Source organism: Enterobacter cloacae complex sp. IR5441, from assembly GCF_049238215.1.
Lineage (GTDB): Bacteria > Pseudomonadota > Gammaproteobacteria > Enterobacterales > Enterobacteriaceae > Enterobacter > Enterobacter hormaechei_C.
Map to the genome: position 1 here is coordinate 1 of NZ_JBMKIA010000003.1, position 115,343 is coordinate 115,343.

Genomic DNA, 115,343 nt, shown 5'->3' on the forward strand with positions numbered 1-115,343 from the left:
GTTCGCACATCTTGTTGTCTGATTATTGATTTTTCGCGAAACCATTTGATCATATGACAAGATGTGTATCCACCTTAACTTAATGATTTTTACCAAAATCATTAGGGGATTCATCAGGGCTCAGTACCAGTTTGACTTCGGTCTGCGTCCGTCCATCGCTTACCTGAAATCCAAAGGTAAAGACATCGGTTCTTATGGCGACCAGGACCTGGTTGAATACGTTGACGTTGGCGCGAGCTACTACTTCAACAAAAACATGTCCACCTATGTTGATTACAAAATCAACCTCGTGGATGACAGCCAGTTCACCAAAGATGCCAAAGTGGCTACCGACAACATCGTAGCTGTAGGTCTGACCTACCAGTTCTAAGATCTGTTAGTTCAAAAGGCCAGCCCTCGCGGCTGGCCTTTTTTATTACTGCTGCCCTCCGACCTTCGCCAGACTAAACCAGATCCCGACCGCCAGAATCAGCAGCATGCCTCCCGCACTGCCCAGGGCCACGCTGTGCGAGGTGATGAACGCGGTTTTCGCCGCCTTCATCACCGGCTCGGCCAGAGACGGCGACAGCTCCTGCGCCACCTTCATCGCTTCACCGATGGACGACGAGGCTTTATCTGTCAGCGACGCGCTCAGCCCTTGCGGCAGTACAATAGACGCCGAAAAGCTGCGGGTTAACAGCAGACCGAAAATGGCGATCCCCAGACCAGCACCCAGCTCGTAGGACATGGTTTCGATCGCGCCTGCGGCGGCCGCTTTCTCTTTCGGCGCGGCAGCCATGATCGCTGACGTCGATGCCAGCAGTGCGCTGGCGGCACTGAAGCCCAGCAGCACCATCAGGCTCCACGCCTGCCACTGTTGGGTGCTGAAATCGAGCGTCGACAGGCCGATAAAACTGACCGCGCTAAGCCCCATGCCTCCGGCCGCGACAATGCGCAGCCCCAGACGCCCGACCAGCACACCCGCGATCGGCCCGCTAAATCCGCTCGCCACCATCACCGGCAGCATGAATATCCCTGCTTCAAACGGCGTAAAACCATGCACGAACTGCAACTCCTGCGCCATCAGCAGTTCAAAGCCCACCAGCGCAATCATGGCGGTCATCGCCATGACCACGCCGCTTAAAATAATGCGATGGCAAAACAGACGCATGTCGATCATCGGCACGCGCGCGCGCAGCTGGATACGGACGAAGATAAACAGCATCACCGCCCCGGTAAGCAGCGTACAGGCCACCATCCACGGCGACAGCACCCCTTTCAGGGCGATTTTGGCGCTATAGACCAGCAGTAAAATCGCCACAATCAGCATAATGGCATGGCTGATATTGAGCGGCTGCTCGGGCCGCCCCTGCTGAGCAGGCACCAGGCGCGCAGCAAGCGAAACCACGATCAGCACGATCGGCACGTTAATCAGGAACACCGACCCCCAGTAAAAGTGCTCCAGCAGCATGCCGCCAATCAGCGGGCCAAACGCCGCGCCGCCCGACCCAACGGCAGCCCAGACGCCGAGGGCGATATTACGGTGCCGCACGTCAATAAACAGGGTGCGGATCCCTGCAAGCGTAGCCGGAATGATCATCGCCGCGCCAATCGCCAGCGACGCGCGGGCGGCAATCAGCCAGCCCGCGGACGGCGCAAAAGCCGCCGCTAACGATGACAGGCCAAACAGCACGCTGCCGATCATCAGCAGGCGCTTAAAACCTATGCGATCGCCCAGCGCGCCCATCGGCAGCACCATTCCCGCCATCACCAGCGAGTAAATATCAATAATCCACAGCAATTCGTTGCCGCTGGCACCCAGCGTCATGCTCAATGTTGGCGCCGCCACGTGCAGCACCGTCGCGTCAATCGCCACCGGGATATACACCAGCACGATAATCACTAACGCTAACCACTGACGAAACATAAATTTCCTTTTCAGTTAAAAACTGGACACATGTCCAGAATGCGATCCTACGTAAAGTTGAACACTTGTCCAGCTCTTTGTTACACTCGTTTCGTTGCCATTGAGAGTGAGAAATTATGCGTTATCTGAGCAAGGACGAGCGGCGGGAAGAGATCCTCCAGGCCGCGATGCGCGTGGCGCTGACCGAAGGATTCGCTGCGATGACCGTGCGCCGCATCGCCACCGAAGCGGGCGTCGCCACCGGGCAGGTGCATCACCACTTTGCGTCGGCGGGCGAGCTTAAGTCGCTGGCGTTTGTCCGGCTGATCCGCGATTTGCTGGATGCTGAAATCGTTGGCGAAAACGCCGGCTGGCGCGAGCGCCTGCATGCCATGCTCGGCAGCGATGACGGCGGGTTTGAGCCCTACATTCGACTGTGGCGGGAGGCGCAAATTCTCGCCAGCCGGGATAGCGATATCAAAGGCGCCTACGTTTTGACTATGGAGATGTGGCACCAGGAAACGGTCGCGATTATCCGCGCTGGGGCGGAGGCCAACGCCTTTACGCTTGCTGACCAGCCGGAAAATATCGCCTGGCGTTTAATTGGTCTGGTATGTGGCCTGGATGGCATATACGTATTAAATATGCCTGAAATGGACGACGCGGCATTTAATAAGCATCTGGATAAGCTTATTTCCCTCGAATTGTATTAATACTCCCATCGGGGTATTAATTTCCGCAAATAGTTACAATTAGTAACACATAAAGCGAACCCTGATTCCCATTCCAAACTCAGGGATTCGCTTTTTTATCTATCCTTTCAGATGTATCCCATAACATCCAAAAATTTCTACAAACTGCCGAAAGGTATCTTTCTGTTTTCACTTCTTTTTTCTCTCCATTTGGGTAAGCAAGAGGGTGATATGTCACATCAAAGCGAGAAGAGTAATCAGCATCTGTTGAGTAACTGGAAACCGGAAAACGCGCAATTTTGGGAGAATAAAGGGAAACATATCGCACGTAGAAACCTGTGGATTTCCGTGGCGTGTTTGCTTCTCGCGTTTTGTGTATGGATGTTGTTTAGCGCTATTGCGGTAAATCTTAATAAGGTCGGATTTAATTTCAGCACCGATCAGCTTTTTATGCTAACGGCATTACCTTCTCTTTCCGGCGCGATATTGCGTGTCCCCTACTCTTTTATGGTGCCGATATTTGGCGGACGTTACTGGACCGTGTTAAGTACCGTTATCCTGGTCGTACCCTGTGTCTGGCTTGGGATCGCCATCCAGAATACCGCCACGCCTTACTGGGTCTTTATCATCATCGCACTGCTGTGCGGTTTTGCCGGCGCCAACTTCGCTTCCAGCATGGGAAACATCAGCTTCTTCTTCCCGAAAGCCAGACAGGGCAGCGCGCTGGGCATTAACGGCGGGCTGGGTAACCTGGGCGTGAGCGTGATGCAGCTGGTTGCGCCGCTGGTGATTTTTCTGCCGATGTTTACCTTCCTCGGCGTTCACGGCGTCCCCCAGGAGGATGGCTCGACGATGTGGCTGGCGAACGCGGCGTGGATCTGGGCCCCGCTGCTGATTCTTGCTACCCTTGCGGCGTTTTTTGGCATGAACGACATCGCCAGCTCGAAAGCGTCCATTGCCAGCCAGCTTCCGGTGCTTAAGCGCTTTCACCTCTGGCTGCTTAGCCTGCTTTATCTGGCAACCTTCGGCTCGTTTATCGGTTTCTCGGCAGGCTTTGCTATGCTGTCGAAAACCCAGTTTCCGGACGTAAATATCCTCCACCTCGCCTTCTTTGGCCCGCTGATCGGCGCTCTGGCGCGTTCGGCTGGCGGAATGATTTCAGACAGGCTGGGCGGCGTACGGGTGACGCTGATCAACTTCGTTTTTATGGCCATCTTTAGCGCCCTGATTTTCCTGACGCTCCCCGGGTCTGGTTCAGGCAGTTTTATGGCCTTCTATCTGGTCTTTATGGGCCTGTTCCTCACCGCAGGCCTGGGCAGCGGCTCGACCTTCCAGATGATCGCGATTATCTTTCGCCAAATCACCCTCGACCGCGTGAAAAAACAGGGCGGGAGCGACGAACAGGCACAGCATGAAGCGGTGACCGAAACGGCTGCCGCGCTGGGCTTTATCTCTGCCATCGGTGCGGTAGGCGGGTTCTTTATTCCCAAAGCCTTTGGCACATCCCTGGCGATGACCGGTTCCCCGGTGGGCGCCATGAAAGTCTTCCTCGTGTTTTACATCGTCTGCGTGCTCGTCACCTGGCTGGTGTACGGCCGCAAATCCTCACAAAAATAATAACTACCTCTTCGCCGGAGCGTGATGTCTCACCCTCCGGCCATGCTATCGAAGCAGGAGAAATGTCATGAGCAAACTGTTGGACCGCTTCCGTTACTTCAAAACAAAAGGCGACAGTTTCGCCGATGGGCACGGGCAGGTGTACCACACCAACCGCGACTGGGAGGACAGCTACCGTCAGCGCTGGCAGTTCGACAAGATTGTGCGATCCACCCACGGCGTTAACTGCACCGGCTCCTGTAGCTGGAAGATTTATGTCAAAAATGGCCTGGTGACCTGGGAAACCCAGCAGACCGACTACCCGCGCACCCGCCCTGACCTGCCTAACCACGAACCTCGCGGCTGCCCGCGTGGCGCAAGCTACTCCTGGTATCTCTACAGCGCCAACCGTCTCAAGTACCCGCTGGTACGCCGCAGGCTGATCGAACTCTGGCGCGAGGCGCTGGCGCAGCATACCGATCCGGTGCTGGCCTGGGATGCCATCCAGAACGATCCGCAGAAAGCGCAGAGCTACAGGAAAGCGCGCGGAAAAGGCGGTTTTATGCGCTCAAACTGGAAAGAGCTTAACCAGCTGATTGCTGCCGCCAACGTCTGGACCATCAAAAACTACGGCCCGGATCGGGTAGCCGGTTTTTCCCCCATCCCGGCCATGTCGATGGTCTCTTATGCCGCCGGTACGCGCTATCTCTCCCTGCTCGGCGGCACCTGCCTGAGCTTCTATGACTGGTACTGCGATCTGCCACCGGCGTCGCCGATGACCTGGGGCGAACAGACCGACGTGCCGGAATCCGCGGACTGGTACAACTCCAGCTATATCATTGCCTGGGGGTCGAACGTGCCGCAGACGCGCACCCCGGACGCCCACTTCTTTACCGAAGTGCGTTACAAGGGCACCAAGACCGTCGCCATTACGCCGGACTTCTCGGAGGTGGCGAAGCTCAGCGACCAGTGGCTGGCCCCCAAACAGGGTACCGACAGCGCCCTTGCCATGGCGATGGGCCATGTGATCCTTAAAGAGTTCCACCTCGATAACCCGAGCGAGTACTTCCTCAACTATTGCCGCCGCTACACCGACATGCCGATGCTGGTCCTGCTGGATGAACAGGCTGACGGTCGCGTGGTGCCGGGCCGCATGCTGCGCGCGTCGGATCTGGCCGACGGGCTGGGTGAAACCAATAATCCGGAGTGGAAAACCATCGCCTTTGACGTGGCCGGAAATCTGGTGGCGCCGAATGGTTCCATCGGCTTCCGCTGGGGTGAAAAAGGCAAATGGAACCTGGAGTCGCTGGCTGCGGGACAGGAAACCGAGCTGACGCTTTCCCTGCTCATCACCCACGACAGCGTGGCAGACGTGGCCTTCCCTTACTTCGGGGGCAACGAGAATCCGCATTTCCGCAGCGTGAAGCAGGAGCCGGTGCTGACGCGCCGCGTACCGAGTAAAACCCTGACGCTGGCCGACGGCAGCCAGAGACGCGTGGTTAGCGTGTACGATCTGGTGCTGGCAAACTACGGCCTCGATCGCGGTCTGGAAGACAGTAACGCGGCGACAAACTACGCCGAGATAAAAGCCTACACCCCGGCCTGGGGCGAACAAATTACCGGCGTCCCCGCTTATCTGATAGAAAAAATCGCCCGTGAATTTGCCGACACGGCGCACAAAACTCACGGTCGTTCGATGATCATTCTCGGGGCCGGTGTGAACCACTGGTACCACATGGACATGAACTACCGCGGGATGATCAACATGCTGGTCTTCTGCGGCTGCGTCGGGCAGAGCGGCGGCGGCTGGTCGCACTACGTGGGCCAGGAGAAGCTGCGCCCGCAAACCGGCTGGCTGCCGCTGGCCTTCGCGCTGGACTGGAACCGTCCGCCGCGCCAGATGAACAGCACATCGTACTTCTACAACCACGCCAGCCAGTGGCGCTATGAGAAGCTCACCGCACAGGAACTGCTTTCTCCCCTTGCAGACGCATCGAAGTTTACCGGTCACCTTATTGATTTCAACGTCCGCGCCGAGCGCATGGGCTGGCTCCCTTCCGCGCCGCAGCTCAACCTCAACCCGCTGCACGTGAAAGCTCGCGCCGACGCCGCCGGGATGTCGCCGCAGGATTACACCGTGCAGGCGTTAAAATCGGGTGATATTCGCTTCGCCTGCGAACAGCCGGACAACGGTAAGAACCACCCGCGCAACCTGTTCGTCTGGCGTTCTAACCTGCTCGGTTCGTCCGGGAAAGGCCATGAATACATGCTGAAATACCTGCTTGGCACCGAGAGCGGTATTCAGGGTGAGGATTTAGGCTCAACGGACGACGTGAAGCCCGAGGAAGTGGAATGGCAAACCGCCGCCATTGAGGGCAAGCTGGATCTGCTGGTGACGCTCGATTTCCGTATGTCCAGCACCTGCCTGTTCTCGGATATCGTCCTGCCCACCGCCACCTGGTATGAAAAAGACGATATGAATACCTCGGACATGCATCCGTTTATTCACCCGCTTTCCGCAGCCGTTGACCCGGCGTGGGAGTCCCGCAGCGACTGGGAGATTTACAAGGGCATCGCCAAAGTCTTCTCTGAAGTGTGCGTCGGACATCTCGGCACCGAAACTGACGTGGTGCTACAGCCGCTTCAGCATGACTCCCCGGGGGAGCTGTCGCAGCCTTTTGATATTCTGGACTGGCGCAAAGGCGAGTGCGATCTGATTCCCGGCAAAACCGCGCCAAACATTGCAGTCGTCGAGCGCAACTATCCGGAAACCTACGAGCGCTTCACGGCCCTTGGGCCGCTGCTGGACAAGCTCGGCAACGGCGGAAAAGGCATATCGTGGAACACCCAGAATGAGGTCGATTTCCTCGGCAAGCTCAACTACGTCAAGCCTGACGGCCCGGCGAAAGGTCGTCCGCGCATCGAGACCGCCATTGACGCTTCAGAGGTGATCCTCGCCCTTGCGCCGGAAACTAACGGTCAGGTCGCGGTCAAAGCCTGGGAAGCCCTCGGCGAACTGACCGGACGCGATCACACTCATCTGGCGCTGAACAAAGAAGATGAGAAAATCCGCTTCCGCGATATTCAGGCGCAGCCGCGCAAAATCATCTCCAGCCCGACGTGGTCCGGCCTTGAGAGCGAACACGTCTCCTATAACGCAGGCTATACCAACGTTCACGAGCTGATCCCGTGGCGCACGATTTCGGGCCGCCAGCAGCTGTATCAGGATCATGCCTGGATGCGCGCCTTCGGGGAGAGTCTGGTGGCCTATCGTCCACCGATTGACACCCGCAGCGTTACCCATATGCGCGAAATCCCGCCGAACGGATTCCCGGAAAAAGCGCTTAACTTCCTGACGCCGCACCAGAAATGGGGCATTCACTCCACCTACAGCGAAAACCTGCTGATGCAAACCCTGTCGCGCGGGGGGCCAATCGTCTGGATCAGCGAAACCGACGCGCGCGAGCTGGGCATTGAGGACAACGACTGGATCGAAGCCTTTAATGCCAACGGCGCCCTCACCGCCCGCGCAGTGGTCAGCCAGCGCGTACCGCCGGGCATGACCATGATGTACCACGCTCAGGAGCGCATTCTGAACATTCCGGGGTCAGAAGTAACCGGACGGCGCGGCGGGATCCACAACTCGGTCACCCGTGTCTGCCCGAAACCGACCCACATGATCGGCGGCTACGCGCAGCTGGCGTACAGCTTCAACTATTACGGCACCGTCGGCTCGAACCGCGACGAGTTCATCATGATCCGCAAAATGAAAAACATTAACTGGCTGGACGGCGAAGGTCGGGATCAGGTACAGGAGGCGAAAAAATGAAAATACGCTCACAGGTTGGCATGGTTCTGAATCTCGATAAATGCATTGGCTGCCACACCTGCTCGGTCACCTGTAAGAACGTCTGGACCGGGCGCGAAGGGATGGAGTACGCGTGGTTCAATAACGTCGAAACCAAACCGGGTATCGGCTATCCGAAAAACTGGGAAGATCAGGATGAGTGGCAAGGCGGCTGGATCCGCGGTATTCACGGCAAGCTGACCCCGCGCCTCGGCGGCAAAATGGGCGTGCTGTCGAAGATTTTCGCTAACCCCGTCCTGCCGCAGATTGACGATTACTATGAACCCTTCACCTTCGATTACCAGGATCTGCACCGCGCGCCAGAGGGCGATCACCTCCCTACCGCCCGCCCGCGCTCGCTGATTGACGGCAAGCGAATGGATAAAATCGAATGGGGGCCCAACTGGGAAGAGCTGCTGGGCGGCGAGTTCGAAAAACGCGCCCGCGACCGCAATTTCCAGAAGATCCAGAAGGAGATGTACGGCCAGTTTGAAAACACCTTCATGATGTACCTGCCGCGCCTGTGCGAGCACTGTCTGAACCCCAGTTGCGTTGCCACCTGCCCGAGCGGTGCGATTTACAAGCGTGAAGAGGACGGCATTGTGCTGATTGACCAGGACAAATGCCGCGGCTGGCGTCTGTGCATCAGCGGCTGCCCGTACAAGAAAATCTACTTCAACTGGAAGAGCGGCAAGTCAGAGAAGTGCATCTTCTGCTACCCGCGCATTGAGTCCGGCCAGCCGACCGTCTGCTCGGAAACCTGCGTCGGGCGCATCCGCTACCTTGGCGTGCTGCTGTATGACGCGGACCGCATTGAAGAGGCGGCCAGCACCGAGCATGAAACCGATCTGTACGAGCGCCAGTGCGACGTGTTCCTTAACCCGAACGATCCGGCGGTGATTGAGGAAGCGCTGAAACAGGGTATTCCGCAGAACGTCATCGACGCGGCACAGCGTTCCCCGGTTTACAAAATGGCGATGGACTGGAAGCTTGCCCTGCCGCTGCATCCGGAATACCGCACCCTGCCGATGGTCTGGTATGTGCCGCCGCTGTCACCGATTCAGTCCTACGCGGACGCGGGTGGTCTGCCGCAGAGCGACGGCGTGCTGCCTGCCGTAGAAAGCCTGCGCATTCCGGTGCAGTACCTGGCAAACATGCTCAGCGCGGGCGATACCGGTCCGGTGCTGCGCGCCCTGAAGCGCATGATGGCGATGCGCCACTACAAACGCTCCCAGACCGTGGAAGGCGTGACCGACACCCGCGCCATTGAAGAAGTGGGCCTGACCGAAGCGCAGGTTGAGGAGATGTACCGCTATCTGGCTATCGCCAACTACGAAGACCGCTTCGTGATCCCGACCAGCCACCGCGAAATGGCGCGCGACGCCTTCCCGGAGAAAAACGGCTGCGGCTTCACCTTCGGCGACGGCTGCCACGGCTCCGACACCAAATTCAACCTCTTCAACAGCAGCCGCATCGACGCGATCAACATCACCGAAGTGCGCGAACACGGGGAGGGAGAATAATGCAGATCCTCAAAATCATCGCGCTGCTCATTGAGTATCCCGATGAGTTGCTGTGGGAAAACCGTGACGAAGCGCTTTCCCTGGTGGAACAGGACGCGCCCATGCTGCTGCCGTTTGCGCAGCAGCACCTGAGCGCCCCGCTGCTGGATAAGCAGGCCGAATGGTGCGAAGTGTTTGAACGCGGGCGCGCAACCTCGCTACTGCTGTTCGAACACGTTCACGCCGAGTCCCGCGATCGCGGTCAGGCGATGGTCGACCTGATGAGCCAGTATGAGAAAGCCGGCCTTCAGCTTGACTGCCGCGAGCTGCCGGACTATCTGCCGCTCTATCTGGAATATCTCAGTATCGTCAGCGATGACGAGGCGCGTGAAGGGCTGCAAAACGTCGCGCCGATCCTGGCGCTGATTGGTGGCCGCCTGAAACAGCGCGAGGTAGCGCATTACCAGCTGTTTGACGCCCTGCTGACGCTGGCCGGAACGCGCCTTTCCAGCGACAGCGTGGCGAAACAGGTGTCCGGTGAAAAACGGGATGATACCCGTCAGGCGCTGGACGCCGTGTGGGAAGAGGAACAGGTGAAGTTTATTGAAGACAACGCCACATCGTGCGACAGCTCGCCGATGCAGCAATATCAACGACGCTTTAGCCAGGACGTCGCGCCGCAGTACGTGGACGTCAGCGCCGGAGGCCCAAAATGACACATTACCTGAACGTGTTTTTCTATGACATTTATCCGTACATCTGCGCCACCGTGTTTTTCCTTGGCAGCTGGTTGCGCTACGACTACGGGCAGTACACCTGGCGCGCCTCGTCGAGCCAGATGCTCAGCAAGCGCGGTATGAACTGGGGCTCTAACCTGTTTCATATTGGCATTCTGGGGATCTTCTTCGGGCATTTGTTCGGCATGTTAACCCCGCACTGGATGTACGCCTGGTTTTTACCCGTCGCGGTTAAACAGCAGTTAGCCATGATTGCGGGGGGGATTTGCGGGGTGCTGACGCTGATTGGCGGGTCGATGCTGCTGATCCGCCGCCTGTTCAACCAGCGGGTGCGTGCCACGTCCACCACGCCGGATATTATCATCATGAGTATCCTGCTGCTTCAGTGCATCCTTGGGCTGTCGACCATTCCTTTCTCCGCCCAGTATCCTGACGGAAGCGAGATGATGAAGCTGGTCGGCTGGGCGCAGGGGATCGTGACGTTTAAGGGAGGCTCGTCAGAAATGCTGAGCGGCGTCGCACCGATCTTCCGCGTGCATCTGGTGCTGGGGATGACGATCTTCCTTATCTTCCCGTTCACCCGTCTGGTGCATGTTTGGAGCGCGCCGTTTGAGTATTTTACCCGTCGCTATCAGGTGGTGAGATCGCGCCGTTGATTTTGTCGGGTGGCGGCTTCGCCTTACCCGACCTACGTTTCAAGCCGCTGTAGGCCCGGTAAGGCGTAGCCGCCACCGGGCTATTTCCCTGCCTGTGGATGCGTATCAAACCCCGCCATCACGGCCGTCAGCTCGGCCAGGGTAAAGCCGTGCTTCGGGTCATCAACGCCCAGGCCAAACCGCGCCTGCATCAGCTTATACAGCGCCTCCGCATCCGGCAAATGGATCTGCTCCTCCACATGCCCGTTCTGCCAGTGGGTAAAATTAAAGTTGGTCAGCGTCAGCTTGCCCCCGTCCGGCAGGTGGCGACACATCAGCAGGTGATGACGGAAATGGGACTGCGGCCAGTGCGCCGACCAGAAGTTTCCCATCACGTAATCGTTGAAGTACTGGGTCGCCAGGTCGAAGTGGTACATTGACTGCCAGTGCTCGTGATGGCGGAATTGCAGTACCCAGTCGTTACCCTCGCTCAGCAAACGATAACTCCCGTGCGGGGTTTCCTGTTCCTCGTTGGCGATCAAACGAATCGGCGCCGTCAGCGTTTGTCCGCCAAATCCCACATCGGCGATCCAGCGCTCGCCGTTCAGCTCAACCAGCAGCAACCGGTGCGTACGCGGCGGCATCTGCGACGGATTAGCCAGCACAACCCGCCCCAGCACGCTGCGCACCGTAAAACCGACTTCGCGCAACACCCGCTCAAACAGGCCGTTTTGCTCGAAGCAATACCCCCCCCGACGCGCGGTGACCAGTTTATCCACCAGACACCCGTCGTCCAGATGGATTTCCCGCGGCAAAACAACATCGATATTTTCGAAAGGGATTGCGCAGTTATGGTGTAAATGCAGCCCCCGCAGGGTATCGATATCAACCTGCACGGGCTGCTGCCAGCCCGTGCGGGCGAAATAAGCACTCAGAAATGGGGACATGATTTGCTCCAGGATGTGATATCCCCTGTTTATAAACTATTTTCCCTTATGCATATGCGCAAAAGTGCTTTTTCGTCATACTCATCGTGTACATGAGGAGATCCTATGAACCACTTTCGCCCTGTTGAATTACGCCATGCCAGCCGTCTTCTGAATCACGGTCCAACCGTGCTCATCACCAGCCGGGATGAGACCATCGATCGTCGCAACGTCATGGCCGCCGCATGGTCTATGCCGGTGGAATTTGAGCCCCCGCGTATCGCGATTGTGGTAGACAAAAGCGCGTGGTCACGGGAGTTGATCGAACGCAGCGGGAAATTCGGCATTGTGATCCCCGGCGTGGCGGCAGCCAACTGGACCTGGGCGGTCGGCAGCGTCAGCGGGCGAGACGAGGATAAATTTAACTGCTACGGGATCCCGGTTATTTATGGCCCTGAGCTTGGCCTGCCGGTTATAGAAGAGAAATGTCTGGCGTGGATGGAGTGCCGGTTATTACCTGTAACCTCTGCGGCAGAGAAATATGACACCCTGTTTGGCGAAGTGGTTTCCGCCGCGGCGGATGAACGCGCATTTGTCGCCGGACGCTGGCAGTTTGACGGGGATAAGCTGAATACGCTGCATCATCTGGGTGCGGGTACGTTTGTCGCGAGCGGGAAAATGGTGAAGGCGCTGGATTGATAACATAAATCAGATGCCATTGAAATATAATGATTTCGTATAACATTTAATGCTTAACAGCTGTCTTTAAAAAAGAGGATATTAGTTATGTGGTAGCAATAATAAGGTGAATTATAAAACGCATTAAGGATGTCACGTCATGAAGGCTTCTGATTATTTAAGGATAAAATTTCAGAGTGACCGCCATTTGGCTCTCACTATGCAGAACGCAATAGGTGGTATTTTACGATCGGCAAAAGGGGTTGCATCCGATATATATTCTGGCATTGAGCGAGTGAGTTGGTATTCATCCTGTTTCATTCCCCAGTATAATGATGTCTGTCAGGAGTTAAAAGCTGAAGAAATCAGAACACTCTACTCAATAGAGTCGATTTTCAAACACGCCGACGTCATTGCACACATATTTTATCTGTATCTGAAAACGATATGTGATGACATAGAGGATGGTAATGCAGAAGGTTCAGCCCGTAAACTTATAAAAAGAATTGCAGAATTCAGCTCTCACATGAACGTAGCGGGAGCAACACGCTATGCGTTTGCTACTGCGGCCTCAGTCGCGCTTTCTCATTCCAGCCTTATTTCGGAAATTGTTGTTGAACGTCTGTCGGCAAAATTACCACAAGGGGTATTCGCTCTCCAGTTCTATGGCATTCAACAGAAATGTGCTCTCGCTGCCCGCCATTTGAAAGCTATTAACCCCGATTATTACTGGATTCTGTACCAGGCAAAACTGGAGATGCTCTATTACTTTTGTGAGCCAATCCTCTCAAAGTTATTTAAAAAAATGAAATCAAATGCTTTTTCAAACCTGGATGATTTAGCCGATTTTCTACAAAGGGATTTAAATGTTTAAAAACCTAATCAGACTTTTTTTAGAAAGCGTAGCCTTTCCTGTACTCGTCATAGGTTTTGGTTTGTTATGGCTTCACCTATTCCCTGAGTACTGTTTGTCATTAACATTGTTCACAATCATTATTCTGATTTGGTTGCTTCCTCGTCTCACCTCACGCATAACAAAACTGAAATAAAAGGGTTTACTATGTCCAATCCAGCTTATATGTGGTTAACGGATGAAAATGGTTCACCGATGATTGGCTCATCTTTGGTCTCCGGGCGTATCGGTGCCATTGAGCTAAAATCACTGACTCATAATGTCAATATCCCAGCCGATAGCAATACAGGTCGCCTAACGGGCACACGTATTCACGCACCGATTATGTTTCAGAAAGAATTCGATCGGGTTACCCCCCTTTTATACAAGGCTTTAACTACTGGAGCCACACTCAAATCAGCAATGATAAAAATGTACATAATTAACGAAGCTGGAATTGAAAGTGAATACTTTAACATATTCCTGGAGAATGTTAAAATCACATCCATAACATCTGATTTATATCCTGACGCAGGTTCTGGCACTCACCTGGAAACAATCCTTCTACGTTATGAAAGTATTACCTGGAAGCACTGTGAAGGTAATATCGTTTACAAAGATAGCTGGAACCACAGAGTCACAGCATAAACGTTTGGCACTGTCTAAGTCGACAGTGCCATATTTCATCCGCCTGGTATATCATCAACCTCATTGCATATAACAAAGGCATGATTAATGAAACCACTCTGTTTTTTACTTTTCGCCCTGTCTCCGCTCGCGGCCGCAGAAAACATTTATGCACCGGGTCAGGCGGCGCTTAAATTCAATCAATGGTATATAGCGCAGTTAGATCAGAACAAACCACCCGTACTCAATCCAGACATTATGAACGAGTACGTAGCCTCAGGGACCATTGCAGCAATTAAAGAAATGTACTCTGGCGACAGTAACGACAAAGATATGCCCGATGCGGATATGTTTATCAAAGCGCAGGACTGGGATGATGACTGGAATCAGATAACCGTCTTACATTCTGATTTTGACGCCGTTTGCACAAACGTCTATGTCGCATTTGGTAAGAAGCAAGATCATGTGATTGCAGATTGTCTCGTTGAAGAGCAAGGAAAATGGAAAGTGCGATCGGCGACGCTAATTAAGTAACAGGCATAAACTCCCTGTCGTAATAATAAAGGCACATGGTAGCCAAATGACTACCATGTGCAATTAATTAACTCTTCACACGCTTCGCAATAATCTCATCCGCCACATTCCGCGGAGCTTCCGCAAAATGATGGAATTCCATCGTATACGTCGCGCGCCCCTGGGACATCGAGCGCAGCGTGGTGGCGTAGCCAAACATCTCAGCCAGCGGGACGTCAGCGCGAATAATCTGGCTGCCGTACTGCTCTGCCATCCCCTGCACCAGGCCGCGACGGGAGGAGAGATCGCCCATAATGTTCCCGGCGTACTCTTCCGGCGTTTCCACCTCAACGTGCATCACCGGCTCAAGAATAACCGGATCCGCCCGCCGTGCGCCCTCTTTGAAGCCGAGGATCGCCGCCATGCGGAAGGCCATTTCCGAGGAGTCAACGTCATGGTAGGAACCAAACGTCAGGGTCGCTTTCACATCCACCACCGGATAGCCCGCCAGCACTCCCGTATTCATGGCTTCTCGCAAGCCTTTTTCCACCGACGGGATGTACTCCCGCGGCACCACCCCGCCTTTGGTGGCATCTTCAAACACAAAACCACTCCCGGCGGCTAACGGCTCAAGGCTCAGGACCACATGACCGTACTGCCCTTTCCCGCCGGACTGTCGGACAAATTTACCTTCAATATCCTTCACCGCTTTACGCAGGGTTTCACGGTAGGTGACCTGCGGACGACCAATGTTCGCCTCAACGCCAAACTCGCGCTTCATGCGGTCAACGATGATCTCCAGATGCAACTCGCCCATCCCGGAGATAATGGTCTGTCCGGACTCTTCGTCCGTGTGCAGGCGAAACGACGGATCCTCCGCCGCCAGGCGCTGTAGGGCGATCCCCATTTTCTCCTGATCGGCCTTGGTTTTCGGCTCAATCGCCAGCGAAATAACCGGGTCCGGGAACTCCATCCGTTCAAGGGTGATCACCGCATTCGGGTCGGTCAGCGTGTCACCGGTGGTGACGTCTTTCAGCCCGACACAGGCTGCGATATCCCCTGCGCGCAGCTCGTCCACCTCATGGCGATCGTTGGCATGCATCAGCACGATGCGCCCGATACGTTCTTTCTTACCCTTCACCGGGTTGTACACCGCGTCGCCTTTACGCAGTATGCCGGAATAGACGCGGATAAAGGTCAGCTGGCCGACGTACGGATCGCTCATCAGCTTGAAGGCCAGCGCCGAGAACGGTTCATCATCGCTTGGGTGGCGCTCGGCGTGCTGTCCGTCTTCATCAACCCCATCAATAGCGGGCACGTCCAGTGGAGAAGGCATCAATTCAATCACCGCGTCGAGCATGCGCTGCACGCCCTTGTTCTTGAAGGCGCTGCCGCACAGCATGGGCTGTATTTCGCCGGAGATAGTCCGGATCCGCAGCCCTTTGATGATTTCCGCTTCATCAAGTTCGCCCGTCTCAAGGTACTTATCCATAAGCTCATCGCTGGCTTCTGCCGCAGCCGAAACCATTTTTTCTCGCCACGCCTGGGCGGTGCTCAGCAGATCGTCAGGCACTGGCGCGTAGCTAAACGCCATGCCCTGCGTCGCATCATCCCAAAGAATAGTGCGCATCCTGATGAGATCCACCACGCCGGTGAAGTGTTCTTCTGCCCCCACGGGGATCACAATCGGGACCGGGTTGGCTTTCAGCCGCTCCTGCATCATCCGCACCACGCGGAAGAAATCCGCACCCGGGCGGTCCATTTTGTTGACGAATGCCAGGCGCGGGACGTGATATTTATTCGCCTGACGCCAGACGGTCTCCGACTGCGGCTGCACGCCGCCGACGGAGTCATAGACCATCACCGCGCCGTCGAGCACACGCATGGAACGTTCCACCTCAATGGTGAAATCCACGTGCCCGGGGGTGTCGATAATATTGATGCGGTGCGGTTCAAAGCCTCTGTCCATACCGGGCCAGAAACAGCTTACCGCCGCCGACGTAATGGTGATCCCGCGCTCCTGCTCCTGCGCCATCCAGTCGGTGGTTGCCGCGCCATCGTGTACTTCACCCAGCTTGTGGCTCATCCCGGTGTAAAACAGGATGCGCTCAGTGGTGGTTGTTTTGCCCGCATCGATATGCGCGGAGATACCGATGTTGCGATAACGTTCGAGTGGAATGGGTCGGGGCATGATATTTCCTTAAGTCTTCATGACTGGTTTGTGACGACCGGGATGGTCGCGAGTTCGTTCGGTTGTTATAATAGTCCTATTGTACGAGTATTATCGAACTATTTTTTAACGGTTGACCTATTGTTGATATAGCTCAATCTCACGCGAGACGCAGGAAAACGATGATCCCAAACCACCCGGAACCTGAACAAATAGTGTTGGAAAATGTGCTGTTCGCCCTCGGCAACCCGCTGCGATTAGCGATTATTCGCAGGCTGGCCGACGGCAGCGAACTGAGCTGTAACGCGCTGCGCCCGGAAGAGGTGGTGAAATCTACTATGACTCACCACTGGCGCGTGCTGCGCGACAGCGGCGTGATCTGGCAGCGCCCGCAGGGGCGCGAGAATATGATCTCACTGAGAAGAGAAGATCTGGACGCCCGCTTTCCTGGGCTACTGGCGATCCTGCTCCAGGCTAAGTAGCGGCAGCGTCCTCGTCCTCAAGACGATAAACCGGAATGCGCCGTGTTGTTCCGGTAAGGGTGTCGAACACCTCCGTATCGGACGTCACTATTCTCATCCCGGTCTTCCTTAACCGCTGCACGTCGGCGGCTATGCGCTGGAGGCCAAACCAGAAAAGCCCGTCAAGCGCGGTGACCGCAAGCCCCTGTTCCAGCGCCAGCTGGAGGCGCTCGCGGGGGGCTTTCACCTGCTGAGCGATTTGCCGGTAAGGCACTTCCGAACCGCCGGACGCATCGATCCGCTGAATACGGGTCTTCAGGTGGTAGGTAAATTCATCGGGAATGCCGTTCAAATCCTGTTTAAGGCTGTAGACGCAGCCAAACCGCTTCCCGTTGAACAGGACATTTTTTTGACTGAGCTGAAACTCATTTCTGATGCCATCAATCAGCTGCGGTGCGCGGGTAAGAAGTAACCGGAAGGGAAGCTCAAAGCTGGTCACATAATCCACGTTCAGCAGCGCGAGACGCAGCCGCTCTTCTGCCCCGGATTTCTGGTCATGACACTCGCGCATCACCTCCGCCCACTGGCGCGTCAGATGTTCCGGCTCGCCGGCTTCGGTGAGGAGGTATTTTTCCAGATGATAATCGACTCTTCCGGTCATGGGGGGCATCCCGTCAATGTGGATGCGGTAATTCTATCCAGCGCGGCAGGATTTATAAAGGGCGGAGCGCACCGGCACATCCGCCCTGCCGGGCTACTGCTGGATACTCGACCGGTCCGAAATATCGCTGGCAGATAAGGTTCTTGCAGAAGATGGGATCTGTTTTTTGCGTTTATACCGGTCCGGCTGGCCTTCAGGGCGGGTTTTGAACCGGCGATGCAGCCACATATATTGCTCAGGCGCCATCATCACGGCGCGCTCAATCGCTCTGTTCATTTGCGTGGCCACCGACGCTTTGTCGCCTCCCTGCAAGGTATCGCTAATATCTTCCAGAATAATCAGCTCATACCCTGTGCCGTCTGCTTTTCTGCGCGGTACAAACGGGATCACGGCCGGTCTGGCACTTTTCACCAGCATGTAGCTCCCGGCAGTTGTCGCGGCGTCCGGGACGGCAAAAAACGGCACAAACACGCTATTCGTTTTGCCATAATCGTGGTCCGGGGCATACCACAGGATCTCGTTTTGCTTCAGCGCGCGGATCATGCCCTTCAGGTCATAGCGGTCAAGCATGGTTTTATTGGAACGCAGACGACCGCGCGTTTGCAGCCAGTCGAGCAACGCATTATTGTTGGGACGATACACACCAATACCCGCGTTAAGCATGCCAAAGATGCGTGCGCCTAATTCCAGCGTGAGAAAATGCATGCCAATGAGCACCACGCCCCTTCCTTGCGCCCGCGCCTGTTCCATATGTTCATAGCCGGTTACGCTGAAGTGTTTCCGTACGCGCCAGTCTGGCCAGAACCACGCTATCCCCGTTTCGATGACGCCCATTCCAACCGATTCAAAATTACGCTCAAGTAAACGCTCGCGCTCGTCCTCTTTCATATCAGGAAAACAAAGCTCAAGATTTCGTCTGGCGATCTCCACGCGGCGTGGAAGCAGGCGCATGGCCAGACGCCCAAGCCCGTGACCTGTTTTTAACAGCAGCGGATACGGAAGCTGAACCGTGCACCAGAGTGCGGCAATGCCTGCCCAGCTGAGCCAGTAACGAGGATGAATAAAGGCGAGTGAAAACTGAGGTAATTTTGTCATGGAAAAATTATCCTTTTACTAATTTGTACTTAATCTGGTGCAGTTGCAGTGCTTACCTGCTGATTTAACGAATATTGTTCGGAAGGATGAATTGTAGCGGAATCGTTATGGTTTTTATTATCGATTTTTGCGAAAGGGAATAAAAGCGAGGAGCGCCGGGTGATATTGCACCACCCGGCAGGCAAGTTACATCGAATAACCGGGCTTCTTAATCAGTTCATCCAGTTTCGGGCCGATCTCGGTATCCCAGACCTGCGCCTTCCAGTCAGCTTCCTGAACCTCCTGAAGCGCCACGGAGATTGAGCGATCTTTGCTGTTCAGATGACGGGCGATCGCTTCGGCGATATCCGCCGCCAGGGCCGTTTTTTGTTCGTCAGTCAGATCGCGTGGAAAACATTTGATATCAACGTGTGGCATGGGCAGGGCTCCTTTTATAGGTGAGCGTTCCACGTTATCAGATTATATCGTTAGCTTTTAGCACCTTGTGCAGTTCCGGCAGCGCGCAGACGGCATCCGCGACGGCGGTAATATTAGGCGTGTTAGTGGCAAACCACTCATGACGTGGCCCCCAGGTACGCGCAACGGCAATATAGACGTCAAGCAGCGTCAGCTGTTTGCCAAACGCAAACGGCGAGGCGCTGAGCTGGCTGTCGAACCACAGATAGAGCGATTTTCGGTACTCAATGCAATTTTTCTTCAGCTGTTCCGGGGCATCAGGCACCCAGCGTTCCGGGTAATCTGCATACGTAAAGGTGGGATAGACGTTCGCCACAAACCAGATGAGCAGGCGCTGAAACTGCTGGCGCTCGGCCTGCCCTACGGGCGGCGCGAGGTCGGGACGTCTGTCGAGCACCATCAGGGCGATCGCTGCGGTTTCCGTCACGATCGCCCCATTTTCCAGCTCCAGCGTCGGCACCTGGCACAGCGGGTTCAGTTTTAACAGCAATTCGCGCTGCGGGCCGGGCTGGTCAAACCCGTCCACGTTGACGAACTGATACGGGATGTCTGCCAGAGTCAGCATCACTTCACTGATTGCCGATCCCCAGCCGGGTACGCCATAGAGTTTGATCATGTTGCCCCATCAGGGATGAAAACCCTAAGTGTAGAGCACCATTAGTAGGTTATCCCGGGCGGGTTAACGTCAGAAGACGTCACCGCTTCGCCCGCCTCCCCCCAGCGCGCCAGCACCTTTTGATACTCCCCGCGCTTAATCGCACCGTCCAGCGCAGCCTGCAACGCATACACCAGCCCATTACCTTTTTTGGTTGTGGTGGCGACATAGGCTTTCTTCGGCCCTAATCCCACGACGCGGGTTTTGCCGGTTAAGGCGGCTTTGTAGGCCGAAACGGACTGCGGTCCAAAGAAAACATCCGCCCTGCCGGACTGAATATAAAGATTGCCTGAGGCGTCGTCGGTCAGATAAACCGGCAACGCAGGCTCGCGCCCGGCCTTTTTATTCTCTTCGTTCCAGCCCAGCAGAATACGTTCCTGATTGGTGCCTGACCCGACAATCACCTTTTTACCGGCCAGATCTTTCGCACGGGTGATCGACTGTACGTTGCTGGTGGATTTCACCGAGAAGGCGAGGGAATCGACGCGATAGGTCGCAAAATCGAACTTCGCCTTACGTTGCTCGGTGACGGCGATATTCACCATCGCCACGTCATAACGCCCGGAAGTGATCCCCAGCGGCCAGTCTTCCCACGCCGTTGGCACCAGCTTCAGCTTCAGCCCGAGACTGCCCGCCAGCAACCGGGCGATATCCGGGTCGCTGCCAATACGGGTGCGGTTATCACTGGCCAGCAGCGCCAGCGGCGGAGAATTCAGGGCTGAAATCGCCACCGTGAGGGTACCCGGCTCAACAAATTTATAGTTCGCCGGGATTTTCGCCACTGCCTGTTGATCAACCGTCACCGGCAGCGGCTGTTCGTTGGCCTTTAAATCAATGCTGGCGTAGCTCGCCGTCGTGAAGACCAGCCCCGCCAGGAGTCCATATTTCATCTGCGCTCCTTACAGCACTTTTGAGAGGAACTGGCGCGTTCGCGGATGCGACGGTCGGTTTAACACGTCGTCGCTGCTGCCCTGCTCCACAATTTTACCGTCGACCATAAATACCACCTGGTCCGCCACTTCCCGGGCAAAGCCGATCTCATGGGTAACCACCACCAGCGTAGTGCCGGAACGGGCGAGCTTTTTAATCACGTCCAGCACTTCGCCAACCAGTTCTGGATCCAGCGCCGAGGTGGGTTCATCAAACAGCATCACGCGCGGGCGCAGCGCCAGCGCGCGGGCAATGGCGATACGCTGCTGCTGGCCGCCGGAGAGGTGACGCGACCAGGCATCGGCTTTATCGCGCAGTCCTACCACATCCAGAAGGCTGTAGGCGTTTTCAACAGCCTCTTTTTTAGTGAACTTTTTATGCGCGATGGGTGCTTCAATCAGGTTTTCCAGCACCGTGAGATGCGGAAAAAGATTGAAGTTCTGAAACACGTACCCAACGTTGACGCGCTGTTTGAGGATCTCTTTCTCTTTGAGCTCGTAGAGTTTGTCACCCTGACGGCGATAGCCGATGTAATCCCCGTCAATCTGAATAAAGCCTTCGTCTACGCGCTCCAGATGGTTAATGGTGCGCAACAGCGTCGATTTTCCCGATCCTGAGGGGCCGAGGATCACCGTCACGGAGCCCGGCGGGATCTCAAGCGTGACGTTATCGAGCGCTTTATGTCGGCCAAAAAACTTACTGACGCCGGTAATGGAAATGTGTCCTTCAGGAGAGGCTTGCATGAACGGGCTCCTGTGCTGGCGAAGTGGTGACGGAGCGCGCGCGACTGGCCGCCCGGTTCTGGTTTACGGCGGAGCGGCGTTCGCTGCGGGCGAGTCCACGCTCAATAACATGCTGGATGGCAGACAGTACGGTGGTGATCACCAGATACCAGACAGCCCCCACCATCAACAGCGGGATCACCTCCTGGGTGCGGTTGTAGATCATCTGGATCGTGTAGAACAGTTCCGGCATCGCCAGCACGTAAACCATCGCCGTCCCTTTGGCGAGGCTGATGATTTCGTTAAACCCGGACGGCAGGATGGTGCGCAGCGCCTGCGGGAGAATTATGCGCACCGTGCGACGCCATGCCGGCAGACCTAGCGCAGCGGCCGCCTCATACTGACCGTGGTCGACCCCAAGGAACCCCCCGCGAATGATCTCCGCAGTATAGGCGCTCTGCACCAGCGTCAGCCCCACGATGGCGGTAGAAAACTGCCCGAGAACATTGATGGTTTCAAAGCTGCCCCAGGTAATGCCGGTAAAAGGCACGCCGAGAGAGAGCGTGTCGTAGAGATAGGAGAAGTTATAGAGGATAATCAGCACCACGATCAGCGGCAGGGAACGGAACAGCCAGATGTACCCCCACGCCAGGCTGCTCAACAGCCATGATGACGAGAGCCTCGCCAGCGCCAGCATGCCGCCAATCACCACGCTCAGTACGGTGCTTAACAACGTCAGCAGCAGCGTCTGGCCGACGCCTTCGAGGATCACCGGGTCGAAGAACCAGCGGGCAAATACCGCCCATTCCCAGCGCGGATTAAAGGCCACGGACTGGATCACGACCGCCAGTACAAACAGCGCCACCACGGCGCCAGCAGCGCGCAGCGGATAACGTGCCGGGACCACTTTTATGGTTTCAACGTTGCTCATCGTCGCTCCTTATGCGGTTTTGCTGAGCGCTTCGCGGATCAGCGTCTTGGTGAAACGCAGCCGACCGTCGAACGGCGGCTGGCTATACTCTTCCGGGTCACGGTTAAGATCGAACTGCGGCTGATACCCCTGACTGAGATAGAGCCGCACCGCCTCCGGCTGACGAAACCCCGTGGTCAGGTAGATGTGGCTGTAGCCCGCCAGCACCGCCCGGCGCTCCAGCTCCTGTACCACGCGCGCGGCCAGCCCCTGCTGGCGCAGCGTTTTATTCGTCCAGATGCGTTTGATCTCTGCGGTATGTTCGTCGAAGGGCTTGTACGCACCGGTGGCGATGATCTCGCCATCGCGCTCCAGGACGATAAACAGCCCCTGCGGCGCCAGGTACCACTCTGTCAGCTCGACTTCCGCATCCTTTGAAAAGTAGTCGCCGTAACGAGCGGCGTACTCACCGAAAAGCCCCTCGATAATGGGCTGAAGATCGGCATCTTCCGGTGAAACGTCACGAAATTGTTCGCGCATAGCGCCTCCTTAATCGCCCAGACCCGCCGGGTTAACTTCGGAATTGGGGATACGCTCCACGCCTTCCCCCCAGCGGTTCAGCACTTTGTCGTAATCTCCGTTCTTGATCGCGCCGTTCAGCGCGGTTTGAACCGGTTCGACCAGGCCGCTGCCTTTTTTCAGCGTCACCGCGATATGCGCCGCCTTCGGCCAGCCGCCGTCGACGCTGCCGACCAGTTTGGTTTTACCGTTAAGCGCCGCTTTCCAGGCACCGATCACGTTCGGGCCAAAGTAGGCGTCCGCGCGTCCGGACTGAAGCGCCAGCGTTTGGGCCGCGTCGTCTTTGGTGTAGATCGGCGTAAAGGGTTTAAGCCCTTTTTTGAGGTTCTCTTCGTTCCATGCCAGCAGGATGGCCTCCTGGTTGGTGCCGGAACCCACGATGATGCGCAGCCCGGCGATATCCTCTGCCTTCACAAGCGAGTTGATCGGACTGGTGGATTTCACGTAGAAGCCAAGTGAATCCTTGCGGTAGGTGGCGAAGTCGAACTTCTCTTTGCGCGCTTTAGTGACGGTGATGTTGCTGATAGCCGCGTCGTATTTCCCGGAGGCAACCCCCAGCGGCCAATCCTCCCAGGAGGTGGGCACCACGTTCAGCTCCAGTCCGAGGCTGTCCGCTACCAGACGCGCGATGTCGACCTCACTTCCCAGCAGAGTTTTGTTGTCGTCGTAAAAGACCGTCAGTGGCGGTTGATTCAGTCCCGCCACCGCCACGGTAAATTTCCCCGGCACGGCAAAACGATAGTCTTTCGGCAGTTGCGCGATCGCATCGCTGTTTTTGGCGGTATTGATCGGCGTTTTATTGGCCTCAATGCTCACGCCGGTGCCGTTAATATTGACGTTCTCTGCCCAGACGGCAGGGGTAAAGGCCAGCGCAAGCGCCAGAATAAGCGATGATTTCTGCATAGCGTTTTTCTCTTTTATTGTTGTGTGAACTGATTTTTGGGCTCGTCTAAGCCCAGACTTTCGCGCAGCGTGGTGCCGGGATAGTCGGTGCGGAACAGGCCGCGCGCCTGTAAAACAGGCACCACCTGGTCGACAAAGCGCGGGAAAGTGTCCGGCGTGCCGCCCTGAATGATGAAGCCATCCGCCGCCTTCTCTTCGAACCAGGCCTGTAAACCATCGGCCACCTGCTCCGGTGTGCCGGAAAAACGCGGGCGCGGTGATGCGGCTTCCAGCGCGACCTGACGCAAAGTTAAGTTGCGCTCACGGGCGTTACGCTTGATTTCATCGGTGGTGCTGCGGAAGCTGTTTTTGCCCAAGTCGCCAATATCCGGGAACGGCGCGTCGAGGGGATACTGGCTGAAGTCGTGATGCTCGAAATAACGTCCGAGGTAATTCAGCGCATCATTAATGGAGACCAGTGCCGCCGTAGTTTGATACTGGTTTTCTACGTCATCGGCGTCGTTTCCAACAATCACGCTGACGCCCTGGAATATATGTAAATCCTCTGCGCGGCGGCCGTGACTTTCCAACTGCTGTTTAACATCGCGGTAAAAAGCCTGGGCTTCTTCCCGCGTGTCATGGTGGGTAAAGATGGCGTCAGCGTGTTTTGTCGCCAGCTTTTTACCGTCGTCGGACGCGCCAGCCTGAAAGACAATCGGACGTCCCTGCGGCGTGCGGCCAATATTCAGCGGGCCGGAAACCTGGAAGAAATCACCGTGGTGATCAAGAGTATGCAGTTTCGACGCATCAAAGAACTGTCCGCTCTCTTTATTGCGGATAAAGGCATCCCCTTCCCAGGAATCCCACAGCCCCTTCACCACGTCGAGATACTCATCGGCAATGCGGTAGCGCAGCGCATGCTCCGGGTGTTTTTCGCGGGAGAAGTTCCTGGCTGACCCTTCCAGCGGTGACGTCACCACGTTCCAGCCCGCGCGTCCGTTGCTCAGGTGATCGAGGCTGGCGAACTGGCGTGCAACGGTGAAAGGCTCGCTGTACGAGGTGGATAACGTGCCGACCAGCCCCAGGCGCGAGGTGATACTCGCCAGCGCGGACAACACCGTCAGCGGCTCAAAGCGGTTTAAAAAATGCGGAATGGATTTCTCGTTAATATAAAGGCCGTCGGCCACAAATATAAAGTCGAGCTTGCCCTCTTCTGCTTTTAAAGCCGTTTCTTTAACGAAATCAAAATTAATGCTGGCATCCGCGACCGCCGCCGGATGGCGCCAGGCAGACATATTTCCGGATGCACCATGCAAAATGGTCCCCAGCCGCAATTGACGATGTGCAGACATATTCACCTCAAATTAATTAAACGTGTTGCAGGGCTTTTTCCGCGAGCTGAGCAAAATAGCGGGCAGCGGGTTCGATTAATGCTTCGTCCGGGTTAAATGCCGGGTGATGTAACCCAAACGGACTGTTGCTGCCAATGCTGACAAACGCGCCGGGTATGTTTTGCAGATAAACCGCGAAATCCTCCCCGCCCATGTGCAGTTCCGCATGCCGGGTTTCATATCCCGCTTCGCGCGCGACCGAGGTGGCAAACCCGGCCCAGTGCTCATCGTTCACCAGCGCGGTGGGCCCGGCGTACCAGGTGATGTTGATTTGCGCGCTAAAGGCGCTGGCAAATCCAGCGGCGATTTCACCGACGCGCGCTTTCACGTTCTGCTGCACTTCCGTGCGGTGCGTGCGCAGCGTGCCCTCCAGCTCAACGCTTTCCGGCAGCACGTTCCAGGTATTCCCCCCGGCGATGCGCGTCACGCTCAGAACAACCGAATCCAGCGTGTTGACGTTACGGCTGGCTACGCTTTGCAGCGCGGTTACCAGCTGGCTTGCCAGCACGATGGCGTCGTTGCCTTCATGAGGACGTGCGGCATGCGCGCCTTTGCCGGTCACGTGAATAACGAAGCGATCAACGTTGGCATAGAACGGGCCGCCGCGCGTGGCAAACTCGCCGACCGGCAGTGACGGCTCGTTATGCATCCCAAAAATCGCGCGTACGTCGCGTAACGCCCCGGCCCGCACCATGCTTTTTGCTCCGCCGAAATTCTCTTCCGCTGGCTGGAACAGGATCCGCACGCGACCGTTGAGCGAGGCTTCCCGCTCTTTCAGCTTTAGCGCGGCGCCGAGGATCACGCTGGTGTGAATGTCGTGTCCGCAGGCATGCATCACCCCGGCGCGCCGGGAGCTAAACGGCACCCCGCTGCGCTCGTCGATGGGTAACGCGTCGATATCGGCGCGCAGCGCAACCAGTGCGTTGCCCGTGCCGATCTCCGCAACCAGCCCGGTCTGGAGATCGTAAGGCAGCGGGGCAATCCCGGCTGCCGTCAGCCACTCGCGCAGGCGCGCCGTTGTTTCGACCTCCTGACCAGAGAGTTCAGGGTTCTGGTGCAGCTCACGGCGCCAGGCAATCAGTTGTTCGCTAAAGCTCATACGGTAATCTCCCTGTTAAGACGCGCCTCGGCCAGCAGTCGCAGGGACTGTACGCGCGTTGCGCCATCAGCGACCGGCGTGTCGATGATAAATTCGTCAATCCCCCACTGCTGATGCAGCGCGTTGAGCTGTTCAAGCACCGACGCCGCCGTTCCGGCCAGCAGAGACTGCGCCCGACGCCCGATGCGCACCGGTTCACTCCCTGCCTGCCGCGCAAAGGCGTAGGCCTGTTCTTCGCTGGCGACGGTGACGCGCTGTCCGTTTGCCAGCTCCACGCCCCACACTTCAACCTTCTGCGCCAGCGCATCGGCCTCAGCCTGGGTTGGGGCAACAATGGCCTGCACGGCCACAATCACCTCCCGGACGCTGTGTTGACGCCAGGCTGTGACGACCTCGCGCAGCAGCTCAGGATCACCGTTCAGATGGGCGGCAAAGACAAAATGCCAGTCGAGGGAGGCCGCCAGCAGCGCGCTTTCTGTGCTGGCGCCCAGCAGAAACCCCCGGGCAGGCACCGGCGGCAGCGGCGTGGCGCGAACGTCCTCCTCCGCTGACTGATTTTCAGGGCGGATCCAGCGATCGAGCTGCGTCAGTTGTTCAGCAAAGCTGCCTTTTTCCTGCGGATTAAGGCCATGCTGCAAGGCGCGGGTAGAGAGCGGCAGACCGCCGGGCGCTTTGCCAACGCCCAGATCAACCCGGCCCGGCGCAATGGCGGCCAGTACGTTAAAATTTTCGGCGACTTTATAGGGGCTGTAATGTTGCAGCATGACGCCGCCTGAGCCCACGCGAATGCGCTTTGTTTGCCCGAGGATCCAGGCAATCAGCAGCTCCGGCGAGGGGCTGGCAAGCTGCGGGGTATTGTGGTGTTCGGCAATCCAGAAGCGGTGATAACCCAGCGTTTCTGCCTGCTGCGCCAGTGCTAAGGTTCGCGCCAGCGCATCGGCGGCTGTTTCGTGTTCTGCGACGGGGCTTTTATCCAGAATGCTGATTCGCCATGACATGTTGCGTTCTCGTTTGACTTAACATGTCGTCATTATTAAAGGTGGATTTCACCTCTGAGAAACAATTAATTTACATTTGGATTGCCGGAAAACGGCAATAGAGAGTCTGTCATCGGCGTGATTTGAGCGATGTAATGAGTCTTTCCGCATCCTGCCGTCGGGTAATGCGGAGAAAGCGAATGTGTGCGTACTGCGGGTTTTGCATATCCGCCTCATATCGTTTGCGGTTGCTGCGCCAGGTTTTGATCGTCCAGATGATAATAGAGTCCTTGCTAAGGAACGACCGACGAAAGCTTTCGCGGTTCCCCGTGCCGGGCCAGAGCTCCTGTTTGTGCCAGGCGCGTCTGGAGGCCCGCGTCACCGCCTGCCAGAGCGTGCGGATAAACCCACGATCTATCCACACCACCAGATCGACGTCGCGCCACTTAACGTCGCGTGTGCGGTTGTAATTCCCGTCCAGGACCCAGTCAGGCGAGGCGGCGAGCGCTTTTTCCAGGGTTGCAAGAAACTCATCATCCGGTGTTCCCTGCCAGTTCGATCGCCAGTAAAGCCTGTCCATCTCAATGTAAGGGATAGCCAGCGCCTCCGCGATTCGCCTGCCAAACGTGCTTTTCCCACTTCCGCTGGTGCCAATGATATTGATTTTCACCGTTCCGCCTGCACATGCTGAAGAAAACGGATCGAATCATAACGTTAATAATTTGTTTACGAAACGCCAGACTACTCGTTCGGATACTGCTCGTCGGTGACCTTCTCCAGCCATGCCACCGGACTCCCGTCGACGGCTTCTGCGATGGCTATATGGGTCATGGCCGTCTGCGCGCTTGCGCCGTGCCAGTGCTTCACGCCGGGTGGGATCCAGGCGATATCACCCTGATTCAGCGGTTCCGCCTCTTTCCCCCACTCCTGTAACCAGCCGCGCCCCTGCGTCACGATCAGCGTTTGTCCAAGAGGATGCGTATGCCAGGCGGTACGTGCGCCGGGTTCAAAGGTGACGGTCGCGCCGCCGACTTTTGCCGGTTCAGTCGCCTGGAAAGGTGCGTCAATGCGCACGCTGCCGGTAAACCAGGCCTCTGGCCCCTGAACGGAAGGTAACGAACCGCTACGGATAATTTTCATGATTAACTCCTCGTTTGCTGTTGCGTTAACAGTAGCGTAAAGCCATGGGGAGCATTAGAGTGCTTAATCAGAAAGGAACCATGAATTCAATTCATAAATCGAGTAAACCGCCATGTTAAAAGACAACTTCAACGATCTGCTTTCCTTTATGGTCGTCGCCCGGGAGCGCAGCTTTACCCGCGCCGCGGCGCAGCTTGGGGTATCTCAGTCGGCACTCAGCCACGCAATGCGCAATCTGGAAACGAGGCTGAAAGTCCGTCTGTTAACCCGCACCACCCGTAGCGTGGCCCCTACCGAGGCCGGCGAGCAACTCCTCATGCGCTTAAGCCCCCATCTGCTGGAGATCGAACAGGAACTCACCGCGCTGCGTGATACCCGCGACAGACCTGCCGGGAATATTCGCCTTACCGCCGGGGAGCACGCCATGTCTGCGGTGCTGTGGCCTGTGCTTAAACCCTTTATGGCGCAGTATCCTGACATCAACGTTGAAGTCACGGTGGACAATGGGCTGACTGATATTGTCGATGGCCGCTTTGACGCGGGGGTGCGTCTGGGTGAGCAGGTGGCGAAAGATATGATTGCCGTTCGTATTGCGCCGGACATGCGCATGGCGGTCGTCGGGTCGGCAGAGTATTTGCAACGTTTCGGCGTACCGGAAACGCCGGAGCAACTTGATCAGCACCGCTGCATTAATATGCGCCTGCCCACACGCGGCGGATTATATGCCTGGGAATTTGAACGGGACGGACGTGAGCTGCGCGTGCGGGTTGACGGCCAGCTGATCCTCAACAGCCTGCCGCAACGCATCGATGCCGCCGAAAACGGTCTGGGGCTGGCGTACGTCCCGGAAGATGCGGTTCAGGACGCCCTTGCTGAGAGCCGGTTAGTGCGTGTGCTTGAAGCCTGGTGCCCGGCTTTTACGGGATACCATCTGTACTATCCGAGCCGCCGCCAGCACACTACCGCGTTTGCATTACTTATTGCAGCCCTGCGGCATTCATAAGCTCTACCTATAAGTAACTATTAAGTAAACCTGATGATTAAATCAGCATTCACAGACCTTTTTGCCTAAAAAAACGTCACGATTCAGCGCGTTGTGATCGCCGTCTGCTCTGACCACACGATTTCCTTCGACGAGCATCACTTTCGACACGGTTATATTTTGCGTCGCTTAACAATTGCGGGTAGGATGCCTCGCCATGTTTTGCCTTATCCATACACAGAATGACTGGAAAGGCGGCATGTGTCTGCGCAGAAGCAATCGTTTGTTTCGGCTTCTGCCAGGCAGGACTATCACGTTAATGGTTCAGACAGGCAAACAGGTAACTCAATGAAAACAAGCAATAAAAGCGCAGCCGATCATCATGCTGCGAAACGTCGCTGGTTGAACTCTCATGAAGAGGGCTATCACAAGGCGATGGGCAACCGTCAGGTGCAGATGATCGCCATCGGCGGCGCTATCGGTACAGGTCTGTTTTTAGGTGCAGGCGCACGTCTGCAAATGGCTGGCCCCGCTCTCGCCCTGGTCTATCTGGTGTGCGGGATCTTCTCTTTCTTCATCCTTCGCGCCCTCGGCGAACTGGTACTCCACCGCCCTTCCAGCGGCAGCTTTGTCTCTTACGCCCGCGAGTTTCTTGGTGAAAAAGCCGCGTATGTCGCGGGCTGGATGTACTTCGTTAACTGGGCGATGACCGGTATCGTCGATATCACCGCCGTTGCGCTGTACATGCACTACTGGGGCGCGTTTGGCGATGTGCCGCAGTGGGTGTTCGCCCTTGGGGCGCTGGCAATTGTCGGGACCATGAACATGATCGGCGTGAAATGGTTCGCCGAGATGGAGTTCTGGTTCGCACTGGTGAAGGTGCTGGCCATTGTGATCTTCCTGGTGGTCGGAACCGTATTCCTCGGTACCGGTAAACCACTGGACGGTAACGCAACCGGCTTCCACCTGATTACCGATAACGGTGGTTTCTTCCCGCACGGCCTGCTGCCAGCGCTGGTTCTGGTGCAGGGGGTGGTGTTCGCCTTTGCCTCCATCGAACTGGTCGGTACGGCGGCAGGCGAATGTAAAGATCCGCAGACGATGGTGCCAAAAGCCATCAACAGCGTGATCTGGCGTATCGGTCTGTTCTATGTGGGTTCCGTGGTGCTACTGGTGCTGCTGCTGCCGTGGAATGCATACCAGGCGGGGCAAAGCCCGTTTGTAACCTTCTTCTCTAAGCTGGGCGTGCCGTACGTGGGCAGCATCATGAACATCGTGGTACTGACCGCCGCGCTCTCCAGCCTGAACTCCGGGCTCTATTCGACGGGCCGTATCCTGCGCTCCATGTCGATGGGAGGCTCTGCGCCGAAGTTTATGTCGAAGATGAGCAGGCAGCAGGTTCCTTATGCGGGGATTCTGGCCACGCTGGTGGTTTACGTCTTTGGCGTGTTCCTGAACTATCTGGTGCCGTCCCGCGTATTTGAGATCGTTCTGAACGTGGCTGCACTGGGGATTATCGCCTCCTGGGCCTTTATTGTGGTCTGCCAGATGCGTCTGCGCAAAGCGATCAAAGAAGGCAAAGCGGCTGATGTGTGCTTCAAGATGCCGGGCGCACCGGTGACCTCCTGGCTCACCCTGCTGTTCCTGTTCAGCGTGCTGGTACTGATGGCGTTTGACTACCCGAACGGTACTTACACCATCGCGACGATCCCACTGCTGGCGGTTCTGCTGATTGCTGGCTGGTTCGGCGTGCGTAAGCGCGTTCACGAGATCCACAGCACCGCGCCGCTTCATCACGACGATGAAAAGCACGACGCACCGCTGGTAGAAGAAACCTCGCGTTAATAAAAAAGCCGGGTGGCGGCTTCGCCTTACCCGGCCTACATCTCATGGTTTTGTAGGCCCGGTAAGCGCAGCGCCACCGGGCAATTCCACCATCACAGCGCGATACGAATCACATCGTCAGGCTGGGTCGCTTCCTGCTGACGGGTTGATTTCTGTTTCACCGTTACGTACAGCGTTTTACCGTCCGCAGACAGCGCCAGGCTGTTCGGGTAAACCGGGGTATCGTAGGTCCTGGTCACTTTGTAGGTTTTGGCGTCAATCACGCTCACCTTGCCCGCCTCGCGGTGCGTCACATAGGCTTCGTTACGCGCCGGGTTAAACAGTACGGCCAGCGATGCTGGCGCGGCGATTTTCTGCATCACGCTGCCATCTTTCAGATTCACCACCAGCACTTCTGGCTGTTTTGAATCCGTCACAAACGCACGCTGGCCGGCAGTGTCCAGGCTCAGGTTCAGGTAGAAGTGCTCTTTTCCGTCATCCTGCACTTTTTTACGACTGAGGATTTTGTTGGTTGCCGTATCAATGGTCACCAGCTCGCCGTCCGCATTGGTGGTATACAGGCGTTTTGCCTTCGCATCCAGGGCCAGACCGGTGCTGAACGTGCCGGTGTTGGTGATGGTGTCCTTCAGCTTCAGCGTTGCGCCATCAACAACCCAGATCACGCTCTCCTTGCCGATACCGGTAATGTACACCGTATTGGTCGTGTCATCGGCCACCAGCTGGCGCGGCTGAAGCGGCTTCACCGTGTCGCTACGCTTGCGATCGTCCAGCACCAGGCGCCCTTTCACCTCGCTCGTTTTGGCGTCAATCGCCGTCACGGTGCTGTTGACGGTGTTACCGAACCACAGCGTCTGGGTGGCGTTATCGATCGTGGCGCCAAACGGCTTGAGATCGTTATGAATCGCCTGCGTCACTTCCAGCGTGACCGGATCCAGACGATAGACCACGCCGCCCTTATCGGTTTTGCGGCTTTGTGACGTCGCAACCCACAGCGCGTTTTCCTGCTGGCTGACGGCCATTTCATACGCGCCCTTGCCGACCGCTTTGCGCAGCATCTCTTCAGCGGCATGAACCTGGAACGTACCGGCAAACAGTAAAGAGCCCAACAGCAGAGACCCACGCAGGCGCGGCGAGCACAGATGACGTAAAGACATAACAATTCCTTTTTAAATGAGGAGATTTACCGCTGACATCACTTCCGGTGGGCAAAGTCATCGCTTTGCCGTTATTTTAATGAGAATAGTAATCATTAATGAGTTGAATGTGGAGTATTTCTTTCCTTCAAAACCTTACATTCACGAAATGTGCGGTTATAGTTTTCATAACATTTACAAAGGATTTAACATATATACACAGGTTCCAGTTGATTTGGTTCGAATTTTTCTTAACCGGTTTACTCCATGAAAATTATTACTGCCCGCAAGGCATCACTACCACTGCTGTTCGTTCCCGTCATTTTTGGCCCGCTGAGTGCGATGGCCGCAGATGAACAGACTCTGATCGTCAGCGCCACGCCGCAAACCGTCTCCGAACTGGACACCCCCGCCGCAGTCAGCGTGGTGAGCGGCGAGGATATGCGACATGCCACACCGCGCATCAACCTTTCCGAATCCCTTGGGAGCGTACCCGGCCTGCAAATCCAGAACCGCCAGAACTATGCTCAGGATCTGCAACTTTCCGTTCGCGGATTCGGCGCGCGTTCAACCTTCGGCGTACGCGGGATCCGCATGTACGTGGACGGCATTCCGGCAACCATGCCCGACGGCCAGGGGCAGACGTCTAACATTGACCTCAACAGCATCGAGAGCGTCGACGTGCTGCGCGGCCCCTTCTCTGCCCTGTACGGCAATGCCTCCGGCGGCGTGATCAACATCAACACCCAGACCGGACAACAGCCAGCCACAATTGAAGCCAGCAGCTATTACGGCAGCTACGGCACCTGGCGTTACGGCATGAAGGCCACCGGTGCGGTGGGCGACGGGACTCAGGCGGGTGATGTGGACTATGCGGTATCCACCACCCGTTTCACCACCCATGGCTATCGTGACCACAGCGGCGCACGGAAAAACCTCGCCAATGCGAAACTGGGCGTGCGCATTGATGATGTCAGCAAGCTAACGCTGATTTTTAACAGCGTGGACATGAAAGCCAACGATCCGGGCGGACTGAGTTATCAGGAGTGGCAGAACAACCCACGCCAGTCTCCCCGTGGCGATCAGTACAACACGCGTAAAACCATTAAGCAGACCCAGGCCGGGCTCCGCTACGACCGTCAGTTGAGCGAACAGGACGACCTCAGCGTGATGATGTACGCCGGTGAGCGTGAAATGACCCAGTACCAGTCCATTCCGGCGTCCACTCAGCGTGACAATCCTGCCCATTCGGGCGGCGTAATTGATATGCAGCGCCACTACCAGGGTATTGATACCCGTTGGACCCACCGCGGCGAGCTGCTGGTGCCGGTAACGTTTACCACCGGCCTTAACTACGAAAATATGAGTGAAAATCGTCGCGGGTATGAAAACTTCGTGATGAACGACGGCGTGCCGGATTATGGCGTGAAGGGTAACAAACGCCGTGACGAACGTAACCTGATGTGGAACCTTGATCCCTACCTGCAAACCCAGTGGCAGCTCACGCAAAAGCTGTCCGTTGAGGCGGGCGTGCGTTACAGCTCCGTCTGGTTTGACTCCAACGATCATTACATTACCCCGCAAAACGGCGATGACAGCGGTGATGCCAGCTACCATAAATGGCTCCCGGCTGGTGCGGTGAAATACGCCGTGACCGACGCCTGGAACCTGTATGCCGCGGCGGGACGTGGATTTGAGACCCCGACCATCAACGAACTCTCCTACCGTTCTGATGGCAAAGGCGGCCTCAATATTAATCTGCAACCGTCAACCAACAACACCTATGAGATTGGCAGCAAAACCCGCATCGGCAATGGCATCCTGACGGCGGCGCTGTTCCGCACGGATACCGACAACGAGATCCTGGTGGACGAAAACAAAGATGGTCGCACTACCTACAAAAATGCGGGGAAAACGCGCCGTCAGGGTGTGGAAATTGCGCTCGACCAGCAGTTTGCCGAAAACTGGAAGCTGAAAATGGCGTGGACCTATCTTGATGCGACCTACCGTACCAACGTCTGTAGCAATGCAGACTGTAGCGGCAACCGGATGCCGGGGATTGCCCGTAACATGGGGTATGCGTCGTTTGGCTGGGAGCCTGAGGAAGGCTGGTACGCGGGGGCAGATGCCCGCTACATGAGCGACGTGATGGCAAACGACACCAATACCGCCAAAGCGCCCTCTTATACCGTGGTCGGTCTGAATACCGGGTATAAACTCAATTACGGCAAATGGGGAATGGACATCTTTGGTCGCGTCGATAACCTGTTTGATAAAGAGTACGTCGGTTCAGAGATTGTTAACGCTGGCTACAATCGCTATTACGAACCCGCCCCTGGCCGTAACTATGGCGTGGGCCTGTCGGTCTCTTATCGCTTTGAGTAAAACATTTTCCGGCAGCGCACGTTGCCGGTAAAAAATAACATCATTCCCGGTAGCCTTAAGCGCCGGGAATATACTCAGGGAAGTTTAAAACGAATAAAAAAATAAGTGCGCCAGTGCGATCCTTAACTGTAGTATTGTCGTTGCAGGAGGATATTAGCTTCATCAATGGCTCGGTCGATCGCTTCCCGACTGGCCGTCACGTCCCTTTGCTCAAGCGCAGAAAGCAGATCGGCATAATGGTAAGTCGTTGCAGGGATATCTTTCATCTCTTCGTGCAGGTAGTTGATACACGGACCAATCCGTACCCAGAGCTGCTCAATCAGCGAGTTCAAGGTCGGCATTTCGGCATACTGATAAAGCGTAAACCGGAACACGCGGTTGGCATGGATCGCCTTCTGCACGTCGCCCTGATGCATGGCGGTGCTGAAGTTATCTGACAGCGCGCGTAATGCATCCAGTTTGGTCTCGGTCATATTCTGACACGCCGCCGCAACGGCCATCGGCTCAAGCTGTTTTCGAATGGCGTTAATTTCGTTATAACGCTCCAGCGTAACCTCTGGCACCAAAAACGCCTGAGCAGGCGTGGCCTGTAATGCGCCTGCCGACACCAGGCGCAGCAGGGCTTCGCGCACCGGTGTGATGCTGGTGCCTAATTTATCCGCAATCTCTTTCGTGATGAGTCGAGCCCCAGGTTTTAATGAGCCCGTAATTAACGCTCCCTTTAAACTGTTCTCAACTTGCATCGTCAGACTGATTCTTTGTGCTTTTTCCAGGTTTTCCAAATCAAGCATGTTTAATTCCCGTAGCCAAAACAAAATGCCATTTTCAGCGACTGTTTAAAAAAACATCGCCGGTTTGATATATCCTGTATCGTCATGCCTGGTATGAAGGGCGCGCGTTAAAATAAAAATTGTTCAATTAATATTACGTTTACCACTTCTGGCTCAGCTGGGCCGATGGCGCGCAATGCTTATGGATTAATTAAAGACAATATATCGTATCTTCACAAATAATTATGGCGGACTTTGCCCGCCATAACCGATGCTCTGTTTAGTCCGCCGCCACGCGGATCACGACCTTGCCGAAGTTTTTCCCTTCCAGCAGCCCAATCAGCGCCTCCGGCGCCGCGTCCAGCCCTTCGGTGACCTGCTCGCGATAGTGAATTTTGCCTTCCTTCACCCAGCGTCCCATTTCCTGCTGGAACTCGTCGATACGATGACCATAGTCCTGAGCGATGATAAAGCCCTGCATGCGGATGCGTTTTTTGAGGATGGTCCCCATCAGCAGCGGCAAGCGATCCGGACCATCCGGCAGGTTGGTCGCGTTGTAGCCGCTGACCAGTCCGCAAACAGGTACGCGCGCGGAGGTATTCAGGAGCGGCAGTACGGCGTCAAAGACTTTACCGCCGACGTTTTCATAATACACGTCAATGCCCTGCGGGCAGGCTTTCGCCAGCTGTTCGGAAAAATCATCCGCATGGTGATCCAGACAGGCGTCGAAACCGAGCACGTCGACCGCATGGCGGCATTTCTCCTCCCCGCCGGCCACGCCGATAACCCGGCACCCCTTGATTTTACCGATCTGCCCCACCGTTGCGCCGACCGGCCCCGTGGCTGCCGCCACGACAAGCGTTTCCCCCGCCTGAGGCTGGCCGATATCAAGCAGCCCCATATACGCGGTGAAGCCCGGCATTCCCAGCACGCCGAGTGCCCATGAAGGGTGCGACGGGTTTTCGCCCAGCCTGACCAGCCCTTTCCCGTCGGAAAGTTCATACTCCTGCCAGCCGCTGTAGCCCAGAACCCACTCGCCCTCTTTATAATCCGGATGGCGGGAGGTCTCGACGCGGCTTACCGTGCCGCCCACCATCACCGCGCCAATCTCGACAGGAGGTGAATAGGATGGCGCATCGCTCATACGGCCACGCATGTACGGATCAAGCGAGAGCCATACGGTGCGTAATAACACCTGCCCCTCTGCGGGCGTGGGGATCGGCTGCTCTTCCAGGCGGAAATTTTCGGCAACCGGTGCGCCGTGTGGACGGGAAGCCAGTACCCAGCGTCGGTTTTGCGTAGTTGATTGACTCATTCATCGCTCCTTACAGCTGAAAATGTCATTCAAGTCTGGCACGTTATCCTGCGGATCGCCTTTGCATTATGAGCCGGACTGATTAAGCCGCACGACCAGATAAAGGCACGATTCATCCGTTTCGTTAATAAACCGGCAGTCGTTCGGTGGCCCGAGTTCCAGACAATCTCCGGCCTTCATTTCATGGCGGGTGTCCCCCTCCAGAAAGACCAGTTCACCTGCCTGCAACCAAATCAGCTGTCGCGCCAGCGCATAAGAGGAGGCGGGCATCGGCACATCGCTGCCCGCGGGCAGTTCCACCTGGACGAGGTCAATAGGCATATCGCTGCGCGGCGACACATGACGACGTAAATAGTGGGTTTGCGGATCGCGCCAGACGGGCTGGTTCGCCAGACGTAACAGTTTGCCCTCCTGCATTTCCGCGCGCGCAATGAGCGTAGACATGCTAATACCGAAGGCACCGGATAACCGGGCAAGCAGCGTCGCCGTTGGGCTACTGTCCCCCCGTTCAATCTTATGGATCATGGCGCGTGAAATACCTGCCCGTTCGGCCAGTTCGCTTAATGACCAGCCCCGCGACTCGCGTTCAAGGCGTATGCGGGCGCTAATGCGTTGATTCATATTGTCTGTCATTGTGTTCATGACGTCATACTATAGTGTACGGATGGTTTTTCGGGGCAGTTTGGTGACAAAAAAATAGGGATTTTGTCGTAGCGATGCAACACAAGAACTGTGTAATATTGTGAGTGAATCGTACTACTATAGTAAACAACACAGCCAGAGGTTAACCATGATCGTTCGTCATGCCTGCAAAGAAGATTGTGCCGCTATCGGTGAAATTTATAACCATGCGGTGCTGCACACCGCCGCCATCTGGAACGATACAACTGTCGACACCGATAACCGTATTGCATGGTTTGAGGCGCGCACGCTGTTGGGTTATCCGGTGCTGGTCAGTGAAGAAGAAGGTGTTGTGACGGGATACGCCTCATTTGGCGACTGGCGAGCGTTCGACGGTTTTCGCCATACGGTGGAGCACTCGGTTTACGTTCATCCCGATCACCAGGGCAAAGGCATCGGTCGGCTGCTGATGACGGAATTAATCAAGGAAGCCCGCCAGATTGGTAAACATGTGATGGTTGCCGGTATCGAGGCGCAGAACCAGGCGTCGATTCATCTGCACGAAACCCTGGGCTTTGTTACCACCGGTAATATGCCGCAGGTGGGAACCAAATTCGGTCGCTGGCTGGATTTAACCTTTATGCAACTCCAGCTCGATGAGCGCAGCGATCCGGATGCTCTGCCATGAATCAATCGTTGACGTTAGCGTTTCTGGTGGCCGCCGGGATTGGGCTGGTGGTGCAAAACACCCTGATGGTGCGCATTACGCAATCCTCTTCCACTATTCTTATCGCCATGCTGCTGAACTCGCTGGTGGGAATTGTGCTGTTTGTCAGCATTTTGCTGGTGAAAAATGGCCTGGCGGGGTTTAGCGAACTGGCGTCAACGGTGCGCTGGTGGACGTTGATCCCCGGCCTGCTGGGGTCATTTTTTGTCTTTGCCAGTATTAGCGGGTATCAGAATGTGGGCGCGGCAACGACCATTGCCGTGCTGGTGGCAAGCCAGCTGATTGGCGGCCTGGTGATGGACATCCTCAAGAGCAACGGTGTCCCCCTTAGGGCGCTGGTTGGCCCGGTCTGCGGCGCAGTGATGCTGGTGGTCGGCGCCTGGCTGGTGGCACGGCGCCAGTTTTAACCCTTACAGGATAGTCCCACCCTGCGTGAGGTGGGCATGGCGCGCCTCCGCCTCTTCTTTATGCTGCTTACCATGATGCGCAATCGCGGTACGCAGGCGCTGCTGCTGGGTATAGCGATCTTCACGGCTGAGCTCTGCATCGTCGCTTAATTCGATCAGCAGTTCGTTCATGTGGGTAATTATGCTCTCTTCGATGGCGGCATCGACGCGGGCGATAACATCGTTTAAATGTGACATTGTCACTCCTTTCCAAATGCCCGGTGGCGCTACGCTTACCGGGCCTATGGGTGGTAACTGTAGGCCCGGTAAGGCATAGCCGCCATCCGGCAAGAATACGATCAGTTCAGCTTCGCTTTCGAGAAGTCACTGCCCATCAGACTCACGCTGTACCCGGTCACGTTGCTGCGGGTCGCGTAGAACGTTTTGCCGTTAGCTAACGCAATCCACGGTGCCTGCTGGTAGAAAATCTCCTGTGCCTGGCCATACAGCTTCGCACGTTCGTCCGGGTTGCTGGTCAGTTTGGCCTTTTGCACCAGCTCATCATACCCCTTATCACACCAGCGCGCGGCGTTAGATCCGGTTTTGATGCTGTTACAACCCAGCAGCACATCGGCGAAGTTGTCCGGATCGCCGTTATCAGACATCCAGCCGAACAGCGCGGAATCATGCTCGCCTTTACGCATGCCGGAGAGATATTCCCCCCACTCGTATGAGACGATTTTCGCCTTCACGCCCACTTTCGCCCAGTCAGCCTGGATCATCTCCGCAATGCGTCGCGAGTTCGGGTTGTACGGACGCTGAACCGGCATGGACCAGAGGGTCACTTCCGCGCCCTTATCCAGACCCGCCTGCTTCAGCAGCGCTTTCGCTTTTTCCGGATCGTAGCCGTAATCCTTCAGGTCTTTGTTAAAGCCGAGCATGTTCGGCGGGATCGGCGATTTAGCGACCGTACCAGACCCCATAAAGACCGCGTTAACAATGGCCTTTTTGTCCGTTGCGTAATTCAGAGCCTGGCGCACCAGCACGTTATCAAACGGTTTTTTCTCCGTGTTGAACGCCAGGTACCCCACGTTCAGCGCATCCACCGAGTGCAGGGTCAGGTCTTTGTTTTTCTTGATCGCTTCAAACTGCACCGGCGACGGCGCAGGAATGATCTGACACTCGTTCGTTTGCAGCTTAGCCAGACGCGTCTCAACGTTTGGCGTGATGGAGAAGATCAGGTGTTTGGTCGGCACCTCTCCCTCCCAGTAGTTCGGATTGGCGACGTAGCGGATCAGCGAATCCACCTTGTACTGCTGAAGCACATACGGGCCGGTGCCGATTGGCCAGGTATCCACATTTTCAGGCGTACCCTTTTTCAGCATCGCGTCCGCGTACTCGGCAGAGAGGATCGAGGCGAAGTCCATTCCCCAGTCGGCCAGGAACGCCGCGTTGGGTTCACTCAGCGTGAACTGAACGTGATAATCGTCGATCTTTTTCACATCCTGAATGAGCTTGTCGAGGCCCACGTCATTAAAGTATTCGTAATTACCCTGGGAAACATTGTGATAGGGATGCTTAGGGTCTTTCTGACGCATAACGGAGAAAATAACGTCATCAGCGTTAAAATCACGGGTCGGTTTGAAGTATTTATTGCTGTTGAACTTTACCCCTTTACGCAGGGTAAACGTGTATGTTTTGCCGTCTGGCGAAATGGTCCACGACTCGGCCAGAGAAGGCACCGGCGTGTTTTTTACCGGGTCGAAGTTAATCAGACGGTTATACAGCGTTTGCGAGCTGGCGACAAATGAGGGCCCAGAGCTGGCGATCTGCGGGTTAAACGACTCCGGCGACGCCTCGGAGCAGTAGATAATGGTGTCTTTGTTTGCCGCCCATGCGGCGCTTGCCGGTAGCAGCGCGCTCAGCGCGAGGGCGAGCACAGTTTTCCCTGTAGACATGGTTATTACCCTTTCGGTTTTATTATAGTGAACAGTAATAACAGCACAGACGTTTTGGCCTGACAAATAACGAATCACTATCAGGTTATTCTAAAGCCGTACATTTCGCTGGTTTTAGCATCAGCCCGCAGAAACCGATTTGCCTTAAGGTCCATTATTCGTCAAGCACAACCGTCACGATCAATGCCGCAAGAAATCGTCCCTTTTGCCGTCTCCTCAGCCGTTTGCTTGCTTACCTGATTCGCTAAAGTAATGGCGTGAAAAAGTCTACAGGACCAAATCGTGGCAAAAACACTTTTACGCAGCGGTAATCTGGATGATTTTCAGGCCGTTGGCGGCGGCGGACAGGCCGTTTTTGAATCAGCGCTGCAAATCCGCGAAGCGCTTCGGTTGCGCAAACAACAGGCTATCGTTGATTGCCTGGCCATCCCCCAGGTCAACGACGGCGGCGATCGCGTTGACTGGTACTCCCCGGTTGAGGGAACCGTCTCCAGCTGGAAGGCGGCGGATGAAGATGATCGTTATCGCGCCCTGCGCTATCTGGAAAACACGCTCACCAGCGTGGAGTCGCTGAGTAAAAAATGCCTTCAGTCACCGAAAACGGCGCAGCAACTGTTTGGCTCTCTGCTCTCAAAAGCCTTTCAGTTTCCCGGTGAAAACTTTGTTTTCCTGGTGGATGGCAAACCGGTGATCTGCTTCTGGGGTTTCGTCAACCTTAACGAAAACGCGCGCGACGACGTGCTGGACTGCCTGCGCGAATCGTTGGTCCCTGAACCTGAGCCAGTGGTGATTAACGAGCCTGAACCTGAACCGGAGCCAGAACCGGCCCCGGTGGTGACCTTTGAGCAGGCCGACGCGCCGCTTATCACGCCTGTGACTACAGTTCGTATCACCGACGATGAACTGTATACGCCAGAGCCGGTGCGCATGAACGCCGCGCCGCCAGAGCCCGCACCGGCGGCCATACAGAAAAAACGTCGCTCCCCCCTGTGGTTGCTGCCGGTTGCCGCCGTCATTATTGCAGCCATCGCCACCCCGCTGCTCTGGCCAAAACAGGCCCCGATCGCAGCGCCTGTTGCCACACCAGCGCCAGTACCCGTCGCCATTGCTCCGGCCCCCATAAAGACGGTTGAGCCGCTTGAACTGAAACTCCCGCTGCACCAGGCCGAAGTGGTAGAGCCGAAGGTGAAAACGCCTGCCCCGGCAGCCGAACCGGTGGTCATTACCGCGATACCGAAAGATGCGATGGTGATGGAGGCAAACCAGGTCAAAGCGGGGTTAACGCGCTTCCTGAACGGCACCTGGCGCGCGTTTCTCGATGTGCAGGATCCGCTCACCGGCAAACCGCCGTCGCTGCGCTACCAGATCCAGAACAATAAAGGTTTCGCCCGGGTCGTGCATGGCGACAACATTGTCTGCCGGGTAGACGTCTTTTCCGGATTACACAGCAACGGCGAGCTGTTGATCAAAACGCGCGGAAACGCGCGTTGCACCGACGGTTCACGCTATCCGATGCCGGAAGTGACCTGTAAGGCAGGTGCCAGCGATGTGGCGGAATGCACCGCACGTTACGATGCCAACACCGTCGTTCCTCTGACGTTCAAGAAAGCAGGTGTCTGATCCTATGCTGGTTAATCTTTGCGACTATAAACAGAGCGTGACGCTGATTGCTAACAGCGGCGTGCAGTTTCTCGATTTTGGCCTGACTCCGCAGGACACCGCCAGCAACGGGCGTTTCGTGCGTAAAACGGCAAATGGCCCGCTGCTGCGTCTGGATTTTGACCTGGTTAACGGCCGGTACACGCTGCCTGCCACCGATGGCGGGCAGCCGGAAGTGGTCAAGCCTGAAAGCACCATTCCACTGCATGACTCCCTGACCGTGCTGGACGGCGTCTGGCTGCCGCTCCCTTTCCTGCGCTTTAACCCGCCGCGGACGTTTGTTGAAGGCCCGGATAACTGGGCACGCGTCCAGGTACGAAAACTTTCCACCCCCGACGCGGCTGGCAATACGCACCGGGTCACCGTCGCGCTCGACAGCCAGATTGCAGTGCATGCGACGTCTGCCCTGTCGCCGGTTGAAAACGATATCCTGAACGGCACGCGTTTCGCGCTCGCCTGGCGCGACAGTGAGGTTGAAAGTTTCCTCGACCAGACCTGGATTGACGGCTGGCTCCGTGAAGCCTTCACGCAGTTTGCCGACGGGGTTGAAAAACGCTCCGAGCGCGAGCTGCATCAGGCCATGCGCAGCTTTGAATATCAGGCGCACTGGCTCAACCTGCTCTCCATGCTCGGTGAACAACTCACCGTGCCGGAAGTGAAGTTTGTCACCCATACCCTGAGCACCCCTGCTATTCCTGTCGATCTGATCCTTGACGTAGGCAACACCCATACCTGCGGCGTGATTATTGAAGATCATGGTGATGCCAACGACGGCCTGCGCCAGACGGCTGAACTTCAGGTACGATCGCTGAGTGAGCCGCAGTTCCTGAATGAACCGCTGTTTACCAGCCGTCTTGAATTTTCCGAAGCGCGTTTTGGCAAGCAGCACTTCTCGGTGGAGAGCGGCCGGGAGGATGCATTCGTCTGGCCGTCAATTGTCCGCGTGGGTGATGAAGCGCGTAAGCTGGCGATGCAGCGTCTGGGCACGGAAGGCAACAGCGGCATCTCCAGCCCGCGTCGCTATCTGTGGGACGAGACGCCGGTGGTGCAGGACTGGCGCTTTAGCCAGATGAACAGCAAAACTCAGCGCGAACCGCTGGCAACCGCGTTTCCGCTGATGAACCTGATGAACGACGACGGGGAACCGCTCTTTACGCTGCCGCAGGATGAACGCCTGCCGGTATTCTCTCCGCAGTACAGCCGCAGCACCCTGATGACGCACATGCTCTGCGAGCTGCTGGCTCAGGCGCTTGGCCAGATTAACAGCGTGGCCACCCGCCTGCGGCTCGGCTTCCCAGCCTCTCCCCGCCAGCTGCGGACGCTGATCCTCACCCTGCCTTCGGCGATGCCGAAACAGGAGCGCGAGATTTTCCGTCGCCGCATGTTTGAAGCTATCGCCATCGTCTGGAAAGCGATGGGCTGGCACCCGCAGGATGAAGATTTTGCCAGCCGCAAGCAGCAGGAAAAAAGCGTAGTGCCGGTCCCTGAGATCCAGATGGAGTGGGACGAGGCCAGCTGCGGCCAGCTGGTGTGGCTATATAACGAAGCCATTTCCCATTTCGGCGGTCAGACCGAGGCCTTTTTCGCCTCCCTCGCCCGTCCGGATCGCGCGCCTGAGCCTGACGTCCAGCCGGGGCGTGCGCTGCGCGTGGCCTCGATTGATATCGGCGGCGGCACTACGGATATGGCTATCACGCACTATCAGTTAGATGATGGTTCCGGGAATAACGTCAAAATCACCCCACAGCTGCTGTTCCGCGAAGGGTTTAAGGTCGCTGGCGACGACACGCTGCTGGACGTGATCCAGCGCTACGTTCTGCCTGCGCTGCAAACCCAGCTTCAGAAATCCGGCATAGCCGATGCTTCCCAACTGATGGCATCCCTGTTCGGCGACTCCGGGCGGATCGATACCCAGGCGGTCCTGCGCCAGCAGACGGCGCTTCAGCTCTTTATGCCGATCGGTCACGCGATCCTGGCGGCGTGGGAATCGAGCGATATTGACGATCCGCTGGCCGGGCTGCATGCCACCTTCGGCGACCTGCTTACGCAAAAACCGACGCGCAACGTGATGAATTATCTCCAGCAGGCGATCGACCATGCGTTGCCTGCTGGCTCAGGACACTTTGATCTGTTCAGCGTACCGCTGCACGTCAGTTTCCGGGAGATGCGGGACGCGATGCTGGCGGGTCAGTTCACGCTGGCCGCTCCGCTTCATGCGGTATGTGAGGCGATCTCTCACTACAGCTGCGATATTCTGCTGATCACCGGACGGCCAGGCTGTCTGCCGGGCGTTCAGGCCCTGATTCGCCACCTGCAACCGGTGCCCGTCAACCGCATCGTCTGGCTGGATAAATACCAGGTTCATGAATGGTATCCGTTCAGCCAGCAGGGACGGATCGGCAACCCGAAATCCACCGCTGCGGTGGGAGCGATGCTTTGTAGCCTGGCGCTGGATCTTCGTCTGCCGCGCTTTAACTTTAAAGCAGCGGATATTGGCGCGTACTCTACGGTGCGCTATCTGGGCGTGCTGGATAACACGATCAATACCCTGCGGGACGAGAACGTCTGGTATCACGATATCGACCTCGATAAACCCGGCGCGAAACTGGACGCCCGTCTGCACTTCCCGCTGCGCGGCAACGTTACGCTCGGCTTCCGGCAGCTGGCCAATGCCCGCTGGCCCGCGACGCCGCTCTATACCCTGAGCATCAACTCAGCCGAGCTGGCGAAAGCCATTGCGGGCGACGGCGTACTGAACGTGCGCCTGAAGCTGCGTGGCGGCACTAAGCAGGAAGGCCCGGAATCTTTCGAGCTGAGTGATGCCTGGCTACAGGACGGCACGTCCGTGCCGCCGGACGCCCTGACCTTTAAACTGAATACTCTGGCCGATCGCCGACACAGCGGCAGCCACTACTGGATCGACAGCGGGAGCGTATACCTTAAATGACTGCGACGACTGCCACCACTCAGGCCTTAATCGGGTGGATCAACGAGACGCGACAGCACGCCCCGATGCTGGATAACGAAGCCGACGCCCTGCTTGCCCGCCTTAACGCAGTAAGCGCGCGTGAAGAGGCGCTCGATCGCGCCCTTGTCAGCCAGGGCAGTATCGGCTTATATGGCCACTCGCAGGCCGCGAAAGCGCACCTGCTGGCTGCACTTTGCGGCAGCGGGGACGAACGGCTGAACGTTACGCCGGGTCAACGCACGTTTGATTACTTCTCGCATATTAACCCCGGGCATGCACCGACCAACATGGCCGTGCGTTTCAGCAGAGCGTCCCGCGAGGTCGCAGACGACGCGTTTCCCTTACGCCTGCGCCTGGTAACGGAGGCCGAGCTGGTGCAGCTGTTTATCGCGCGCACCACGCTGGATCCGCAGATCCGCGCGGTGGATAAATTGGTGATTGAAGCCCGGCTTGAGAAGTGGCGGGCGCTGCGTCAACCGCAGAGCGTGCCGGGAATGACGGCGCGGGAAGTCGCGACCATTGCCCGGTTCTGGCAAAGCGTAGTACCCGGCGCTAAGCAGCATATTGATGATGCCCTGTGGCACCAGTTTGCCCTGCTGGTTCCGTCACTTGATCTCAGCACCCGCGCCAGCGTCTGGTCTCTGCTGTGGGGTGAGCAGCAGGAGTTAACCCAGCAGTGGCTTAAATTCGCCCAGGTGCTGCATCAAACCAGCCATGCCAGCGCGCTTGCGGCGCCGTTGAGTCTGCTGGTGGACAGCTTTGGTCTGCCCTGCGAAGGCTTCCTTACGCACGGGGCGTTTACCCTGCCGGAAGCACAGGAAACACTGCTTCATCCGGTAAAAAACGGCGAGCTGCTTAACGCCATTAGCCTGCCCGTCGATGTACTGGCATCTCTGACCCGCGAAGTGGTGCTGCCCGTTGAGAACTGCGTGCTGGATAACGTTGACATCATTGATATCCCTGCCATTTCTGAGGAAAACACGCCGCTGATGATGCAGGCAAAATGCCTGTGGTTGCTGGAGCATTATCGTCAGCACATTCAGCCGGATGTCCTGGTTATCTGCAATGCGACGGCGCACCACCAGCAGACCGCGAAAACGGCAAGGCTCCTGCAAAACTGGGTCAAAGAGACGCAGCCGGTTGAAGAATCCGCGTTGCCGGGGCTGGTCTGGGCCATTACCCCTCATGATGCGCGGTTTACCACAAAGCAGAATCTGGACGAAGCGGTGCAGCAATTGCTGGGCCAGCCGGGTCTGCGCTGGGGCACGCTCCAGGCGCTCGATACCCACAGCATGCAGCGGGTGATTGAGTGGCTGTCGCAGGCTACCCTGCCGGCACAGCGCCATAAGCGTCTCCGCGTGCTGAAAAGGCTGTTACAAGAGTCGCTGTCGATGCTGATTCGCCCATATGTCGCGCCTCTCACTCAGGAGCCAGGCGCAGGGCGGGCACAGGCCGAAAAAATGGTCCGAACGCTGCAAGGCAGTGCCGCTCGTCATGGTGAACTGCTTGAGGGACTTCTGCCGCCGTTAAACGCGTTTGAGACGCTGCTGACCGTTCACCAGCCTCGTGAGGAACAGGTCAACGGCCTGTTTAACGATGTTATCGATCTGTTTGCGGAAGAGACGCAGGAAAATCCAGGCGCGTTGCAGACCAAAGACAAGGCGCGGCTGGCCCATAACGTGTGGGTTAACCATCTTCGTCAGTGGAGTCGCAACGACGCGGCGGCTGCCCGTCTGGGCCTGGACGCAGAGGTATTACAGCAGATTGCGGATGTGCTGATCGTTACCAGCTACCGGCTGGATCTGCCGCTGCAACTGCAACGCATTGCAGAAAAAGATAAAAGCAGTGCCGCGCAGCTGCATGCCGCGACAGGCAATTTCATTAGCTGGCTTGGCTATGAAATGACGCCCGTTTCTGAACGGCCTGCAAGCCGGATCCGCAAAGGTCAGCCAATTTTTGTGACGCCAGTTGTGAGCAGCGCTTCACCCCGTCTTACCCGACTTGGCGAGCAGCCTGTCCATGCGGCGACAGCCTATGTTTATGACTGGCTGGTTGCGCTCTACACCCGCGCGATTGAAAACATGGATTATCAGTGCCCGTATGACGTTCAGCCTGCTGCGCGGAAAGCCTTGTCTGCCTTGCTGTCTTAATCATTGCAGCCCGCAGCAATGCGGGCTACCCCTTCATGAGCCGTTTATGAAGCCAGACAAAGCCTGAGCCAACGCTGACGGGTTTTCCCAGGACATTGAATGGCCCGCATCAGGGATAATTTTTACAGCAACGCCGTTTTGTTGCAGGCGATTAAAATCGTCATCAGGCAGGGAGCGCTCACCAAAAACTAACATTACCGGGCAGCTCAATGACAAGAACAGGTGTGCCCAGTCAGGTTTAACGCCCTCGACCAGGCTTGTTGCGCCGCGCCAGACGGCCCAGGGGGCATTGCTTTGAAGGCTTCCAGCCCACGGCGACGTTTCCGCCCGCAGCATGTCATCATAGCCCTGAGCCAGAAAATGTTGTTCCGTTTGGGCCGCAATTGCTCGGCTGAACATCCCGCCACCCGCATGAAAATTGGGTTCAGATACTATCAGGCCCTTAACGCGCGACGTTAACAGTGCTGCCGTTTCGATCGCGATACTCCCCCCCATGCTATGACCATACAGCCAGAGACTATCCAGGGCGAGATGGTTTAACAGTTCAACCACCACCTGCGCCTGTTCGCTCGTGCGATAACGGTAGTTGTCAGGTTTGTCACTGTAACCGCTACCGGGAAGATCGATCAGAATGGCTCTGCGCCCCCCGAAACGGGTATCACAGACAATACGAGGATATTCATACGACGATGCACAGCCCAACCCGTGGATAAACACAACCGGGTCACCGAAACCGGGAAGATCCTGCCAGCGCACAGTGCAGCCTGCTTGCTGCGAATAGAAACTGTTCATAAGCACTCCATGTATGACGGACTGTATATTTATACAGCCTCAATGTATGGAATGCTATGTCTGGATGCCGATTCTGGAAGCGTGCTTCAGAAAAGAGAGATCAACAGGGCAACAGGAAAGCTCATCGGCCAGGTGGAACCCACCAGGAATGCGCTCAACAGGCGAATACGTTTACGATCTTTAGACAGGAACCAGGTGATTAATGCGCAGATGGAGGCCATGATTGCGTAGAACACCAACATCTTTTGATACAACGTCATTCTGTTTACCTGAGCCGAAAAATAACCGCACGCAATATGCGTCATATGTTGACACAGATCAAGTTTTTTCGTTACATCATAACCACTTAAATACTAAGGATAATAACAACTGAGTACCTTGTGTAACAACGCCGGGTAAAGCAAAACGGTTATTATTGATAAGATGCATATTAAATGCACTTATTGATAAATTCATCCCCGCAGAAAGCAGTTTAATAACAGCAGGCTTTTAAGGGAGGAAACATGCTACGCATTCCGCAGAGTTGCATTCACACCCGTTCCACGCCTTTCTGGAACAAAGAAACGGCCCCCGCCGGCATTTTTAAACGTCACCTTGATACGGGCACGCGCCCGGGCGTTTACCCTCGCCTGTCGGTGATGCGTGGCGCAGTGCGTTATCTGGGCTATGCTGATGAATTTACACCTGAGCCTGACAGCGAGCTCGTCATTGAAGCGGGTCGTTTCGGCGTTTTCCCGCCAGAGAGATGGCACCACATTGAGGTGATGACCGACGACACCCTGTTCAATATTGAATTCTTTGTTGAACCTGAGGTGCTTAAGTCCCTTTAAGCGCCCGCCAACATGAAGGAAACTATGATGTTACGTATTCCTGAAAACTTTGTTCATACCCGCTCGACGCCGTTCTGGAATAAAGAGACCGCCCCAAAAGCGCTTTTTACCCATCACAACACCAAAGCCGGCGTGTACGGTCGGTTGTCCGTCATGCAGGGTGCGGTGCGTTACTTTGGCTTTGCCGATGGCGACGCCACCGAGCCCGATCTGGAAGTGGTTATTGAGGCCGGTTCTTTTGGCATCTCCCCACCGCAAAAATGGCACCGCATTGAGCTACTGACCGACGACACCTATTTTAATATCGACTTTTTCGCGGATCCTGCCGTCACGCTCAGCGGTGCGGGCATCGGTAAAGTGGTCAACACGCATAAGGAGTAAATAATGGGTAAGGCTACCTATACCGTGACCGTCACCAACAACAGCAACGGCGTGTCGGTGGATTATGAAACAGAAGCGCCAATGGAGCTGTTGATCCCGGACGTCGCGGCAGATGTCGTGAAGGATCTGGTGAACACCGTTCGCGCCTACGATACGGAAAATGAACACGAGGTCTGTGGCTGGTAAGCTGAATCGCCCGGCACTGCGCCGGGCATGAGGGTTTAGTGTTTGATCATGACATGCCGGACTACCGTGTAATCCTCAAGTCCGTAGACCGACATATCTTTGCCATAACCGGATAACTTCATCCCGCCGTGCGGCATTTCGCTCACCAGCATAAAATGGGTATTGACCCAGGTGCAGCCATACTGCAACCGCGCGCTGAGTCGGTGGGCGCGTCCGACGTCTTTTGTCCAGACGGACGAGGCCAGGCCGTATTGCGAATCGTTAGCCCAGCTCAGCACTTGCGCTTCATCCTCAAATTCTGTCACGCTGACCACCGGGCCAAACACTTCTCGCTGGACGATCGCATCTTCCTGCTTCGCCCCGGCCAGCAGCGTAGGCTGGAAGTAATATCCTGCCCCCTCTCTTTTACTGCCACCGGTGACGACGCGGATATGTCCAAGGGTTTTGGCTTCGTCCACGGCAGCACAAACGCGGGAAAGATGCGCTGAGGAGCTGAGCGGGCCCAGCTCGGTTGACGCATCGTCCGGCGCGCCCATTTTCAGGCTGGCAACGGCTGCGCCCAGCTTTTCGACCAGCGCGGGGTAAATCCCCTTCTGGGCATAGATACGACAGGCTGCGGTACAATCCTGACCAGCATTGTAGAAACCAAACGTACGCACGCCTTCAACCACGGCATCCAAATCTGCATCGTCAAAGACAATGACCGGGGCTTTTCCGCCCAATTCCATATGGGTACGTTTAACTGAAGATGCGGTATGCCCGATAATATGTTCTCCGGTAGCAATAGAGCCGGTGAGAGAAACCATACGGACTTTTTCGTGGCCGGTCAGCGGATCTCCTACGGTTTTTCCGCGACCAAACAGCACGTTCAGCACACCTGGCGGGAAGATATCTTTCGCCAGTTCCGCCAGCTTCAGCGCCGTCAACGGGGTAATTTCAGACGGCTTGATGACGACACAGTTTCCCGCCGCCAGCGCGGGCGCCAGCTTCCACGCCGCCATCATCAGAGGGTAGTTCCAGGGCGCAATAGAGGCGACAACGCCAACCGGGTCGCGGCGGATCATTGAGGTATGTCCTTCGAGGTATTCTCCGGCAGCCAGCCCGTTCAGGCAGCGGGCGGCCCCGGCAAAGAAGCGAAACACATCGACCACGGCCGGGATCTCATCTCCCTGAACACAGTGCAGCGGTTTCCCGCAGTTAAGGGACTCCACTTTTGCGAACGCGTCAGCGTTGGCTTCTATCACATCAGCCAGTTTCAACAGACATTCGGCGCGCGTTTTCGGCGTCGTTTGTCCCCACTCTGTGAACGCGCGATCGGCAGCCTGGACGGCAGCGTCCACCTGTGCTGCCGACGCTTCAGCAATCTCCAGCAGCACTTCACCCGTGGCAGGATTATAAACCGCCTGCTTCTCACCTTCGCCGGTCACCAGTTCACCATTAATCAGCAATTGATTTTGCATAGCATCGTCCTGTTGAAATCGACATTGTTTTCGCTGTCAGCACACGTTCTGGCGGCCAGAAACGTGACAACGTCACGTTACCAATCCGCACTCCCTTACTAAAGGTAGACCGCGCGTCATGTCGCTTCAGGAATTTTCATCAAGGTGTGACTGGGTGCAGCATCATTTCGCGGATTAACCCCGCCAGCTGGATGACCGCCTGCTCTTCCCGCTCGCCCCAGCCCCATGAGGTATTGAAACGGAAAAACGGTGTCCAGATATTGGAGGTGGAAAACATCTTGCCGGGCGCAATGCTGATTTGATGGGTTAACGCCTTCTCACTCAACCGCCCCGCATCCAGCTGTTCAGGCAGTTCCAGCCATAAAAAGTAGCCGCTGTCGTTATGATGGATTTTGACGCCGGCAGGCATATGACGCAAAAGCGATTGCCAGGCCTGCTGTTTGCGTTCAGCAAGCGTGCGTCGCAGGCGACGAAGGTGGGCGTCGTAACGTTTGGTCGCCAGGTAATCCACCAGCGCCAGCTGCATGGGAGAGCTGGTGGATAACGTACTCATCAGCTGCAACTGCTGAATACGGCGCGCATGTTTTCCCGCCGCCACCCAGCCAATACGGAAACCGGCCACCAGACACTTGGAGAATGAGGAGCAGTGCAACGTCATATCCTGCTTATCCCAGGCCTTTGCCGGAAGCGGCTTTTCACGGCCAAAGTAGAGTTCGCTGTAAACATCGTCTTCAATCAGCGTGACGTTATGCCGGGTGAGTAAGGCAACCAGCTGAGCTTTCTTCTCTGCACTCAGCGTGAAGCCGAGCGGGTTCTGACTGTTGGTCATCAGCCAGCAGGCTTTCACCGGATAATCATTTAACGCCTGCTCAAGGGCACTGAGATCGATGCCCTCACGCACATCAGTGGCAACCGACAGCGCTTTCAGTTTCAGACGTTCAAGCGCCTGGAGTGCGCCATAAAAACAGGGGTTTTCAACGATAACCCAGTCCCCTGGTTCAGTCACAGCCTGCAAACTGAGGTTAAGCGCCTCAAGCGCGCCCGCGGTGATCACAATTTCATCCGGGGAGATATTCATTCCCTGCTGAGCGTAGCGACGGGCAATGGCATGACGTAAGTCGACGTTACCCGGCGGCAGGTTTTCGATCACGCTCATGGCGGTAGCCGTTTTGCTGACGTTAGCCAGCGATCGGTTGAGTTGCTGAAGCGGGAAAAGGCGCGGATCGGGAAACGCCGAGGCAAAAGGGACAACGGAGGGGTCGCGGCTGGCCTGTAGCACGTCGAAAATATAGGTGTTGATGTCGACCACTTCATCGCGCATCACCTGCGCGGGCGGTGCAGGCTGGTGTGTGATCGGGCGGGCGGCAACGTAATAGCCTGACTGCGGTCTGGCAACAATGCGCCCCTGACTTTCCAGCATCTGATACGCGTGGCCCACGGTCATAAAACTCATGCCGCTGCTTGCCACCTGCTCTCGCAGAGAAGGCAGCTTATCGCCCGGCAACCATACGCCAAGCTCAATCTGCGAGATAATTTGTTGCGCCAGACGCTGGTATTTTTTCATCAGATTCTCCTTATTGCTGACAGTGTATATCAGCAGGAGAAAAAGAGAAGATTTTGCTAACTGTTATAGGAAACGCGGCAGATTACTTGCGGTACTCTGTAATGTGATTCTGAGCAGAACGCGCTGCGGCCAGGTGGTCGAGCGTGATCATCGACGATTTGCAGAAAATGCATTTCGCGCCGAACGGGTTTTTGTCAGACACATCAAAAGCTGAGGTGCGGTACTGCGAGCCATGACAGCATGGGCAGCGGAAATGGATATAAGAAGTCATAGGATTCTCCTGTAAACGTAAAAACGTAAATTACTCATGAGCCGATCAGGCAATAAATGGTTCGATACAAAACTAATCGGAATGTAGATAAAGACCCAAGAGAGGCTGCGGAGAGGCACAACGTGATGAGAACTGCTTTATAAAACTACGTCAGATATTTATTTGGATTCAAAACCAGAAATCCATTAACGCATGTTGCTGGCGACAAAGCAAGCTGTTTAATGCGTAAAAATCATAAAAAGAAATTTTTTATTCTTCCTTGTTACCTATATCAGCCAGATAAAGTTCAGCTTTTCCCACAACTGTTATAGATAAATTATCGATTTCTGCTTCTGATATCTCACTTGCCGCCTCTCTATCATAACAGTACACCGTTTAACATTGAGGCAGTGCATGTTTGGTTTAGATGCGTTTCATCTTGCGCGAATACAGTTCGCCTTTACCGTATCCTTTCATATTATTTTTCCGGCGATAACCATTGGCCTTGCGAGCTATCTCGCCGTGCTGGAAGGGCTGTGGCTGAAAACAAAAAATCCCGTCTGGCGCTCGCTGTACCATTTCTGGTCGAAGATCTTCGCCGTCAACTTTGGGATGGGCGTGGTCTCTGGCCTGGTGATGGCTTATCAGTTTGGCACTAACTGGAGTGGGTTTTCCCAGTTCGCGGGCAGTATTACCGGCCCCCTGCTGACCTATGAAGTGCTTACCGCGTTCTTCCTTGAGGCGGGATTTCTCGGAGTAATGTTGTTTGGCTGGAATAAGGTCGGGCCGGGGCTGCACTTCTTTTCGACCTGCATGGTCGCACTGGGGACCCTCATGTCTACGTTCTGGATCCTCTCGTCAAACAGCTGGATGCAGACACCGCAAGGGTATGAAATCATCAACGGTCAGGTCATTCCGGTGGACTGGTTTGCCGTGGTGTTTAACCCCTCCTTCCCTTACCGCCTTCTGCACATGTCGATAGCGGCATTTCTCAGCAGCGCGCTGTTTGTCGGTGCCTCCGCGGCCTGGCATTTGCTGCGCGGAAAAAATACGCCCGCGATTCGCACCATGTTCTCCATGGCGTTGTGGATGACGTTGATCGTGGCACCCGTCCAGGCGCTGGTGGGTGATATGCACGGGCTTAATACCTTAAAACACCAGCCAGCGAAAATAGCCGCCATAGAAGGCCACTGGGAGAATCCGCCGGGTGAACCTACTCCACTTCTGCTGTTTGGCTGGCCAGATATGGAGCAGGAACGGACCCGTTTTGGCCTGGAAATTCCCGCTCTCGGCAGCCTGATCCTGACCCACAGTCTCGATAAACAGGTTCCGGCATTGAAGGAGTTCCCGAAAGAAGATCGCCCGAACGCCACCATTGTCTTCTGGTCTTTCCGCATCATGGCTGGCCTGGGGATGTTGATGCTGCACCTCGGCGTGACGGCGGTCTGGCTGCGTTACAAACAGCGCCTTTATACCTCACGTTCCTTCCTGTGGTTTGCCCTGCTGATGGGGCCGTCCGGGCTGATCGCGATCCTCGCCGGATGGGTAACAACGGAGGTCGGCCGCCAGCCCTGGGTCGTCTATGGTCTACAGCGTACAAAGGATGCGGTTTCCGCGCATGGCGATCTGCACATGAGCGTCAGTTTGCTGGCCTTCTTCGTGGTTTACACCGCGGTATTCGGCGTGGGTTACAGCTATATGGTGCGTCTGATTAAAAAAGGGCCGCAGCCCCATGAATCCTTCGCGACTGAATCCGATGGCCGCCCTGCTCGTCCGCTTTCTGCCGTCACCACTGAATTTAAGGAGTAACCGTAATGGGTATCGATCTTTCCATTATCTGGTTCGTGATTATCGTTTTCGCCACGTTGATGTATATCGTGATGGACGGTTTTGATTTGGGGATAGGCATCCTGTTTCCGGCAACGCCGAATGCGGACGACCGCGACGTGATGGTCAATAGCGTGGCTCCCGTCTGGGATGGCAACGAAACCTGGCTGGTGCTTGGCGGTGCGGCCCTGTTTGGCGCCTTTCCTCTCGCCTATGCGGTTATCATCGACGCGCTAACCATTCCACTGACAATAATGCTGATCGGGCTTATATTTCGTGGCGTCGCCTTCGAATTTCGCTTCAAGGCCACTCCGGCGCACCGCCCGTTCTGGGATAAGGCCTTTATTGGCGGATCAATTGTGGCGACCTTCAGCCAGGGCATCACCGTCGGCGCGGTCATCCATGGGTTCAGCGTCACCGGTCGCGCTTACAGTGGTGGTCCGTTTGACTGGTTTACCGCGTTCAATTTTTTCTGCGGTGCGGGTCTTGTAGTGGCTTACGCGCTGCTAGGTTCAACGTGGCTGGTAATGAAAAGCGAAAATGCCCTGCAACAGCGGATGCGTCAGGTATCGAAAGTGCTTCTGCTCCTGCTTCTGGTATTCATTGCAGTAATCAGTATCTGGACCCCTCTCGCCCAACCAGCTATTGCTGCGCGCTGGTTTACGCTGCCGAATCTGTTTTATCTGCTGCCCGTTCCTGCGCTGGTTGCGATCCTGAGTCTGTGCCAGTGGCGCTGCCTGAATGATCCTGCGAGCCATACTCTGCCGTTTATTATGACATTAGGGCTGGTTTTTCTTGGCTTTAGCGGGCTTGGGATCAGCATCTGGCCGCATATTATCCCGCCGGACATTACCCTGTGGCAGGCCGCTGCGCCAGTCCAAAGCCAGGGCTTTATGTTAGTGGGTGCACTGTTGATCATTCCCGTGATTCTGGTCTACACCTTCTGGAGTTATTACGTTTTTCGCGGAAAAGTACAGCATGGGGAGGGTTATCACTGATGCAACAACCTGTATGGAAACGTTTGATGTGGCTTGCCATCATCTGGGGCGGCAGCGTTCTGGCGCTGGCCTGCGTAAGTATGCTCTTTAAAATGCTGATGACCGCAGCCGGATTTAAATCGCACTAACTCACTGACCGGGTGCGCCGCCGCCCGGTCCCTTCCCGCACTTTCAGATAAACCCCATTAACACCCAGGAGGGTATGGTTACACTGAAAAAATATTTACGGTATTGATAGTTTGAGAAAAAAATGAAAAAGCTCGCGGCAGTAAGTTTAATCAACCTCGCACTGGCTGGATGCGTTAATCCTGGTAAAGCCTCCGTTCAGACCGAACAGCTAGAGAATCATCGTTTCGTTCTGGAAAATGTGGATGGCAAAGCGGTTAAAGGCGGGAAAACGCAGCCTGAAATTCGCTTCAGTGCGCAACCCAATATCAGCCTGATTAACAACATTGTCGTCTCCGGCACAATGTGCAACGGCTTCAATGGCCAGGGGAAACTGTCCGAAGGAGAGTTGACGGTCAAAACGCTGGCAATGACGCGGAAACTCTGCACCGAGCCGCAGCTAAATGAACTGGATCAGACCATCGCTGATATGCTACGCACAGGCGCACAGGTAGACCTGACCGAAGACCAGTTAACCCTGGCGACAGCCAATAAGTCATTGATGTTTAAGCGAGTTGAATAACTCAGTAGCTTCCGCACGAACCTACGGCAAGCGACTGCTCACTACAGCGTTTGCCATTTGGCAATGCGCACATGCCGATGGCGGAGCCGTCGAGCTGACGGGCAACGGAGAGTGAACCGCCGATCATTGCGCAGTTGGCCTGACCTGAACTGGACATCGCCGCTCGCATACCCGGCGTAACGTGTGCCGCTGTCGCCTGCTGTACAGGTTCATTGCTGCATGCCGACAACAGTAACGCGGCACATCCGACCCAAAATGCTGAACGCATACCTTCCTCCCCATAAATAAAGCGAAACCTATGCATAATAGGCATCACGCGCCGCATCGTCGAGAGCGGATGTGCGTATTTATGCGCCCTGGTAACAATTTCTCGCAATTTTTTAACGCGAATAGCTATCGAGTCATTGATACAGCGCATACCAAGGACACAAAAGCGAAAATCGTAAAACCTGAGCTTTGCTAAAATACACAGATAATATTCAGGGTCTGTCGTCGTTTTACAGGCCCCTCTTTTTGCGCAATGTAAGGGTGTTGTCCTATGCAAACTATTGACGGCAATGGTGCAGTCGCGTCTGTTGCGTTTCGTACCAGCGAAGTGATCGCCATCTACCCCATCACGCCCAGCTCCACCATGGCTGAACAGGCTGACGCCTGGGCTGGTAATGGGATAAAAAACGTCTGGGGCGATGTCCCGCGGGTTGTAGAGATGCAGTCCGAAGCCGGTGCCATTGCCACCGTGCATGGTGCGTTGCAGACCGGTGCCCTGTCGACCTCGTTCACGTCGTCTCAGGGGCTGCTGTTGATGATCCCCACGCTTTACAAGCTGGCTGGGCAATTAACGCCGTTTGTGTTGCACGTTGCCGCACGCACCGTAGCCACTCACGCTCTCTCTATTTTTGGCGACCACTCAGACGTGATGGCCGTGCGTCAGACCGGCTGCGCTATGCTCTGCGCCAGCAGCGTGCAGGAAGCGCAGGACTTCGCGCTGATTTCGCATATCGCCACGCTGAAAAGCCGAGTGCCATTTATTCATTTCTTCGATGGTTTCCGTACGTCCCACGAGATCAATAAAATCGTTCCACTGCCGGACGACACCATTCTGAATCTGCTGCCGCAGGCGGACATCGATGCGCATCGCGCTCGCGCCCTCAATCCGGAACATCCGGTGATCCGGGGTACCTCTGCAAACCCGGATACCTATTTCCAGTCCCGCGAGGCGACAAACCCGTGGTACAACGCGGTCTATGAGCACGTTGAACAGGCGATGGACGATTTTGCCGCTGCGACGGGCCGCGCATATAAGCCGTTTGAATATTACGGTCATCCGCAGGCCGAGCGCGTGATCGTCCTGATGGGCTCTGCCATCGGCACCTGTGAAGAGGTGGTTGATGAGCTATTGACGCGTGGTGAAAAAGTTGGCGTGCTCAAAGTTCGCCTCTACCGTCCCTTCTCAGCGAAACACCTGCTCGCAGCCCTGCCGGACAGCGCGCGTGCAGTGGCGGTACTGGACCGCACCAAAGAGCCTGGCGCACAGGCTGAGCCACTTTATCTGGATGTGATGACCGCTCTGGCTGAGGCGTTTAACCGCGGTGAGCGCGAAACGCTGCCGCGCGTCATTGGCGGGCGTTATGGATTGTCTTCCAAAGAGTTCGGACCGGAGTGCGTCCTGGCGGTATTTGCTGAACTCCGCGAGGCAAAACCGAAGCCGCGCTTTACGGTCGGCATTTATGATGACGTGACTAACCTTTCTCTGCCCTTGCCGGAAAACACCCTGCCCTCGACTGCGAAACTGGAAGCGCTGTTCTACGGTCTGGGTAGCGACGGCAGCGTCTCGGCAACCAAGAACAACATCAAAATTATCGGCAACTCTACGCCGTGGTATGCGCAAGGGTATTTCGTCTATGACTCCAAAAAAGCGGGCGGACTGACCGTCTCCCACCTGCGCGTCAGCGAACACCCGATCCGCTCGGCATACCTGATTTCTCAGGCGGATTTTGTTGGCTGTCACCAGCTCCAGTTCATTGATAAATATCAGATGGCCGAGCGCCTGAAGCCCGGCGGTATTTTCCTGATCAACACCCCTTACAGCGCCGACGAGGTCTGGGCACGCCTGCCCCAGGAAGTGCAGGCGGTGCTTAACCAGAAACAGGCGCGCCTGTATGTCATTAACGCCGCGAAGATCGCCCGCGAATGCGGCCTGGCGGCGCGCATCAATACGGTTATGCAGATGGCGTTCTTCCACCTGACCAATATTCTGCCGGGCGACAGCGCGCTGATGGAGCTTCAGGGTGCAATCGCCAAAAGCTACAGCAGCAAAGGTCAGGAACTGGTTGAGCGCAACTGGCAGGCGCTGGCGCTGGCCCGCGAATCGCTGTTCGCGGTGCCGTTGCAGCCGGTCAATGCCAGCAGTCCGAACCGGCCGCCAGTGGTGTCTGACGCCGCCCCGGATTTCGTCAAAACCGTCACGGCGGCGATGCTTGCCGGACTGGGCGACACCCTTCCCGTCTCTGCGCTTCCGCCTGACGGAACCTGGCCGATGGGCACGACCCGCTGGGAAAAACGCAACATTGCCGAAGCGATTCCCATCTGGAAAGAAGAGCTGTGCACCCAGTGCAACCACTGCGTGGCGGCCTGCCCGCACTCGGCCATTCGCGCCAAAGTGGTGTCGCCAGAAGCGTTAGATGGCGCGCCGGAAAGTTTACACTCGCTGGATGTAAAATCCCGCGATATGCGTGGTCAGAAATATGTCCTACAGGTGGCGCCGGAAGACTGTACCGGCTGTAACCTGTGCGTCGAGGTGTGCCCGGCGAAAGATCGTCAGGACCCGTCAATCAAAGCCATCAATATGATGTCGCGTCTTGAACATGTTGAAGAAGAGAAAGTGAATTATGATTTCTTCCTCGACCTGCCCGAAATCGATCGCAACAAGCTGGAACGCATTGACATTCGTACCTCGCAGCTCATCACCCCGCTCTTCGAGTACTCCGGGGCGTGCTCCGGCTGCGGCGAAACACCGTATATCAAACTGCTCACTCAGCTTTACGGTGACCGAATGCTGATTGCCAACGCGACGGGCTGCTCGTCGATCTACGGGGGTAACCTGCCGTCCACGCCATACACCACCGACGCGAACGGTCGCGGCCCGGCGTGGGCAAACTCGCTTTTCGAGGACAACGCAGAATTTGGTCTGGGATTCCGTCTGACGGTCGATCAGCACCGCGCCCGCGTAATGCGTCTGCTCGCACAGTTTGCCGATAAGATCCCGGCAGAACTGAATGATGCCCTGCATGCGGAGGCCACACCTGACGTTCGTCGCGCGCAGGTTGCTGAACTGCGCAACGCGCTTCAGGGTGTTGAAGGGGCTGAACAACTCCTCACTGATGCTGACGCGCTGGTTGAAAAATCTGTCTGGCTGATCGGCGGCGACGGGTGGGCCTACGATATTGGTTTCGGTGGTCTTGACCATGTCCTGAGCCTGACCGAAAACGTCAATATTCTGGTGCTTGATACTCAGTGCTATTCCAACACCGGCGGACAGGCCTCGAAAGCAACGCCATTGGGGGCGGTCACGAAATTTGGTGAGCACGGCAAGCGCAAGGCGCGTAAAGATTTGGGCGTCAGCATGATGATGTATGGACACGTCTACGTCGCGCAGATTTCGCTGGGGGCGCAGCTCAACCAGACGGTGAAAGCCATTCAGGAAGCGGAAGCGTATCCAGGCCCGTCGCTGATCATCGCCTACAGTCCCTGTGAGGAGCATGGCTACGATCTGGCGCTCAGCCACGACCAGATGCGTCAGCTCACCGCAACCGGCTTCTGGCCACTGTACCGCTTTGACCCGCGCCGTGCCGATGAAGGGAAATTGCCGCTGGCGCTGGATTCGCGTCCGCCGTCAGACGCCCTTGCCGAAACCTTACTTCAGGAGCAGCGTTTCCGCAGGCTGAACGCTCAACAGCCAGAAGTGGCAGAGCAGCTATGGAAGGATGCGGCAGCGGATCTACAGAAGCGTTATGACTTCCTGGCGCAACTGGCGGGGAAAGCCGAAAAATCGACCAGTGAATAACTTTATGCCCGGCTTGTCCGGGCATTTTTTTGCCAAAAAAAGCCCGATGCACGTGCACCGGGCGAATCCAGAAGATCGGTGAAAATTGCCTCAATGTTCTGAACAATATTCACGTGAATTATGGATGAAAAAATCTTAAAGGCATATAACGGCGTGGAGGTTACCTTGTTTTCCACGTAATTAATAATTTTTATTTTGTATTGATTATAATAATTCATTCATGGCATCAATCGTTATTTCTACCGCATCATTTAGTTTAGATTTTACTTAACCCGTAACAATTATATTTTATTCATCCGCCGTCAGAGTGATTTAGCATGGGACAGCTTTCCAGCCCGGAAAGTTCACGAAGTAATAAAAAAATAACTGCAAAGGAATAATCAAAATGCAAAGAAAAGTACTGGCACTGATGATCCCCGCTTTGTTAATGGCTGGCGTCGCTCACGCAGCTGAAATTTATAATAAAGACGGCAATAAACTGGATCTGTATGGCAAAGTAGATGGTCTGCATTATTTCTCTGACGACGCGTCTAAAGATGGCGATCAAACCTATATGCGACTGGGCTTCAAAGGTGAAACCCAAATCAACGACATGATGACCGGCTTCGCACAATGGGAATACAACATTCAGGCAAACAACACCGAAGGTTCTGACAATCAGTCCTGGACGCGTTTGGCCTTCGCGGGTGTGAAGGTGGGCGATTACGGCTCCTTCGATTACGGCCGTAACTATGGCGTCCTGTACGACGTTGAAGGCTGGACCGATATGCTGCCAGAATTTGGTGGCGACTCTTATACTTATGCCGATAACTTTATGACCGGTCGTGCAAACGGCGTGGCTACCTACCGTAACACCGACTTCTTTGGTCTGGTGCAGGGTCTGAACTTCGCGGTGCAGTATCAGGGTAATAATGAAGGCAGCAACTGTGACGAGTATGGCTGCTCTCAGGAAGGCACTAATAACCGTTCAGATAACAACATTCGTAATCAAAACGGTGATGGCTTCGGTATCTCCACCACCTATGACTTTGGCATGGGCTTCAGCGCAGGCGCGGCATATACGTCATCTGACCGTACCAACGATCAGGTTAGTGCTGGCACTGGCGCAGCATCTCAGTATGCAGGTGGCGATAAGGCGGATGCATGGACTGCTGGCCTGAAATATGACGCTAACAATATTTACCTGGCGGCAATGTATTCCGAAACCCGCAATATGACCCCTTATGGTTCAACCGATAGCCAAGATGGCGGCGGTATTGCAAACAAAACCCAGAACTTTGAAGTCACCGCACAATATCAGTTCGATTTCGGTCTGCGTCCGGCTATTTCCTATTTACAGTCCAAAGGTAAAGACCTGGGCAATGGCCAGGACGATAAAGATCTGGTGAAATACGCTGACGTCGGTGCTACCTACTATTTCAACAAAAACATGTCCACCTATGTTGATTATAAAATCAACCTGCTGGATGAAGATGATTCGTTCTACAAAAACAATGGCATCGGTACGGATGACATCGTAGCTTTAGGTCTGGTTTACCAGTTCTAATCCCGTTAGCCCGCAGCGATCTGCGGGCTAATTTTATCGCTGTTTCGCCTGTTCTTTGCGGAAAGAGAGATAGCCAAATACCCCGCTGTCGCCATCCATAGGGTGATTTACTCCATCCATTACCACCACTTCCGGGAAGTCGAATGGCGTGACATTTTCCAGACAGGCGACATTCACACCATATTCATTGGGATTGAAACGTCGTTGGTGGAACGTGTAAATACCGCAGATCGAACAGAAGAAATGGCGCGCCGTGCCGGTGTTGAAACGGTACTCTGTGAGCGTGTCCGCGCCCTGCGTCACCTTAATGCCCGTCAAAGGCGCTGAAACCACTACCGCCCCACGCATCCTGCAAAACGAGCAGCTACATCGACGTGCGGTATTCAGGCCGTCCGACAGCTCAACCGTAAATTTCACCGCCCCACAATGACACTGTGCATGACGAATGTCAGCCATCGTTATACTCCTTTTCTCACTAACTCAGCCGCTTTTAAAAAGACCTCATCTTCGACACCATCCCCCTTCTGCCTGCCGAGCCTTACCAGCTCAGCGACAATACTTTCACGGTTGATGATCTTCTGGGATGAAACCAGCCCGATAACGGCGGCACCAATCGCCAGCCCAACTAATCCTGTCTGCTCGTCTTTATTTTTCATAGAAGCGCTCCCTTGTCCCCCTCAAAAGCGTAGCAGGAGAAATGTAAAACGCGCTGGTACGCGGGAATGAGATCCGTGCTTTATCTCAGCTTTTCGCCAGGCAAAACAGTAGGGGTTCTGAGCGGTTATCAGACAACGTTGAAGAGGACAACATGAATAGCGGTGCGCGTAGAGAGGCCGAATGGGTGTTAAAACCGCCTTCGAAAAGGCGGCAGGTCATTACTCTGGATCTTTATCGCCTGATTCAGGCGCTGAGCCAGGATCATCTTTCGGTTTTTTTCCATCCTTGTCCGGGTTATCCGGGCTGGGATTATAATCAGGATGGTCACCATTAACGGGACGGTCAGTCATTTTCACCTCCGTTTTTACTGCGTAAGCTGTAAGTGTAGACAACCCTTCAGTCTTAACCAAACTTCTCCTGTGGAGCTCATTTGTAAATCGTGCTGGCATTCGGCGCTGCAATCCGTACCATACACGACACACTTTCGCATGCTGGTTTTTACCGGTAGCCGCAAACCCGTCTTTTATCGCTAACCAGATGGGGCACGTACATGCGCAGATGGTGTATGAAATCTATGCTACATGGATAGAAGAGATGAACACGAAGCTGACGCTTTGAAATCGTTTTCCTCACCCTGTGCCCCATTTGAGATCTGAGTAACGAATAGATGCAACAAAATCAAGAAATTAACAAGAAAGAACAGTACAACCTGAATAAACTGCAAAAGCGACTGCGCCGTAACGTGGGCGAAGCCATTGCAGACTTCAACATGATTGAAGAAGGCGATCGCATCATGGTCTGCCTGTCGGGCGGTAAAGACAGCTACACCATGCTGGAGATCCTGCGCAATCTACAGCAAAGCGCACCGGTGAACTTTTCCCTGGTCGCGGTTAACCTCGATCAGAAACAGCCGGGCTTCCCGGAGCATATCCTGCCGGAGTACCTTGAGAACCTGGGCGTTGAGTACAAAATCGTAGAAGAGAATACCTACGGCATTGTTAAAGAGAAGATCCCAGAGGGCAAAACGACCTGCTCGCTCTGCTCACGTTTGCGTCGCGGCATTCTGTACCGCACCGCAACCGAACTGGGCGCCACCAAGATTGCGCTTGGTCATCACCGGGACGACATTCTGCAAACGCTGTTTCTGAATATGTTCTATGGCGGCAAAATGAAGGGAATGCCACCGAAGCTGATGAGCGACGACGGCAAACACATCGTGATCCGCCCACTCGCCTACTGCCGCGAGAAAGACATTGAGCGTTTCTCCCAGGCCAAAGCCTTCCCTATCATTCCGTGCAATCTGTGCGGCTCACAGCCGAACCTGCAACGTCAGGTCATTGGCGACATGCTGCGTGACTGGGATAAACGCTATCCGGGCCGCATCGAAACCATGTTCAGCGCCATGCAGAACGTGGTGCCTTCGCACCTGGCCGACGTTGAACTGTTCGATTTCAAAGGGATTAACCACGGTTCAGAGGTGGTGAATGGCGGGGATCTGGCGTTTGACCGCGAAGAGATCCCGATGCAGCCTGCTGGCTGGCAGCCAGAGGAAGAGGATGCGCAATTCGATGAACTGCGCCTGAACGTGGTAGAAGTCAAGTAACCTGGCAGCGTCTCAGATATCATTTCTGAGACGCGTTTTAAGCTTATTTCAGCAGTCGAACGCGGCAGGTCTTCCCTTTAATCTTCCCGCCCTGCAACTGTTTCCAGGCCTTATGCGCAACCGACTGGCGAACCGCTACGTAGACATGCGCAGGATGGACCGTGATCTTGCCAATATCTGCCCCGTCGAGACCGATATCCCCAGTTAACGCCCCCAGAACGTCACCGGGACGCATTTTGGCCTTTTTACCGCCGTCGATGCACAGGGTGGCCATTTCCGCCGCCAGCGGAGCGATGCTGATATTACCAGGGGTATTCACCCAGTTGAGTTTCAGTTGCAGCATTTCCGCAAGAATATTGGCGCGCTGCGCCTCTTCAGGTGCGCAGAAGCTGATGGCGAGACCACTGTTACCTGCGCGCGCGGTACGCCCGATGCGGTGGACATGCACTTCCGGATCCCATGCCAGTTCGAAATTCACCACCAGCTCAAGCGATTTAATATCCAGGCCACGGGCCGCCACATCCGTTGCAACCAGCACGCGTGCGCTGCCGTTAGCGAAACGCACCAGCGTCTGATCGCGATCGCGCTGTTCCAGATCGCCATGCAGCGATAATGCGCTCTGTCCGGCATCATTCAGGGCATCGCACACCGCCTGACAATCTTTTTTGGTATTACAGAACACCACGCAGGACGCTGGCTGGTGTTGGCTCAGCAATTTTTGTAGCAGTGGAATCTTGCCGTGCTGCGATGTCTCGAAGAACTGCTGCTCAATCGCCGGTAACGCATCGACAGTATCAATTTCAATGGTCAGCGGGTTCTTCTGCACGCGCCCGCTGATCGCCGCTATCGCCTCGGGCCAGGTGGCAGAAAAGAGCAGCGTCTGGCGCGTGGCTGGCGCAAAGCGGATCACTTCGTCAATCGCATCGCTGAAGCCCATATCCAGCATGCGGTCAGCTTCATCCATCACCAGCGTTTGCAGTGCATCGAGTGAAACGGTGCCTTTTTGCAGGTGATCGAGCAGACGGCCCGGCGTTGCCACAATGATATGCGGCGCGTGCTGAAGGGAATCGCGCTGCGCACCGAACGGTTGCCCGCCGCAGAGCGTTAAAATTTTAGTGTTAGGCAAAAAACGCGCCAGACGACGCAGCTCACCCGCGACCTGGTCGGCCAGCTCGCGCGTCGGGCAGAGTATCAGGGACTGAGTCTGAAACAGGGTTGCATCAATGTGTTGTAACAGGCCTAGCCCGAATGCAGCCGTTTTTCCACTGCCGGTTTTCGCCTGCACGCGCACGTCACGGCCTTCAAGGATAGCCGGCAGCGCGGCGGCCTGGACAGGGGTCATAGTGAGGTAGCCCAACTCATTCAGGTTAGTCAGTTGGGCTTCAGGCAGAACGTTCAGCGTGGAAAAAGCGGTCACAATATACTCTCGTGGTAATGATTGCAGTCAGATGGCGCGTATCCTCGCAGATATGCGCTAACGATGCGACAATTTAATCGGTTCTTCATCGGGCGGCGGATCCGGCATCGGCTGCGGACGTGGGACAGGATCGGGTATCGGCGTCGGATCGGTGGGCACCGGATCGGACTGCCAGGTGTTGAGGCGTTGCAGGGCAAGTAGCATACTCATCTTTTCCTCCAGATTAGGGTGCTGACCCCTAAAGGGTAGACGCAGATAAACAGGAGGCAAAAAAAAAGCCGACTATGAAGTCGGCGTCGTACGAATCAATTGTGCTATGCAGTAATTCAAAAAAAGGAAGTAAGACAATATGGAGCGCAACGCCCATCGCTTGACGTTGCATTCACCTGCGGGAGTAATATTGCACCGAACATGGTCGGAGTTTATTGACTTCGCTCAATTAAAATGTCGTTTTGAAGCCGACTCTGCCTCAGAAAAGCGTAAATTTACAGCCATTTACTACGATGCAACCACCATGCAACACCCCCAATCAAAACCACTAACATGACGCAAAACGTGGTGAAGCCATAGTGATATTCACCGCCGGGGATCCCTCCGAGGTTTACGCCAAACAACCCCGTCAGGAAGGTACTCGGTAAAAAGACCATCGCCATCAGCGACATGGTGTACGTTCTCCTGGCTAACGACTCCTGCATCACCTGGGCTATCTCATCCGCCATGACTGCCGTTCTGGCAATACATGAGTCAATCTCGTCCAGTCCACGTCCGAGCCGGTCAGCGATATCCTGCATTCTGCGGCGCTGATCGTCGTTCATCCAGCTCATGCGTTCGCTGGCCAGCCGCGCATAAACGTCGCGCTGAGGGGTCATATAGCGGCGCATCACGATGAGCTGCTTACGCAGCAGCGCCAGAAAACCACGGGGGGGGATTTGCTGATCGAGCAGGTTATCTTCCAGATCGATGATTTTATCGTGAAGTTCTTCTATAAACTCGCTGGCATGATCAGTCAGCGCATCACACACATCCACCAGCCAGCTGCCGCAATCCGTAGGCCCCGTGCCCTCTTTCAGATCGTTAATGACATCATCCAGCGCCAGCACTTTTCTCTGGCGGGTGGAAACAATCAGCCGTTCATCCATATAAACACGCATTGCCACCAGCTGATCCGGACGCTCATCCGTACTGCCGTTTATACAACGCAGCGTAATTAACGTCCCCTCACCCATGCGGCTGACGCGGGGTCTGAGACTTTCTCCCGCCAGCGCATCCCGAACGTTGTTGGGCAGTAGCGGCGTGGACGCGAGCCACTCGGCGCTGTCCGGGTGCGTGTAGTTGAGGTGCAGCCAGCATGGATGTTCGCTGTCGATGTGATCCTGATCTTCAAGCGGCCTTGCGCCGCCTTGTCCATCAAACACCCATGCAAAAACTGCGTCAGGTACGTTAACCTCAGACCCTTTAATGCTCTCCACAGCGCCTCCACCGTTTTATCTCTTTCGGTGTCAGTCTAGCTTTCGCCGAGGGTTAAGCAATAATTATGTGAGGCATCGTCCTGAATACGTTCAGGAATTCACCGCCCATTCGCGGCTTCTTAACGCATTGTCAGTCTGGAACTCATTTTCCAGACGGAAATTACGTGTTCGTGTCTGGAGCTCAATCACCTGATTGCGCAGCACATCTGACGATCCATTGAGTTCCTCAACCATCGACACGTTGCTCTGCGTTACGCGTTCAAGCTCTGACAATGCCTGCGTAATTTGTGAAATACCTTTTTCCTGTTCTGATGTTGAGGCGGATATTTCATCCATCAGTCTGCTCACATTGCCCGAACCGGTAACAATGTCATGCATGTTTTTTTCGGCTTCAGAGACCACGTTAACGCCCTGCGTCACGTTATGGCTGGTAACTTCAATCAGTGACTTAATATTTTTTGCCGCTTCGGCGCTACGATGCGCCAGGCTTCTCACCTCACCCGCGACCACAGAAAACCCTTTACCATGGTCGCCCGCTCTTGCCGCTTCAACGGCGGCGTTAAGCGCCAGAATATTGGTCTGAAAAGCGATACCGTCAATCAGCGAGATAATCTCTGTCATTTGCTGGGCGCAGTCGGTAATCGACTGCATATTGTTCGCGACCTGCCCCATTAATTCTCCGCCTTTACGCGCCTGTAACGTCGCGATATTCGCCTGCTCGCTGGCTAAACGGGTATTGTCGGCATTATTTTTTGTACTTGCAGCCATCTCTTCCATGCTGGCTGCCGTTTGCACCAGCGAAGCTGACTGCTGTTCTGTTTTGACGGAAAGCTGCGCGCTGCGTGAAGAGAGTTGATCTGACAGGGTCATCGCGGTTTGCGAGGAGGCGCGGATCTCACGGACCAGCGTTGCAATGTTGCTGGAGAGACTATTAATCCCCGGGATCAGTCGTCCCGCACAGTTGTTGCCAAATTCAGGTATCGACACGCCAAGTTTGCCTGACGTCACTTCTTCAATACTTTTTTTCACCGTATTGATCGGCGTCACAAGATATTTGGTCATGTACGCCCAGAGTAAAAATAAGGCGATGAATTGTACAATTATGACTGCAATAAAAAGCGAAGAATTCCGTGAAAATAGCGCTATAACTCCATCACTTACCAAAAATACACATAAAAGGAAATAGACAATGAACGTTCTGACACTAATATTTCTTAGCATACGTTTTCCTGGGGCATTATATTTTGGTTGGCATTAAGGGTTATAGCATTGCCATACAAATTTGTCCTCACGTTCGTCGCTGGTTTGTTGTTTTGCAGTTTGATTTTCGCAGTTTTACTTAAGGCGGACAAAAAGCATGTTTTACGCTAAATGTCTGGCTTGTCGTTTGGTTGCTGATACCCCTTCAAAAATGGCAATTATATATTTAAGGAGGGGTACTGTAGGGCGCCGTTGTTTAGTGGTGCTTAATAAGTTAACGTAGTTAATACGCTCCCCTCCCGTTAGAGTGGCTTACGTTCAGGCCAGATAGTCGATAGCCTGGAAAAAGCAGTCCTCATTCATGAGAATATTCTCTTTTGCACTTTGATGCCCGCGACGAATATACCAGCCTGTATCAGGCGCCATGCTTAAATGGAATATCCTCGCCCCCGACAGACTATCGGGGACATTAATACTCATCGTCACACACCCCTTCTCCGGCCCCCTGATCACCTGTTCTGGCATAATGGTGACGCTGCGATCCCCATTTTGCAAAATGATCGTCGTAATGGCATAACGGCATATACCGCTACTGAGGCTATAGCCAACCGTACTTAAATCGGTGATATGTTTTTTAGATAAAATTATTTCAATACCAGAACCTTCAAACCATGTAATGATTTGCTGTGCAAGATCCTCCATCCGCTCACAAAACGCCCTGACTTCGGCCTCAGCCGTATTAACATAGATTGGTTTGTCCCCGATGCTCTGCTGCACTTTCTTAAAAAAACGCTCTCTTGCTGACATGTCAACTCCGTGTTTTTCGCCAGTCTCATTATTCTTTTTGGTGCTTCAGCAGGGCATAGCTGGCAATCAACTGCTGAAGATGCTGTTCGGTCTGGTTTAGCTGCGCTGCTGACACGGGTTGCCCGGCAGGTAAAATGGAAAGCAGACGAAGCTGCTCCTCAAGCGGAACGGTATGGCTGAAGGACTGCGACATGGCAAACACGGCTGATTTCAGTTCGCTGACCGTCATGTACTTCCCCTTCTGTTCATCCAGCGCGTTTAGCCTGTTCGTCAACTGCTGTAACTGCGTCATTCCCTGATGCCAGCCATTCAGCTCTGACTCTGCAAGTCCGGCAACGCTAATCTGCTTGTGCCACCGCTGCGCCAGGGGTTTGGCCTCTTCAGGCCACAGCGTCAGCGCCTGCTGCACCAGACGGTCGCCGTAGCTTACTGCCCAGTCTGGTTTCAGGTATAAAAGCTGCGCTAACAGCTGCTGTGTCTTGCTGATCCCCGGTTCAGGTGGCGGTGACGTTTGTTGCAGCGCCTGCAACTGTGCTGTAGAGAGTCCTTCAGGTAAAGGAGTCAGGGACGCGGTCAGCTGTGTTTGTACTGAATCTGGCGCATGCATCGTCTGCCATCCCACTGCGACAACACTGGCAGCCACCAGCATGAACAACATACCCGCAGCAAATGGCTTCCACTGCTTCACGGGTACAGGAGGCTCTTTATTCGGCAACGGCTCGGGCTGAACCACATAAACCCATTTACAACGCTCTGTCGGTTCTGTGAGGTGAAGTTCCGCGGCCCCCACCGCGTTACCCGGCAGACTTACGCCCGTATTTTCGCTGTTTTCCAGACGCACTGCTGCGTTCTGCATCATCGTGCGCAGGGCATCAAGCTGAGCAGCATGCTTAAGTTCGAGGCGCTGCAACATGTCACTCAGAGCGTTCAGATTCTCCTCAGCCTGATAAAGCTGCCCTAAATCGGCATACGTCAACGTCAGCGTTCTCACCACCTGTTGCAGGCGTTTGCTCAGTGCGCTGAGGATTTCAACTCGCGCATGGACAGGCTGTGGCCAGAGGCTACCCCACTGGCGGACGACCAGGGCAGCCAGTAGCGCCAGCCCTTCATTCATGCCGTAGAGTCCGGCGAGATGCGTGCGGGCGAGCGTATACCAGGCAGCCGTTTGTAGCTCCACACCGTTATGCTCAAACAGTGACAGACAGAGAGTTTCCGCGTGTTGCCAGTTAACATCCGGGCGTGCCGGATGGGTGAGCTTGTTCATTTCGTCGCGCAAGGCAGCGTAATCCGCAAGCGTGCGCGGATCCCCGCCGGTTTTAAGTTGGCGTTCAGAATTTATTGTCATAACTGTTTTAACCTGAGTAAGAACTAGATGGCGGCTCGTGCATCGAGGTATTGCTGTTGTTTCAGATGACGGATTAATACCCTGCCCTCGGGCATAAATTCCTTGCCGTAGCGCACCAGCCCCACCCCCTTCAGCTCCGCGTCAATGGCGTAGCGGAGTTCACCGGGCTGAATCTGTTCCTGCATCACCACGTTAATCCGGCTCAGGCGCGGCTCGTATTTCAGCAACACGGCCGACAGTGTGGTGATCAGCTGGTGGGCGGTCCCGGGCATTCCCTGGAGAATTTTTGTCATATCCGGCAGGCCGTAGTCCGGCAGGTGAGCCAGCGTACCGGCGCGGCAGTTAAGTACCCGCTGCATATTATCGAGTACCGATAAAATCACCTGATTCTGTTCGCTGACCTGGTTGAGGCTCAGGCCTCCTGAGAAATTACCGCTCAGCATTTCATAAAGCGATGGCGTGTTGTGTCCCTGTGGCATAAGTCATTATATGAACACATTCCGTTTGCAAAGCATCCATTGTTTAGACATTGACGGGTAGGGTTCAGCATTATTCCTGGCTTATTTGCAGCTATAACGCTGCCAGCCCAAATGTAATTCGCTGACTCACGCCTTATTTCCTTCGCGGCTTTAAGCCCCGTGACTGATTCAGGTGTAGTGAGTCCTGGTCTTACCTGTCTTTGCCATTACACTGGCCGCCAGAGCAACCTTTCAGTATTCACCCATTTGTTAAGAGTTTATATTCATCCGTATCAGCGATTAGTATGACCGGATACTGATATGATCCTTACCGTACTTATGGTAATAAGTCGCTATAGCCCATACTATTTCATTGCCTTAATCGCGTTTCCAGGTCAATTCTGACCAAGGGGGCGAAGGGAATTGGCATTTTAAACGTTAACCACACTCTGGAATTTTCCATCCAGCCCACCCTTCACTTGTTGGATACATTGCATATTGCCCGTGCCATTCTAGTGCAACCGAATCAGAGAACTGAGCTTGCCAAAAGTGCCATGCAGAGCTTTTTATTTTATTCCCATTGGAATCATATACAACAAAAAAAGATTGATTGGAAAACAACCGTAATACTCTCCCGATACCACCATATAGTCGATAGTCAGGAATATAAGTATTCAGTTCGCATTTATTTTCTCGACTCCATATAGAATCATTCTTGATTGCGTTTTGATAAGCCATGATCTTAATCACCATTAGCAAAACGCAAAAGAAGAAAACTGATATCAACATGAAGCAGCACGTTTTTTTTATAAAGCTATGGATTTATATTCACCACTTTCCAGTAAACATATTCCTCCATATCTACCTTATTCAAATGAATGATAAGTTAGTGAGACTGGTCCTTTGAGGTGGAAAGCCAATCCAAGTGGGTCACCATGCCGTGCACACTTTTGCCGCTCCGCATCCGGAAGGAGGCATATTTCATCAGCACCTGTTCCGGGGGAATGTTCGCCTGAAACGTTGTGAACACGATGCCCCAGCGGAATGGTTCGCTCAGTGCTTCCCTGCCGTAAAAGCGCAGAACATCCAGCTTCACTGAACTGTCATTGATATCCAGAAAATATCGGGTCTGTCCGTCAAAAAGCGCTAACCAGTTATCCATCACGTCACTCCTTCACCGGCACGAGGCTGAGCCAGCCATCACCCAGTTCAATCGTGCGGGGTTTGTCCGGGTCAAGATCGTCACGGGTCAGTACCAGGCGCCAGCGGTTATCCTTCTGATCCGGGCGGTTAAACAGTCCCACCACAGCCACGAACTGAGCATCTTCATCCATGGGCATATTGAGAGTCACGCTGGCTTTAGGCATCACCAGCACCGATTTTGACGCCAGTACGTCGTCTTTAAGAGACCGTATCGGCATTGCGAAGCAGCGTCTGGTAATCGGCGGCATCAACTGCTTTACGATCCCTGAGCTGATAAACCCGCACCATCGTCGCCAGCGGCGTCTGTGCGCCATCGGCGTTAATGGCCGTGCGTGGGGTAAAATCCAGATGCAGCGTTTTAATTTACTTGTAGAAGATGGATTTCGTGATGCTGACCGTACCGTCCGTGACAGTCTGTGTCAGAGCGCAGCCTGCGAGCAGACCACAGGCAATAAGCGTCAGCGCCCGCCAGCGGGTTACTGTTGCCATTCAAAGACTCGTACATTGATTGAACAATAAATGTTATTTTAACTTTCTATTTAAAAAAGATATAAAGAAAGTCAAAGATATAACGCAGGCAATGAATAATGACACATTCCTAAACATTTCCACTTCAAAGAAGAGATATGCAGGATAAACAATTAGCAGAATGTATTTAAGTCGCCTTACTACTTTGGTTGCGTATGACCCAGAAGATACTTTTTTCAACTGACTATTTGAGAAGAAAACAAATAGATAAGACAAAGAAGAAGAGAAAATAAACAATAACGCCCTATATGGCAAATCAGCTCTGAAGATATCCATCCCCAATAGCAGAGTTGAACTTATTGCTACTGTGACACTTATTACTCACCTAGGAATAACTGCTGATATCAATATGAAAAACACAAGAAGCAAATATACATAAAAGCCATAGAGGTTTGTTGATATGTGGATTTTGTGTGGATTAAAAAAATTGGCATAAAATAAAGAAATTAAAATGGTTAGAATTCTATAGATCATAGAGGCTAGCAAGCCGATCAGTAATTTGCCATTAAGTGAATTTATATTTTTATTTATTCCAATCCGCATATTTAGCATACTCTTCTGAGGTTATCGGGTTACCTAGTGCATCAGCTGATGTACCATTGTCTTGCTCAACAACATTCACCGCAGGGTAAGTACCTCACCCAGATTTAATGCTATATGTAAATCTTTGGCTTGCATATAAAGTCCCTCGAAGCACAAAGAAATTATCATATATATTATTTATATCAGTACGTTTACCAGTTTCCCATATCATACCTGTTTCAACTGTTGATGGTATCTTTTTTACCATTCTATATGTGTCTGTGGCGAAAGGTATTTGCCCAACCGCATCTGTCCAATATGGAATTTTATTTATCATTACGAGGAGATAACTGTCACCACCCAGGCGATTATTTTCCAGTCACCCTCGCCTTTTGGACGAAACGCCAAAGGCGTTCTGTCAATAACGGAAAATTCCACAATATTATCCCAATTGAATATTTTGTAGGTTTTTTTGCGTAATCAGCTTCGTTAACATATAACAATTCTCGATAGTTATCAGCTAACGGTTCAAACCATTGATACTGAAATTTATCATACAGATCTTGAACTGTCATTATTGCAAAAGAATCATTTTCCCCACCTCGCAAAACAAATAATACATCAGCATTTTTCCTTGTAATTATTAAGATATTTGGCACGTAGATTTCATGTGTTTCCTCATCTTTTTCAGGCGTAGTATTACCTTTTATTCCCAATTCAGTCTTTTCATCTTTTGTAAAGATTAGATAAGGTTTTCCATCGACTTCAATACTGATTTTTTTCATTGAATTATCACTGAGCTTAAAAAGACCCAGTACTCAGATTCACTATCACTCTTGTCGATATATCCATTTGTACCCGAGCCAGAAAGTAATTCCTCTCCATCTGACGTTTCAACACGATAGTTGACATTTGAAGAGAAACTTAACGTTCTGTCGCAATACTGAGTGATCATTGCCATCTGCTTCAATGACGCAATTGGTAGGTCGTTTACCCTGCCGTCATCGTCCTTTTCACTTTGCGCAAATACATCGCCGTCGTGCCATACTCGACCTTCCCGGCCTCAAGCTTCAGATAACTACCACCACCGATAAGCGTGATACGCTTTTTCCCGGCAAACGAGATGTCACTCGCCGAACTCATCGTCAACTTTTTCTCCGCAAACAGCCGCATGTTGGCGTTCTGCGCCTGGACCTCCACCGGCCCTTCCCCTGACTTGACGCTCAGCTGACCGGTACGGGCAAAGAGCCCCAGCTTCTCTCCGGTAAGCAGGGTCAGATTGCCCATAGCGCCTGTGCTGATATCTCCGCCAGCATTAATGGCGACGTTTTTGCTGGCGGCAATTTGCAGATGCTCACCACTGGTCAGCGCCATCCCTTCCGGGGCGGACATCAGCAGCGCCTCATTGAGCGGTTTCAGCCGCTGTTCGAACATCCGTATCTGGCTGTCAACATCCGCTTTCAGCGCCTGCGCCTGCTCTGCCGCCATTTCCAGCTGTTGCAGTTGCTGGTTAAGCCGGTCGATTTCCTTAAGTGCGGCATCCATGTCCAGCGCATCACCCTGCGCTTTCGCCTGCGCATCCGCACTGACAAACAATCCCTTGCCTGCTCTTAGGGTTCCCCACTCATCGGTGCGCAGCTCCGTTCCCTGACCGCGACGCTGCCCCTGGCTGTCCACCAGATGTCCGCTGTTCAGCTGCGTTTTGCCGTATTCCGTGGCGAGTTTGACGTGCTCCTCCCCGCGCTTATCCTCCATCCGCAGCTTGTTGTTCGCGGGGGTGCGCAGCACGTTGCGGGTGTGGTTGTCGCGGGTGACGGGGTCCGGGTGTTCTGAGTCGTGCAGGGCGTGAGAGATATATGGCAGGTCGATGTCGCCGTTGCTGTACGCGATGGCAACTTCGGTCCCGTCGGTGAGCGGCGTATGCCAGCCGTACGTCTCTCCGGCATACGGTTTCGCCATCCGCAGCCACAGGTATGCGAAACCCTGCTCAGCTTCGTCCCGGTCAAAGTCCAGCCTGACGCGGTAGCGGCCCTGGTCGTCCAGATGCGCATAAATATCATTCTTCTCCCGGCTCTCAATGCGGGCGGGCAGGCTGCCGTGGATTTCCGGGCGCGAAACTTCCGCCGGGCGAAAACAGTAGCGCTCTGTGTAGGGCATGCCCCACACCGACACGTGCAGGCGGGAATCCCGCGCTCCCCGGAAGGTCACCAGCGTGAGGATGCCCCCCTCTTTCAGGGCCGTAATGACATCGCCCTGCGGCTCCAGCACCTGACCGGGTGACAGTACGGAGGCGTTGCTGAACAGGTGGATACGGACTGATTTATTGAGTTCCCGCTCGTGATGAAGCCGGGCATAAAATGCGCCGGATTCGGTTTCCGGCTCCGGGTCGCTGTCGTCGCCTGCTTCCCGGTACGGAGCTTTGTAGCGGTAGTGCTCACCCGTCGTCACCGCATCACTGCGTACGCTGACCGTCGCATCCATCGGCGTGGAGGAAGTCCGGTAGTTGTAATCCCGCGTGGCGACGGTGCCGGTGGCAATGTTGTGCCAGGTCCGCACATCCCAGACCGATTCTGCCGCCCCGTCGAACAGACCCGATGGCTCACGGTAAGGCAGGCGCACATCAAACCGGTAGTTAAGCTGGCTGTCGGCAAAAATGTACGTATCCAGACCGCGCACATCATCCATCTCCGTTCGCCAGTAAATTCCCACCTCTGACAGAATGCGCTGGATAAACTGTAAATCCGTCTCCCGCCACTGGGTGATAAGCTCCCGCGCCGGATAGCTGCGCTCCAGACGAAACTCAAAGTCCGGCCCTTCCAGCCCGTGCTGACGCAGAACCTGCTCCACCACCTCCGGTACGGCCTGGTGCTGGAAAATGCGGCACTGGCGGGTGCGGCTGAGCAGCGCCAGACGGGAACTCAGCTCCACCCGGTAATGCGACTGGTCGGCAGTGGTGGAAAGCCACTCCAGACGGGTCACTATGCCGTGAACATTTTTGCCGCTCCGCATCCGCAGCGACGCATATTTCATCAGCACCTGTTCCGGGGGAATGTTCGCCTGCCCGGAGGTGAACTCGATGTCCCATCTGAACGGCTCGCTCAGGGCTTCCCTTCCGCGAAAGCGCAAAACATCCGCCGTCACGGTACTGTCATTAATATCCAGAAAATATCGGGTCTGTCCGTCGAAAAGCGCCAGCCAGTTATCCATCACATCACTCCTTTACCGGCACGAGGCTGAGCCAGCCCTCGCCCAGCTCGATGGTGCGGGGGGTATCCGGGTCGAGGTCGTCACGAGTCAGCACCAGGCGCCAGCGGTTATCCTTCATGTCCGGGCGGTTAAACAGCCCCACCACCGCCACGAACTCAGCGTCTTCATCCATGGGCATATTGAGCGTCACGCTGCCGTTGGGCATCACCAGCAGCTCTTTTGTCGCCAGCTCGTCCTCTTTCAGTACCGTATCGGCCTTACGCAGCAGCGTCTGGTAGTCTGCTGTATCAATATTCTTACGGTCTTTAAGCTGGTAGACCCGCACCATCGTCGCCAGCGGCGTCTGTGCGCCATCGGCGTTTATGGCCTTGCGCGGGGTAAAATCCAGATGCAGCGTTTTAATTTTCTTGTAGAAGATGGATTTCGTGATGCTGACCGTACCGTCCGTGACGGTCTGTGTCAGACCGCAGCCTGCGAGCAGACCACAGGCAATAAGCGTCAGCGCCCGCCAGCGGGTTACTGTTGCCATTCAAAAGTTCCTTTATTGAGAATGTGAATACGTATTTAGTCGAAGCGGTAATGTCCGTCTTCAGCGGGAGGGAACGCAGAACACCGGAGCCCTTCATAGCAGCCCAGACTGACAGTCAGTGTTTCCCGGTTATCGCTGAGTCTGCCGTCCTTCAGTCCGAGCAGTCCGGTGCGCCCGAGCTGAATACGCCTGCCTTTGCCAAGGCGTGGCTCAGGCAACAACCACACGGGTACAGTGAGGCGCAGTCGGGCATTGCTGCGGTAACCAAGATAGACGCGCATCAGGACCAGCAAATCGGTATGGAGGATGCCACCGGGTAACCAGCCTTCGGCTTCGCCGGGATCTTCCGTGACCAGTGTCAACAGCACTCTGCTACAGGCTTCCCTGCCCGTTTTACCCAGCGTGGCCCGCTGTGAAAGACGGACGCGGTTTCCGGTACCCAGCCCGCTGCGGTTATCAATATGGACCTTAACCGGATCGGGTTCGGTGATAATTGCCCGGGTATTCGGTGCCAGCAGGCTCACCAGAGCCCGGATGCCTTCAGCATTGCGGGTGGGCAATCGCATGGTCCCCAGCAGGGCCAGGAAGCGGGAAACCGGCGTTGCCACCCGATCAGCCGTGCCCGGTATACCGAGTCCCACCAGTCCCAGCAGACACTGCGAGGTGGCATCGTGACCACCCGCCTCAAAGGTGGCCGGATACGCGTATTTTCGCCAGATGCGGTAATACTGCGTTGTGATCCGGTGGCTGAAGATATCCAGAAACGAGGTGACCGCCTCATAGCCTTCCCGGCGCTGCGCAATGTCATCCAGATAAGACGTCGGCAGAGGGGAGTCCACGCCATACATCCCCAGAAAAGTCGTGCGGACCGTTGGGGGCAATGTCGGGTGGTCTTCGTCGGTCTCAACCGCTTTCAGGGTGCTGACCGGGAAACCCATTCCCGGCCAGGGTCTGAAACGTACCGGGTCGTTGCCCGGATGGCTGGTGGTGCCCAGTTTTGGCGCGTCCGGATTTTCCTGCTCCAGCAACTGGCAGAAACGATAGAAATTGACCCGCCAGATGTCTTTATCAAGAGCTAACGTCAGCCCGGTACGTGCTGGCTGTGATTCTCGCGCCATCTCAGTCGTTTCCCTGTCGGTTGCAGTACCAGCGTGAGCTGGTTAAAGAGGTGAATATCGGCATAGAGCGCGAAGAACCGGTGCAGCATCTCGCCGAAGAGATTCACATCGCCCTCGCCTGCAAAATTGTCCATATTCAGCGTGACCTCAATGTCCACGCCCCGCAGCATAAAGCCCTTCTCAAAACGGCGGATCAGGGTGTGCTTCACGGCGACAATTGCTTCAAGCCGACGGCGGTTCATCTCATCGTCAGTCCAGTCATAGAGCGCCAGCGTTCCCCGAAGAACCTCCGGATTGTCCATCATGCTGAGGAAGTTTGACCCGAGGTGACTCATCACCCGCCAGTGAAAACGATCGTTTGCCGGGGGGTAAAGCGGCATCGTCGGTGCTGTGAGGTTCAGAAGCCTGACGGGCACCTTGCCGGATTTGACCACCCTGTCCAGCAGGGTACTTTCCAGCGCCTTACGCGGAAGCTGACCGTTGGTCCCGGTTATTCGCATCGAGAGGGACTCCGGTTTTTCGGACAACTGCTCCAGTTCGAACGAGCGCCCACCGAGAATTAACCAGGTGTCATACAGGCCAGAGGGACCGCGTTTCACGCGGGTGTGGTAATAACGTTCAGGGGCATCGTGGCGCATCATACCGCCCCGGTGTCGGAAGCTGGTGAACGGTACATAAGGGTGCTTGCCATTCTTCACCGCGCCGTGAATATTATCGACGCTGTAAATCTCGGTGTGACCATCCTGAAGACGCAATGGCCTGAGCAGGTATTCGTTCTCCAGCGGGTTTAGCGTCAGCGGGTCGGCTTCCAGAGTAAAGAGATTGATAACCGGCGCACAGTGCAGCCGGAAGTTTTCCGTCTCAAAAGGCAGATCGGATGACCAGGCTTCACTGAGTACAATGTCGATTTCAAACCAGGTGCTGGCCGCAGTGAGCCCGATGGTGTCGAGGCCGTGCAGCTCAACAAACATAAACTTTGGACGGAAGCTGAAATACTCCAGCAGCAGCTGGTAACCACTGAAGGCTGTATCAGCTTTCTTCCACAGGCCGTCATTGTCATCAAAGCCCATGGGTTTGCACCAGCCATCAAACTGATGACGTTCGGTATGCGTCCCGGCATGGCGGGCATACATGGCGTGTACACGACGGGTCATTGCCAGATGCAGCGCAGAACTCACCGGACTCTCTGCGTTAATGAATATGGCGACCTTGTTGATCCCGGCTTTACTCCAGTCCACTTTTTCAGGGCATTCGAAGCGCAATCGGATAGCAGAGCGTCCATCGGTTTCAGTGTGCAGGCGGGCATCTGCAAGGTGCAGTGGTTGTAGCGGCACATCGCGGGTCGTCCGGTACTGACAGGCAGTTTTATGCGGCCCGACAGGACGTGACAGAACGGAGAAGCCTTCAGCCAGCATCTCGGCCTGACGCAGGCTACGCCAGTCAGGTGAAAACTCAACGATGGCCAGCGACGGGATAGTCCGCATATAGTGTGGCCACAGCAGACTCACCAGCCCTTCGGTCAGCTCGGGCAGGTCATCATCCAGCTTCTCACGCAGACGGCCCATCAGGAAGGCAAAGCCTTCAAACAGGCGTTCCACATACGGGTCCCGGGCGCCAGGCTTATCGAGATTAAGCATTGCCGCCCGGTCCGGATGAGCACGGGCAAACTCTTTACCCGCCTCACGCAGGTAGCGCATCTCTGCTTCGTAATAGCGCAGGGTTAGATCATCCATGCACGGCATTCCTTAAAATTGTTAATGCGAGAATTAGACACAGAGCACCATGGCACGGGCCGGGTCAATGGCAATAAGTCCAGCAAGTAAAGCATCCATCTCAGGCGTCAGACGGGCTTTATCGGACTCGCTACGGCCGGCCTTCATGCGCAACAGTTTCAGACGGCGGGCCTGAACTTCGAACATCAGGCCCGGCTCCCAGTCACCCAGCGTCAACTGCGGCGCACCGGATGTTAGTTCAGCCAGCAGATGAAGCGCCATGTCGTTACGCCCGTATTGTTCCGCAACACGAGCCATCAGCAGACGTATCAGCCAGCGATTTCGCGGAGAGTCCAGTCCGGGGCGGGTCTGGAGCCAGGTCAGAGCCGCTTCGGGCCCCTCACTGTCACCCTTCTCCATCGCCTCGGCCTCAAGTGACAGCACCTCATCCCCGTTTACCGCCGCGGACACGACCGGCTCACTGCCGAATGACAGTCCTTCCTCATTGACCTTTTCCGCAATCCATCCCGTGGTTACCTCATCGGCAAACGGGGTACCGTCATTCCAGGCGAGGCTTTCAAGCCCGGGCAGACGTCTGAGGAGGAACCGAAGATCCAGCAGGACTGACTCCGCCAGATTCTCCCAGGGCTGTCCCGCATGGCTGAGTCCCTGCCAGAGGTACCACTGGAGATCGAGCCAGAAATGATTCACCCCTTCGCAGTACATCTGGCTGGCCTGCTCCACCAGTTCAGCCCAGCTTTTTTGCAGGTACAGACGCTTTAACTGCGCCCGGTACTCTGGTTTAGGCGGGACCAGCCGGGTACGTCCATTGCTGTCCAGCGGCGGGATCTGGTCAACCGTATCCCAGCGAACGGTTTTCATCAGCCGGTGAGAGGCCAGCCACCCCTGGGGTTGTTCTCCGAGCCAGCGGGAGAGTATCTTTGCCTGATCCAGCAAATCGCGCCCCGACTTTACGTCCGTCAGCAGTGGCGACGGAGAAAAGACAGCATCATGCCCGGTATCCTGAGTGCTGCTGTTCTGGGGGATTAGCGCTGTCACCCCGCCAGAACGCGCCAGACGGTTTTCCAGCGCGCTACAGAGGCCAGCGAATGCGGGTTTTTCATTTTCAGGCCAGTCTGAGACCACCTTACTCAGCAGAGTGACCGCTCCCGCCGTCAGGCCAGCATCCTCCCGATCGACTTCCGGCCAGCGCGAGAGCGTATCAAGTACTTTTGTACTGTTGAGCCACTCCAGCGCAGCTTTCCGGGCATTCGGGCGCAGCGGATGGCAGTGTCTGCCGTAGCGGCACAACATCGCGACCAGCAGCAGTATCCCTTCCGCCAGGCCTTTCTCGCCGTCACGGCTCAGCCGGGCCTGGGTATACCAGGTGACGACACGGATATCTTTGGCGCTTTCACACAGTATTTTTTCCGCCAGGGTGCAGAGCAGATCCGGATCGGTGCCCGAGAGTTTGTTGATTTCTTCCCGCATCAGCTGGAAATCGTCGTCACTGGCCGGATCGTCACCCGTTTCCGCCCCGGGGCGGACCGGTTTTAACCAGTTCTCCCAGAGAGACAGGGTGCCGGAGGCGCTTTCAGTAAGGCGCAGCTGCGCTTCGTGGTTTGTGGTGCATGCCGATAACAGGGCTTCCGGTGAACTCATGTTTTTCCTTGTCTTATCTTTATTCGACGTCTTCAACGCTGGCCGCAACCGTAAAGATGGTTTCAGGCAGTGTAAATCCCTGGAGCTTCAGCAGGGCAAGCGGACCGTCACCCAGCTCACTGCGCATAACAAACTTCAGCGGATTACCGTCCGGGGTGATCCAGACCAGCTGCGTGCGGCTTGCATCAAGAGGTGTAATTAATGCCTTATCCAGCAGCCGGATGAATCCCCAGTTCCCCTGATGGCTGGTGTAGAGCTGCATCCCGCTGTTCACGCTGCGCCAGCGAAGGCTGACACCCGGATAATATGTGTTTCCCGGCCAGGTAAAGCTCTGCCAGCTTTCCATCTGGTTAAAGAAGTCCAGGTTCTGCTCATCAAGCGTCAGCTGCATACGGGCCACATCGCGGGAAGGACGCGCCATTAATTCGAAGTGAACGCCCGCATCGCCCTGGGCAAAAACGATATCCGACAGTTCGGCCAGCTGGTTAATTGCCCGCAGGAAATCCGGGCTCACTTCCATTCCCTGGCTTGCAGAAGGATCCACCACCCAGCGGTTCCCCTCCTGGTGGAGAATGCCGCCAAGGCTGGTTTTCAGGAACGTGGCGATGCGACCTGAATCGCCGCGCAGGAACTGAGCCAGCAGCGGTAAGGAAGCATCACTTCCGGTGGCTTTAAACGGATAGCGGCCGGCAAACGCTTTATTCCACTGTTCGACAATGGTCGTCTGCCAGCGGGTATTGAGGCTTTCTGCTGCCGGGGTCAGCACCTGCCGCCAGGCCAGATCCAGCGGCTGAACAAACAGTGACTGGCCGAACCCGCTCCACTCCTGGCCCAGACTCGCCGCCGCCAGACTGCTGTAGTCACGCGTGTCGGTCAGATCAATAGCCTTGCCCTGGAACACGGTCTGAGCCAGCATTTGAGACATTGCCTGTGGATCCGGCGCGCTGGTGACCTGCTGGAGTTTCAGGCGTACCTGGGTAACACGGGCAAGCCAGGACTGAAAACTCAGGTTACCGTTACGTCCGGTTCCCTCTTTTCCCTCCATGAATCCCGTCAGCGGACCAAACACATCGTCCAGCGGACCGCGCGGTCCCTGCGCCTGTTCGATAAACTGCTTCACGTTCTTTTTCCGTCCAACCAGCTTTTTCGCCGAATCCACTATCGAATCCGCCAGCGCTTCCCCCTTCTCGCCGGTTTTTCCCTGCCATGCCAGGGTGTTCATCAGCGCCACAAGTGGCGACTGACGCACGTCACCGATCAGATTGAGCTGGGCGATCGCGTCAGAGAGCGAGGCCGCTTCGTGCCACTGGATGCTGTTGACCATATTCAGCCAGGCATTGCCGAAATCGGTAAAGTAACGTTCGGTCAGTCTTGACTTCAACGCTTCAGGCGAAACATCGCTTCCGGACTGATGGGTTTTATCCGTCAGCACCCAGTCGATTTCATCGCGGCGGGTTTTAACCACCTCCTCAATTGCATCCTGCACCTGCTCTTCCCAGGCCTGGCGGGTAAACATGCCCGGCACCACTTCTTCTGTACTGAAGACGGTGGAGGCATCCGTGTCGCCGGTCATATCGGCAAGCGTTAAATCAGGCCAGTTGCTGGCAACGCGCTTCAGCATGTCCTGGTACAGCCCGGATTCGGCATTACGCTGGCCAATCTGTTTGAGCAGGATTTGACGTACCGTGCCGATTAATTCAGCATCGGGCTTAATTTTCCATTCCGGATGTGAAGGAAGATTCTGGGCGTAAAAGCCCAGCAGTTTGGGTGCCATTTCCTGCCAGGCGCCATCCGGCACATTCCGGCGTTTCGGCCAGGCTGCCAGCACGCTTTTTCCCAGCCAGCCCGCGTCCGCTTTGTCCGGTCTGGCCAGCATCAGGTAACTTTTCAGCACATCGTAGGTACGCTGTGTGCCCTGTGCTCGGGCATCACTGGCCGGAGGAAGTTGCACAAAGGCATTCAGTTGCTGCCTGAGATGGTCTGCGGTGGCATCCCTCATCAGCTGCGCATTATTCTTCGCATACAGTGGCCAGAGCGCCGTCAGCATGTCGCTATCCTGGTTAAGACCAAAGCGGGTGTACCACGGAGCGCTGGTCGCCTCACGATGTTGCAGGCGGGCAATGGATTGCTGTAATACGAGCTGGTTGTGCAGGCGTTCAGCCAGGGGTAATGCCGTATCCGCTGCCTGCCTGGCCGTCTCCTGCGCCTGATAAATCTGGGTACGGTTAACGATGAGAGACAACAGTGTACCGCCCCCCCATAAGACCATCAGGGAAAGCAAGATTAACCGCAGCATCTTCAGCCAGCCGAAGCCCAGTTTCCTGGCGCTGACAGCTTCACAGTCATCAATAACGGCTTTCCATGTCGGCGTGTCGAGGTGCGAGTTCGGCACTGTTCCGGTAATGGCCAGTTCAGGGCTGAACATCACGCCGCGTAAACGCCAGGCCGCAGATCCCTGCATCAGCCCGCTGAGTAAAACGGTCAGACTGGCTTTCAGTTCCTGTCGCAGAAGGGAAGACAACCGGAGCAGACCGAAATCAGCCGGATTATTCAGTACCTGTGCCATACCAGCTTTTTGCAGACGTTGCATCAATGTAGAAAATGCCTCGCCCGCCTCTTTTACGGTGCCTTCCGGTCCGAATATCACCCCTGCCGCAGTCGTTTCTGCGTCCTGCTGAGCACTCGTAGCTTTGTCAGTCAGCCACAGCCAGACAGGTGCCTGCCAGCCCAGCAGGTGGTCGGCTTTCTGGCGACAACGCAAAAAGGCATCCCGTTCGGTATACGTCGGGAGGGCTGAGGTACTCATCACCTGAACGATGCCATCAACCGGCTGACCGGGACGCAGACGTTTCAGTTTTGAAAGAAAGATCTCATCCGGGAGTGACTGGGCGTCACCGCCATAAATCAGCACGTTACCGTCGCCTTCCTGCCAGAGGTCATGACACAGGCCCGGTGCTGCTTTCTGGACATCGTCCGGGTTGCCCGTTACCAGCAGGAGTCGCACCTTACGGTGCCAGCGGCGTCCATAGCGAAAGCGCAGGTGTTCGGAAATGGCGTCCTCGTTGAAGACGGGTTCATCGTCATCTTCTTCACTGGCAATAGTGTTCGTCACCGGAGCGACAAACTGAGCCTTTTTCTGCCCCCAGTGGAAATACAACCCGGATTTACCGGCGAAGTCGAAAGCCTTCTCTGTCAGCCAGCCGAGTAAAAACATTGCGGCAACCAGTATGGTGCAGAATGTGAGTATGCGCTGGCCGTCATACGGTCCAAATCCGGTGGCCGAAGCCACGTTTTCCGGAAAGGCATAAAACAGAAATGCCACGATGACCGTCAGAAAAAACGCGACAGTCACAACGGAGCCGATGAGTGTTTTGACTTTTACCTTAGACATTCTTAGGCGATTCCTTGCGAACTTCTTCTTTGGTGATGACGGCGACCCAGATGTCGTCTTTGGCAGCGGCGGGTTGTGCGGCGATAACCTGCGGGCCATTACCGCTACAAGCAGCAGAGGCAAGAATAATAGCAAGCCAGGGGGCGGCGCGTTTAGCATATCCCAGAGCGGGATCAATACCATGATTGTCTTTTGACAAGCTGAATGTCACCCCGTTATCTTCACAAGCCATATTCCAGCCACTTCCGCTTGAAAGGATTGATCCTGTATACCAGGCCGTTTTTAGTGCTTCAGGCGCTGTTGCGGCCCATAAAAGTGCCCTGCCCAGTGTTTTTACAAGCCGGTTTTCCTGGCCCCTTTCAGGGCGATGGAGACATACTGCATCAGGATAACCAACAGCTTTACGGTTGCTGAGCACCACAAGGGTAATAGCATCGGCGTCACCTTCATCAGGCTGAGCAGGCAATGAAAACGTCACTCCTGCAAGAATGCCTGGAGTGTCCCAGCGCTGGTCCAGCCAGGCATCAAACCCCGCAAGACCTTTGCCCGCAAGGAGTCTGAAGACCCGCCCGGTTCTGGCGATGAGTTCATTTCTGAAGTGCTCCTCCAGTCTGGGTCGGATATCGTCGTCACAGTCCAGCATCAGGCAGCAAGGAATATCCTTCGACAGGGTGTCGGTAATTTTTTGTACATGGGCGACAAGAGTTGACGTGGCGGCGATGAGTTCTGTATTCAGATCTGTCTGAAAACTGACTAAGGCTGCATACCTGACAGCGGTTTTGGAACCACGTGGCGTTGAGGCCTCTGATGCTGGAACGGTATAATTAAGTGCTCTCACCAGTGCACCAGGGCTATTTCCTGAAAAATGTTGAACGCATGTATCGAGTATCTAGGCACAGCGCTGACCCCGACAAATTTCGCGATCAATAAGCGTTTCGCGCTCCACATTCCGGGACTCGGCCCCCACCTGCTCTGCCTTGTATGCAAACCGGCGCAGGGAGAAAAGCAGTCCCCAAAGACAGAAAGGCAATCCCAGCGCAGTAAACCAGAAAATAAAGCCAGTGCGTTCTGTCGTCCAGTTCCAGAGCGTTAACGCAACCCCTCCTGACATGACAAATGCCAGGAACAGCAGCCAGCGGCGGGTATCAGGTCGTGGAACCTTCGCCGCCTTTTCAGGGATGGTATCCAGCAAGACTGGCATACTCAGGCAACCTTTGCTGGAGCAAAAGAACTGATCAATGTGCAGCCACAACCACATTTATGGCCGTGAAAGGCAACCGGGATCCCGTTATCAAGATAATCAGGGTTCCCTTCAATAATGGTTGTCGGTCCATGTCCAGGTATCGGACAGGAAACCATGTCACCTTTACGCGCCACGCCAATCCCACCAAATATCATGATGCCAGAACAGGTCATGACTGAACCGCCGTGGGTGGTTTTGTCGCCTTTTCGAATAATTTGCAACATTTGTATCTCCATTAATTTATTGTATACAGGACAGAATAAATTAATATTTATTACTCAAGTGTTTCAGTCCTGACCCAAGATATAAGGGGTGAACCTTTTGCATTGATATAGCCAATATTTATCCATTTATTATCTGGCGACGTCTGTATCACCCTTACCTTATCTCCGGGAACAAGGTAAGCACTGGTTTTGTTATTGTCATTTGGCAAAGTGAACAAATTTGACTTAGTTTTCACCGTGGATATCTCGGTAATTCCGCTTAGATATTCAGAAATGGATTTCAATACAACCCTTTTTGCTTTTTTGTTTTCCTTTGCCATTCTTTGATATGTATTTACATTTTCCTTAGATGGTGAGTCGCACCGAATCAGGTTGGCAATATCTTTTTCATCTATTCCAGAAAAATCATCTATAATTTTATTGATCACGGGGCACATCGACTGGAAGTCAAACTTATCTGCGTTCACACCTCCTGAACTGGCTAATACATCTTTATTACCCACCCAGCTATAACCACACGCCTCACCATCCCAGTCACTAACAATGCAACCATTGGTCATGTCCACGACACTACAATAAGCCTTATCGGTATATTTTTTTACTCCATCACCAAACTCTACATATCCCCCAGAGACACTCGTTACGATTAAGATACTTTCCAGAGGGAGATGGTTTTGAAGAACCATCCTCTATATAATATCTGTCGCTGCGACTGAGATCTGCCGAATAATTGTTACGATAAAAAACGATTCCCCCCCATGAATTATTTTCATAATGCTCACCTTTTTTTCCTGGGAAAAAATTAAACGACCTCCTTCTGGGGATTTAATTTCTATATCAGCATAACTTACATTCGCAGTAAAGATAGTCAAAATAATAACATTCAAGAAACCAGGCTTTATCATAATTTTGCCTTTAATGAATTAAACCGGGCAGAAGAATCTGTCATTCTGCGGGATTGGTGATGAACCTTTCCATATCGATATGCACCTGGTAGCGCGAGCGTTTGCCGTTTTCTTCCGGTAGCTGATAAAAAAACCATATGCCGAGACTGTCTCCGGTCCTGACTGGTACAGATCATTACCTTCATAATACCCTTCGGATAAGCATATTTTCAGCTCATATCACCATTTGCAATTATTTCCATCATTATTATATGCCCCTATATTCTCCTCAAAAATAGTTTACTTTCCAGACAGGGATTTATAATAAAAGGTATTAAACCTTGCACCTTGAGTAGCAATTACGTAGAAACCATTGACTTTACCGTCAACAACCTCACTCCATGTCACAGTAAATTCTGATGGTCTATCACCAAAAGCCATTTCTGATTTTTTTATATATGCAAGAGGTATAAACACTGATGAATTCCCATAAACCACATAACCTAATAGAGCATTTTCATGTGATATTTCAACATATTTCACATTGATGTTCCCTGAGCTAAAGCAACCTACAAAGCTCTGTTGTTTTGCAAATAAAAAGGATGGTATAAAAAATAAAATCAATGCTAATAATTTAAGTTTCATATTGATGACTCCAGTTCAATTATTCTTCTGTCCACAAATGCGGCCACATTTCTTCGTTCTATTCCATAAACTTCCTTTCGCCCCTCCCGACCTTCTTGCGGAAATGGAGATAAAGCTATTAAATCTTTTGCTCTTTTATATCCTGTCAGTGCTTCCTCTTTACTTTTGACAGTACCCTGGATCATGCCATAGCCCCAACCAAGAGCATATTGTAGTGGTCAACTAATTTTGGTCACATTCCCTGACTTCCCACCAGATACAGTCCCAAACTTTCGCTACCAAACATCGATAAAATATCCTCCACCGAGGAAAAAGCATGGCCATTTTTGTTTGACAGTACGGGATAATTGATTTTGGGTAGCTTTGCAATCATAAATTACCTTCCATATTATTCACTTGTCCATTTGGCGGAATTTTTGGTCATGACCGTCACGTCTGTCATTTTAAAGCCCGGTGTTTCCAGTGGCAAAATGCTGCCACCTCTAAGCACCAGATAACTCACTACCCAGCATTTTTAAAATTACTGCCACGTCCTATCTGAGACATATAAAAATAACACCCATTAATATCCAGATTTAATAACAACAGCCACTCGCGTTCCTGATTTGGCTTTTTTAAATGAATAAATCCCTTCATCCATATTCTGTATAACTGTTATTTTCACTTCATCACTACCAATCCATTGATAAACAACTTTCGTATCCCCCATTTAATAAGATACGCTTCTGCCAGGTAACGTCTCCTTCAGAACACCATCGCACCCGCTTATTTCTTTAAATTTTAAATACGCATAAGACAAATTATCATTACTGAAACTACAAATATATTTTTCCTTTCCATCAAAAGTATGGCCTTCCAAAAGATTTTCACAAAAATGTAGAAAAACTAGATTTATCAGATGGTTTTTCTAATTTCCCAGCGTTGTTCGCTATGCTTTTAAAAAACACCAAATAATCCTGAACAACCAACAACAAATAGTCATCACTCTCTATTATTTCATCATAAGGAGGTGGACAGGTTTTATCAGGATCATAGGGTTGTAATATGTAAATATCTTTCGCTAAGGAAAGATTGTCATTTTTGAAAACATTTTCATACATTGTCAATGTTTTCTTTGAGTAAAAATAAGAAAGAGGGGTTTCTTTCTTCTTCCTATACTCAACTGAGCAGACCGTTGAACTCTCCAGTAAATCGTTATTAATCGTTAGTATATTATCATTCGAATTAATTTTAGCTTTACCATATAACTCATTGAGATTCTGTATTGTTTTCGAATCATGCCTGGAAAATAAATCAGTTCTGGATACTTTATAAAACACCCAAGAATCATTTGCATATACATTAAACGAACATATACGACAAACAAAAGAAAAAAACACAAGTGAAGTTTTCATCCTCACACTCATATAAGACTTCATATTTAACTCAGTGAGACGCATCATATATATTATTCAGAAATAAGTTGCTCTCGGATATTCTTCTTGCAACCAGACCGGATTCTGTCCTACCAAACTTACTCTTGACAAAAATTTAGTAAGACTCGAATTTATCCTTTGAAACATTATCACCTCTGGAATTTTTACCTTCGTTAGATGAGTAGTCAAAGAATATGTTATCAACCTTCACTGCTTTACCATTATCAAAAAAGTAAATAATTTTATTAAATTTATTGCAGCAATCGTCTTTTGAATTAAAAACAATGAGTTTTTTATAAGAATTATATACAAGGGTGCCATTTTCTTTTGATAAGTTCTTATCTTCAGTCAATCCATTATCACCTGAGAGATAAACAGTCTGACTACCATTATTTGGACGATGATCCGTTCTGACTACCAAGTCGTAAAAGCCATCACTATTAATATCCACAAACTCCAAAGATGGTGGATCTATAGCATCAGTAATAATTATGCTTTCGTTTTTATTCTTAAATGCTAAATTTATTTTATAAGTGTCTATATCAGAGTCATCCGAATTAATATCTCTCAATTCACCGTCTTTGAATGAATTATTGTTTTGAATTGTTACAGGAACACATTTTTTATCACACCACTTACCTGTATAACCCTTATCTGTATGAACAAGTGTTATAGCAGCAGTGCCGTTACTTGTCTTTTCTTTTAACTCAATAGAATTAGAATTTACTACTCCGTTTAGCAAGATCCTATTTTTATATTTATCATATATATAACTTCCAGAGACAGTATCTCTGGAAGTAATAAGATTCATTGTAATATTACTCTTCCCAATGGTCCCACTATACATCGAAGAAACTGAATAATCAGTATTCACCACATCCGAAGCACTACAAAATAATGGCAATACCCATACAGTTAATAATAATGATACTTTTTTCATTAAACTCACTCCAGACCAAATACATTCTTGGCGATAGATAATTTATTAACTCGATCATTCATATTATTCGGCTCTCTAGCTTTGTCTGGATAATAAGGATGCTCTTGCACCGCCCATCCATTGACATAAACTGAAACCCAATAAATATCGTCCCTATCAGCTGTAGCATTTAACTTAGGTTTTATATACTTCCAAAAATATCCAGATGCTAATGCGGCATACCGTGGATTTTCTGATAACTGTTTTGCTCTAGACACTGACGACGTTATGTCAAACGTACTGTCATTAAGCTTAGTCCTGAGATATTCCTGGCACTTTGTGTAACTATCACGGCCAGTAATCTGTAACAAGCCCCTGCCTTTAAATAGTGGGCCATCTCCGACATGAATATTACCAAGATCACAGCGACCTTCATATGCATTTCCAGAAGCAGTTTCTTCTGTATATCTGAAAAAACCTGTTTCGTGGAGAATTTGAGCTATAAAATGCGATTTTCGTAATGGTGTATTTATTTCAAATAATCTCATAGCTTCATTCAACGGTTCCAGATAAATACTAATTCCACCTTCTCGATCGGAAGGGAGCATTAATTTTAATTGCTCGTATGTAATAAGTTGATCACCATCGGATAATAAAGCTGATAAAAATGCAATCGGATGCATATGCCACGGCTCCGGCCCCAGTACCACACCTTTTTCACACACCGTCTTCATCCATGTCATCTTATCCAGAAACGCTTCCAGATACGTTTTCCATAACGGCGCATCCGTGGTTAATGTATCCAGGTATGCCTTCCAGAGCGGGTCATCCTTCCCGTGATACCATTCGCTGGCGTGCTTCGCAATAATACGATACAGGCGATCACGGTACGACGCATTATGCACTGCCTGAAGATACTCCTGCTCCGAGTAATAGCCGTCCTGGTTTGTGTCGATCATCTCCAGCAACCGCTCGTAATTATATTTGTTCAGCGCATGGCTGGTGCGGGATTCATCCTGTGCCGCTTTATACAGTTGTTCCAGTATTCCCTTCACCACGTTATCCGGTTGTTTTATCCCATTTATCAGGTCAAAACTCTCCGGTGTCTTATTCAGAGTAACAAAGCCGAGCTCACCAAGCGCATACTGCGACACTTTCAGAACACTGGCGGCAGGTAACCAGCCATTTTCTTTGTATATGTGAAAATAAGCCGCATTCTGGTTATTTGTCAGTGCATTTCCCTCAGCATCGGCACCCGGCACTTTTGCAAGCGTAACAATACCCGATATCTTTGTTTTACGACTGCCCGCAACCATTCCCCTCTCACCCTTTTCAAACAACGGTGCATCAGCTTTCCAGGTCAGATACACCGGCGCATCCTCTCCTGCTCTTCCGGGATTAGTGATGAACTTCTCCATATCATCCATGCTCAGGCACTCTATATGTACCTGGTAGCGCGAGCGTTTGCCGTTTTCTTCCGGTAGCTGATAAAAACCCATATGCCCAAGACTGTCTCCGGCATTGACCGGAACAGGCGCTGAAGGTACATACACATCATTAAAAACAGGTTCGCTACCGGATGCTGCCGGTGCAACCGGCGTCAGACTGTCGCCGTCTGACACTACCCATACCCGGTCGCCCTTTTTCAGCTTATCCTTATCCCGCCCCAGAGTGACCAGACTGAATGTTCTTGCGACATCGCCAGGATTCCTGCCGGAACGGACAACCTGCTGCGCGGTATTACCAGGCTCGTAAGAAAGCGGGAAATCTGCCGCCAGTTTGCCTGCATTTTTATATTGCAGTACATCTTCACTGCTCAGGTAGTACGCCCAGTCTGTACGAGAGGTACAGTTCACGATACCGTCTGGCTGAGTAGTGTAAGCAGGAGAGCATTTTTCCCACCAGGAGGGAACGGACACTGACGACGACGCTTTCAGTGAACCCCGGTCAGACACCGTCCAGACTTTCGTTCCTGCTGCAAGCGTTTCTCCTGCGGCATTTTTCGTCTCACTGGTAATGGTCACTTCAGTAAACTGACGCCCGTCGCTTCTGCGGGTCACTATGGCATCACTCAGCGTGACAGGCGTGTCTTTAGCCAGTTTTCCGGCTGCGCTCCCCGCCTGCAAATCTTCCACGCTGGTGTAGTAACGCTGGACTCCTGCCACTTTTCTGTCTGACTGGCTTCCCTGCTGTTTATAAGCAACAAAGGGCGCCAGATTCATATACAGAGTGAAAAATGTCAGTCCACTTTCTTCTGTATCACCCGGCTGGATATAGTGTTTCACCAACACAAAGGATGTTGAAAGAAACAGTTTTTCACCGCGCCATTCAATCGCGGCCCCCTCATAATCCTTACAGACACGCCAGGCAACTATCTCACCATCAGCCATACAACGAATAAATTGCTCCCCTTTATAAGGTTCACGGCAATATTCTTTTTCGGGCTCACTATCTGTACTCAGGGCACACCAGGGAATGGTGGCATCAGTAATATGGATACCGCCATGCCACATTCCCTGACTTCCCACCAGATATAGTCCCGACCTTTCGCGTTCAAGCTTCAATAATAACTCTTCAGCAGAAGTAAACTCCTGACCTTTAGCATCTGAAGGGACGGGAAAACTCTGTTTAGATATAACTGCTGCCATAAAAAACCTCCGTGTTAATCACATGCCCGTTTTGCAGAACCTTTGGCAGAATCGTTTTCAGGCTGATTCTGTCGATATTGATCATCATTTTTCGATGAGTCCGAATTATCCGTTCCTGGCTCGTTATTACTGTCTTGATTCAAAGAGGTTAAAGGAAAATCGGGAGTGTCGTAGGGAAGACTCGCAGGAGTACCGGGAACCAGATACATTGCCACTTTCATTATCATCATCCCTTCTGAGCCATGCTCTATCCCGTTCTGGTTCAGCCTCAGATACGACCCGCCGCCGTTCAGCGTCAGCGTTTCCGGGGTGCTGATAATGATTTCATCTTCGCTGCTCGTCACGGTCAACTGCTTTTCAGAAAACAGGGCCATCGTGTTGTGCTGAGCCTGAATTTCAATATCTCCCTGATTCGCAAACAGTTTAGCCCCTTCTTTATGTACAAACAGACCGAGGGCTTTTTCTGCCGTTACGGACAGATTTTTCATCGCACCGATATCAAGATGCTGACCTGCATTGATCATGGTGTTGCGGGTGCTGTTGAGCTGAAGGTGTTCACCTGAGGTCAGTGCCACCCCCTGCGGAGCACTACCCAGCAGGACCGCAGACTGGAGGTCTTTGATTTTGTCGGTCACAAAATTAATCTGGGTATTGATGTCGCAGACCAGCGCTCCGGCGGCTTCAGCGGCACTGTTCAGCGCCTGCATCTGGCTGTTGGCCTGGTTAATCTGGTTAATCGCAGGAGCCATTTCCAGCACCGGTCCCTGGGCTTTGGCCTGAGCATCCGCCGTCAGGAACAGACCCTTTGCCGCACGTACTGCACCAAACTCGTCCGTACGCAATTCAAAACCGGCACCGCGTTTTTCTCGCTGGCTGTCGACCAGATGACCCATATTCAGCTGCGTTTTGCCATATTCTGTCGCGAGCTTGATATGCTCTTCCTGGCGCTTATCTTCCATCCGCAGCTTATTGTTCGCCGGGGTACGCCACACGTTCCGCGCATGATTGTCACTGGTGACATGATCTGGATGCTCTGAATCATGCAGGGCATAAGCGATGTAGGGACGATCCGGGTCTCCGCCGTCAAAAACGACGGCCACTTCAGTTCCGTCGATAAGCGGGGAGTGGAATCCGTACGTATCACCGGCATACGGTTTAGCCAGCCGCAGCCACAAATAGGCATAACCGTGTTCAGTGCTACTGCGGTCAAAGTCAAGTTTTACCCGGTATCGCCCGTCCGGGTCGAGCCAGGAATAGATGTCACCTTTCTGTGTGCTTTCCACCCGGGCAGGCAACGAGCCGGATATCACCGGACGACTGAGCAGTGCCGGACGCCAGCAGACGGTTTCGCTGTAGGGGATACCCTCAAACCTCAGCGTAAAGCTACTTTTGCGTGAACCGCGAGTGCGCACCGTGGTGATGACGATGCCTTCCTTGACGGCATCGGGTAACGTGCCGTCCGTTTCCAGTACCTGACCCGGGACCAGAAGCGGACTGGAAGAATGCCCGCTGACGCGATATTGCGCGTTCAGAATGCGTTCGTGACGCAGACGAGCGAAGTATGCCCCGGTCTCTGTACTTTCAGTATCACCTGCTGACAGGAAGGGTTCCGCGTAATGGTACGTTTCCCCGGTGGTGATCCCTTCCTTGCTGAAAATACTTTCGGCGCTGTCCTGAGGCATCAGCGCTTCGCGGTAGTTGTAGTCACGGGTGACCACACTCCCGCTCACCACATTGTATGCGGTCTGAATACCCCAGATGCTCTCCTGGCCGCAGTCACTCATCCCGGCCTGGCTGCGCAATGGCAGCGTGAGGCCAAATTCATACTGCTGCTGGCTGTCCTGAAAAATTACCACATCCTGTTCAAGACGGCTGTCCATTTCATAACGCCAGTAAATACCGACTTCAGCCAGCAGGCGCTGAATAAATTCAAGGTCAGTTTCCCGCCACTGGGTGATGAGCTCCCGAGCCGGGTACTCCCTTGAGAGCCGGAACTCAAAGTCAGGTCCTTCCAGGCCGTGTTTACACAGTACCTGTTCAACCACTTCCGTGACCGACTGGTTGAGGAAAATCTGACTGCCCTTTGTAAAACCCAAAAGCGCGATGCGGGGAACGATCTTCAGTGCGTAACGGGTCTCGTCATTTGACGTGGAGATCCGGCGAAATGACTTCACCACCCCATAAACCGTCCGGACCGGTAGCGCAGGGGTGCCGTCAAACATCGGGGTCTGAAAGGTAAATGAGGCCGGTTTCAGCAGTAACGTGTCGCAGGCAATATCCGCAGAAGAACAGGTGACTGTCACATCATACCGCCAGGGCTGGCTGAGTGACTCAACCGCGTTATAACGCAGAACATCCAGGAAATCGCCGCATCCATGCACATCAACCCGGTAACGTGACAGGCCCAGCAGCTGCTGTACCGCATCGGTAGCCTTGTTAATCCGGGAACTGTTCATGACGCTTCTCCTTCTGCTTGTTCGTCAAATGCCAGCACAATCCCCTCCTCATCCCAGCCAAGCGTAAGATGCTGCGGCTTCTGCCCCGCTGCCATATAGGTCAGCAACTGCTGGCTCAGCACCGGCAGAATCTGCTGGTTCAGCAGGCTGTCGATATTGCGCGCCCCGGTGTCCGGCAGCAGGCAGGCGGCGGTCAGTGCGTCGTACAGACTTTCGTGGATATCGGTCTTCATACCGTAGTGACGGTTGAGGCGTTTACTGACCTGCGCCAGCTTCATCTCCACAATGGTACGCATCGCTGCCTGCGCCAGCGGACGGTAAATCACCGTCTGGAAGCGCGCCAGCAGCGCGGGCTGGAAGTGGTCCCGCAGGACAGGACGCAGCAGTTCATGCAGGTCCGGCTCTGTCGCCTCCGGCTGTTCATCCAGCATCTGCATGATGAGGTCGCTGCCGAGATTGGAGGTCATCAGAATCACCGTGTTACGGAAGTCAATTTCCCGCCCCTCGCCGTCGCGCATGAAGCCTCGGTCAAACACCTGATAGAACAGGTTCATCACGTCCTGGTGCGCCTTTTCCACTTCATCCAGCAGCACCACGCTGTACGGGCGCTTACGGACGGCTTCGGTCAGAATGCCGCCCTGACCGTAACCCACGTAGCCCGGAGGTGAGCCCTTGAGCTGCGAGACGGTGTGTGGCTCCTGGTATTCCGAAAGGTTGATGGTGATAAGGGACTTCTCGCCGCCGAACAGTTCATCGGCCAGCGCCAGGGCGGTTTCGGTCTTGCCGGTGCCGCTCGGCCCCACAAGCAGGAACACGCCCTGCGGGCCGTTCTCCGGCGCCAGACCGGTTTTGCTGGCGCGCAGGCGTTGCGCAATGGCATTCAGCGCACTGTCCTGACCGACAACGCGTTTCGCCAGACTGTGCTCAAGGCTCAGCAGTTCCGTCTGCTCGTCCTTCATCAGGGAAGAGAGCGGTACGCCCGTCCAGTCGGCGATAACGGTGGCGACGGTACGCGCGTCCACATCCAGCCCCAGCAGCGGGGTATTCTGCTGCACGGCAGTAAGCTGCATCTGAAGGTCAGCAATCTCCCCCTGACGGGAGATATCCGTGCGGCAGGCAAGCAGTTCTTCCGTGATTTTCAGCTCCTGACCGTACTGGGTTTCCCGTTCGTCGAGCTGCAAAATGATGGCGACTTCTTCCTCTCCGATGGCGGCCAGACGTTCGCCGTGGGCGGTATTACCCACCGCGATATCCTCCAGCAGCACCTGTTTCTCCATAGCCAGTGCCGTGAGCTGCGCCTTCATGCGGGTCAGCGGTTCCGGCACCGTATCCAGGCTCATGCGAATACGGGCAGAGGCGGTATCCAGCAAATCCACCGCCTTGTCCGGAAGCTGGCGTCCGGTCAGATAGCGTCTGGAGAGCGTGACGGCGGCTTTAACCGCTTCATCGGTAATATGCACGCCATGGTGCTCCGCGTAGCGTGACTTGAGTCCGCGCAGCATCAGGCAGGCGGTGTCGTCGTCCGGTTCGTCCACCTTCACCATCTGGAAACGACGCTCCAGCGCGGCGTCGCGCTCAAAGTACTGTTTGTACTCACTCCAGGTGGTGGCGGCGATGGTTCTGAGCTCACCGCGGGCGAGCGCCGGTTTCAGCAGGTTGGCCGCATCGGCGCCGCCCGCCTGGTTGCCGGCGCCGATAATGGTGTGCGCCTCGTCAATGAAGAGCAGAACCGGTAGGGGTGACTGCTGCACCGCATCGATGATGTTTTTCAGACGCTGCTCGAATTCCCCCTTCACACCCGCCCCGGCCTGTAACAGGCCGAGGTCAAGGGTGCGCACCGAGACCGGCTTCAGCGCGTCCGGCACATTGCCCTCATGAATGCGCAGCGCCAGTCCCTCCACGAGCGCGGTCTTGCCGACGCCCGGTTCGCCGACCAGAATCGGGTTGTTCTTGCGGCGCCGGGAAAGAATGTCCACCATCTGGCGGATTTCATTGTCGCGGCCATAGACCGGGTCGATTCTGCCCTCACGGGCGCGGGCGGTGACGTCGAGGGTGAACCTGTCCAGCGCATTCTGCAACGCCGGGTTCAGCTCTCCTTTTATATCCGCATTCACCGGACGGCCGACAAACTCCACCTCATCACCCTGCGTAAGCTCCGCTTCCTGCTGCACCTCCGGGCGTTCATCCGACTGCGCATCCAGAAGTCCACGCAGGCGCTCAAGCTGGCTCTGCGCCAGCGTCAGCAGCGGCCACAGGCCGTCGCAGCGCAGCAGTTTCGGTTTTTCCACCAGAGCCATCAGGAGGTGAATGCTGCGGATGTGCTCTTCCCCCGACAGCGAGGCGTGCAGCCAGGCGTCCTGCATAAGGGTCTGCACGCCCTCCGAAAGCTGCGGACGGCTGCGCACTGACCGTGGCAGGCTGTCCAGAAAACCCAGCATATCCTGCCATATCGTATCCATATCCCATTCGTAGCGCCGCGCCAGCACCGTCAGGTCGCCCTCACCCTGCTCCAGCAGTTTCAGCAGCCAGTGCTCAGGCAGTATTTCCGCATGGGCGCGGGTCTGGCACAGGGAAGCGGCCCCTTCCATCGCGCGGGCACAGTAAGGGTTAAGACGGCGTAACAGGATGGCTGGATTTTCCATGAGACTCTCTCTTTATCAGTTCCGGGCACGCTACCGCCCGTCGCTGTTCCCTGTTATTCAGGAACCCAAAGCGCATCAGGTCGGGCAGGCAGATTGTGTTTTTCTTTGCACAGCGTCCGTGCATACAGACGCTGTGCAAAAAATTGCGGACAGGGCCCTGTCCGCATGCGACTTACGCGGTGGCGCGTTCGTTCCAGGAATCGGAATGAATGATGTTGCCGTCCTTGTAGGTCCAGGTGATTTTTTCGTAACGCAGTTCAATCTGCTCGAGGTGGTTGTGCTTCTCGAAAGCAGGATCCTTGATGTCATGCATCTTCGGATTCACTTTCACCAGCTTCACGTTCTCAAGCTTCGTGTTGAAGTACTCCACTTCCTGGCCTGCGTCATTGATTCTGTACCATTTGAACTCAGCCGATTTCAGGGTCTGGCCGGTCGTCACCGCCTTGTACAGGTACGGGCTGGAGGAGTCGATTTCCTTGGTGAACAGGAAAGGCGTGTGGATACGGGTGCCGGTCAGCTTGCCGGTATTGTTATCGGTCGGGATGTACAGGTTGTGCTCCTGGGCCACCACTTCGATACTGCCTTCACGATCCTGAACGTCCACGGACCCTTTGATGTCCGCGCCGCCGTCGTCCTTCAGCCACAGATAGACTGGAATTGCCATGTTAATTACTCCGTTACATTGTTATCAGCGCCATCATCCTGCGATGACGCATGGGTCTTGCCCGGCGCCTGACAGGCATTCGCCTGCGGTACCAGACTGATTTCGACACGGCGGTTCAGCGCCCGGCCTTCAGCCGTGTCGTTGGTGGCGACAGGACGGCTTTCACCATAGCCCTGCACCGCAAAACAGCTCTCCGGCACGTCGCCGGTATCCCGCATCCAGTCGCGCACCGACTCCGCACGCTTAAGCGACAGCACCTGGTTGGACTGGTCATCCCCGGTGCTGTCGGTATGGCCCGCGACCACAATCAGCCAGCCGGGCTTCGCCTTGATCCCCACAAGCGAGTTCACCAGCAGCTTTGTTGAGGCGGGTTTAAGCGCCCACTTTCCGGTATCGAACAGCGACATGCTGTCGAGGCGGATGATTTTCGGTACCGGTTCCATGGCGGGAGCCGGTGGCGGCACATACGTGTCAATCGCCTTCTGTAACGCCAGCCAAAGACTCTGACCAGGGTAATAGCCCAGCGCATACCTGAGCGGTTCCCCCTGCCGCTGCCAGCGCTCCAGCAGAAGGGCGTCCTGTTTCAGTGCGGCAAGTGACTGCGCCTTAGGCTCATAATGGTTCATAGGGATGGCATACCAGCGCTGCAGATCCATTCCCACCTGGCGGATCAGCGCCGCGTTATTCATGGCAGAAAAACCAAGGGCAGCAAGAACGCAGGCCAGGACCCACACAATGAGACGGCGGGTGCGCTTCCCGCCCTGAACAGGTGCACAGTAAGGCTTGAGCAACGGTAGTACCGCATCAGGAAAACGACCGGATGCCTCCGCCATTTCGTCTGTCTGCGGCAGAAGCAGGTGTGTCAGGCGACAAAGCCAGAGTGCCCATAAAGACGTATTGCTGGCTGAAGCGCCGCCGCTTTTCAGAGCCACAGCAAACGTGTGGACCGGCGGAAATAACCGATCCTCTTTAGCCAGTTCATCCATAAGAAGGGTGCGCATAAAAGCAAAGCCTTCCCGCAGTACAGGCATCAGCGCCAGACGATTTGCCTGTTGCCAGTCGTCCGTAGCCTGTGGCGTCTCATCAACAGGGTAAACAACCGGTTTGTCACCATGGACAATAACCCACGGGGTTTCAGGGCCGGAAAACTCACCGCTCAGGATCACCGGCGGTGTGAATCCGGCGATCAGGCTCAGCTGTTTCATCTGCTGGCGCAACGCTTTCAAGGTCGCGCGCAGCACCGCTTCATCCTGGTGCCCGTCGGGGTGGGATGCATACATAACGGCGATCTGTCCGGCCTGGCGCGGCTGCCGCTCCTGAATATCGCGCACGATATCAGTGAGCCTACTGACGTCATTCACCCGCAGCCACCAGCCCTGCGCTGTTTTACGCAGAGTATGCTCCCCGAACAGGGCATCCAGTCTGTCTCCGCAGACAAGAACAACCGGACCCGCATCAGCAAGTACCGGCAGATCAAAACCAGACCCGCCATTGCCCTGAACCTGGCTGAAACGGCTTTTTTGCCGGATCTGCCAGACGGCCAGCGCAACAATGCACAGCGTCATCACGCCTTTAAACAGCGTACCTGCCGGAATGAAGCCCCACAAAAGCCATAAAAGCGCCGCGGCACCCGCCAGTACGTGGAATATCAGAGAAACCATGACCGATTTACGCATTAATGGGGCAACTCCGGTAACTGCGCGGACAGCAGAGCCTGGAGCCAGAGATGACCGCCCCACCATACGGCACCGGTAATTACCGCCGCCGCCGCGATCCAGAACCAGACAGAGCGCAGCAGGCTGTAACGGTGTTTTCCGGTCCTGCGAACCACCAGGGAAAGGCCAGCATCAAGTGGTGGAACCCGCTCAGCAAGCGCTTTCATTGCCTCTTCACGCTGGGTCTGGCTGACAGACCCCATGCTGTACAACCCCTGGAATCCCAGCGCGAGCACCCGGTGATAGCAGGTCAGAACGGCCATGTTTGGCGCTGGCTGGCGCAATACTTCCGCAATACGATCCCACAGGGCTTCACCGGCGTGCAGCGACCCGAAATAGCGCGCCTGTAGCGGCGCTTTTCGCCAGGCCACCTGGCCCGCATCAGCATCTGCCCCGTCATGCAGTTTTCTGCTCATCACCACTTCGTCAAGCAGCGCGCACTGTGCATAAGAGATATGATCGATGCTGGCTTCATCATATCCTGCACGATCCAGCGCCTCGCGCACGCTTTCCACATGTTTGCAGCAGGTGTCGTACAGCACATTCCCGTCAGGCGTTGTTGCCCCCTGCGTAAGCAGGGCGACGGTGAGCCAGGTCTCCGCCATCAGGGCATCGATATCGGTTTCTTTTTTCATGATCGCAGTACCGCAAACAGTTCAAGTTCAAGCTGTCCCAGCAGGGCAGGCACATAGAACATACAGATCCCCTGCTCCAGCATGTCCCGTGCCGCAGCACTTTCCATGTCCAGCGCGAAGTACTGGTTCTCCATCCGCACCGGTAACGCAGCAGGCACGCGATTCACGGCAATGAGTGGGATCCCCTGCAGCGCAACGGTGGAAATCGCATTCACATCATCCGGGGAACCCGCCTTGCATAATGCCGGGAATTTCTCCGCCACTTGCCAGGCCGGAACGTCAGACCGGACAGAGAGCCAGAGATCGGCTTCTTCACGCAGCCGAATGTCGTGCAGCGAGGCTTTCCAGGTCTGGGCGTCAGGTCGGGACATCTCCAGCGCTATCACACGGGACGGCAGGCTGGCTTCCAGTAAACCGGCGATCAGTTCAAACAACGGTGGAAACGTCATTTCAGGCCGGGCGTGGTCATAGCCAGGGATTGCGTCCAGATCGCTGTCCAGAGAAAACGTCAACATACTGCCCGCAAGCCGCGCAAGCTCTGCCCACACCTGTTCCGGATGGCGAGCCGGAAAACGTTCAAACTCCACCAGTACCCTGGCATGAGAGTTAAGCGCATTGAGAAGCCAAAAAAGAGAAACATCCGCCACAGCAAAATCCGCCAGGCGCTCATTACTTTCCCGACGCATAGCCATCAACCGTTGGCGGCGGGAGCGAAGCTGGCGGTTCAGTAACACCAGCCTTTCCCGCATCGCCGGGCTGGCAGAAAACAGGGCCATAGGCGGAATGAATGCCGGATCATGACGCCAGCTCCCCTGTCCGTCCCGGATCAGCCGTGCAACCGGACAGCACTGCCACGACGCGTTATCCTCATGCTCAAAACGGATCGCCAGATTAAAGCGGGCAACAGCGACGGACTCCTCTTCGCTGCCAAACGCATCCTGAACATTGACCCACTCCTCACGATAGCGGAGCGGCCGATCAGCCACTGCCGCTTCCTGGAGCACGTTATTTAACCCGGACTGCATCAACGGCAGGGCAATCACCACCGTAACCGCGTCTGAATGCTGCGATAAATCCAGCTCGCGCGGCTCCGGAGGCAGATCGCTGACTGACATATCCACCAGCGTGCCATCCGGCAACCAGACCCGCAGTTGTGTAATCTGAATCAGACCCGTACCCAGCAGCCTTTCATCAAATTCCACCTGCTCAACGCCCCATGCAAACGGCGAGGCAAGTGCCGCAACGCCTGTGCTGCGAAAAGTTTCCCAGTCGGACTGTTGCTGGAATTGTTGAGGGGACAGTAGTGCCCCCTCGTTCCACAGCGGACGATAAATTTTCATCCCTGCTACCGCCTTACGCTTTCGCTTTCGGCATCTGGCTCACCAGAGACAGGTTCACATCCATGCCTTCCACCTGGAAGTGCGGCACCGCAAACAGCTTCACGCGGAAGAAACCCGGGTTGTCTTCGATATCTTCCACCACCACCTTCGCGTCACGCAGCGGATGAGAAGCCTGCAACTCATCGCCCGGATCGGTCATTTCCGTCACCAGACTACGCACCCAGGTATTCAGCTCCAGTTCCAGCAGGCGGCGGTCCTTGGTGGTGCCGATGTTCTCGCGCTGGATGAGCTTCAGGTAGTGCGCAATACGCGACAGCAGGAAGATGTACGGCAGACGTGCGTTGATGCGGCTGTTGGCCGTGGCATCCGCAGTGTCATACAGCGCCGGTTTCTGCGCGGAGTTCGCCGAGAAGAAGCAGGCATAGTCGCGGTTTTTGTAATACGAGAGCGGGATAAAGCCGAGGTTGGCGAACTCAAACTCGCGGGTCTCCGGGATCATCACCTCTGACGGGATTTTCACCTGGTTGCCGGTGCCCAGATCGTACAGATGAATAGGCAGGTCTTTCACCGCCCCGCCCGCCTGCGGGCCACGGATCTGCACGCACCAGCCGTTATTGATGAAGCTCTTCACCATGTTTGACGCGAAGGAGAACGAGGCGCTGGTCCACAGGTATTTCTCGTGATCCGGGCCTTTCACCTGCTCAACGTAGTTAAAGCTGCGTACAGGTACGGTGTCCGGGCCATACGGCAGACGCCCCAGCACGCGCGGCATCACGAGGCCGATATAGCGGGCGTCGTCGGTGTCGCGGAACGATTTCCACTTGATGTATTCCGCGCGGTCAAAGTAGTTGCCGATATCATTAATTGCAGCCACCTCTTCCATGGAGTCTTTCAGGAAGAATTTCGGCCCGACAGAGCCAATAAACGGCATATGTGCGGCAGCTGACACTTTAGAGATGTTGCGCAGCAGCGCCACATCCTGCGGGCTGGCGTCAAATTCATAGGATGAAATCACGGAACCAATCGGCTCTCCGCCCGGGGTGTCGTATTCGGCGGTATAGGTGTGCCAGTAGAGGCCGCTCTGGATAAGTTCCGGCGCGTCTTCAAAGTCCTGACGCAGATCTTCTTTCGACACATCCAGAATTTCGGTTTTCACGTTCTGGCGGTAGTCGGTGCTGTCCACCAGCTGCTTCAGGCCGCGCCACAGGGACTCCACCTTCTGGAACTCCTGGTGATGCATTACGGCATCCAGCTGACGGCTAATCTGGAAATCCAGCTCAGCGATATGGTGGTCAATCAGCGTTTTGTCGAGCTTCTCCACCGGCTGACCGGATTTGCGGATGCAGTCCATAAACACCTGCATCGCCGCCGTCAGGCGTTCACCCGCCGGAGCGTCAGAAAGCGCGGCGTCATCCAGAAACGCATTGATATCACCCAGGCTGGAGGCCGGGGTCAGGTTGATTTTTTCAAACAGGGAGGCGTAAACGCCCTCTTTTTCCAGTACGGTGGTCTGCCCCTGCGCGGAGGCGGTTTCAGTATTCACAGACATCAGCATATTCCCGGTTAATCCATTAAATTACACATGCCGCTTATTTCGGGGCCAGTGCACTCATTTCGTCGCGTAATTCCTGAGACAGCGCCGGGTCTTTAAGAATTTTCTCGAGTTCTTTTCTGAAAGTGGCGTTATCAAGGAGATTGGATTTGAGGTCGCGTAATAAATTACGCATGGCCAGCATGGCGCGGAGCTGGGGGATCTGGCGGGCAACCTGTTCAGGTTCGAAATCCTTAATATCGGAGAAATTCAGTTTTATGCTTTCTTCCGAACCATCCCCGGCCATTGTGTTAGGAACCGTCAGATTCACTTCCGGGTTAAATTCCGAAAGTACGCTGTTGAAGTTATTTTTATTGACGTTAATTTTCTCCCTTTCCGATAATGGGCGATTCTCTTTTCCATTACTGAAATCACCGACGGTGAGGAGTTTAAGCGGCAGTTCGATTTTCTTCTGCGCGCCACCTGTATGCAGAGCCAGCTTTAAGTTTATGCGTGCCTTGGGCACCTCATTCTGGAATGAATCGGCCATAGCAGTCCCTTTCTTTAAAAGAAATAAATGTTAAGTGAGTGACGTTTCTTTACAAAACCATATTAGAGCAAAAGCCCATTTAAAATCAACTTATCAGATCAAAGATCTACCATTGGACTTTTCTTAAGAATATTCCACTAAATTATTGCACTCATAAATGCCATAGATACATGACACACAGTAAAAATTAACTATTTATTCACATTAATTTGGCAGAAATGACTGCTTTGATTGGAAATATTGAACTTATTGTTCCATGAGGTTGAATAATTGATTTACATCAATGCATTTATTAACGCGTCCCTTAACAGTGCAGAGAAATAAGGTTTTAATTCAATAAATGGCCTGAATATGAAAAATCCTGTATCGGACAAATTTAATCTTAAAAAAAGTAATGACTACACTGCTACTGGAATGGCGAATAAATGACTACGCGTTTTTCGATAAACGGGAGGAAGAATCTCTCTGAAGATATTCATCATGACAATGAGTGATGGGCTGATATGAAGGGAATATTCGGAAATAACCAGGCTGTAAAACAATCAACCCTGAGAGCGGGCGCTTATGCGGTTAATGGATGTTAACCATAATCACGTAGCGCCCTGAGCTCTTTTTAGTGCTTTTCAATATAAATTGTACGGCTGTACGCAACATCCTCTGGGTTATTTATCGGATAACCTTTAACCCATGGCTTGATGAGACGGCCATTGGTGTACTGATAAATAGGGGCAATCGGTGCTTTCTCGGTGAGGATCTTCTCGGCCATGTTGTAGTCGGCATTACGCGCTTTTTCAGTAGTTTCGAGCGTCGCCTGATGAATAATCTTATCGTAAGCAGGATCGTTGAATCGTGAGATATTCCCGCTATGGGAGGATGTCAGCAGCGACAGGAATGTTGACGGCTCATTGTAGTCCCCTACCCACGATGCACGGATGACGTCAAAATTCCCGGTATTGCGGCTGTCGATGTAGGTTTTCCACTCCTGATTCTGCAACTTAACGTCAACACCCAGATTTTTCTTCCACATGGATGCAACGGCAATCGCAATTTTCTGATGGTTTTCAGACGTGTTGTACAGCAGCGTTAATTTAAGCGGGCGCTGAGGGCCATAGCCTGCCGCCTGCAACAACGTTTTCGCCTGCGCATTTAGCTCCTGTTGCGACATCTGCTCAAATGGCGAGGTTTCCGGCGTAAAACCCGCAGTGACATCGGGAGTAAAATGCCAGGCCGGTTTCTCGCCGGTCCCCAGGACTTTTTCCGCCATAATACGTCTGTCGATAGTCATGCTGAGCGCGAGACGTACGCGGGCATCCGCGGTTGGGCCTTTTTGCGTATTAAACGCGTAGTAATAGGTCCCAAGCTGTGGCGGTGTGTATACCTGTCCCGGAATATCTTTAAGCAGCTTCTGGTACATGTTTTTCGGAAACGATTCTGTAATATCGATATCGCCCGCCAGATAGCGTTTGGTCGCTGAGGACTCCTGGTTGATCGGCACAAAGGTGACTTTTTTAAGCACCGTCCTGGCGTTATCCCAGTAATGAGAGTTCGGCTCAACCACCAGTTTTTCATTCACCACGCGATCTTTCAGCACATACGCACCGTTGCCAATGAGCGCGCCAGGGCGCGTCCATTCCTTACCGCTTTCCACATTGGCCTTTTGAACAGGATAAAACGCGAAATTAGCCGTCAGATTGCTGAACCAGGGCAGCGGTTTGTCCAGCTGCACGCGCAGCGTTTTAGCATCCACCGCCGTCACGCCGAGGGTATCCGGAGCAGCTTTGCCGTCGATAATGGCCTGGGCATTGTTAATGCCCGCCAGCGCCGCAAACCAGGCGAAAGGTGACGTTGTTTTAGGATCAACCAGACGACGCCAGCTATAGACAAAATCTTGTGCCGTCACCGGGGTTCCGTCAGACCACTTAGCGTTATCCCGCAACGTGAACGTCCAGACGCGGTTGTCATTGCTCTGCCAGCGCGTCGCCACGCCGGGAACTAACTCCCCTTTTTCGTTCTGATTTACCAGCCCTTCATAGAGGTCGCGGATCACCTGTATCTCGGGCAACCCCACCGCTTTTGCCGGATCGAGCGAAGCGGGCTCATCTTTAATATGTCGAACCAGCTCCTGCTTTTGCGCCAGAACCGTTCCTTCGGGAACCTCCGCGGCATATGAAAGTGAAGAAAGCCCGCACAGCCACAGCGCAGTACAAAGAAGCGAAACAGGATGCTTCATACGATCCCCTTAATGATGTCAGGTAACAGGCAGATGCGTAATTATTTGTTTCGAAACGGAGAAATGCAAATGCTTCCTCCGGAAAGTTGATGTCAGGCAATTTTCCACATACACGGAAACTATTTGATTAAGCGCGGCTTTTGCACAACACTGCCAGAAGTGACTTTATCATCAGGGTTTACTATGGCAACTACCCGACCAAGAACGGAACGCGGCGCCTTCCCGCCCGGGACTGAACATTATGGACGCTCGTTTTTAGGCGCGCCGCTGATCTGGTTTCCGGCACCCGAGGCCGATCGCAATAGCGGCTTAATCATTGCGGGCACGCATGGCGATGAAAACTCGTCTGTCGTGACGCTCTCGTGCGCGCTACGTACGCTGGCCCCCGATTTACGACGTCATCATGTGATTTTGACCGTCAATCCGGACGGTTGTCAGCTTGGATTACGGGCGAATGCACGCGGCGTTGACCTGAACAGGAACTTCCCGGCGGCAAACTGGCGCGCCGGTGAAACGGTGTATCGCTGGAACAGTTCAGCGCAGGAGCGAGATGTTGTCCTGCTCACGGGAGAAAAACCCGGTTCCGAACCGGAGACTCAGGCCTTGTGCCAGCTTATTCATAAGATCCACCCGGCCTGGGTTGTCTCTTTCCACGATCCCCTCGCCTGTATTGAAGATCCTCGTCATACGGCGCTCGGACAGTGGCTGGCGGATGCGTTTGCTCTACCTCTGGTGAGCAGCGTTGGCTATGAAACACCCGGGTCGTTTGGCAGCTGGTGCGCAGACCTCAGCCTTCACTGTATCACCGCAGAGTTTCCGCCCATCTCCTCGGATGAAGCGAGCGAAAAATACCTGCGGGCGATGGCAAATCTCCTGCGCTGGCAGCCTCAAAGATGAAGTACGCCGGAGGTAAAATTCAGGGCGGGTGATACGTCAACCGCCAGCCAGGTTGGGCCGTCCAGATCGGCAAAACGCACGCTGTTCACCAGCGGGAGCGCAGCGCCGATCGCTCTGGACGTGCACAACATGCAGCCCAGCATCAGAGCAAAGCCTTGCGCCTGCGCATCTTGTGCCAGTGCCAGGGCCTCGGTTAATCCACCTGTTTTATCCAGCTTAATGTTCACCATCTCGTAGCGTCCCTCGAGAGCTGACAGGCTCTCACGGGTATGACAGCTTTCATCTGCACAGACGGGAAGCGGATGAATAAAATTCGCCAGAGCGGCATCGTCTTCTGCCGGGAGGGGTTGCTCCAGCATGGCGACGCCCAGATCGGCAAGCAGCTGACAACGGGCTGCCAGCCCTTCGCTATGCCATGATTCGTTCGCATCGACGATAAGAGTGGCATCAGGCACCGCCGCACGAATGGCGACCATGCGTTCGCTAATCAGACGATCGTCGAGCTTCACCTTTAATAATGTTGCACCGGTGGCATACAACGCCTGAGCGCTGGCGGCCATTTGCTCTGGTTCACCGATGACCACCGTTTGCGCGGTGACGATCGATTGCGGCAGCGTAACGTCCAGCAGCGCAGGCAGCGGTTTTTGTTGTTTCGCCGCTTCCAGACTCCAGAGTGCGCAGTCAATCGCGTTGCGTGCCGCGCCGGCCGGCAACCGAAGCTGAAGAGCCTCGCGCGTCAGACCCGCCTGCAACTCGGGCACCACCGTCATAATTTGCGCCATGACTGACGCCAGGCTTTCTCCGTAGCGAGGATAAGGGGTACATTCCCCGACGCCTTTTACGCCGTCCTCTTCACATTCAACCACGACCACACAGGCCTCATTACGGCTGCCGCGCGAGATCACAAACGGGGTGTGCAATGGCCAGGCTTCTTCATAGACCTTAACGCTTCTCATCACTGACTCCTTGCAGGCCGGAAAGGCAGAAAATTGGTTTGCCGTGCTAACTGCGGATGACATACACTAGCCACGACGTTAACTATTTGTAAACAGGAAGATATCTATGTCACAACTCGTTCATTTCCAGGGCAACCCGGTTGCTGTTGCAGGTTCCATCCCACAGTCTGGCAGCAAAGCACAGCCTTTTACTCTGGTGGCTAAAGATCTGTCTGACGTCACGCTGAGCCAGTTTGCTGGCAAACGTAAAGTCCTGAACATTTTCCCAAGCATCGATACTGGCGTTTGTGCTGCATCAGTGCGTAAATTCAACCAGCTGGCGACCGAAATGGACAACACCGTAGTGCTGTGCATTTCTGCTGACCTGCCGTTTGCCCAGTCCCGCTTCTGCGGCGCTGAAGGCCTGAGCAACGTCATCACCCTTTCCACTCTGCGCAGCCCGGATTTCCTGGAAAAATACGGTGTTGCCATTTCCGAAGGCGCGCTGAAAGGTCTGGCTGCTCGTGCGGTACTGGTGATCGACGAAAACGACAACGTTGTTTTCAGTGAGCTGGTTAACGAAATCACTACCGAACCGGATTACACCGCTGCACTTGAGGCGCTTAAAGCCTAAACGTAAAAAAGCCTCTGCAAAGAGGCTTTTTTATTTATTCGTCACCCTTCTTCTGATTTAACCCATACTCGCGCAGCTTATTCGCAATTGCGGTATGTGACACCCCAAGACGTTTAGCCAGCTTGCGCGTGCTCGGATAGCTGCGATAAAGCTGCGTTAACACCGAACGCTCGAAACGGCTGGTGATGTCATCCAGCGAGCCTTCCATTGCCTCTTCGCCTACCGAGACCGTCCCGGCATCGTAATCCGGCAACAGAATATCCTGAGGGCGCAGTTCATACCCTTCAAGCTGAGTTAATGCGCGATAGACCGCATTTTTAAGCTGACGAATATTGCCCGGCCAGCCGTAACGCGTCAGCACGTTGCCCAGGTCGGCAGAGAGCTTCGGACGCGGCACGCCCTGCTCGTCGGCAAAACGGGCCACGAACAGTTCCGTCAACGGCATAATGTCCTGCGGGCAATCGCGCAGCGGCGGAATATTGAGCGTCAGAACGTTGAGACGATAGTAGAGATCTTCGCGGAATACCCCTTTCTGCACCAGCTCCACCAGGTTTTTCTGGGTGGCGCAGATGACGCGCACATCCACGTGTACTTCATGATCTTCCCCCACGCGGCGAAACGTGCCGTCATTGAGAAAACGCAGCAGTTTCGCCTGCATGCGTGGCGACATTTCGCCAATCTCGTCCAGCAGCACCGAGCCGCCGTTCGCCTGTTCAAAGAAGCCTTTTTTGCCTTCCGGCGCATGCCCGAACAGCTCACTTTCCACCGCATCTTCAGGAATAGACGCGCAGTTCAGCGCCAGATACGGTTTTGCCGCACGCGGGCTGGCCATGTGCACAGCATGCGCCAGCAGATCTTTCCCCGTACCGGTATCCCCGGTAATCAGCAGCGGCGCCGTAAGATTTGCCAGCTTGCGCGCCTGGTCGATCACATGACGCATCTTCGGGCTCACCGCAATAATCTGGCTGAATGCGCCGACGTCCTGGCTGGAAAGATTCTGTAACTGGCGTCCCATGCGCACCGTGGAGCGCAGCATGATCACCGCGCCGGTGAGCACCCGCGCGGCATTTTCCCCTTTCAGGTAGACCGGCGTGATCTCCATCAGGAAATTCTGTCCGTTGATAACGACATGCTCGCTATGGGTATTTTGCGGGTTGCTGTCCAGCCAGCGCTGGAAATTAAAACCGGTGATCAGTTGCGTAGCGTGGTGCCCGATAAGTTTTTCCTGAGTCTGCGCAAACAGCTGGCAGCTGGCCTGGTTAACGCGCTCGACTTTATTTTTCAGATCGAGAGAGAGAAACGGCTCCGGCATTGCTTCCAGCAGCGCGCTCAGCGCAAGATGTTCCCGCTCGGACGGCATCCAGGGGATGGTGCGTACATCCGTAACGCCAGCGATACGGCGGATTTCCGCCATCAGGCTACTGAAGGTATTAAATTCAATTTCGGCAAAATTGAGGTAAATTCGCCCGACAGGGTCGATCTCTATGCCACGTAAATCAATGCTACGTAAAACAAGAAGATCGAGTAACTCGCGGGTCAGACCGAGACGGTCCTCACAAAAGACTTCCAGACGCATGGGAAATTCACCGTTTAAGCCAATAACAGTAAAATGATATGTCAGATCACGGTATTCGGGAAGGTGGCTGTCAACAAATATTGACAGCCCGCACGATTAGTAAACAAAACCTCACTGAGCAGGTTTTTTATTGAGCGTCTCTTTAAGCTGGCCAATCAATTCGCGACGGAAATCCCCCAGCCGCGGCTTATCGCCATCGATCCAGGGGAGTGGACGACAAACCTCCATCGCTTTGATGCCCAGGCGTGCCGTAAGCAGACCGGCACCAATCCCCTGCGCCGCCCGGGCAGAGAGACGGGCCGCAAGATCCTGCGACATCCAGTCCATCCCGACCTCCCGTACCAGTTCGCTTGCCCCGGCGAAGGCGATATTCAGCAATACCAGTTTGAACAGGCGCAGCCGGCTGTAATAGCCAAGCTCGATGCCATACAGTCTGGCGATGCGGTTGATCAGACGCAGGTTGCGCCAGGCGATAAAGGCCATGTCCACCATCGCCAGCGGACTGACGGCGATCATCAGGGTAGATTCCGCCGCCGAGCGGCTGATCTCACGACGAGCCTGCGCATCCAGCACCGGCTGAACAATGTGGGCATAGAGCGTGACCACTTCCTGGTCATTCTGGGTTTCGTGGATCGCCGCATACCAGCGCTGAAGCGCCGGGTGAGAGTGATCAATCCCGGCCTGAGCCGCAAGCTTTTCACAAAAAGCACGCCCTTTTCCTGTGCCGTGACTGTGCAGCAGATCCCGCGCTTCATCGCGTTCGTGGGCACGCTGACGCAAACGCCAGAGGCGACGCCACTCGGTGACGACTGAGCCAACGCCCGCACCAACAATCAACGCCCCGGCGGCGCATCCCCCCAGCGCCACCCAGTCCTGCGTTTGCCAGGCATTGACGCCCCATTGCACGCCCTGACCGATTACGCTCACACCAAAAAGGGCTAACCCGGCAGTCACCATCTTGCGCCACAGGCTGCGTTTCGGGCGCAGTGCCGCATCAACCACCGCTTCCGCCTGCCCCTCTTCAACCAACGGCTCGTCTGCCAGCACGGGAGCAAAGTTGTCGGCCTGCGGGCCGCTGAAGGTTTGCGCCGTTTTAAACGCCTCATGCGGGGACTGCTCAAGCTGGCCGGTAAAATCAATGCGTTGTTTTAACGGTTCCGTCATCGCAATTTATCTCCAATTAAAAACTCCAGCGCGGCATCCAGACGGATATGCGGCAATGGCTGGTCAACGTTCATACTCTGCGGACGGAAGGCTTCGAACTGAAAACCCTGGCTTTGCCAGAAAGCCTGGCCCGGCAGACGCGCCGGAACTTCCCCCGGATAGACCGTGAGCGGCGCACCGTCGCTGAGACGGTTGCCCCGCAGGGCCGGAATTTTCTCGCCATTCAGATCAATCAACCCACTCTGCGTAGCCTGTACGGACGCCAGCCCCAGACAATCCATGCTGATCCCTTCGAAGGCCGCATTCTGCCAGGCATCCTGCACCAGCTGTTGCAGCAGGGATACCATGTTGGCGTGCTGATCGACCGTCACATGGTCAGCTTTTGTGGCGGCAAACAGCAGCTTGTCGATGACCGGCGAGAACAAACGGCGAAACAGCGTACGCTGGCCATAATGAAAGCTTTGCATCAGCTGCGTCAGCGCCAGCCGCATATCATTGAACGCCTGCGGCCCGCTGTTGAGCGGTTGCAGGCAGTCCACCAGCACGATCTGGCGGTCAAAGCGTAAAAAGTGATTTTTATAAAAGCCCTTAACCACCTTCTCACAGTAATAATTGTATCGCTCGCGGAGCATACCGGCGTTGGTGGTCTTGTCCGCCTGCGCCAGTTTCGATTCACCGATGCTGTCAACGTCCGGCCACGGGAAAAACTGTAGCGCGGGAGCACCGGCTAAATCACCCGGCAGAACAAAGCGGCCCGGCTGAATAAAATGCAACCCCTCCTGCTTGCACTGATGCAGGTAATCCGTCCAGGCTTCGGCTATGACGGCCAGACGGTTTTCATCCGCCGGTGCCAGCGGATCCAGTCCTTCGCAAAGCTGGCGCCATTTGGTCGACCACTCTGCCCGCTGCCCCTGCAACAGACCGGTCATCTGTCGGGACCAGCTCAGGTAATCCTGCGCCAGCATCGGTAAATCGAGCAGCCATTCTCCCGGGTAATCCACAATTTCGAGATAGAGCGTGGACGTTTCTTTGAAGTGACGCATCAGGGATTCATTCGAGCGGAAACGAAGCGCAAGACGGATTTCGCTCACGCCACGCGTCGGGGTGGGCCAGGCGGGAGGCTCCCCATATAACTGCGCCAGACCTTCATCATAGGTGAAACGGGGTATGCCAAAATCACGTTGCGGTACGCGTTTCACCCCAAGCAACCGCTCCTCGCGCACTGCGCTAAGCAGTGGCAGGCGCACCCCTGCATGCAGGTTCAACAGCTGATTGACCATCGCCGTAATGAATGCTGTCTTACCGCTGCGGCTCAGCCCCGTCACGGCAAGACGCAGATGGCGATCAACGCCACGGTTCACCAGAGAATTGAATTCGTTTTTAAGTCGCTTCATCGCCGTCCTTCATTGCCTGGAACCCTGAAAAAAGTCACTTCAGAATACAGTAAATTGGGGCAGATCGTTGATTATCAATTCTTAATTATTGCTATTGCCGTTTTCTCTCCAGTAAGATGGGCGCAATTGCTGTCCGTCTGGAGTGAGTAAGGTGTATGTCACCCACCATCTATGATATTGCCCGCGTTGCTGGCGTTTCGAAATCAACCGTGTCGCGCGTTCTGAATAAACAAACGAATATTTCTCCTGAAGCGCGCGAAAAGGTGTTGAAGGCGATAGAAGAATTAAATTATCAACCGAATAAACTTGCCCGCGCACTCACCTCTTCTGGCTTCGACGCCATTATGGTTATTTCGACCCGTTCAACCAAAACCACCGCAGGCAATCCGTTTTTCTCTGATGTACTACATGCCATTACGGCAAAAGCAGAAGAAGAGGGTTTTGATGTTATTTTACAAACGTCCAAAAGCAGCGAAGAGGATCTGCAAAAATGCGTGGGTAAAATAAAGCAGAAGATGATCAAGGGGATCATCATGCTAAGCTCGCCGGCGAACGAGTCTTTTTTCGCGACGCTGGACGAATATGGCGTGCCCGTGGTCGTTATTGGTAAAGTGGAAGGTAATTACCAGAATATCTATTCTGTCGACACGGATAATTTCCGCGACAGCGCCATATTAACCGACTCATTTATCAAACATGGTCGCACTAAAATTGCCTGCCTGCATGCCCCGCTCGATTATCACGTTTCTATCGATCGCCTGGCGGGCTATAAATCGAGTCTTGAGAAGCAGGGTATTGCAGTTAACCCGGACTGGGTTATTGATGGCGGATATACCCATGAAAGCGCGCTTCAGGCGGCCTGTCAGCTACTCTCTTCAGACAACCCGCCCGATGCGGTTTTTGCGACAGACAGTATGAAATTGCTGAGTCTTTATCGTGCCGCGGATGCGCTAAACCTGACGATCCCGGAACAGGTCGCAATGGCAGGATACAGCGACCCAGTGCTATCTCTCATTTTAACCCCTGCGCCTGGCGGCTTTGATATCCCCACCAGAAAGCTGGGCGAAGAGAGCTGCGATGTGTTGTTCAGGTGCATAGCGGGTAAACCTGCCCCGCATAAGATATTGGTTGAAACGCATTTTTCAGATGCGGCTTCATTACGCTAAAAACCAGGGGCAAACGCCCCTGGTGAAGTGTTATCAAAACGCGTAATTCACGCCGATACCGGCATAGTGGAAGCGGTCACTTTCCCCTTCGTCATGGTTTTCCCATTCGTAGGCATATTCCAGCGTCATGGATAAACCATTGTTAAAATCATAGGCGTACAGCATACCCAAACGGTTGAAATCATGTCCTTCACGCTCAGGATCGTCTTGCCAGTCCCAGTTTGACCAGCGATCGAGTCCCAGACGGGTATAAGGCGTTAGCGTCGTCTGACCCAATGAAATCGGCAGATAGGCGCGAATTTCCTGAGTGGAGAATTCACCGTTATTACGTGAACCGTCCATATTAAAACCGCGCTCTAAATAGTAATTAACTTTTGCCGAGACCGTTTCGTTAATTGTCCAGGTAAAACCGGTTTCGGTCTCGACGCGGCTGTCAGAATAGCCGGTTTTTTCCAGATCGTTGGCAAACTGATACATGGCAAACCAGCCGCCAAAACGCCAGTCGTCGGTTAGTTTAATATCCCAGTCAGGCTGAACTTTGTAGCGCTGCATATTAGCACTACCATCTTTAGCACCATGCTCATCCTTAAAGTGATAGCCATAATTACGGAAGCCACCGGTCAGGCCGAACGTAAAATCATCGGTGCCGATAAAACGATAGCGTAATTCTACTTCAGGACGATCGAAATAGGTGCCGCGCGTCATGCTACTGTAATCGACCGGCCCTTCCTGATACATAGCCAGCGAAATGGTCCAGGCATCCCATGTGGCATTAAACCACACGGAGGGTTCATATAATCCATCTTTATCGTCAGCCTGACCTTCGACGTTTTCAATTTCATACATGGCGCCAATATTAAATTCCC

At 54.3% G+C, this 115,343-nt stretch carries 98 protein-coding genes and 6 pseudogenes (1 of these 104 running past the window's edge); 34 read left to right on the forward strand and 70 right to left on the reverse strand.

Annotation, left to right across the window (positions count from 1 at the left end; genetic code table 11):
- Positions 1-118 precede the first annotated feature (118 nt).
- Positions 119-370, forward strand: a pseudogene (locus ACOTX5_RS04560) (porin); the annotation flags it as partial.
- Positions 371-415: 45 nt separating this feature from the next.
- Here ACOTX5_RS04560 and ACOTX5_RS04565 read toward each other — a convergent pair.
- Positions 416-1,906 (reverse strand): MFS transporter, encoded by a 1,491-nt coding sequence (locus ACOTX5_RS04565; RefSeq protein WP_045911762.1) that lies wholly within the window; start codon positions 1,904-1,906, stop codon positions 416-418.
- A 116-nt stretch (positions 1,907-2,022) separates the two neighbouring features.
- Between ACOTX5_RS04565 and ACOTX5_RS04570 the strand changes: the two genes are divergently transcribed.
- The 6 genes from ACOTX5_RS04570 (at position 2,023) to narI (ending at position 10,915) form a co-directional block, all read left to right on the forward strand.
- Positions 2,023-2,598 (forward strand): TetR family transcriptional regulator, encoded by a 576-nt coding sequence (locus tag ACOTX5_RS04570; protein ID WP_045338669.1) that lies wholly within the window; start codon positions 2,023-2,025, stop codon positions 2,596-2,598.
- A 210-nt stretch (positions 2,599-2,808) separates the two neighbouring features.
- Positions 2,809-4,194 (forward strand): NarK family nitrate/nitrite MFS transporter, encoded by a 1,386-nt coding sequence (locus tag ACOTX5_RS04575; protein ID WP_026094300.1) that lies wholly within the window; start codon positions 2,809-2,811, stop codon positions 4,192-4,194.
- A 67-nt stretch (positions 4,195-4,261) separates the two neighbouring features.
- Positions 4,262-8,002: a nitrate reductase subunit alpha gene (locus ACOTX5_RS04580; RefSeq protein WP_063945145.1), complete on the forward strand. Its 3,741-nt coding sequence runs from the start codon at positions 4,262-4,264 to the stop codon at positions 8,000-8,002.
- Positions 7,999-9,543: a nitrate reductase subunit beta gene (gene narH / locus ACOTX5_RS04585; RefSeq protein WP_017382296.1), complete on the forward strand. Its 1,545-nt coding sequence runs from the start codon at positions 7,999-8,001 to the stop codon at positions 9,541-9,543. The genes ACOTX5_RS04580 and narH overlap by 4 nt, the downstream gene beginning before the upstream one ends.
- A complete protein-coding gene (gene narW, locus ACOTX5_RS04590) occupies positions 9,543-10,238 on the forward strand; it encodes a nitrate reductase molybdenum cofactor assembly chaperone (RefSeq protein WP_017382295.1) in 696 nt (231 codons plus the stop codon). Before narH ends, narW begins: the two co-directional genes overlap by 1 nt.
- Entirely contained in the window at positions 10,235-10,915 is a 681-nt protein-coding gene (gene narI, locus ACOTX5_RS04595; protein ID WP_015570467.1) for a respiratory nitrate reductase subunit gamma, read from the forward strand. Before narW ends, narI begins: the two co-directional genes overlap by 4 nt.
- Before the next feature lie 80 nt (positions 10,916-10,995).
- On the opposite strand, the gene nhoA is transcribed toward narI, so the two are convergent.
- Positions 10,996-11,841: an N-hydroxyarylamine O-acetyltransferase gene (gene nhoA / locus ACOTX5_RS04600; RefSeq protein ID WP_015570465.1), complete on the reverse strand. Its 846-nt coding sequence runs from the start codon at positions 11,839-11,841 to the stop codon at positions 10,996-10,998.
- 105 nt (positions 11,842-11,946) lie between these two features.
- On the opposite strand from nhoA, the gene ACOTX5_RS04605 reads away from it, so the two are divergent.
- The 4 genes from ACOTX5_RS04605 to ACOTX5_RS04620 all read left to right on the forward strand — a co-directional run bounded on the left by ACOTX5_RS04605 (position 11,947) and on the right by ACOTX5_RS04620 (position 14,551).
- Positions 11,947-12,519, forward strand: coding sequence for a flavin reductase family protein (locus tag ACOTX5_RS04605; protein WP_017382293.1), 573 nt, complete (start codon positions 11,947-11,949; stop codon positions 12,517-12,519).
- 139 nt (positions 12,520-12,658) lie between these two features.
- The gene (locus tag ACOTX5_RS04610) at positions 12,659-13,372 is read left to right on the forward strand and encodes a hypothetical protein (protein WP_045911763.1); all 714 of its coding nucleotides are present in this window, start codon (positions 12,659-12,661) and stop codon (positions 13,370-13,372) included.
- Positions 13,373-13,558: 186 nt separating this feature from the next.
- Entirely contained in the window at positions 13,559-14,038 is a 480-nt protein-coding gene (locus tag ACOTX5_RS04615) for an Hcp family type VI secretion system effector (protein ID WP_047727065.1), read from the forward strand.
- A gap of 87 nt (positions 14,039-14,125) precedes the next feature.
- The gene (locus ACOTX5_RS04620) at positions 14,126-14,551 is read left to right on the forward strand and encodes a DUF3828 domain-containing protein (RefSeq protein WP_045911765.1); all 426 of its coding nucleotides are present in this window, start codon (positions 14,126-14,128) and stop codon (positions 14,549-14,551) included.
- A 67-nt stretch (positions 14,552-14,618) separates the two neighbouring features.
- Here ACOTX5_RS04620 and fusA read toward each other — a convergent pair whose 3' ends face one another.
- Entirely contained in the window at positions 14,619-16,721 is a 2,103-nt protein-coding gene (fusA, locus tag ACOTX5_RS04625; protein WP_045911766.1) for an elongation factor G, read from the reverse strand.
- Positions 16,722-16,882: 161 nt separating this feature from the next.
- Between fusA and ACOTX5_RS04630 the strand changes: the two genes are divergently transcribed.
- Positions 16,883-17,182, forward strand: a complete 300-nt coding sequence (locus ACOTX5_RS04630; RefSeq protein ID WP_000612740.1) for an ArsR/SmtB family transcription factor — start codon at positions 16,883-16,885, stop codon at positions 17,180-17,182.
- On the opposite strand, the gene ACOTX5_RS04635 is transcribed toward ACOTX5_RS04630, so the two are convergent.
- The 13 genes and pseudogenes from ACOTX5_RS04635 to ACOTX5_RS04695 all read right to left on the reverse strand — a co-directional run bounded on the left by ACOTX5_RS04635 (position 17,175) and on the right by ACOTX5_RS04695 (position 28,658).
- On the reverse strand, positions 17,175-17,822 hold the full coding sequence (locus ACOTX5_RS04635) for a DNA-binding protein (protein ID WP_045911767.1): 648 nt from the start codon (positions 17,820-17,822) through the stop codon (positions 17,175-17,177). The genes ACOTX5_RS04630 and ACOTX5_RS04635 overlap by 8 nt on opposite strands.
- Positions 17,823-17,915: 93 nt before the next feature.
- Positions 17,916-18,917, reverse strand: coding sequence for a Kdo(2)-lipid IV(A) acyltransferase (locus ACOTX5_RS04640; RefSeq protein WP_015570461.1), 1,002 nt, complete (start codon positions 18,915-18,917; stop codon positions 17,916-17,918).
- Positions 18,918-19,103: 186 nt separating this feature from the next.
- Positions 19,104-19,334 (reverse strand): tautomerase PptA, encoded by a 231-nt coding sequence (gene pptA, locus ACOTX5_RS04645; RefSeq protein ID WP_003857012.1) that lies wholly within the window; start codon positions 19,332-19,334, stop codon positions 19,104-19,106.
- Between the two features lie 37 nt (positions 19,335-19,371).
- A complete protein-coding gene (locus ACOTX5_RS04650; protein ID WP_006810732.1) occupies positions 19,372-19,989 on the reverse strand; it encodes a glutathione S-transferase family protein in 618 nt (205 codons plus the stop codon).
- A 41-nt stretch (positions 19,990-20,030) separates the two neighbouring features.
- Positions 20,031-20,918, reverse strand: a complete 888-nt coding sequence (locus ACOTX5_RS04655) for a transporter substrate-binding domain-containing protein (protein WP_045911768.1) — start codon at positions 20,916-20,918, stop codon at positions 20,031-20,033.
- 9 nt (positions 20,919-20,927) lie between these two features.
- Positions 20,928-21,701, reverse strand: a complete 774-nt coding sequence (locus tag ACOTX5_RS04660; RefSeq protein ID WP_045334928.1) for an amino acid ABC transporter ATP-binding protein — start codon at positions 21,699-21,701, stop codon at positions 20,928-20,930.
- Positions 21,685-22,611, reverse strand: coding sequence for an amino acid ABC transporter permease (locus ACOTX5_RS04665; protein WP_045345125.1), 927 nt, complete (start codon positions 22,609-22,611; stop codon positions 21,685-21,687). The genes ACOTX5_RS04660 and ACOTX5_RS04665 overlap by 17 nt, the downstream gene beginning before the upstream one ends.
- 9 nt (positions 22,612-22,620) lie before the next feature.
- Positions 22,621-23,130, reverse strand: coding sequence for a GNAT family N-acetyltransferase (locus tag ACOTX5_RS04670; RefSeq protein WP_003857004.1), 510 nt, complete (start codon positions 23,128-23,130; stop codon positions 22,621-22,623).
- A 9-nt stretch (positions 23,131-23,139) separates the two neighbouring features.
- Positions 23,140-25,403 (reverse strand): annotated as a pseudogene (locus ACOTX5_RS04675) (NtaA/DmoA family FMN-dependent monooxygenase).
- Between the two features lie 16 nt (positions 25,404-25,419).
- On the reverse strand, positions 25,420-26,541 hold the full coding sequence (locus ACOTX5_RS04680; RefSeq protein ID WP_017382285.1) for an amidohydrolase: 1,122 nt from the start codon (positions 26,539-26,541) through the stop codon (positions 25,420-25,422).
- Complete coding sequence (locus ACOTX5_RS04685; protein WP_045911771.1) at positions 26,538-27,539, reverse strand: LLM class flavin-dependent oxidoreductase; 1,002 nt, start codon at positions 27,537-27,539, stop codon at positions 26,538-26,540. The genes ACOTX5_RS04680 and ACOTX5_RS04685 overlap by 4 nt, the downstream gene beginning before the upstream one ends.
- A gap of 109 nt (positions 27,540-27,648) precedes the next feature.
- A complete protein-coding gene (locus ACOTX5_RS04690) occupies positions 27,649-28,188 on the reverse strand; it encodes a shikimate kinase (protein WP_045911772.1) in 540 nt (179 codons plus the stop codon).
- A 71-nt stretch (positions 28,189-28,259) separates the two neighbouring features.
- Positions 28,260-28,658: a (R)-mandelonitrile lyase gene (locus ACOTX5_RS04695; RefSeq protein ID WP_023314200.1), complete on the reverse strand. Its 399-nt coding sequence runs from the start codon at positions 28,656-28,658 to the stop codon at positions 28,260-28,262.
- Between the two features lie 112 nt (positions 28,659-28,770).
- Between ACOTX5_RS04695 and ACOTX5_RS04700 the strand changes: the two genes are divergently transcribed.
- Positions 28,771-29,661 carry a LysR family transcriptional regulator gene (locus ACOTX5_RS04700; protein WP_045911773.1) on the forward strand — a complete coding sequence of 297 codons (891 nt, stop codon included), beginning with the start codon at positions 28,771-28,773 and terminating at the stop codon, positions 29,659-29,661.
- 327 nt (positions 29,662-29,988) lie between these two features.
- Complete coding sequence (ansP, locus tag ACOTX5_RS04705; protein WP_015570454.1) at positions 29,989-31,485, forward strand: L-asparagine permease; 1,497 nt, start codon at positions 29,989-29,991, stop codon at positions 31,483-31,485.
- A 92-nt stretch (positions 31,486-31,577) separates the two neighbouring features.
- On the opposite strand, the gene ACOTX5_RS04710 is transcribed toward ansP, so the two are convergent.
- Positions 31,578-32,639 carry a YncE family protein gene (locus ACOTX5_RS04710; RefSeq protein WP_023303790.1) on the reverse strand — a complete coding sequence of 354 codons (1,062 nt, stop codon included), beginning with the start codon at positions 32,637-32,639 and terminating at the stop codon, positions 31,578-31,580.
- Between the two features lie 246 nt (positions 32,640-32,885).
- Between ACOTX5_RS04710 and pqqU the strand changes: the two genes are divergently transcribed.
- A complete protein-coding gene (pqqU, locus tag ACOTX5_RS04715; RefSeq protein WP_047727062.1) occupies positions 32,886-35,003 on the forward strand; it encodes a TonB-dependent receptor PqqU in 2,118 nt (705 codons plus the stop codon).
- 122 nt (positions 35,004-35,125) lie between these two features.
- Here the strand turns inward: pqqU and ACOTX5_RS04720 are convergent, their stop codons facing one another.
- From ACOTX5_RS04720 to ACOTX5_RS04730, 3 genes are all read right to left on the reverse strand, one after another.
- Positions 35,126-35,794: a GntR family transcriptional regulator gene (locus ACOTX5_RS04720; protein ID WP_003856981.1), complete on the reverse strand. Its 669-nt coding sequence runs from the start codon at positions 35,792-35,794 to the stop codon at positions 35,126-35,128.
- Positions 35,795-36,053: 259 nt separating this feature from the next.
- Positions 36,054-37,088, reverse strand: coding sequence for an NADP-dependent oxidoreductase (locus ACOTX5_RS04725; RefSeq protein ID WP_032103593.1), 1,035 nt, complete (start codon positions 37,086-37,088; stop codon positions 36,054-36,056).
- 66 nt (positions 37,089-37,154) lie between these two features.
- Complete coding sequence (locus ACOTX5_RS04730; protein ID WP_017382277.1) at positions 37,155-37,730, reverse strand: helix-turn-helix domain-containing protein; 576 nt, start codon at positions 37,728-37,730, stop codon at positions 37,155-37,157.
- Between the two features lie 148 nt (positions 37,731-37,878).
- Between ACOTX5_RS04730 and ACOTX5_RS04735 the strand changes: the two genes are divergently transcribed.
- Both ACOTX5_RS04735 and ACOTX5_RS04740 read left to right on the forward strand, forming a co-directional pair.
- Positions 37,879-38,397 carry a GNAT family N-acetyltransferase gene (locus ACOTX5_RS04735; protein WP_015570449.1) on the forward strand — a complete coding sequence of 173 codons (519 nt, stop codon included), beginning with the start codon at positions 37,879-37,881 and terminating at the stop codon, positions 38,395-38,397.
- Positions 38,394-38,843 carry a DMT family transporter gene (locus ACOTX5_RS04740; protein ID WP_015570448.1) on the forward strand — a complete coding sequence of 150 codons (450 nt, stop codon included), beginning with the start codon at positions 38,394-38,396 and terminating at the stop codon, positions 38,841-38,843. The genes ACOTX5_RS04735 and ACOTX5_RS04740 overlap by 4 nt, the downstream gene beginning before the upstream one ends.
- 3 nt (positions 38,844-38,846) lie before the next feature.
- Here ACOTX5_RS04740 and ACOTX5_RS04745 read toward each other — a convergent pair whose 3' ends face one another.
- Together ACOTX5_RS04745 and ACOTX5_RS04750 are read right to left on the reverse strand one after the other, a co-directional pair.
- Positions 38,847-39,080, reverse strand: coding sequence for a YdcY family protein (locus ACOTX5_RS04745; RefSeq protein ID WP_017382275.1), 234 nt, complete (start codon positions 39,078-39,080; stop codon positions 38,847-38,849).
- A 101-nt stretch (positions 39,081-39,181) separates the two neighbouring features.
- Positions 39,182-40,780 (reverse strand): ABC transporter substrate-binding protein, encoded by a 1,599-nt coding sequence (locus ACOTX5_RS04750; protein WP_017382274.1) that lies wholly within the window; start codon positions 40,778-40,780, stop codon positions 39,182-39,184.
- A gap of 282 nt (positions 40,781-41,062) precedes the next feature.
- On the opposite strand from ACOTX5_RS04750, the gene ACOTX5_RS04755 reads away from it, so the two are divergent.
- The 3 genes from ACOTX5_RS04755 to ACOTX5_RS04765 are packed head-to-tail and all read left to right on the forward strand — an operon-like array spanning position 41,063 to position 47,557.
- Complete coding sequence (locus ACOTX5_RS04755) at positions 41,063-42,400, forward strand: SrfA family protein (protein WP_045911775.1); 1,338 nt, start codon at positions 41,063-41,065, stop codon at positions 42,398-42,400.
- Between the two features lie 4 nt (positions 42,401-42,404).
- The gene (locus ACOTX5_RS04760; protein WP_045911776.1) at positions 42,405-45,386 is read left to right on the forward strand and encodes a virulence factor SrfB; all 2,982 of its coding nucleotides are present in this window, start codon (positions 42,405-42,407) and stop codon (positions 45,384-45,386) included.
- Positions 45,383-47,557: a virulence factor SrfC family protein gene (locus tag ACOTX5_RS04765; RefSeq protein ID WP_045911777.1), complete on the forward strand. Its 2,175-nt coding sequence runs from the start codon at positions 45,383-45,385 to the stop codon at positions 47,555-47,557. The genes ACOTX5_RS04760 and ACOTX5_RS04765 overlap by 4 nt, the downstream gene beginning before the upstream one ends.
- Positions 47,558-47,590: 33 nt before the next feature.
- On the opposite strand, the gene ACOTX5_RS04770 is transcribed toward ACOTX5_RS04765, so the two are convergent.
- Together ACOTX5_RS04770 and ACOTX5_RS04775 are read right to left on the reverse strand one after the other, a co-directional pair.
- Positions 47,591-48,349 carry an alpha/beta fold hydrolase gene (locus ACOTX5_RS04770; RefSeq protein WP_045911778.1) on the reverse strand — a complete coding sequence of 253 codons (759 nt, stop codon included), beginning with the start codon at positions 48,347-48,349 and terminating at the stop codon, positions 47,591-47,593.
- Positions 48,350-48,435: 86 nt separating this feature from the next.
- A complete protein-coding gene (locus ACOTX5_RS04775) occupies positions 48,436-48,609 on the reverse strand; it encodes a GhoT/OrtT family toxin (protein WP_003856960.1) in 174 nt (57 codons plus the stop codon).
- A gap of 243 nt (positions 48,610-48,852) precedes the next feature.
- On the opposite strand from ACOTX5_RS04775, the gene ACOTX5_RS04780 reads away from it, so the two are divergent.
- Genes ACOTX5_RS04780 through ACOTX5_RS04790 form a run of 3 tightly spaced genes read left to right on the forward strand, consistent with a single transcriptional unit; the run spans position 48,853 to position 49,746 of the window.
- Positions 48,853-49,179: a DUF1971 domain-containing protein gene (locus tag ACOTX5_RS04780; protein WP_015570441.1), complete on the forward strand. Its 327-nt coding sequence runs from the start codon at positions 48,853-48,855 to the stop codon at positions 49,177-49,179.
- 27 nt (positions 49,180-49,206) lie between these two features.
- Complete coding sequence (locus tag ACOTX5_RS04785) at positions 49,207-49,560, forward strand: DUF1971 domain-containing protein (RefSeq protein WP_003856958.1); 354 nt, start codon at positions 49,207-49,209, stop codon at positions 49,558-49,560.
- Positions 49,561-49,563: 3 nt separating this feature from the next.
- Positions 49,564-49,746 (forward strand): DUF1869 domain-containing protein, encoded by a 183-nt coding sequence (locus tag ACOTX5_RS04790; protein WP_003856955.1) that lies wholly within the window; start codon positions 49,564-49,566, stop codon positions 49,744-49,746.
- Positions 49,747-49,781: 35 nt separating this feature from the next.
- Here the strand turns inward: ACOTX5_RS04790 and patD are convergent, their stop codons facing one another.
- The 3 genes from patD to ACOTX5_RS04805 all read right to left on the reverse strand — a co-directional run bounded on the left by patD (position 49,782) and on the right by ACOTX5_RS04805 (position 53,041).
- Complete coding sequence (gene patD, locus ACOTX5_RS04795; protein WP_045911779.1) at positions 49,782-51,206, reverse strand: aminobutyraldehyde dehydrogenase; 1,425 nt, start codon at positions 51,204-51,206, stop codon at positions 49,782-49,784.
- Between the two features lie 139 nt (positions 51,207-51,345).
- Entirely contained in the window at positions 51,346-52,770 is a 1,425-nt protein-coding gene (locus ACOTX5_RS04800; RefSeq protein ID WP_032103602.1) for a PLP-dependent aminotransferase family protein, read from the reverse strand.
- An 82-nt stretch (positions 52,771-52,852) separates the two neighbouring features.
- A complete protein-coding gene (locus ACOTX5_RS04805; protein WP_017693360.1) occupies positions 52,853-53,041 on the reverse strand; it encodes a hypothetical protein in 189 nt (62 codons plus the stop codon).
- 393 nt (positions 53,042-53,434) lie between these two features.
- Between ACOTX5_RS04805 and ACOTX5_RS04810 the strand changes: the two genes are divergently transcribed.
- The 4 genes from ACOTX5_RS04810 (at position 53,435) to hslJ (ending at position 56,533) form a co-directional block, all read left to right on the forward strand.
- Positions 53,435-54,829: a cytochrome ubiquinol oxidase subunit I gene (locus tag ACOTX5_RS04810; RefSeq protein WP_045911780.1), complete on the forward strand. Its 1,395-nt coding sequence runs from the start codon at positions 53,435-53,437 to the stop codon at positions 54,827-54,829.
- 5 nt (positions 54,830-54,834) lie between these two features.
- Complete coding sequence (gene cydB / locus ACOTX5_RS04815) at positions 54,835-55,845, forward strand: cytochrome d ubiquinol oxidase subunit II (protein WP_015570437.1); 1,011 nt, start codon at positions 54,835-54,837, stop codon at positions 55,843-55,845.
- Positions 55,845-55,973, forward strand: a complete 129-nt coding sequence (locus tag ACOTX5_RS04820) for a DUF2474 domain-containing protein (RefSeq protein WP_017382264.1) — start codon at positions 55,845-55,847, stop codon at positions 55,971-55,973. Before cydB ends, ACOTX5_RS04820 begins: the two co-directional genes overlap by 1 nt.
- A 122-nt stretch (positions 55,974-56,095) precedes the next feature.
- Complete coding sequence (gene hslJ, locus ACOTX5_RS04825) at positions 56,096-56,533, forward strand: heat shock protein HslJ (protein WP_126489824.1); 438 nt, start codon at positions 56,096-56,098, stop codon at positions 56,531-56,533.
- Between the two features lies 1 nt (position 56,534).
- Here the strand turns inward: hslJ and ACOTX5_RS04830 are convergent, their stop codons facing one another.
- Entirely contained in the window at positions 56,535-56,801 is a 267-nt protein-coding gene (locus ACOTX5_RS04830; RefSeq protein WP_003856935.1) for a DUF333 domain-containing protein, read from the reverse strand.
- Between the two features lie 270 nt (positions 56,802-57,071).
- Here ACOTX5_RS04830 and nifJ point away from each other — a divergent pair, with 270 nt between their 5' ends.
- Both nifJ and ompC read left to right on the forward strand, forming a co-directional pair.
- Entirely contained in the window at positions 57,072-60,596 is a 3,525-nt protein-coding gene (nifJ, locus tag ACOTX5_RS04835; protein WP_047727058.1) for a pyruvate:ferredoxin (flavodoxin) oxidoreductase, read from the forward strand.
- Between the two features lie 385 nt (positions 60,597-60,981).
- Positions 60,982-62,142, forward strand: a complete 1,161-nt coding sequence (ompC, locus tag ACOTX5_RS04840; RefSeq protein WP_045911783.1) for a porin OmpC — start codon at positions 60,982-60,984, stop codon at positions 62,140-62,142.
- Between the two features lie 33 nt (positions 62,143-62,175).
- Here ompC and ACOTX5_RS04845 read toward each other — a convergent pair whose 3' ends face one another.
- The 3 genes from ACOTX5_RS04845 to ACOTX5_RS04855 all read right to left on the reverse strand — a co-directional run bounded on the left by ACOTX5_RS04845 (position 62,176) and on the right by ACOTX5_RS04855 (position 63,149).
- The gene (locus ACOTX5_RS04845) at positions 62,176-62,598 is read right to left on the reverse strand and encodes a GFA family protein (RefSeq protein ID WP_045911784.1); all 423 of its coding nucleotides are present in this window, start codon (positions 62,596-62,598) and stop codon (positions 62,176-62,178) included.
- A gap of 2 nt (positions 62,599-62,600) precedes the next feature.
- Positions 62,601-62,798, reverse strand: coding sequence for a hypothetical protein (locus ACOTX5_RS04850; RefSeq protein ID WP_000790642.1), 198 nt, complete (start codon positions 62,796-62,798; stop codon positions 62,601-62,603).
- A gap of 219 nt (positions 62,799-63,017) precedes the next feature.
- Complete coding sequence (locus ACOTX5_RS04855) at positions 63,018-63,149, reverse strand: hypothetical protein (RefSeq protein ID WP_017693355.1); 132 nt, start codon at positions 63,147-63,149, stop codon at positions 63,018-63,020.
- Positions 63,150-63,219: 70 nt separating this feature from the next.
- Between ACOTX5_RS04855 and ACOTX5_RS04860 the strand changes: the two are divergent.
- Both ACOTX5_RS04860 and ttcA read left to right on the forward strand, forming a co-directional pair.
- A pseudogene (locus tag ACOTX5_RS04860) lies at positions 63,220-63,417 on the forward strand (tyrosine-type recombinase/integrase); the annotation flags it as partial.
- 49 nt (positions 63,418-63,466) lie between these two features.
- Complete coding sequence (gene ttcA / locus ACOTX5_RS04865) at positions 63,467-64,402, forward strand: tRNA 2-thiocytidine(32) synthetase TtcA (protein ID WP_001186974.1); 936 nt, start codon at positions 63,467-63,469, stop codon at positions 64,400-64,402.
- A gap of 43 nt (positions 64,403-64,445) precedes the next feature.
- Here the strand turns inward: ttcA and dbpA are convergent, their stop codons facing one another.
- The 34 genes and pseudogenes from dbpA to ACOTX5_RS05035 all read right to left on the reverse strand — a co-directional run bounded on the left by dbpA (position 64,446) and on the right by ACOTX5_RS05035 (position 106,711).
- Positions 64,446-65,819, reverse strand: coding sequence for an ATP-dependent RNA helicase DbpA (gene dbpA, locus ACOTX5_RS04870; protein WP_017382257.1), 1,374 nt, complete (start codon positions 65,817-65,819; stop codon positions 64,446-64,448).
- A gap of 57 nt (positions 65,820-65,876) precedes the next feature.
- Complete coding sequence (locus ACOTX5_RS04875; RefSeq protein WP_275427718.1) at positions 65,877-66,023, reverse strand: hypothetical protein; 147 nt, start codon at positions 66,021-66,023, stop codon at positions 65,877-65,879.
- 281 nt (positions 66,024-66,304) lie between these two features.
- On the reverse strand, positions 66,305-67,288 hold the full coding sequence (zntB, locus tag ACOTX5_RS04880; protein ID WP_017382256.1) for a zinc transporter ZntB: 984 nt from the start codon (positions 67,286-67,288) through the stop codon (positions 66,305-66,307).
- 90 nt (positions 67,289-67,378) lie between these two features.
- Positions 67,379-68,509, reverse strand: a complete 1,131-nt coding sequence (locus ACOTX5_RS04885) for a methyl-accepting chemotaxis protein (protein WP_080276444.1) — start codon at positions 68,507-68,509, stop codon at positions 67,379-67,381.
- A 297-nt stretch (positions 68,510-68,806) separates the two neighbouring features.
- On the reverse strand, positions 68,807-69,295 hold the full coding sequence (locus tag ACOTX5_RS04890) for a hypothetical protein (protein WP_045911785.1): 489 nt from the start codon (positions 69,293-69,295) through the stop codon (positions 68,807-68,809).
- 28 nt (positions 69,296-69,323) lie between these two features.
- Positions 69,324-70,640, reverse strand: a complete 1,317-nt coding sequence (locus ACOTX5_RS04895) for a VasL domain-containing protein (RefSeq protein WP_045911786.1) — start codon at positions 70,638-70,640, stop codon at positions 69,324-69,326.
- Between the two features lie 23 nt (positions 70,641-70,663).
- Entirely contained in the window at positions 70,664-71,119 is a 456-nt protein-coding gene (tssE, locus tag ACOTX5_RS04900) for a type VI secretion system baseplate subunit TssE (protein WP_063438855.1), read from the reverse strand.
- A 417-nt stretch (positions 71,120-71,536) separates the two neighbouring features.
- Complete coding sequence (locus ACOTX5_RS04905; RefSeq protein ID WP_234101218.1) at positions 71,537-71,836, reverse strand: hypothetical protein; 300 nt, start codon at positions 71,834-71,836, stop codon at positions 71,537-71,539.
- 151 nt (positions 71,837-71,987) lie between these two features.
- Positions 71,988-72,260 (reverse strand): annotated as a pseudogene (locus ACOTX5_RS04910) (type IV secretion protein Rhs); the annotation flags it as partial.
- A gap of 4 nt (positions 72,261-72,264) precedes the next feature.
- Positions 72,265-72,790, reverse strand: a pseudogene (tssJ, locus tag ACOTX5_RS04915) (type VI secretion system lipoprotein TssJ).
- Between the two features lie 929 nt (positions 72,791-73,719).
- On the reverse strand, positions 73,720-74,136 hold the full coding sequence (locus ACOTX5_RS04920; RefSeq protein WP_052954215.1) for a hypothetical protein: 417 nt from the start codon (positions 74,134-74,136) through the stop codon (positions 73,720-73,722).
- A gap of 205 nt (positions 74,137-74,341) precedes the next feature.
- Positions 74,342-76,558, reverse strand: coding sequence for a type VI secretion system Vgr family protein (locus tag ACOTX5_RS04925; RefSeq protein WP_080340110.1), 2,217 nt, complete (start codon positions 76,556-76,558; stop codon positions 74,342-74,344).
- 4 nt (positions 76,559-76,562) lie between these two features.
- Positions 76,563-77,087 carry a type VI secretion system lipoprotein TssJ gene (tssJ, locus tag ACOTX5_RS04930; protein WP_045911788.1) on the reverse strand — a complete coding sequence of 175 codons (525 nt, stop codon included), beginning with the start codon at positions 77,085-77,087 and terminating at the stop codon, positions 76,563-76,565.
- Positions 77,088-77,122: 35 nt separating this feature from the next.
- Positions 77,123-78,205, reverse strand: a complete 1,083-nt coding sequence (tssG, locus tag ACOTX5_RS04935) for a type VI secretion system baseplate subunit TssG (RefSeq protein ID WP_045911789.1) — start codon at positions 78,203-78,205, stop codon at positions 77,123-77,125.
- Complete coding sequence (gene tssF / locus ACOTX5_RS04940; protein ID WP_045911790.1) at positions 78,169-79,938, reverse strand: type VI secretion system baseplate subunit TssF; 1,770 nt, start codon at positions 79,936-79,938, stop codon at positions 78,169-78,171. The genes tssG and tssF overlap by 37 nt, the downstream gene beginning before the upstream one ends.
- Positions 79,939-79,971: 33 nt before the next feature.
- Positions 79,972-81,579, reverse strand: coding sequence for a type VI secretion system protein TssA (gene tssA / locus ACOTX5_RS04945; protein ID WP_045911791.1), 1,608 nt, complete (start codon positions 81,577-81,579; stop codon positions 79,972-79,974).
- Between the two features lie 19 nt (positions 81,580-81,598).
- Entirely contained in the window at positions 81,599-84,970 is a 3,372-nt protein-coding gene (locus ACOTX5_RS04950; protein ID WP_047727052.1) for an ImcF-related family protein, read from the reverse strand.
- Positions 84,963-86,171: pseudogene (locus ACOTX5_RS04955) on the reverse strand (hypothetical protein). The gene ACOTX5_RS04950 and the pseudogene ACOTX5_RS04955 overlap by 8 nt, the downstream one beginning before the upstream one ends.
- 2 nt (positions 86,172-86,173) lie before the next feature.
- On the reverse strand, positions 86,174-86,437 hold the full coding sequence (locus tag ACOTX5_RS04960; RefSeq protein ID WP_045911794.1) for a PAAR domain-containing protein: 264 nt from the start codon (positions 86,435-86,437) through the stop codon (positions 86,174-86,176).
- 50 nt (positions 86,438-86,487) lie between these two features.
- Positions 86,488-87,123, reverse strand: a complete 636-nt coding sequence (locus tag ACOTX5_RS04965; protein ID WP_052703910.1) for a hypothetical protein — start codon at positions 87,121-87,123, stop codon at positions 86,488-86,490.
- Between the two features lie 498 nt (positions 87,124-87,621).
- Entirely contained in the window at positions 87,622-87,966 is a 345-nt protein-coding gene (locus tag ACOTX5_RS04970) for a hypothetical protein (RefSeq protein WP_072052509.1), read from the reverse strand.
- Between the two features lie 562 nt (positions 87,967-88,528).
- Positions 88,529-88,675, reverse strand: a complete 147-nt coding sequence (locus ACOTX5_RS04975) for a hypothetical protein (RefSeq protein ID WP_154232972.1) — start codon at positions 88,673-88,675, stop codon at positions 88,529-88,531.
- A 157-nt stretch (positions 88,676-88,832) separates the two neighbouring features.
- A complete protein-coding gene (locus tag ACOTX5_RS04980) occupies positions 88,833-89,360 on the reverse strand; it encodes a hypothetical protein (RefSeq protein ID WP_126489791.1) in 528 nt (175 codons plus the stop codon).
- A gap of 136 nt (positions 89,361-89,496) precedes the next feature.
- The gene (locus ACOTX5_RS04985; RefSeq protein WP_052703912.1) at positions 89,497-90,321 is read right to left on the reverse strand and encodes a hypothetical protein; all 825 of its coding nucleotides are present in this window, start codon (positions 90,319-90,321) and stop codon (positions 89,497-89,499) included.
- 5 nt (positions 90,322-90,326) lie between these two features.
- Positions 90,327-92,948: a glycoside hydrolase family 19 protein gene (locus ACOTX5_RS04990; RefSeq protein WP_225247907.1), complete on the reverse strand. Its 2,622-nt coding sequence runs from the start codon at positions 92,946-92,948 to the stop codon at positions 90,327-90,329.
- A 14-nt stretch (positions 92,949-92,962) separates the two neighbouring features.
- On the reverse strand, positions 92,963-95,404 hold the full coding sequence (locus tag ACOTX5_RS04995; RefSeq protein ID WP_080340111.1) for a type VI secretion system Vgr family protein: 2,442 nt from the start codon (positions 95,402-95,404) through the stop codon (positions 92,963-92,965).
- A complete protein-coding gene (tssH, locus tag ACOTX5_RS05000; RefSeq protein WP_234101217.1) occupies positions 95,401-98,046 on the reverse strand; it encodes a type VI secretion system ATPase TssH in 2,646 nt (881 codons plus the stop codon). Before tssH ends, ACOTX5_RS04995 begins: the two co-directional genes overlap by 4 nt.
- Positions 98,047-98,218: 172 nt before the next feature.
- Entirely contained in the window at positions 98,219-98,710 is a 492-nt protein-coding gene (hcp, locus tag ACOTX5_RS05005) for a type VI secretion system effector Hcp (RefSeq protein WP_009653685.1), read from the reverse strand.
- Positions 98,711-98,715: 5 nt separating this feature from the next.
- Positions 98,716-100,386: an OmpA family protein gene (locus ACOTX5_RS05010; RefSeq protein ID WP_045911798.1), complete on the reverse strand. Its 1,671-nt coding sequence runs from the start codon at positions 100,384-100,386 to the stop codon at positions 98,716-98,718.
- Entirely contained in the window at positions 100,386-101,060 is a 675-nt protein-coding gene (gene tssL / locus ACOTX5_RS05015) for a type VI secretion system protein TssL, short form (RefSeq protein ID WP_045911799.1), read from the reverse strand. The genes ACOTX5_RS05010 and tssL overlap by 1 nt, the downstream gene beginning before the upstream one ends.
- Positions 101,057-102,400 carry a type VI secretion system baseplate subunit TssK gene (tssK, locus tag ACOTX5_RS05020; protein ID WP_045911800.1) on the reverse strand — a complete coding sequence of 448 codons (1,344 nt, stop codon included), beginning with the start codon at positions 102,398-102,400 and terminating at the stop codon, positions 101,057-101,059. Before tssK ends, tssL begins: the two co-directional genes overlap by 4 nt.
- 13 nt (positions 102,401-102,413) lie before the next feature.
- Complete coding sequence (gene tssC, locus ACOTX5_RS05025; protein ID WP_047727527.1) at positions 102,414-103,949, reverse strand: type VI secretion system contractile sheath large subunit; 1,536 nt, start codon at positions 103,947-103,949, stop codon at positions 102,414-102,416.
- Positions 103,950-103,989: 40 nt separating this feature from the next.
- Positions 103,990-104,481: a type VI secretion system contractile sheath small subunit gene (gene tssB, locus ACOTX5_RS05030; protein ID WP_003856899.1), complete on the reverse strand. Its 492-nt coding sequence runs from the start codon at positions 104,479-104,481 to the stop codon at positions 103,990-103,992.
- Between the two features lie 613 nt (positions 104,482-105,094).
- Positions 105,095-106,711 (reverse strand): peptide ABC transporter substrate-binding protein, encoded by a 1,617-nt coding sequence (locus ACOTX5_RS05035; protein ID WP_045911801.1) that lies wholly within the window; start codon positions 106,709-106,711, stop codon positions 105,095-105,097.
- A 183-nt stretch (positions 106,712-106,894) separates the two neighbouring features.
- Here ACOTX5_RS05035 and mpaA point away from each other — a divergent pair, with 183 nt between their 5' ends.
- A complete protein-coding gene (gene mpaA / locus ACOTX5_RS05040; RefSeq protein ID WP_045911802.1) occupies positions 106,895-107,608 on the forward strand; it encodes a murein tripeptide amidase MpaA in 714 nt (237 codons plus the stop codon).
- Here mpaA and ycjG read toward each other — a convergent pair.
- The gene (ycjG, locus tag ACOTX5_RS05045) at positions 107,599-108,564 is read right to left on the reverse strand and encodes an L-Ala-D/L-Glu epimerase (protein ID WP_032619607.1); all 966 of its coding nucleotides are present in this window, start codon (positions 108,562-108,564) and stop codon (positions 107,599-107,601) included. The two genes, mpaA and ycjG, sit on opposite strands and share 10 nt — an antisense overlap.
- A 106-nt stretch (positions 108,565-108,670) precedes the next feature.
- Between ycjG and tpx the strand changes: the two genes are divergently transcribed.
- Positions 108,671-109,177, forward strand: coding sequence for a thiol peroxidase (gene tpx, locus ACOTX5_RS05050; protein ID WP_003856889.1), 507 nt, complete (start codon positions 108,671-108,673; stop codon positions 109,175-109,177).
- 34 nt (positions 109,178-109,211) lie between these two features.
- Here the strand turns inward: tpx and tyrR are convergent, their stop codons facing one another.
- From tyrR to ACOTX5_RS05065, 3 genes are all read right to left on the reverse strand, one after another.
- Positions 109,212-110,753 carry a transcriptional regulator TyrR gene (tyrR, locus tag ACOTX5_RS05055; RefSeq protein WP_047727495.1) on the reverse strand — a complete coding sequence of 514 codons (1,542 nt, stop codon included), beginning with the start codon at positions 110,751-110,753 and terminating at the stop codon, positions 109,212-109,214.
- 111 nt (positions 110,754-110,864) lie between these two features.
- Entirely contained in the window at positions 110,865-111,917 is a 1,053-nt protein-coding gene (locus tag ACOTX5_RS05060) for a YcjF family protein (protein ID WP_045911804.1), read from the reverse strand.
- On the reverse strand, positions 111,914-113,311 hold the full coding sequence (locus tag ACOTX5_RS05065; protein WP_045911805.1) for a YcjX family protein: 1,398 nt from the start codon (positions 113,309-113,311) through the stop codon (positions 111,914-111,916). Before ACOTX5_RS05065 ends, ACOTX5_RS05060 begins: the two co-directional genes overlap by 4 nt.
- 155 nt (positions 113,312-113,466) lie before the next feature.
- Here ACOTX5_RS05065 and ACOTX5_RS05070 point away from each other — a divergent pair, with 155 nt between their 5' ends.
- A complete protein-coding gene (locus tag ACOTX5_RS05070) occupies positions 113,467-114,477 on the forward strand; it encodes a LacI family DNA-binding transcriptional regulator (protein WP_045911806.1) in 1,011 nt (336 codons plus the stop codon).
- Positions 114,478-114,510: 33 nt separating this feature from the next.
- Here ACOTX5_RS05070 and ACOTX5_RS05075 read toward each other — a convergent pair whose 3' ends face one another.
- A protein-coding gene (locus ACOTX5_RS05075; RefSeq protein ID WP_023303821.1) for an OmpG family monomeric porin crosses the window boundary here: on the reverse strand, positions 114,511-115,343 show its 3' portion. 82 nt of this gene lie beyond the right edge of the window; 833 of the gene's 915 nt are visible here — the last part of the coding sequence; its start codon lies beyond the right edge, outside the window; its stop codon occupies positions 114,511-114,513.

What these genes read in the sequence shown, in the direction of transcription:
- ACOTX5_RS04565 (WP_045911762.1), bottom strand. Translation starts at nt 1,906, where the DNA reads ATGTTTCGTCAGTGGTTAGCGTTAGTGATTATCGTGCTGGTGTATATC.
- ACOTX5_RS04570 (WP_045338669.1), top strand. Translation starts at nt 2,023, where the DNA reads ATGCGTTATCTGAGCAAGGACGAGCGGCGGGAAGAGATCCTCCAGGCC.
- ACOTX5_RS04575 (WP_026094300.1), top strand. Translation starts at nt 2,809, where the DNA reads ATGTCACATCAAAGCGAGAAGAGTAATCAGCATCTGTTGAGTAACTGG.
- ACOTX5_RS04580 (WP_063945145.1), top strand. Translation starts at nt 4,262, where the DNA reads ATGAGCAAACTGTTGGACCGCTTCCGTTACTTCAAAACAAAAGGCGAC.
- narH (WP_017382296.1), top strand. Translation starts at nt 7,999, where the DNA reads ATGAAAATACGCTCACAGGTTGGCATGGTTCTGAATCTCGATAAATGC.
- narW (WP_017382295.1), top strand. Translation starts at nt 9,543, where the DNA reads ATGCAGATCCTCAAAATCATCGCGCTGCTCATTGAGTATCCCGATGAG.
- narI (WP_015570467.1), top strand. Translation starts at nt 10,235, where the DNA reads ATGACACATTACCTGAACGTGTTTTTCTATGACATTTATCCGTACATC.
- nhoA (WP_015570465.1), bottom strand. Translation starts at nt 11,841, where the DNA reads ATGTCCCCATTTCTGAGTGCTTATTTCGCCCGCACGGGCTGGCAGCAG.
- ACOTX5_RS04605 (WP_017382293.1), top strand. Translation starts at nt 11,947, where the DNA reads ATGAACCACTTTCGCCCTGTTGAATTACGCCATGCCAGCCGTCTTCTG.
- ACOTX5_RS04610 (WP_045911763.1), top strand. Translation starts at nt 12,659, where the DNA reads ATGAAGGCTTCTGATTATTTAAGGATAAAATTTCAGAGTGACCGCCAT.
- ACOTX5_RS04615 (WP_047727065.1), top strand. Translation starts at nt 13,559, where the DNA reads ATGTCCAATCCAGCTTATATGTGGTTAACGGATGAAAATGGTTCACCG.
- ACOTX5_RS04620 (WP_045911765.1), top strand. Translation starts at nt 14,126, where the DNA reads ATGAAACCACTCTGTTTTTTACTTTTCGCCCTGTCTCCGCTCGCGGCC.
- fusA (WP_045911766.1), bottom strand. Translation starts at nt 16,721, where the DNA reads ATGCCCCGACCCATTCCACTCGAACGTTATCGCAACATCGGTATCTCC.
- ACOTX5_RS04630 (WP_000612740.1), top strand. Translation starts at nt 16,883, where the DNA reads ATGATCCCAAACCACCCGGAACCTGAACAAATAGTGTTGGAAAATGTG.
- ACOTX5_RS04635 (WP_045911767.1), bottom strand. Translation starts at nt 17,822, where the DNA reads ATGACCGGAAGAGTCGATTATCATCTGGAAAAATACCTCCTCACCGAA.
- ACOTX5_RS04640 (WP_015570461.1), bottom strand. Translation starts at nt 18,917, where the DNA reads ATGACAAAATTACCTCAGTTTTCACTCGCCTTTATTCATCCTCGTTAC.
- pptA (WP_003857012.1), bottom strand. Translation starts at nt 19,334, where the DNA reads ATGCCACACGTTGATATCAAATGTTTTCCACGCGATCTGACTGACGAA.
- ACOTX5_RS04650 (WP_006810732.1), bottom strand. Translation starts at nt 19,989, where the DNA reads ATGATCAAACTCTATGGCGTACCCGGCTGGGGATCGGCAATCAGTGAA.
- ACOTX5_RS04655 (WP_045911768.1), bottom strand. Translation starts at nt 20,918, where the DNA reads ATGAAATATGGACTCCTGGCGGGGCTGGTCTTCACGACGGCGAGCTAC.
- ACOTX5_RS04660 (WP_045334928.1), bottom strand. Translation starts at nt 21,701, where the DNA reads ATGCAAGCCTCTCCTGAAGGACACATTTCCATTACCGGCGTCAGTAAG.
- ACOTX5_RS04665 (WP_045345125.1), bottom strand. Translation starts at nt 22,611, where the DNA reads ATGAGCAACGTTGAAACCATAAAAGTGGTCCCGGCACGTTATCCGCTG.
- ACOTX5_RS04670 (WP_003857004.1), bottom strand. Translation starts at nt 23,130, where the DNA reads ATGCGCGAACAATTTCGTGACGTTTCACCGGAAGATGCCGATCTTCAG.
- ACOTX5_RS04680 (WP_017382285.1), bottom strand. Translation starts at nt 26,541, where the DNA reads ATGAGCTTTAGCGAACAACTGATTGCCTGGCGCCGTGAGCTGCACCAG.
- ACOTX5_RS04685 (WP_045911771.1), bottom strand. Translation starts at nt 27,539, where the DNA reads ATGTCATGGCGAATCAGCATTCTGGATAAAAGCCCCGTCGCAGAACAC.
- ACOTX5_RS04695 (WP_023314200.1), bottom strand. Translation starts at nt 28,658, where the DNA reads ATGAAAATTATCCGTAGCGGTTCGTTACCTTCCGTTCAGGGGCCAGAG.
- ACOTX5_RS04700 (WP_045911773.1), top strand. Translation starts at nt 28,771, where the DNA reads ATGTTAAAAGACAACTTCAACGATCTGCTTTCCTTTATGGTCGTCGCC.
- ansP (WP_015570454.1), top strand. Translation starts at nt 29,989, where the DNA reads ATGAAAACAAGCAATAAAAGCGCAGCCGATCATCATGCTGCGAAACGT.
- ACOTX5_RS04710 (WP_023303790.1), bottom strand. Translation starts at nt 32,639, where the DNA reads ATGTCTTTACGTCATCTGTGCTCGCCGCGCCTGCGTGGGTCTCTGCTG.
- pqqU (WP_047727062.1), top strand. Translation starts at nt 32,886, where the DNA reads ATGAAAATTATTACTGCCCGCAAGGCATCACTACCACTGCTGTTCGTT.
- ACOTX5_RS04720 (WP_003856981.1), bottom strand. Translation starts at nt 35,794, where the DNA reads ATGCTTGATTTGGAAAACCTGGAAAAAGCACAAAGAATCAGTCTGACG.
- ACOTX5_RS04725 (WP_032103593.1), bottom strand. Translation starts at nt 37,088, where the DNA reads ATGAGTCAATCAACTACGCAAAACCGACGCTGGGTACTGGCTTCCCGT.
- ACOTX5_RS04730 (WP_017382277.1), bottom strand. Translation starts at nt 37,730, where the DNA reads ATGAACACAATGACAGACAATATGAATCAACGCATTAGCGCCCGCATA.
- ACOTX5_RS04735 (WP_015570449.1), top strand. Translation starts at nt 37,879, where the DNA reads ATGATCGTTCGTCATGCCTGCAAAGAAGATTGTGCCGCTATCGGTGAA.
- ACOTX5_RS04740 (WP_015570448.1), top strand. Translation starts at nt 38,394, where the DNA reads ATGAATCAATCGTTGACGTTAGCGTTTCTGGTGGCCGCCGGGATTGGG.
- ACOTX5_RS04745 (WP_017382275.1), bottom strand. Translation starts at nt 39,080, where the DNA reads ATGTCACATTTAAACGATGTTATCGCCCGCGTCGATGCCGCCATCGAA.
- ACOTX5_RS04750 (WP_017382274.1), bottom strand. Translation starts at nt 40,780, where the DNA reads ATGTCTACAGGGAAAACTGTGCTCGCCCTCGCGCTGAGCGCGCTGCTA.
- ACOTX5_RS04760 (WP_045911776.1), top strand. Translation starts at nt 42,405, where the DNA reads ATGCTGGTTAATCTTTGCGACTATAAACAGAGCGTGACGCTGATTGCT.
- ACOTX5_RS04765 (WP_045911777.1), top strand. Translation starts at nt 45,383, where the DNA reads ATGACTGCGACGACTGCCACCACTCAGGCCTTAATCGGGTGGATCAAC.
- ACOTX5_RS04770 (WP_045911778.1), bottom strand. Translation starts at nt 48,349, where the DNA reads ATGAACAGTTTCTATTCGCAGCAAGCAGGCTGCACTGTGCGCTGGCAG.
- ACOTX5_RS04775 (WP_003856960.1), bottom strand. Translation starts at nt 48,609, where the DNA reads ATGACGTTGTATCAAAAGATGTTGGTGTTCTACGCAATCATGGCCTCC.
- ACOTX5_RS04780 (WP_015570441.1), top strand. Translation starts at nt 48,853, where the DNA reads ATGCTACGCATTCCGCAGAGTTGCATTCACACCCGTTCCACGCCTTTC.
- ACOTX5_RS04785 (WP_003856958.1), top strand. Translation starts at nt 49,207, where the DNA reads ATGTTACGTATTCCTGAAAACTTTGTTCATACCCGCTCGACGCCGTTC.
- ACOTX5_RS04790 (WP_003856955.1), top strand. Translation starts at nt 49,564, where the DNA reads ATGGGTAAGGCTACCTATACCGTGACCGTCACCAACAACAGCAACGGC.
- patD (WP_045911779.1), bottom strand. Translation starts at nt 51,206, where the DNA reads ATGCAAAATCAATTGCTGATTAATGGTGAACTGGTGACCGGCGAAGGT.
- ACOTX5_RS04800 (WP_032103602.1), bottom strand. Translation starts at nt 52,770, where the DNA reads ATGAAAAAATACCAGCGTCTGGCGCAACAAATTATCTCGCAGATTGAG.
- ACOTX5_RS04805 (WP_017693360.1), bottom strand. Translation starts at nt 53,041, where the DNA reads ATGACTTCTTATATCCATTTCCGCTGCCCATGCTGTCATGGCTCGCAG.
- ACOTX5_RS04810 (WP_045911780.1), top strand. Translation starts at nt 53,435, where the DNA reads ATGTTTGGTTTAGATGCGTTTCATCTTGCGCGAATACAGTTCGCCTTT.
- cydB (WP_015570437.1), top strand. Translation starts at nt 54,835, where the DNA reads ATGGGTATCGATCTTTCCATTATCTGGTTCGTGATTATCGTTTTCGCC.
- ACOTX5_RS04820 (WP_017382264.1), top strand. Translation starts at nt 55,845, where the DNA reads ATGCAACAACCTGTATGGAAACGTTTGATGTGGCTTGCCATCATCTGG.
- hslJ (WP_126489824.1), top strand. Translation starts at nt 56,096, where the DNA reads ATGAAAAAGCTCGCGGCAGTAAGTTTAATCAACCTCGCACTGGCTGGA.
- ACOTX5_RS04830 (WP_003856935.1), bottom strand. Translation starts at nt 56,801, where the DNA reads ATGCGTTCAGCATTTTGGGTCGGATGTGCCGCGTTACTGTTGTCGGCA.
- nifJ (WP_047727058.1), top strand. Translation starts at nt 57,072, where the DNA reads ATGCAAACTATTGACGGCAATGGTGCAGTCGCGTCTGTTGCGTTTCGT.
- ompC (WP_045911783.1), top strand. Translation starts at nt 60,982, where the DNA reads ATGCAAAGAAAAGTACTGGCACTGATGATCCCCGCTTTGTTAATGGCT.
- ACOTX5_RS04845 (WP_045911784.1), bottom strand. Translation starts at nt 62,598, where the DNA reads ATGGCTGACATTCGTCATGCACAGTGTCATTGTGGGGCGGTGAAATTT.
- ACOTX5_RS04850 (WP_000790642.1), bottom strand. Translation starts at nt 62,798, where the DNA reads ATGAAAAATAAAGACGAGCAGACAGGATTAGTTGGGCTGGCGATTGGT.
- ACOTX5_RS04855 (WP_017693355.1), bottom strand. Translation starts at nt 63,149, where the DNA reads ATGACTGACCGTCCCGTTAATGGTGACCATCCTGATTATAATCCCAGC.
- ttcA (WP_001186974.1), top strand. Translation starts at nt 63,467, where the DNA reads ATGCAACAAAATCAAGAAATTAACAAGAAAGAACAGTACAACCTGAAT.
- ACOTX5_RS04875 (WP_275427718.1), bottom strand. Translation starts at nt 66,023, where the DNA reads ATGCTACTTGCCCTGCAACGCCTCAACACCTGGCAGTCCGATCCGGTG.
- ACOTX5_RS04885 (WP_080276444.1), bottom strand. Translation starts at nt 68,509, where the DNA reads ATGCTAAGAAATATTAGTGTCAGAACGTTCATTGTCTATTTCCTTTTA.
- ACOTX5_RS04890 (WP_045911785.1), bottom strand. Translation starts at nt 69,295, where the DNA reads ATGTCAGCAAGAGAGCGTTTTTTTAAGAAAGTGCAGCAGAGCATCGGG.
- ACOTX5_RS04895 (WP_045911786.1), bottom strand. Translation starts at nt 70,640, where the DNA reads ATGACAATAAATTCTGAACGCCAACTTAAAACCGGCGGGGATCCGCGC.
- tssE (WP_063438855.1), bottom strand. Translation starts at nt 71,119, where the DNA reads ATGCCACAGGGACACAACACGCCATCGCTTTATGAAATGCTGAGCGGT.
- ACOTX5_RS04905 (WP_234101218.1), bottom strand. Translation starts at nt 71,836, where the DNA reads ATGGCTTATCAAAACGCAATCAAGAATGATTCTATATGGAGTCGAGAA.
- ACOTX5_RS04920 (WP_052954215.1), bottom strand. Translation starts at nt 74,136, where the DNA reads ATGAAAAAAATCAGTATTGAAGTCGATGGAAAACCTTATCTAATCTTT.
- ACOTX5_RS04925 (WP_080340110.1), bottom strand. Translation starts at nt 76,558, where the DNA reads ATGGATAACTGGCTGGCGCTTTTCGACGGACAGACCCGATATTTTCTG.
- tssJ (WP_045911788.1), bottom strand. Translation starts at nt 77,087, where the DNA reads ATGGCAACAGTAACCCGCTGGCGGGCGCTGACGCTTATTGCCTGTGGT.
- tssG (WP_045911789.1), bottom strand. Translation starts at nt 78,205, where the DNA reads ATGGCGCGAGAATCACAGCCAGCACGTACCGGGCTGACGTTAGCTCTT.
- tssF (WP_045911790.1), bottom strand. Translation starts at nt 79,938, where the DNA reads ATGGATGATCTAACCCTGCGCTATTACGAAGCAGAGATGCGCTACCTG.
- tssA (WP_045911791.1), bottom strand. Translation starts at nt 81,579, where the DNA reads ATGAGTTCACCGGAAGCCCTGTTATCGGCATGCACCACAAACCACGAA.
- ACOTX5_RS04950 (WP_047727052.1), bottom strand. Translation starts at nt 84,970, where the DNA reads ATGTCTAAGGTAAAAGTCAAAACACTCATCGGCTCCGTTGTGACTGTC.
- ACOTX5_RS04960 (WP_045911794.1), bottom strand. Translation starts at nt 86,437, where the DNA reads ATGTTGCAAATTATTCGAAAAGGCGACAAAACCACCCACGGCGGTTCA.
- ACOTX5_RS04965 (WP_052703910.1), bottom strand. Translation starts at nt 87,123, where the DNA reads ATGGTTCTTCAAAACCATCTCCCTCTGGAAAGTATCTTAATCGTAACG.
- ACOTX5_RS04970 (WP_072052509.1), bottom strand. Translation starts at nt 87,966, where the DNA reads ATGAAACTTAAATTATTAGCATTGATTTTATTTTTTATACCATCCTTT.
- ACOTX5_RS04975 (WP_154232972.1), bottom strand. Translation starts at nt 88,675, where the DNA reads ATGGGGGATACGAAAGTTGTTTATCAATGGATTGGTAGTGATGAAGTG.
- ACOTX5_RS04980 (WP_126489791.1), bottom strand. Translation starts at nt 89,360, where the DNA reads ATGAAAACTTCACTTGTGTTTTTTTCTTTTGTTTGTCGTATATGTTCG.
- ACOTX5_RS04985 (WP_052703912.1), bottom strand. Translation starts at nt 90,321, where the DNA reads ATGAAAAAAGTATCATTATTATTAACTGTATGGGTATTGCCATTATTT.
- ACOTX5_RS04990 (WP_225247907.1), bottom strand. Translation starts at nt 92,948, where the DNA reads ATGGCAGCAGTTATATCTAAACAGAGTTTTCCCGTCCCTTCAGATGCT.
- ACOTX5_RS04995 (WP_080340111.1), bottom strand. Translation starts at nt 95,404, where the DNA reads ATGAACAGTTCCCGGATTAACAAGGCTACCGATGCGGTACAGCAGCTG.
- tssH (WP_234101217.1), bottom strand. Translation starts at nt 98,046, where the DNA reads ATGGAAAATCCAGCCATCCTGTTACGCCGTCTTAACCCTTACTGTGCC.
- hcp (WP_009653685.1), bottom strand. Translation starts at nt 98,710, where the DNA reads ATGGCAATTCCAGTCTATCTGTGGCTGAAGGACGACGGCGGCGCGGAC.
- ACOTX5_RS05010 (WP_045911798.1), bottom strand. Translation starts at nt 100,386, where the DNA reads ATGCGTAAATCGGTCATGGTTTCTCTGATATTCCACGTACTGGCGGGT.
- tssL (WP_045911799.1), bottom strand. Translation starts at nt 101,060, where the DNA reads ATGAAAAAAGAAACCGATATCGATGCCCTGATGGCGGAGACCTGGCTC.
- tssK (WP_045911800.1), bottom strand. Translation starts at nt 102,400, where the DNA reads ATGAAAATTTATCGTCCGCTGTGGAACGAGGGGGCACTACTGTCCCCT.
- tssC (WP_047727527.1), bottom strand. Translation starts at nt 103,949, where the DNA reads ATGTCTGTGAATACTGAAACCGCCTCCGCGCAGGGGCAGACCACCGTA.
- tssB (WP_003856899.1), bottom strand. Translation starts at nt 104,481, where the DNA reads ATGGCCGATTCATTCCAGAATGAGGTGCCCAAGGCACGCATAAACTTA.
- ACOTX5_RS05035 (WP_045911801.1), bottom strand. Translation starts at nt 106,711, where the DNA reads ATGAAGCATCCTGTTTCGCTTCTTTGTACTGCGCTGTGGCTGTGCGGG.
- mpaA (WP_045911802.1), top strand. Translation starts at nt 106,895, where the DNA reads ATGGCAACTACCCGACCAAGAACGGAACGCGGCGCCTTCCCGCCCGGG.
- ycjG (WP_032619607.1), bottom strand. Translation starts at nt 108,564, where the DNA reads ATGAGAAGCGTTAAGGTCTATGAAGAAGCCTGGCCATTGCACACCCCG.
- tpx (WP_003856889.1), top strand. Translation starts at nt 108,671, where the DNA reads ATGTCACAACTCGTTCATTTCCAGGGCAACCCGGTTGCTGTTGCAGGT.
- tyrR (WP_047727495.1), bottom strand. Translation starts at nt 110,753, where the DNA reads ATGCGTCTGGAAGTCTTTTGTGAGGACCGTCTCGGTCTGACCCGCGAG.
- ACOTX5_RS05060 (WP_045911804.1), bottom strand. Translation starts at nt 111,917, where the DNA reads ATGACGGAACCGTTAAAACAACGCATTGATTTTACCGGCCAGCTTGAG.
- ACOTX5_RS05065 (WP_045911805.1), bottom strand. Translation starts at nt 113,311, where the DNA reads ATGAAGCGACTTAAAAACGAATTCAATTCTCTGGTGAACCGTGGCGTT.
- ACOTX5_RS05070 (WP_045911806.1), top strand. Translation starts at nt 113,467, where the DNA reads ATGTCACCCACCATCTATGATATTGCCCGCGTTGCTGGCGTTTCGAAA.